Source organism: Roseateles aquatilis (assembly GCF_002205645.1).
In the GTDB taxonomy this organism is placed as follows: domain Bacteria; phylum Pseudomonadota; class Gammaproteobacteria; order Burkholderiales; family Burkholderiaceae_C; genus Roseateles; species Roseateles aquatilis.
In genome coordinates this window covers 173,014-285,670 of the sequence record NZ_NIOF01000004.1, presented here as the reverse complement: position 1 = coordinate 285,670, position 112,657 = coordinate 173,014, and the positions used below count along the sequence as shown (strand labels likewise).

Genomic DNA, 112,657 nt, shown 5'->3' with positions numbered 1-112,657 from the left:
GTCCACGGCCAGCACGATGGCGTCGACTTCCTGGCCCTTCTTGTAGTTGCGGACGGCGGTTTCACCCGGCTCGTTCCACGACAGGTCGGACAGGTGCACCAGGCCGTCGATGCCCTGGGCCAGGCCCACGAACACGCCGAAGTCGGTGATCGACTTGATCGGGCCCTTGACGCGGTCGCCGCGCTTGACGTTCTCGGCGAACTCTTCCCACGGGTTGGCGCGGCACTGCTTCATGCCCAGCGAGATGCGACGCTTGTCTTCGTCGATCTCCAGGACCATGACTTCCACTTCGTCGCCCAGCGAGACAACCTTGGAAGGCGCGACGTTCTTGTTGGTCCAGTCCATTTCGGAGACGTGCACCAGGCCTTCGATGCCGGGTTCGATCTCGACGAACGCGCCGTAGTCGGCGATGTTCGTGACCTTGCCGAACAGGCGGGTGTTGGCCGGGTAGCGGCGCGACACGCCGAACCACGGATCGTCGCCCAGCTGCTTCAGGCCCAGCGAGACACGGTTCTTCTCGGCGTCGAACTTCAGGACCTTGGCGGTCAGTTCCTGGCCGACCGTCACCACTTCGCTCGGGTGACGGACACGGCGCCAGGCCATGTCGGTGATGTGCAGCAGGCCGTCGATGCCGCCCAGGTCCACGAATGCACCGTATTCGGTGATGTTCTTGACCACGCCGTTGACGATGGCGCCTTCGGTCAGCGTTTCCAGCAGCTTGGCGCGCTCTTCACCCATCGAGGCCTCGACCACCGCGCGACGCGACAGCACAACGTTGTTGCGCTTGCGGTCCAGCTTGATGACCTTGAACTCCATGGTCTTGCCCTCGAACGGGCTCATGTCCTTCACCGGGCGGGTGTCCAGCAGCGATCCGGGCAGGAAGGCGCGGATGCCGTTGACCAGGACGGTCAGGCCGCCCTTGACCTTGCCGGAGACGGTGCCGGTCACGAACTCGCCGGATTCCAGCGCGTTTTCCAGCGACAGCCACGAGGCCAGACGCTTGGCCTTGTCACGCGACAGGATGGTGTCGCCGTAGCCGTTCTCGATGGCGTCGATGGCCACCGAGATGAAGTCGCCCACCTGGACTTCGACTTCGCCTTGGTCGTTCTTGAACTCTTCGACGGGCACGTAGGCTTCAGACTTGAGGCCAGCGTTCACCACCACGAAGTTGTGCTCGATGCGCACCACTTCGGCCGAGATGACTTCGCCGGTGCGCATGTTGGCGCGCTGCAGCGACTCCTCGAACATGGCGGCAAAGGATTCGCCACCGAAGGAGGTTTGGGTTTGGGACATGAAAATTTCCTTGCCGAGGCGAAGACGGTCCAGCTGCTTCAAATGAAGCGGCGAGCGGCTGTCAATGCGTTGGCGGTGTTGTGCAAGCGGACTTGCGGGTTAGGTTGTCGAACACATCGCCCCCAGTGGACTGACGTCCGGAGGGAGGGGCGATGCTCTTGATTCGCGTGCCGACCGTGGGTCAGAACGGGCGCCGATCCCGCCACCAGCTCAGCACCAGATCCCTCGATTGCTCGATGGTCTGCGCCGAGTTGTCCAGCTCGATCGCGTCCGCGGCGGCCTGAAGCGGCGACGCGCTGCGACCTTTATCGCGTGCGTCCCGCGCTTCAAGATCAGCGCGCAAGCCCTCGATATTAGCCGAAAGGCCCTTGGAAATCAATTGCTTATGCCGCCGCTCGGCCCGCGTGGCGGCGCTGGCGGTGAGGAAGACCTTCAGCGGAGCCGCCGGAAAGATGGCGGTGCCCATGTCCCGGCCGTCGGCCACCAGCCCCGGCAGTTGCCGGAAGTCCAGCTGCAGTTGATGCAGCGCGCGGCGCACCGCCGGGTGGGCGCCGACCTGCGAGGCCATCAGCCCCGTCGCCTCCAGCCGCAGGTCCGCGGAGACGTCCTCGCCGTCGAGCAGCGCCTGGCCGTCCTGGAAGCGCAGTTCCAGCGTCGGCACCAGCGCGGCGACCGCCTCGCCGTCGTCCAGGTCGATGCCGGCGCGGGACGCCGCCAGCCCCGTCACCCGGTACAGCGCGCCCGAGTCCAGCACGTGATACCCCAGCGCCTTGGCCACCTCGTCGGTCAGCGTGCCCTTGCCGGAGGCGGTGGGGCCGTCGATGGTGATGACCGGGATGTCCTCGATCTCGGCGCGCACAACGCCGAACAGCGTCTCGAAGTAGTCCGGGAAGGTCTTGGCCACGCATTGCGGATCGAGGATGCGCACCGGCACCGCCGCGCCCCGGCGGTCGTCCTGCAGGCCGTTGAACGCGGCCAGCGAGAAGCACATCGCCACGCGGTGGTCGTCGTAGGTGTGGATGGACGCGGGCCGCCAGGCCTTGAGCGGATGGACGCGCAGCCAGTCGGGGCCTTCCTCGACCTCGGCGTCGAGCTTGCGCAGCTCGGCGGCCATGGCGGCGATGCGGTCGGTCTCCTTGACGCGCCAGGAGGCGATGTTGCGCAGCGTCGTCGGGCCGTCGGCGTAGAGCGCCATCACCGCCAGCGTCATCGCCGCGTCCGGGATGTGGTTGCAGTCCAGGTCGAGCGCGCGCAGCGGCCAGGCGCCGCGGCGGACCTCCAGCCAGTTCGCCCCGATCTCGACCCGCGCGCCCATCGCCTGCGCCGCCTCGAGGAAACGGACGTCGCCCTGCACGGAGGCCGAGCCGACGCCCTCGATGCGCACCGGCGCGTCCGCCGCCGCGATCGCGCCGAGCGCGACGAAGTAGGACGCCGACGAGGCGTCGCCCTCGATGTGGACCTCGCCCGGCGAGCGATAGCGGCTGCCGGCGGGAATCACGAAGCGCTGCCAGTCGTCGTCGCGACGGACCTGCACGCCGAAGTGCGCCAGCAACTCCAGCGTGATGTGGACGTAGGGCTTGGAGATCAGCTCGCCGGTGACCTCGATGACGACGTCGTTCGTCGCGACCAGCGGCAGCGCCAGCAGCAGCGCGGTGAGGAACTGGCTGGACACGTCGCCGCGCACGCGCACCGGCGCGTCGAGCGTCAACCGGGCCGGGCCGCTCAGGCGCAGCGGCGGGTATCCCTCCTGGCCGAGGCAGGCGATGTCGCAGCCCAGCCCGCGCAGCGCGTCGACCAGGTCGCCGATCGGGCGCTCATGCATGCGCGGCACGCCGGAGAGCTCGAAGCTGCCGCCCTGCGTCGCCGCCAGCAGCGCCAGCGCGGCGGTCAGCGGGCGCATCGCCGTGCCGGCGTTGCCCAGGAACAGCTTCGCCGCCTCGGTGCGCGGGCGGCCGCCGATGCCGGTGACGGCAAGCACGCCGTCTGCTTGCCGGTCGAGCTTGCAGCCCAGTTCCTGCAGCGCGGCCAGCATGACCCGGGTGTCGTCCGAGGCCAGCAGGTCGTGGACCCGCGTGACCCCGTCCGACAGGCCGGCCAGCAGCAGCACGCGGTTGGAGATGCTCTTGGAGCCGGGCAGGACGACGGTACCTGCGGCGCCGCGGAGCGGGGGCAGGTCCAGGAAGGGGATCTTGTACATGGCGCGGACCGGCGGCCAGGGGCACGCCGGCACAAAGTTATTTGGACTTGGTCGGCGGCGTCGCGGCCGGCGACCCGAGCTGCCACTGGGCGCGGCCCTCGGAGGCCTGCCGGATCATCGCTTCGAGGGCGGAGCCGTCGCCGTCGCGGATCGCCTGCTCCATGCGGTCGAGGACCTCTCGGAAGCGCTGCGACTGCGTCAGCAGGTCCTGCCGGTTGGCCAGCAGCACGTCCCGCCACACGGCCGGATCGCTGGCGGCGATGCGGGTGAAGTCGCGGAAGCCCGGGCCGGCCAGGCTCAGGAAATCGCGGCCCGACGGCTGCCGGGCCACCGCGCTGAAGTAGGCGTAGGCCAGCAGGTGCGGCAGATGGCTGACGGCGGCGAAGGCCTCGTCATGGTGATGCGGCGCCATCTTGAGCACCTGGCAGCCGAGCGCCGACCAGACGTCGGTGGCCTTCTGCACCAGCTCGGGACGGGTCTGCTCCAGCGGGGTCAGGATGACCTGCCGGCCCTGGTAGAGCGCGGCGTCGGCGTGCTGCACGCCGGCGCTTTCCTTGCCGGCGATCGGATGGGCCGGCACGAAGCTGGGCAGTTGCTTGCCGAGCGCGCGGCGGGCCGCGTCGACGACGTCGCTCTTGGTCGAGCCCACGTCCATCAGCAGCACGTCGCTGCGCACCAGGTGGCGGATCGCCTTGAGCGTCGATTCGGTCGCGGCCACCGGCACGGCGATCAGCACGATGTCCGAGCCGGACACGGCCAGCAGCGCCGATTCCGCGGCAAGGTCGATCACGCCCATGCGGCGGGCGGTCTCGGTCGTGGACGGCGACTTGCTGTAGCCGACCACCCGGCGCACGAGGCCGGCTTTTTTCATGGCCAGCGCGAACGAACCGCCCATCAGGCCGCATCCGATCACGCCGAGTTGGTTGAACATCGTGGGAAACCTCTCAAGCCTTCAACGGGTAGGCGCCGATGACCTTGTAGAACGCGCACAGCTGACGCAGCTCGGCCAGCGCGGCCGCCACGTGCGGCTGCGACGGGTGGCCGTCGAGGTCCATGTAGAAGTAGTACTCCCACTGGCCGGTGCGCGCCGGGCGGGACTCCAGCCGGGTCATCGACACGCCGTGCGTCTTCAGCGGCACCAGCAGATCATGCATCGCGCCGGGGCGATTGGCCACGGAGACGATCAGGCTGGTGCAGTCGCGTCCGGTCGCCGGCGGCGTGGCCATCGTCTGCGGCAGGCAGATGACGGCGAATCGGGTGCGGTTGTAGGCCTCGTCCTGCACCGCGTGCGCGGTGATGTGCAGGCCGAACAGCGTCGCCGCGCGCTCGCTGGCGATAGCGGCCCAGGCCGGGTTCGTCGCGGCCAGCCGGGCGCCTTCGGCGTTGCTGGAGACGGCGCGGCGCTCGGCGTTGGGCAGGTGCTTGGAGAGCCAGTTCTGGCACTGCGCCAACGCCTGCGGATGGGCCAGCACGGCCTCCACGCCCTCCAGCGAGTTCTCCTTGCGCAGCAGGTTGTGGCGAATCAGCAGGCTGACCTCGCCGACGACGTGCGTGGGCGTGTGCAGGAACAGGTCGAGCGAGCGCGTCACCACGCCCTCGGTCATGTTCTCGACGCCGACGACGCCGTACTGCGCGCTGCCCGAGGCGGTGGCGTGGAAGACCTCGTCGAAGCTGTTGCAGTAGATCAGGTCGGCGGCGCCGCCGAAGTACTCGATCGCGGCCTGCTCGCAGAAGGTGCCGAACGGGCCCAGCACGGCGACGCGCTGCGGCGATTCGAGCGCCAGGCAGGCGGACATGATCTCGCGCCAGATCGCGGCGACATGCTCGCCCTTCAGCGGTCCGGGGTTCGCGCTCTTGATCTTGGCGATGACCTGCGCGACGCGGTCGGGGCGGAAGAACGGCGTACCGTCGCGGCGCTTGATTTCGCCGACCTGCTCGGCCACGTGGGCACGCTGGTTCAGCAGCGACAGCAGTTGCGCGTCGAGCGTGTCGATCTGGTCGCGCAGCGCGAGCAGTTCAGGGTCGGCCACCGGCGCGGGCGGCATGGCCGGATCGGGAGGGAGGGGCGGTTGGGCTGCGTCAGCCATGTTGGGTCTCGAAGTCCTTCAGGTAGCTCACCAGGGCTTGAACGCCCTCCAGCGGCATCGCGTTGTAGATCGATGCCCGCATGCCGCCCACCGACTTGTGGCCTTTGAGTTGCAGCAGCCCCCGCTCCCTGGCGCCGGCCAGGAAGGCGTCGTTCAGACGCTCGTCGCGGAGGAAGAATGGAACGTTCATCCGCGAGCGGCAGGGTGTCGCCACGCGGTTCTCGTACAGGGAAGAGCCGTCCAGCGTCGCGTAGAGCAGGGCGGCCTTGTCGATGTTGCGTTGCTCGATCGCCGCGAGGCCGGTCCTGCCGGCGTACGCGAAGCGCTTGAGCCATTGGAAGACCAGTCCGGCGACGTAGATGCCGAAGGTCGGCGGCGTGTTGTACATCGATTCCGCCTCGGCCACAATCTTGTAGTCGAAGGCGCTGGGGCAGATCGGCAGCGCGCGGCCGAGCAGGTCCTCGCGCACGATGACCAGCGTCAGGCCAGCCGGGCCGATGTTCTTCTGCGCGCCCGCGAAGGCCGCGCCGACCTTGCGCCAATCGACCGGACGCGAGACGACGTGCGAGGAGAAATCGATCACCAGCGGCGCGTCGCAGCCCAGCGCCCGCAGGTCCGGCAACGACTGGAACTCCACGCCGTCGATCGTCTCGTTGGTGCAGACGTGGACATAGGCGGCGTCCGGACGCAGTCGCCAGGACGAGGGCGCCGGGATGTCGAGGTAGCGCCTCTCGGGCGAGGACGAGGCGGCGTCGGCGGCGATGCGGACGTCCGCGTAGCGCTTCGCCTCGCCGGCGCTTTTCTTCGACCAGGATCCGGTCACCACCACGTCGACCGCGCCGCCGCGCGACAGGTTCAGCGGCACGATCGCGTTCTCGCCGAGCCCGCCGCCCTGCATGAACAGGATGCGGAAGTTGGACGGCACCTGCAGCAGGTCGCGCAGGTCCGCCTCGGCGGCTTCGTAGATCGAGATGAACTCGCGGCCGCGGTGGCTCATCTCCATCACGCTCATGCCCGAGCCCTGCCAGTCGAGCATCTCCTCGGCCACCTGGCTCAGAACCTCGTCGGGGAGGGCGGCGGGGCCGGCGGAGAAGTTGAACGGACGGACGACGAGCATCGCGGAATCTCGACTGCAAAAGACGGATGGGGCGCGGCTGTCGCGACAGTCGTCGCGCGGCGCGCGCCCCTCGGAGCGGGCGGCGGCCGAGGCCGCCGCGGCGCGGCTTACTTCTTCGGCGTCGGCGCGGCCTTCGGGGCCGGCTTGGCGCCGGAGGCGGCCGGAGCCGGGCCGGCATCCACGCCCAGTTGCTTGGCGACGCTCTGCTGCAGCGCAGTGAACTTCTCGTCCAGCTGCTTGCCGTTGTCGTCGATCAGCTTCTTGGTATAGGTGGTCTGCAGATCCTGGGCGGCCTCGGCGAACTTCTTGCTCACCGGGGATTCCAGCCAGGCGACCAGCTGACGCAGCTCGTCCTCGGTGAACTTCTCGTCCAGCGCGACGCCCATCGTCGACGGGGCCAGCTTGACGCCCTTCTCGACCAGCGGCTGGGCGTTGTCTTCCATGAACTTGCGCAGGTCGGCGTCGATCTGCTTGGCGGTGGCCTCGCGCTTGGATTCCGGCACGTTGCGCAGGGCGGGCGCGGCCTTGGCGGCCAGCTCGTTGACCGGGCGGCTCAGCACGCCGACCGTCAGGGCCTCGATGGCGGGCTGCTGCAGCTTGAGGATGCGGGCGATGAGATCCTTCTTGGCGGGCGTGGAGTCGGCCTTCTGCGCCCACGCCAACGGGCTCACCAGCAGGGCGGCGGCGATGGCGCCGGCTTGTACGGACTTCAGCAACAAGGTCATTCCTTCACGTCAGGAGTGGAGTCGCCCGCGTCGCCCGTGGCGTCGCCGGCATCGGGACCGGCGGCATCGATGCCGTCGGTCGATTCGTTGGCATCGTTCTCGACGATGCGTTGCAGGCCGGAGAGCTTCGCTCCCTCGTCCAGCGCGATCAGCGTCACGCCTTGCGTGGCGCGACCCAGTTCACGGATCTCGGCAACCCGCGTGCGCACCAGCACGCCAGTGTCGGTGATCAGCATGATCTCGTCCTCCGGACGCACCAGCGTGGCGGCGACGACCTTGCCGTTGCGCTCGCTCTGCTGGATCGCGATCATGCCCTTCGTGCCGCGCCCGTGACGGGTGTATTCGGCGATGTTGGTGCGCTTGCCGTAGCCGTTCTCGGTCGCGGTCAGCACGCTCTGCGTCTCGTCCTCGGCCACCAGCATGGCGATCAGGCGCTGGTCGGGCTCGAGCATCATGCCGCGCACGCCGCGGGCCTGGCGGCCCATCGGGCGGACGTCGTCCTCGTCGAAGCGCACCGCCTTGCCGCCGTCGGAGAACAGCATCACGTCATGCTGGCCGTCGGTCAGCGCGGCGCCGATCAGGTAGTCGCCGTCGTCCAGGTCGACGGAGATGATGCCGGCCTTGCGCGGGTTGCTGAAGTCCTTCAGCGAGGTCTTCTTGACCGTGCCGAGCGCGGTGGCAAAGAAGATGAAGTGGTCTTCCGGGAAGGTGCGGAACTCGCCGGTCAGCGGCAGGACGACGTTGATCTTCTCTTCCGGCTGCAGCGGGAACATGTTGACGATCGGCTTGCCGCGCGCGTTGCGCGAGCCTTGCGGCACTTCCCAGACCTTGAGCCAGTACACGCGGCCGCGGTTGCTGAAGCACAGCATCCAGTCATGCGTGTTGGCGATGAAGAGCTGGTCGATCCAGTCGTCGTCCTTGGTCGCGGTGGCCTGCTTGCCACGGCCGCCGCGGCGCTGCGCGCGGTACTCGCTCAGCGCCTGGCTCTTGATGTAGCCGGTGTGGGACAGCGTCACCACCATGTCGGTCGGGGTGATCAGGTCCTCGGTGCCGAGCTCCTGGGCGTTGTGCTCGATCACGCTGCGGCGCGCGCCCAGCTTGGTCTGGCCGAACTCGACGCGGACCGCGGAGAGCTCGTCGCCGATGATGGTGGTCACGCGGGCCGGGGTGGCCAGGATGTCCAGCAGGTCGGCGATCTGCGCCATCACGTCGCGGTACTCGCCGACGATCTTGTCCTGCTCCAGGCCAGTCAGGCGCTGCAGGCGCATCTGGAGGATCTCGCCGGCCTGGTCGTCGGACAGCTTGTAGAGGCCGTCCTCCTGCATGCCGTACTGCGCGGGCAGGCCTTCCGGACGGTAGGCGTTGCGGCCGCCGACGGCCTCGGTCTCGGCGCGGGACAGCATCTCGCGCACCAGCGAGGAGTCCCAGGCGCGCGCCATCAGCTCGGCCTTGGCGACCGGCGGCGTGGGGCTGCGCTTGATGATCTCGATGAAGTCGTCGATGTTGGCCAGCGCGACGGCCAGGCCTTCCAGCACGTGGCCGCGCTCGCGGGCCTTGCGCAATTCGTAGACGGTGCGGCGGGTGACGACCTCGCGGCGGTGCTCCAGGAAGACCGTGATCAGGTCCTTCAGGTTGCACAGCTTGGGCTGACCGTCGATCAGCGCCACCATGTTCATGCCGAAGCTGTCCTGCAACTGCGTCTGCTTGTACAGGTTGTTCAGCACCACTTCCGGGACTTCGCCGCGCTTGAGCTCGATCACCACGCGCATCCCGTCCTTGTCGGACTCGTCCTGGATGTGGCTGATGCCCTCGATCTTCTTCTCGTGAACCAGCTCGGCGATGCGCTCGAGCAGGGTCTTCTTGTTCACCTGGTAGGGGATCTCGTCGACGATGATCGCCTGACGCTGGCCGCGGTCGATGTCCTCGAAATGGACCTTCGCGCGCATCACGACCTTGCCGCGGCCGGTGCGATAGCCCTCGCGCACGCCGCTCAGGCCGTAGATGATCCCGGCGGTGGGGAAGTCCGGCGCCGGGATGATCTCCATCAACTCGTCGATCGGGCACTCCGGATTCTTCAGCGCGTGCAGGCAGGCGTCGACGACTTCGTTGAGGTTGTGCGGCGGGATATTCGTCGCCATGCCCACCGCGATACCGGACGAGCCGTTGATCAGCAGATTCGGCAGCCGGGCCGGCAATACCAGCGGTTCTTTCTCGCTGCCATCGTAGTTGGGGCCGTAGTCGACGGTTTCCTTGTCGATATCGGCCAGCATTTCGTTGGCGATTTTCGACAGACGGATTTCGGTGTATCGCATCGCCGCGGCGTTGTCGCCGTCGACCGAGCCGAAATTGCCCTGGCCGTCCACCAGCATGTGGCGCAGCGAGAAGTCCTGCGCCATCCGGACGATGGTGTCGTACACGGCGCTGTCGCCGTGCGGGTGGTATTTACCGATGACGTCGCCGACGATACGGGCCGACTTCTTGTAGGGTCGGTTCCAGTCGTTGTTCAACTCGTGCATCGCGAACAGCACGCGACGATGCACCGGCTTGAGGCCGTCGCGCGCGTCGGGCAGGGCCCGGCCCACGATCACGCTCATCGCGTAATCGAGGTAGGAGCGGCGCATTTCCTCCTCGAGGCTGATCGGGAGGGTTTCCTTGGCGAACTGGGTCATGCGCGTGATGGCCGCGCGCACGGGAGCGCCGACCACTGAAGAGAGCAGAAGCCGATGATTCTAATTGCGCCCGCTTGTAGTGCCAATGCAACAGGTTCATGAACAGTCACGGTGCGTGCCGCGAGAATGAAGTCGTCCTGTTGCCCTATGGCACAATCGGTTCGTCCCTGGGAGAAACCCTTGGTCTGGGTGCTTCTAAGGTTTTAGTTCCGACATTGGACGTTTCGCAGGGCAACTGCGGCTTTCCTTGAGAGGAGAATCATGAAGAAATTGAACCGCGTGGCGTCGCTCTTCGCTGTCGCCGCTATGGCCACCTCGGGCGCTATGGCCCAAACCGTGGACAACTGGCGTGCTACCGATGGCACCGTTTGGAAGAACGGCACCAACGAGCTGTGCTGGCGCGATGCCTTTTGGACCCCGGCTACCGCTGCCAAGGATTGCGATGGCGCGCTGAAGCCCGTGGTCGCTCCGGTGGTGCCTGTCGCCGAGCCCAAGGTCGAGCCGCCGAAGGTCGCGCCGACCCCGGTGCCCGTGCCGGTGAAGCCCACCAGCGAAAAGGTCACCTACGCTGCTGACGCCTTCTTCGACTTCGACAAGTCGACCCTGAAGCCGGAAGCCAAGGCCAAGCTGGATGACCTGGTCTCCAAGACTGGCGGCATCAATCTGGAAGTGATCATTGCCGTCGGCCACACCGACAGCATCGGCACTGACGCCTACAACCAGAAGCTGTCGGTCCGCCGCGCTGAAGCCGTGAAGGACTATCTGGTCTCGAAGGGCCTGGAAAAGAACCGCGTCTACACCGAAGGCAAGGGCAAGAAGCAGCCGATCGCCGACAACAAGACCGCGGAAGGCCGCGCCAAGAACCGCCGCGTCGAAATCGAAGTGGTTGGTACTCGCGCCGTCAAGTAAGCGACTTGAACGTGGCGGCCTTGGCCGCCGCGACGAACCCCGCCAGCCGCAAGGCTCGCGGGGTTTTTTCATGCGCGTGTCACGCGTCGTCGGGACGTGGCGCGTGCGCTTCGGGCTTGTTTCCCGGCCCTTTGCTGATGGATTCGGCGCCTGCTTCCCTGCGATGCCATCGAGGATGAACGGCATCCGGCCATGCATGCTCGGCTACCATTGCGCCCCATGGCGAATGTCGATGCAAAAGAGCTCGAGAAGTTCAGCGAGCTAGCCCACCGCTGGTGGGATACCGAAAGTGAATTCAAACCCTTGCACCAGATCAATCCGCTGCGATTGAACTGGGTCGATGGGTACTGCCCGCTGCAGGGCAAGACGGCGCTGGACGTCGGTTGTGGCGGCGGCATCCTGGCTGATGCGATGGCACGCAAGGGTGCGTCGGTGCTGGGCATCGACCTGGCCACCAAGTCGCTGCGCGTGGCCGAGCTCCATGCGATGGAGGCCGGCACCGAGAACATCGCGTACCAGGAAATCGCGGTCGAGGATCTCGCCGCGCAGCGCCCGGCGTCATTCGATGTGGTGACCTGCATGGAAATGCTGGAGCACGTCCCCGATCCCGCCTCGGTCGTGACTGCGCTGGGCCAATTGGTGAAGCCGGGCGGCTGGGTGTTTCTGTCGACGTTGAACCGCAACGCCAAGTCCTTCCTGCTCGCGATCGTCGGCGCGGAATACGTCTTGCGCATGCTGCCCGCCGGGACGCATGAATACGCGCGCTTCATCCGCCCGTCGGAGCTCGCGCAGATGTGCCGCGATGCCGGTCTGGAAGTGCAGGGCGCCAAGGGGCTCACGTTCAACCCGCTCACGCAGCGTTACGCGCTGGGCTCGGACACCGACGTGAATTACCTGCTGGCCTGCCGGCGTCCCGCATGAGCACGGTGCTGACGCGTTCGCCGGCTGCCGTGCCGGTGCGGGCTGCCATTCGCGCGGTGCTGTTTGATCTGGACGGCACCTTGATCGACAGCGCGCCCGATCTGGCCGGCGCGACGAACGAGATGTTGACCGCGCGAGGCCTGCCTCAAGTGCCGTTTGAGCGTCTACGGCCGATGGTCGGCTCCGGCGCGCGTGGAATGATGGGCATCGCCTTCGGCGTGACGCCCACGGAGCCCGCATTCCCCGCCTTGCGCGATGAGTTCTTCGATCGCTACGAGCAACGGCTGCTGCAGGACACCCATCCTTTCGACGGCATCGCGGCCATGCTGCAGGCGCTGCGCGAGGACGGCCTGAGCTGGGGCATCGTCACCAACAAGTCGGAGCGCTTCGCGTTGCCGCTCGCGCGCGGCCTGGGTTGGTCGACGCAGGCGGCGGCCGTCGTGGGTGGCGACACCACACCGCATGCCAAGCCCCATCCGGAGCCGCTGCTCGAGGCGGCACGCCGCGCCGGCGTCGCGCCGCACGAATGCGTCTACGTCGGCGACGACGCCCGGGACATCCTCGCCGGCCGCGCCGCCGGCATGCCGACGGTGGCCGTGCGCTGGGGCTATCTGGGGCAGGGCGAATCGATCGATGCGTGGGGCGCGGACGTGATCATCGACACGCCGTCCCAATTGATCGACTGGCTACGGGAAGACGCCTGAAATCCCGCCATTTCAGACGCATGTCGAACTTCAGAAATAAGTCTGACGCCCCGGGCTTGAAGTCCCGGTCGCAGGCATAATCTGAGACTTCTCTCTCTGGGGCCGACCTGGTTTCGACGTGGGTACGGATTCGGAGTAGGGCATGCCGAGCACCAGTCAGCTCGTAAATCCATCTGGAACAAACCAACTGCGAACGATCAAACGTACGCTCTCGCGGCTTAAACCCCGCGGACCTCTCACCGGTAGGCCAATGGGCCGGGTGACGGGACGCAAGTCCTGACACAGAGAGGTTATTCACATTGGCTGGCTGTCATTCGTGCACCTTGGATGATGGCGAGATTTAGGGTGCTGGCCCGTCCGGTAGCGTGCTCCTGCGCGACCGGCCAGGCGAGATCCAAACCAGAGAGCTAAGCATGTAGAACTGCCCGATGAAGGCTTGCGGACGCGGGTTCAATTCCCGCCGGCTCCACCATTTTCAGGTCCTGCTAGGACCGCCAAGGCGTAAAAGGCCCAAGCAAATCAACGGCTTGGGCCTTTTTTCATGTTTGCAAGGGCCGCATTTGAACGCTTGCACACACTGATCCACCGCACAACAATCCGCACAACCGCCCAGTCCGGGCGTCGCGACGTGAGGAGTTGTGCGGTATGCCGGGCGTGAATCTGTTGAGCGTGAAGGGTATCGAGGCTGCGCTGAAGCGCGCGGCGGCGGCCGGGAAGGCCGTGACCGTCAACGATGGCGCCGGCCTGACGCTGGAGGCACAACCCTCTGGGGCAGGATGGTGGCGCCTGAGGTACTGGGTGGGCGCCAGGGCCAACCGTCTCAGCCTCGGCACCTATCCGGACACCACGCTCGCGTTGGCTCGACAGAAGCGCGACGAGGCCCGCCAAGGGCTTGCCGCTGGGCGAGATCCCGTCGAGGCTAAACGCGCCGACAAGGACGCGGCAACGGCCGTGCGGCAGCGTGCCAAGCTTGCCGCTGAAGGGAAACCTCTGCCCGGGTCGTTCGAGTTCGTTGCGCGTGAGTGGCTGGCGAACGTGCACCAGGTCAAGGTCAGCGCCAACCACGCCGATCGCACGCTCACGCGGCTTGCGAACGATGCGTTCCCGACGCTCGGCCGACGCCCGATCGCCGACATCGATCCGCCCGAACTGCTGCAGGCGCTCCGCAGGGTCGAGGCTCGCGGGGCGATCGAGACGGCACACCGCCTCAAGGACGCCTGCAGCCAGGTGTTTCGCTACGGCGTCGCCACGGGCGTCTGTGGTCGGAACCCCGCTCAGGATCTGCGCGATGCGCTGCAGCCGGTCCAAACGAGGCATCACGCCGCACTGATCGCGCCGGCAGAGGTGGCGGCGCTGCTGCGGGACATGGCCGCCTACAGCGGGCACCCGGTCACCAAGGCGGCGCTCGCGTTGACGCCGCTGCTGTTGCTTCGGCCCGGCGAGCTACGGCAGATGGAATGGGCCTGGGTGGACCTCGACAAGGCGCTGCTGACTGTGCCCGGCACGGTGATGAAGCGCCTCAAGGTAGACAAGGCGTCGGGCCCCCCGCATCTGGTGCCGCTGGCGCCCCGGGCCGTCGACGTGCTGCGCGAGCTGCAGCTACTCACAGGCGGCGGGAAGTTCGTCTTTCCGGCCCTGACGACGCGGCAACGCTGCATGTCCGAGAACACCGTGCGCAGTGCGCTGCGGCGCATGGGCTACAGCAACGACGACATGACCGCTCACGGTTTCCGCGCCACGGCGCGCACGTTGATCGCAGAGCGTCTCGGTGTCGAGGACAAGATCATCGAGGCCCAGCTCGCACATGCCGTTGGCGACGCGCTCGGGCGGGCCTACAACCGGACGCAGTACCTGGAACAGCGCCGCGACATGCTGCAGCGCTGGGCTGAATACCTCGAGCGCCTGCGCGAGGGCGGCGATGTGATCGACATGCAGAGTCGGCGGGCCTGACCCGCGAACCCGCGCCGGCCGGCAGCCGGCATAGGCGGAGGCCAGTTGGTGTTGCAGCACCTCTGGCCTCCTGACCACGGCCACCTGATGGAGAGGTGAATCATGGCTGACGGAACTTTACCCGCTGCTGCGGTGGAACCTGATCGCACGAGCTCGTTTCAGCACGCCCACCTGGCGTTCGAGGCTTCATACGAGGTCAGTGCCCTCGCCGCGGTACTTCTGCGAGAGGTAGATGCTGCGAAGCTCGACGAGGCCGGCAAGGCTTGGTGCGGGATGCTGATCCGCATTCAGCAGCTGGGATATGCGATCTCGGCGTGCGTCGACGAGGCCCCAGAGGCGAACCACGGTCGCGAGCTTGACGACCTCAAGCGGCTCGTCTTCGGGGATCTCAGTCTGGCCGAGCAGCGGCTGCGCGAGGCGCAGCGATCCGCGACGAAGCCTGAGGTGCACCATGGATAAGCCCCGGACAAAGCGAATTCAGGACCTGGACCTCTCGCACGTGTGGGACGGTTGGGAGCGAGCCCAAGAAGAGCGCGCTCAACAATTCAGCGGGCCGATGTGGTCCACGGTGCGTGCCTACCTGCAAGCCCGAGAACTCGGATGGATTGCACGTGCCGGGGTCAGCAACTGGGACGACCTGCCTGGCGGAAACTTCAGATCGAAGCTCGCGGAATGGCGCCATAGAAACGCGGGGACGCCATGACGGCAAGTCACATCCTTCGCAAGCCCTTGTTCGGCGGCCCGTTCGGAAGCGGGCGCTTCGAACTTGCCACGCAGGCGATTGTGTCCGGGGGGCTCCATGCCGTTAGGTTCATGGTGATCGAGCCTTCGGCCGGTCGCGTGGTCAGCATCGCTGAGTCCAAGAGCGATGTGCTGGCGACCGCGCGGCGCGTGCTGCGGACCAGGGACGATGCAGGAGAGTTGCCGTTGTGGTACCAGCCGCGGCTGTGGTCCGATGCTGAGCTGGCCGCGGTGCCGCCGCCGGCTACGCCAGCAGGTCCAAGAGTCTCTCGCCGGCGTCGCCATGTGCATGAGCGGTCCGGCGGCCGTTGCCACTACTGCGGCAGCGACCTGAAACTCGAGTCTTCGTCATGGCACGTGGAGCATCAGATGCCGCGGGCACTAGGTGGTAGTGATGGCATGCCGAACTTGGTCGCCGCGTGCGCTACCTGCAATCTCCGCAAGGGAGATCGGACGGCGATCGAGTTCGTCTGGGCGGTCGGTCAATCACGGCGTCGCTGGGGACACAGACGATGACCAAGTCGAAGAGCGACGCCCTGGGACCTTCGGGGCCCCTGGTATGGACCGATGGTGAGCTGGTGCAGCAGCTCCCCGATCTATCGGTGGTGCTGCGCGACTCGTGCATTGACGCGCAGGCCTTTGGTGCTTGGCTTCGGGCGCCGCTTGCCCAGTTCCGAGCTCACGCGATGGCTCGCGCCAGCATGGCGGAACGGGCCGCGATCATCCGCTGGTTGGAGGCGGCAGCGGCCGCCCCGGGGGCAGCCCGTGCCGATGGGCGCCTGGCCCGTCTGCCTGCCTGGTATGCCGAGCCCGCTGTCTCGCACGCCGCGCTCAAGATCGGGCGGACGTGGCGAGAGGCCCTTGCGGCCGGGTCGGACTCGGAGATTGGCGATCTCCTGAAGAGCGCATGCGAATCGCTGCGGCGGCAGAAGGCCAACCGCGGCAGGCCGTCAATGCGCGCGCGGGACGAGCTGCTTCGCGCCGTCGTCACGGAGCTGAAGAAGAGCCTGTCGTCGGTCGAGGACGCGGAGCATCTGGCTGACGAGGTCCTTGTCGCATGTGGCGTGCCTTCGCCGGAGGCGTCGATCGGCAGAGCCGCTCGACGGGCGAAGCGCGGGGGAATTTCTGTCTAGGGTCGACTGACGCACTGGCGCAACCATGCGGTCCTCACTCTTGAGGGCCAGAAATGACCGACCAGACAAAAAACCCGGAGATTCACCCAGCCCTGGCGGATGTCGCCATGATCGACGGGCCATCCGCTGCAGCTGCATGCGGCATTTCGATCACCAGTTGGCAGACGCTCGTGAGCAGAGGTGAAGCGCCGCAGCCTGTTTTCCGCGCCCATCGCTGCACTCGCTGGCTGCTTTCGGACGTTCGTCAGTTCCTCATCCAGCGCGCTCAGCAGACGGCACGCGAGCCGGCCCAGGGTGATGCGCTCCTCCGGCGCGCCAAGATGGCTTCGCTCGCGGCCGCGGCGAAGCGGGCCGAAGGCGGTACGCAATGAGCGCCCCCGATCTGCCTCGACCCGGCAGCCTCTCGCACGGGGCACTGTCCGTCGTTGAGGGACAGGAGGAGGCTGCTCAACTGTTACTCCTGCTGCGCGAAGGCATGGCGCCAGCGGACCTGCTCCATGAAGCACTCGAGCGGGTTTTCCGCGCCGGTGACGCGCCGCGCCTCAGGGGGTGGTGTCGTGCGTTGCAGAAGGCCCTTGAGCGCGCCGCATGAGCATTCGCGCGGTCACTGCCGTCATCGCTTCTTCATTGAAGCCACCAACAGTGAAGCTGACGGCCGTGGTCCTTGCCGATGCGCTCAACGAACGGACGGGCCAGTTGAACCTCTCGCTGGCATCGATCGCCGAGCGTGTCGGTATCAGCAGAGACCAAGCGCGGCGATGTGTCCGGACGCTGTTGGAGTGCCAGGTCTTGAGCATCGTGGCGAATGCTGCTGGAGGGGCCCCCGGCCTCGCGCCGCATTACCGGCTGCACTTCGATCGACTCACCACATTGCGGGAGACGGATGGCACCGGCGCAACCCCTACGGGTGGCACCGGTGCTACCCCTCCGAGCGAAGCGAATGCGCCCGACGGGTTGCACCCATGCAACGAAGGGGTGGCACCCATGCAGCCGACGGGTGGCACCGGTGCTACCCGAACCAGAAGGAACCGTAAGGAACCAGAGGAGAGGGGGGTTTCTCGTCGTGATGAACACGCCCCGCGTCGACGCATCGAGGAGACGACTCTCGCCGAGTGGCTGACCGGCGAAGCGGCGGCAGGAAGAAAGGCCGTTCCCGGTGATGACGCGATTTTCAACTGGTCGGAGCGCGTAGGCCTGCCACCTGAGTTCCTCGCGCTCGCGTGGGACGTGTTCAAGGATCGCTACACGCCGGACCCTGCATCGCCGGAGAAGCCGAAGACCTATGTCGACTGGCGCGCGGTGTTCCGTCGCGCTGTCAAGGAAGACTGGCTGAAGCTCTGGATGTTTCAGGGCAACGAGTACCTGCTCACGACCAGAGGGCTGCAAGCACGCCGCGCGCAGTTGTCGAACGTCATTGCCGAGTCCAGAGGGCCGGACGATCAACCGGTGGTGCTTGAACGCACCGCCACGTGAATCGAGGGAATCGAATGGAACATGAAGATCAAACCGGGATTGAGTTGGAGCCCAACCTGCTGCACGCAGTTGCGACTTGGCTGGCCCGGATGGGCGCTGGAGAAGACGCAATCGCGGTGATCACCGTCTCGCCAGTCACAGCCATCGGGCTCTGGGAACCTGGCGACCAGCATGTCCGAGCCTTGCCGAAGATCGACGATGCGGCTGCAGAGGTGTGCGAGGCTGTCGCCCCAATCGCACAGAAGGCCCTTGAGACCCTTGGGGACGATGTGCTCGAAGCGATCTCGATGGCGGCCATGCGCGGAGCGCGTCTGCAGGTGTTGGTCGATCCGAGGCTGAGGTCGATCGTCCTCAGAATGGCAGACGACACGACCTCCGTGCAGCTGTGCAGCTGCGAGATCGGTGTGCCGGTTTGACGTCGCAATCAAAGATCGCCAGAATGAAATTTGTCCGGCACTCGCTTCCGCCCCGTTCGACGCTCCGTCATGCCCGCCCCACGTCGGCGGCCCCGTGACCGATCTCCGCCAAACGCCTCGCGCAAGCACCCACATCGCCGGCCCGTTGCCGCACGACACCGTCGCGGCCCCAACGTTTCGCGGGTGCTGCGCGCTCCTTTGCCGCACCTGCGCTCGCCAAAGGATCATCATGACCCCCATGAACCATCACCGCGTCGAATGGAATCGACGCGTTTTCCGCGTCCAATCCCTGGTAGCGCGCGTCGGCATCCGAGCGGATGGTCGCTCCCCCGAAGAGCTTCAGGAGGAACTCGATTCGATCCGCATTCGACAGGAACGCTTGAACGCGCGGTCTCAGAGCGTTTTGGACCAAGCGGATGCAGCTCAACGTGAGCTGACCGCGGACGAGCGTCGAGCCATCCAGCGGCGCACCGATGAGGTCGAGCAACTGGATGAGCAGGCCGGTACCATCCAAGCACTGCTCACCCGTCCGACGCCTCGGCGGACCGCAGCGAACGCTTCGGATTCGCCGAATGAAGGCTCTGGCCGGCGACCGGGTCAACGCACGATGTTGACGTCTCGCGGCGTCGAGCCGCCTCGCCGTTTCGCCGAAATGTTCGCTGCCGCGCGAGATCCCTACGGCGGTCGCTTCCAGACGCTGGGAGAGTTCGCGCTTGCCGTGGCGTCGGGCAACGATCAACGCCTGATGGTGCGCAACTCCTACGCCGGGTCGACGACGGGCGAAGGGGCCTCGGCCGGCTTCCTCGTCCCGTCCGCCTTCGTCCAGCAGATGATGGACGCCGCGCTGCAGATCGAGGTCTTCCGGCCGCTCGCGAACGTCGTCCCGATCACCAGCGGCGACGCGATCATCGCAGGCTTCGAGAGCACCGACCGCACCGGCGGCAAGCGCGCTGGGCTGAAGCTGGAGTGGGGCGCAGAGGCCGAAGAACTCGTGCAGCAAAAGCCGCGGGCCCGCCGCGTCCAGGCCTCGGCGAAGAAGGCGAACGTCTTCTGCGTGGTATCGAGCGAGTTGGCGGAAGACGCTCCCAATTTCGACCAGGCGCTGACCCAGGCCATGACAGCGGCGGTCGCTTCCGGGCTGGACTACGCGTTCCTCGCGGGCAACGGCAGCGGCACCGCATTGGGCGTGATCAACTCGGGCGCGGCGATCGAGGTCGCCAAGGAAAGTGGGCAGACCTCCAACACGCTGCTGCTGCAGAACTTGGCCAAGATGGTGGGACGCCTGGATCCGGTGAGCTTCAAGCGCAGTGTCTGGTACGTGCACCCGACGCTGATCCCCGCGCTGTATGGCTTGAGCTTCACCGTGAAGAACGTGGCCGGCACGGAGAACGTCGGCGGTAGCTACATCCCCGCCGTGACAACGGATGCCGAAGGCAACCTGCGGATCTTCGGTCGGCCGGCGCTGGTGACGGATGCATGCAGTTCGCTCTCGGCCAAGGGCGACATCGTGTTGGCGGACCCGATGCGCTACCTGATCACCATGCGATCCGATGTGCGACTGATCCGTGACAGCTCGCGCTTCTTCGACACCGATGAGATCGCCTTCAAGCTGACACTCCGGCTCGACGGCATGCCGGAGGACGCAGCGCCGACCACGCTGCGCGACGGCACGAGCACCGTCTCGCCATTCGTGGTGCTGGGCGCGCGCTGAACAACAGCCGACAGAATCGGGGCGCCCTGAGGGGCGTTGCGGTCATCCCGACGTTCCCTTTCCGCGCCACATGACCGCACCTCACCTGGACGGCCGCCATGCTCGTCAAGGACCTGCCTCCGCCGACGCCACAACCCTGATGCGATCGGCCAACCTGGGGTCGCTGGGCGCCCCGCAGACCCATCGTCGAACCCTCGAACGGTCGGCCGATCGGGGGTAGGGGGGCTCAATCCCTGGGGCGGCTGAGCCCTGGACCGCCTAGTCCCGCACGCACGGGTTTTTTTACGGCCGCCGAGATTTTCGGCGCGCACCGGATTCTGTAAAAGAATGGCCTCCCGAAGACGTTGTGAGGTCGCATGGAAATGAGCGCAGATCGTGAACAAGAGGGCTGGCGCCCACAGGCGCACTACGAGGCCCGGATGGGGTATCGCCTCGAGATGCTGAAGGCTACGTTCGAGACGGGGAAGGATGCACTCAATACCCTCATCCTGATCAGCGGTGGCGCAGTTATCGTGCTGCTCGGTTTCATCGGCACGTTGGTCAAGGATGGCAAGCTTCCCTCGGCCGCGTCGGGACTCGCGATGGCACTGATCGCCTTCGGTGTGGCGGCGCTTCTTGGCGGCCTCGCACATGCGGCGCGGTACCTCGCCCAGTCGCTGCACTTTCAATCGATCGAGCCAGAGAATCGGCGCAAGGCAGCGCAAGGCGACCTGCTGGGGAGGTTGGCGGTGGTGCTGTCGCTGCTGGGCTTCATCACCTTCGGGGGTGGCGTGGTCCTGGCAGCGTTCGCCGTCTTTCGACTGATCGGCTAGAGATGGTTGCCGTCTCGTGGCGGCACCGCGCCCCTGGGCGCGGTCACCATCGCGCTGGCGTTGGGCGCCGGCGGCGGCTGGATCGCCTGCGGCGTCCTCGAGGAGTGCGACCAGCTGTAGGACCGCCTTCAGACCGAGCAGGATGCGCGCAAAGCTGGCCGCCGATGTCCGCACCGGCAACGACGCTTGGGCGGGCTACCAGATGCAGCTCGCGCAGATCCGCGCCGCGCGCAGCACCATCTCCAAGGAGGCCGACCATGCGCTCCAGACCCCTGTCGCCTGCGCCGACGGCGCGTCGGCTGTCCCGCTGGGCAGCGTTGCTGTGCCCGCCGTGCTGGTTGATCGGCTGCGCGACGCCGGGGCCGGTCGCGCGCCAGATCCCGCCGCGGCCCGCTGACCTGGCCGCGCCGTGCGGCGCCGGGCCCGACTACCCGCCGGGCGAGGCGCTGCTGGCCGAGCTGCTGGAGATCGTCCGGCAGCGCGAGGGCGCTGCCGCGGTCTGCCGCGCGCGCCACGCGGCGCTGGTCAAGGCCTGGCCCGCCGCCGGCGCGCCGCAACCCTGAGGAGGTGGGCCATGTCCATCTGGCACGCCGAACCCACCGAGCTGACGCTGCGCCGCCTGGTGCAGGTCGGCGACTACGAGCGCCGCGCGCCCTACAGCGCCGTCGCGACGGTGAACCTGCTGGGTGACCGGCCGGGCCTTCGTGCACGCGTTCCTCAGCCGCGACAGCCTGCCGCTGACGATCAACAACCTGCGCGAGCTGGCGCGCAAGCTCCTTGAGGAGTACGGGGTGACGGAGATCCTGGCCGATCGCCGAGGCGGCCAGCGCGGCTGGCGCACCGAGCGCGCCGGCATGGCCGTCAGCCCCTACCCAGCCCCTTCAGCACCTCGTCGGTCTTCAGGGCCACAGGGTCGATCCCGGCTCCGAGAACGGTGCTGCAGCTAGGGCAGCAGTAGGTCACGGCATTCCAGGTCTTCTTCGGAAACATGCCGACCCCGGCCTGCAGCGTGTCCATGCGCAGGTTCGTGATCAACGTCTCGCACTTCGGGCACTTTCCGTGCATCTCGCTCTCCCTCTGGTTGATGGGCTCGCAGCCTATCGCCCGCGGCTGCCGAGCGGCAGAGGGTTGGCCCGGAGCCGCGCTTCAGAGATTTCCCGCGCGGATCGCGCGTTGACGCCCAGGCGCTCGATCTCAGCCTCCGATGCAGCGCGGCCGAGCGGGCGGTGTCGGGCCGACGTCGAAACGACGGAGCGCCCCATTGGCCGTGGCAGGGCACTCGCGCTTCAGTCGATCGACCAACTCCCCATGAACGCGCGCCGGTCGACGCGCGTGCGTTCCATGTGTCGCGTTCGGCGGCTACAGTGTTTGACGAAGAGTCCCCACCAACGGCTAGACCGGAGAGCGGTTTGAGCAAAGAGCGTCTGCAGATCTACGCGGAAATCCCCTCGGACCTTCAACAGGCCGACCAGCTCCTTCACCGCTATGGTCGGTGGGCAATGGATCGCTGGCGCGCTGCGCGCTGTGGCAGCGCCGAGGGGCGATACCGCGCTCCGGGAGGTGAGGCACTTGAGGCTCGTCGACTCCCCCTTGAGTCGCTGACCGGCGACGACGCCATGCAAGTTCAAGAGGCCATGAAGGCTGTTGGCGAGCTGGAGCGGCAAGTCCTGACCATTCTGTACGTTCCGCAGCGGCTACCTTCCCAAGCGCAACTCCGCATGCAGCGGATCCCCCCGCAACTGAGTCAGGTGAGGCATCTCGCAGGGTTGAGGGCGTTCTGGAGCCATCACAGCGCGCTGACGCGGCGCGGGCGCGGCGGCGTCGACGTCTGTGTTGCCTGCCGGCGAGGTCTGGGCTGAGATCGAGGCGGCCGTCGCACTTGGCAGGTCCGCGTGCAGCCCCGTGCGGCCAGATGGACGAACCAGCTGGCGCGAATCGCAATGGCGCGAAGGGACTGATTCGACCGCACAGGTGACTGCACAACTTGCCCAATGGACAACTGTGATCGCTAGGATTCATGCGGCTTTCCGCGTTGTTTTTAGGTGACGCCGGCTCCACCAATGCCAGGCAACGCCAACCCACCCGTGGTTGGCGCTGTCATCAATGACTGCCACCGACGACATCGCGTTGCCGGTGGCAGTTTTCATTTCGCGCCAAGCGAGTGATCGTGAGGGCCTATCGTCAAGCCCCGAGCCCCGAGCCCCGAGCCCCGAGCCCCGAGCCCCGAGCCGGCGGGGATCGCGCGGCGCCAGGACTGCGATCGAGGCCCTGGCACGGGCCAGGCCACGGTTCAAGGCGCCCACAAACATCAAGCGGGTTGCTGCTGCGTCGTGCAATGAATACCGCCGCCGCCCGCGGCGATGGCGTCGATGTCGAGCTGCACGATCTCCCGGCCGGGGAACTGCTCGCGCAGGATCGAACGCGCATTCGCGTCGGCCCGGTCATCGCCGAACTGCGGCGCGACGACCGCGCCGTTGCAGACATAGAAGTTGATGTAGCCGGCTGCGAACTCGGGTGTTTCGAGCGTCGGCCGGATGCGGCCTGGGCCGGGCAGCACCACCAGCTTCAGACGCCGTCCGCGGGCATCGGTCGCGCGGCGCAGGATCTCCAGATGGCGGCGCGTCACCGCATGGTCGTAGGACTGGGGATCGTCGTCCAGTCCGGCGACCACCACGCCCGGCTGCGTGAAGCGCGCATAGAAGTCGGTATGGCCGTCGGTGATGTCCTTGCCCGCGATGCCGGGCAGCCAGATCACCTTTTCAATGCCCAGCAGCCGGCGCAGTTCGGCCTCGCAAGCGGCCTTGCCGAGACCGGGGTTGCGATTCGCGTTGAGCACGCAGCTCTCGGTGATGATCGCGGTGCCCTGTCCGTCGACCTCGATGCCGCCGCCTTCCAGAACGAGCGACGTCTCGATCCGGGGCAAGTCGACGGCCTCCATGACGTGAGCCGCCACCTCGGCATCGTGCTCGTGGGCCTGCTTGCCGCCCCAGCCGTTGAAGTTGAAATCGACCCCCGCCATGCGACCACGGCGATCACGCACGAACACCGGGCCGGTGTCGCGCATCCAGAGGTCGTCGACGGGCTGTACCAGCACCTCGACCCGCGGCCCGCACAGGCGCCGCGCCAGCGCCGCATCCTGGTCACGCGCGAGCAAACGCACGGGCTCGAAGGCCGCGATCGCCCGCGCGATGCCGGCCAGATGCTCGCGGGCGGGCCGCAGCAGCTCGCGGCCCCAGACGTCCGCCGACGGGCCGAAGGACATCCAGGTGGCCGCGTGCCGGTCGGCCTCGTCAGGCATGCGCCAGCCGGTGGGGCCGCCCTCGGTGGGCGCGGCGAGCGCCGACGACGCGGCGGCGGCCAGTCCGCCGAGAAGGCCGAGGCGCCGCAACGCGTCGCGGCGAGAAAGAGCTTGATCCATGGCGATCCGGGTTGCCGCGCGATTAAGCCGTTTCCCATGGGATCGTGCAATGGGTGCGGCGCTTCCCGCGCCCAAACCCCTCAGCGCACCGCGCCGCTCTCCACCAGCCGCCGCGTTTCCTCTTCCTCGTAGCCCAGGTCCGCCAGCAGTTCGGCCGAATGCTGTCCGGGCGTGGGCGCGGCGAAGGGCTCGGGGCCCGGCGTGCGGCCGAACTTGATCGAGCGCGTCAGCCCGCGATAGTGGCCCAGCACCGGATGCTCGACCCGGCTGACCATCTCTTCCGCCACCACTTGCGGGTGGTCGAACATCTCTTCGATGCGGCGCGCGGCCGCGCAGGGCACGTCGTCGCCGAACAGCGCTTCCCACTCCAGCGCGCCGCGCTGGCGCAGCGCCGCGTGCAGCTGCGGGATCAACTCCGCCGCGGCCTGGGCTCGCTTGCGCACGCTGTCGTAGCGCGTGTCCTCGGCCAGCTCGGGCCGGCCGATCTTCTCGCACAGCGCCTTCCAGAAGCGCGCGGTGTTGGCGGAGATGTAGAGGTGGCCGTCCCGCGTCGGATGGATGCCCGTCACACCGCCCGAACGCATGTCGCGGCCGACGTCCAGCGGCTCGCCCTCGGCCCAGACCAGCCGCGCCGACTGCATGGTCAGCGCGCTGCGCAGCAGCGACACGCCGACGTACTGGCCCAGGCCGCTGCGCTCGCGCTCGAACAGCGCGGAGGACACGCCGCCCGCCAGCAACGCGGCCGCGTAGTAGTCGACCACCGAGCCGTAGAGGATCTCCGGCGGACCGCCCGGCTTGCCCTGCATGGCGCACATGCCGGTCATCGTCTGCAGCACCTGGTCGTAGCCGGCCTTGTCCTTCATCGGCCCGGTCTCGCCGTAGCCGGTCACCGCGCAGTAGATCAGCCGCGGGTTGATCACATTGAGCTGTTCATGGGCGATGCCCAGCCGCTTGGGCACGCTGGGGCGAAAGTTATGCACCAGCACGTCGGCCTCGCGCACCAGGCGCATCAGCAGCGCCAGGCCCTCGGGCTTCTTCAGGTCGAGCACCAGCCCGCGCTTGCTGCGGTTGACGCCGAGGAAGGCCCGGCTCTCGCGCTCCAGCGTGGAGGGATAGCTGCGCAGGTTGTCGCCGTCGGGCGGCTCGATCTTGATGACCTCGGCGCCCTGGTCGGCCAGGATCGCGCAGCCGTAGGGGCCGGCGATGTAGGCGCTCAGGTCGAGCACCCGGATGCCGCTCAGGGGCCCGGGCTGGGATGTCGCTTTGCTCGTCATGTCTCGTGATCAGGAGGGGTGTCGGGGGCCAGGGACAACCAGGTCAATCGCCAACTGCCGTCGACACGGCCACCGGCGCGGTAGTACGGGGCGAAGTCCAGCGGCGCGCGATAGCCCAGATGCAGGCGGATCGCCGCGCCTTCGCCTTCGCCTTCGCCATCGTCCGTGTCGCTGCCGCCGCCGCTGGTGGTGGGCAGCAACTCCAGCCATTCGCTCTCGTCGCCGGGGGGGAGCTTGATCGTTTCCTCGGTCTTGAACCCGTCGATCAGCGGCGTGGCGTAGACCAGCGGGCCGCGGCTCAGCGCGACGTAGTCGTGGCGCAGCACTTGCTGCTCCACCGGCGAGCCGTCGGGCGCGCGCGATTCCTGCACGTTGCGGTGGGTGCGGCGATGCGTGCGGATCGCCATCGGCAAGGTCAGCAGCAACTCGTCGCCGCCGCGCCAGACGCGGTCGAGGACGGCATACCCGCCTGGCTCGACGGGAACGGCTTCACCATTCACGCTCAGCGTCGCGCCGCCGGCCCAGCCGGGGATGCGCAGCTGCAGCGCGAAGGGCGCGGCGCCATGGTCGACCTGCGTCAGGCGCAGGCGCACGTGGCCGTCGAAGGGGTACTCGGTCTGCTGCTCGACGCGCACGGTGCCCGCGCGGGGCAGTTGCAGGCTGGCGGTCGACGGGCCGTAGAGGTTGACGGCCAGGCCGCCGTCGGCGGTGACGCCGTAGGCCAGCGGCGGCAGTTCCTCGACGGCCATCGCGCCGCTGGACTTGCAGCAGCGCCAGTAGGTCGTGTGCACCCGCCGCCCGTTCGGGAACGAGTAGTAGCACCAGTCCTCGCCATTCGGCGCCATCGCGCCGAGCAGGTCGTTGTAGGCGCTGCGCTCGATCTCCTCGGCGTGGCGGGCTTCGCCGGTGATCAGTAGCAGCTCGCGATTCAGTTGCAGCCAGGCCAGCGTGGAGCAGGTCTCGACATAGGCCTGCGGCTCGAACACGCCGCGCGGATTGAAGACCTCCCGCGAGCGATGCGCCACGCCGCCCCAGGGGCCGCCGCCCAGGCTCAGGTGGTGGTCGCGGATGTTGGTCCACAGCGTCTCGACCGCGCGCCGGCAGTCCTCGCGGCCGGTGGCCTTGTGCAGCTTGGCCAGGCCGACGAGATTCCACGCCAGCTGGTAGGCCTTGCCGGTGGCGATCTCCGAGGCGTCGACGCCCGCCAGCGCGCGGCTCAGCAGCGCCAGCTGGGGATGCGCCTCGGCCTGGTCGAGGATGCATTCGGCGAGCGCCAGGTAACGCGGCTCCCGCGTCGTCAGGTACAGGTCGACGGCGGGATCCAGCAGCACCGTGGCCGACATGCCGTGGTGGTTGCCCAGCGTCGTGATGTCGATGCCGTCCTGCACGAGGCTGAGCCAGCAGAGATCGCCGATGCGCCGCGCGGCGCCGAGGTAGCGCAGGTCGCCCAGCGCCTTGTGCGCTTCGAGCAGGCCCAGCAGCAGGTAGCTGTGGGTCCAGATGTCCCAGGTGCGCAGGGCCGGCGCGCCGTCCCAGCTGAGCGGCTTGGGCGGCTGCCTGACCATGAAGCGGCGCTCGGCCGCGTAGGTGCCGAGGTAGCCGTCGGGCTGCTGCACGTCGAGCAGGTAGTCCGCGACCTGGCGCAGATGTGCCGCCAGCGTCGGGTCCTGCGACCGCGCGAAGGCCTTGGACGCGGCGACCAGCCACTTGCCGGCGTGCTCGCCGTACCAGTCGCCCTCGAAGTTCCTGGCGATCCGCGCCGGGTCGAAGATGGCGATCGCGGGGCTGTCCGGGCCGGTGATGAAGTGGCTCAGCCGGCCGCGGCGGTTGGCGTCGAGCGCGCGGCCGAGCAGACCGCCCAGGCGCGTCGCGCCGCCGAGTTGCTGAGCGGGACGCACGGCCGTCATGCGGCGTCCACGACGCAGCGGAAGCCGATGCCGGCCGAGCGGTCCTTGCTGGGCGCCATCAGCAGGTACTTGCCGTGCTGGTCCAGCCGATACGCCTGCGGGAAGTACCAGTGGGAGGTCTGCGGCTGGTAGCTGCTGCCGCCGCGCAGGATCGCCGCGCGCGTGTGCTCGTCCTCGAATTCGTCGGTCCACTGCCAGACATTGCCGACGAGATCCTCGACGCCGAAGGGGCTGGCGCCTTGCGGATGCGCGTCGACATCGGCCGGCGCGCGCATCGTCCGGTTCAGATCGGGGGCCGGCACGGCGGCGGCCTCCCAGCGGTCGCCCCAGGGATAGAGCCGGCCGTCACCGCCTTGCGCGGCGTATTGCCATTCCCACTCGCGAGGCAGGCGCTTGCCGGCCCAGGCGGCATAGGCGCGGGCGTCCTCGATGCCGACCCACGTCACCGGCTTCTTCTCCCAGCCCACGCGCGGCGCGCCGTCCACCCAGTCGCGCAGGAAGTTGTGGGCATCGCGCGGCGCGTAGCCGCTGATGTCGAGGAAGCGCTTGAACTCCAGGTTGGTGACCGGGTGGCGGTCGATGTGGAAGGTCTGCAATTGCAGGCGCCGACGGTGGCCGCGGCGCGCGCTGTCTTCCCATGGGTACTGCACGTCCACGCCGGCCCAGGTCTGGCCTTCGATCTCGATGCCGCCGACGACGAACTCGAACTCCGCGGCGGGGATGGTGACCATGCCCGCGGGCGCCTCGGCCCGGCGCGTGGTCGTCGGGATCTCGACCTGCCGCTGCGGTATCGCGCGCCATTCGGCCGACAGGCTCTGCAGCGGCGTGCGCGCGAAGTCCGCCGCGAGGGCCAGGTAGGCATCGAGCCCGTCGACCGATCGGCCGGCCTCGAGCGCCAGCACGGCGCCGTAGCCGCGGGGCTCCAGGCTCAGCTCGATCAGCGCCTGGCCGTCGACGACGCGCGGGTGCAGCTCGCGGCCGTTCCAGAGGTCGAGGTAGCGCCGGCCCTGGGCATGCGGCAGCGCCATCTGCTCGCCGGCGACCGTGTATTCATGGCGGTTGACCAGGGTCCACAGGACCTGCCCGTCGCCCGGGAAGCGGCTGGCGAAGATGCCGGCCTGCAAGGTCGGCGCATAGGGCCGCCAGTCCATGCTCACCATCAGCGGCGCGAACTGGCGCTGCAGGGTGGCGATGCGGCGCAGGGTCTCGGCATCGCGCGGGGTCAGCTGGTTCCAGATGCCCCAGATGTTTTCCCAGGCGTTGTAGCCGACGCCGTTGAAGAAGATGTACTGCAGGTCGTTCGTGCGGTCGCGGCCCCAGCGGTTTTCCAGGTTGATCATGTGGCGCGGTTCCAGCCACTTGAACTTGGCCACCGACGGGATCACGTCGGCCGGCACCTTCTTGCCCCAGCTCTGCACGTTCCAGATCAGTTGCTCCTCCGAGGAGATCGTCGACTCGGGCTGCAGCACGATCGGGCAGCCGACCGCCTCGCAGGCGTCGAAGAACGCGCGCGGCACGCCGTTGTAGGTGTCGCCGTTGATGCCGTCGGCGCGCACCTCCCGGATGATGTCGGCGATCGCGTGCCAGTCGCGCTGGCCTTGCTCGCGCGTGCCGTTGTCCCAGGGCTTGGTCGGCAGGAAGACGCGCACGCCGCGGCGGTGGAAGTCGGCGATCGCGCCCCTCAGGCCGGCCAGTCCGCCCGGCAGATCGTGGGCCAGGTCGCTCTGGTTGCGGTCGTCCACGCCGATGTTGGGGTAGATGTACCAGATCAGCACGCTGTCGATGCCGCCGAAGCGCGCCTCCAGGTCGTCCAGGTAGCGGTCGACCGTGTACTCGCCCTTCACCGGGTCGTAGAAGTAGCGGTCCTCCACCATCATCTGCGCGTGCACGAAATTGCGCTGCGCCCATTGCAGCTCGGGGCGGCGGTAGTTGGCGTCGTCGTAGCCGATGCGGATCAGGTGCTCGCGGCGCCAGTCGATCAGTTCGCGCAGCCAGTCCTCGGCCGTGCCCTTGGCGTCCATCTTCCAGTGACCGATCTCGGCGAAGGGCCAGCCGGGCGCCTTGCCCGGCGTCGGCAGGTAGCGGCCGGTGGTGACATGCGAGAAGCGGAATTCGGTCTTGACGGGACGACGGTCATCGTCACCGGACGGCGTCAGGTGGTCGGTATCGGTCATGCGGCTATCGTAGGGAATCAGGCGGGGCTCAGGGCCAGGCCGCAGTAGGCGGCCAATGCGTCGTCGTGTCGCGCGATGTCGGCGCGGGCCTGCAGGAAGGCATCGACCTCGGCGCGCGTGGGCACGCTGGTCTGCGCGCCCAGCCGGGTGCAGGCGAGGGCGGCGGCGGCGCTGGCGCGGCGCAGCGCCGCGGGCAGGTCGTCGCCGCCGCTGAGCGCGGCGACCAGGGCGCCGCAGAAGGTGTCGCCGGCGGCGGTGCTGTCGACGGCGTCGATCGGGAAGGCCGGCTGCAGGTGGAACGCGCCGCCGCTGCGCGCGCAGCAGCCGCGCGCGCCCAGCGTGACCACGACGACGGGCACGGCCAGGCGGGCCAGCGCCTCGGTCAGCGAGGCCGCCGGGCCGGCGACCACGTCGAGCTCGCCCTCGTTGACGATCAGCACGTCCACCGCGTCCAGCAGCGCGGCCGGCAGGGCCTGCGCGGGCGCGGCGTTCAGCACCACGGTCACGCCCGCGGCGCGGGCGCTCTGCGCGTAGGCGGTGACGGAGGGCACCGGGGTCTCCAGCTGCAGCAGCAGATGGCTGATGCCCGCCAGCGGCGGCAGGTGGTCGGGCAGCAGCTCGGCGTTGGCGCCGGGGGCGACGGTGATGGCGTTCTCCGCGGCGTCGGACAGGCAGACGAAGGCGCTGCCGGTGGCCTGGTCGGTCACGCGCACGATGTGCTGCAGCACGCCGGCACCGCTCAGCGAGGCCTCGATCGGCGCGGCGGCGGCGTCGCTGCCCAGCGCCAGCAGCATCTGCGTCGGCACGCCGCCGGCGCGCGCGGCGGCCACCGCTTGGTTCGCGCCCTTGCCGCCGGGGAAGGTGGCGAAGTCACGGCCCAGCACGGTCTCGCCGGCCGCGGGCACATGGTTGGCTCGGACGACGAAATCGAGGTTGGCAGAGCCTGCCACGAGGAGGGTGTTGCCGCTGGGCGCGTTCATGGTGGGGAGCATCGGGTTGGATGGCGGGGCCCGGCGCGACGGCCGGACCCCGACCGGTTGCGGGACTTAGAAGGTCAGCGTGTGGGTGATCGAATAGACCCGGCCGCGGCCCGACCAGTAGTTCCGGTAGCCCGCCAGCTGCGACCAGCTGAGGATGTAGAACTTGTTGGTCAGGTTCTCGATGCCGCCGGTCAGCTTGCCGTAGCGACCGAGGTCGTAGTTGGCGCTGAGGTCGAACAGCGTGTAGCCCTTGGTGTGCTCCTCGCCGCTCTTGCCGACGTTGAGGTCGCGCGACAGCAGCCGGGTGGCGCCCAGCGTGGCGTCGCCGCCCGGCGCGAACTTCCAGGTCACCGAGGCGCCGATCTTGTCGGGGTTGATGTCGTTCACGCCCATGCGCTTGTCCAGCGGGCCGCCCGACACGAAGGTGGTCTTGCCCAGGATGCGCGAGTACAGCGCGGACACCTTCCAGTCGCGGGTCAGCTTCGTGTCGCCGGAGACTTCCAGGCCGCGGATCTGCACCGGCGCGCGGTTCATGATGAAGTCGTTGGTGATGGGGTCGATGGCCAGCGACACGCCCAGGTCGGACTTGGAGTCGTAGACCGAGGCGCCGAAGCTGGCGTCGCGGCCGCGCCAGTTCACGCCGACTTCCTTGTTCTTGACGATGATGGCCTGCAGGTCGAGGATGCCCGCCACCGATTGGCCGGGGTAGTTGATGTTGCGCAGCGGGATGCCGACGTTGGGCAGGCTGAAGCCCTTGCCCATCGAGACGAACACCGACCAGTCGCTGGGCAGGCGCAGCACGGCGCCGACGTTGGGCAGGCTGGCGGAGTAGCTCAAGGTGCCGCCCTGCACGTCGACGCGCTTGCGGTAGTAGGTGGTGGTGTAGCTGTCGACGCTGAGGTCGCCGCTCTCGTGGCGCAGGCCGCCGCTGAGCGTCACCGGGCCCAGGTCGTAGGACAGCTGGGCGTAGGGCGCGGTGCTCTTGTAGAGCATCGGCGGCACCCACAGGCGGTTGGTCAGCGCCAGGCGCTGCTGCGCCTCGTCCCGCACCAGGTCGACGCCGCCGCGGAACTCCAGGCCGTTGATCGCGAAGATGTCGGGGCGCGTCCAGGAGGTGCGCAGGCCCTTTTTCTTCGTGTAGATCTCGGACTGGTCCCACAACGTGCCCAGCGGCGCGATCAGCGGATCCTGGCGGTCGTCGCCGTTTTCGGCCGGATACCGCATCGCCTGCTTGGCCATGTAGGCGTCGGCGGTGAAGGTGCCGCCGAACAGGTCGTTGTGGCGGTAGGACGCGGTGAACTGCTCGAAGTCGTTGAACTCGGCGCGCGAGCCGGGGACCGCGCCGCGCTCGGAGGTGTTGGTCGAGCCGGTCTCGCGGTCGCCGTCGACCAGGCGATAGCCGTTGTTGCCTTCGATCTTGAACTTGCTGGCCGAGACCTGGATGCGCTGGTTCTTGTCGGTGCCGAAATCGAAGCCGGCCTTCATGAACAGGTTGTTGGCCTTCGAGTCGGCGACCGAGCCGCTGGTGTTCAGGCCGATGCGACGCGGCTGCGCGTCGTAGGTCATGCCGCGGTCGATGTGCGAGGCGGACACGAGCAGGTCGTAGTTCTCGTCCTTGCGCATGAAGTTGACGCCGACCTTGAAGCCGCTGCTGTCGTCGTGGCCTTGCGTCGTGAAGCGGGTGATCAGCTCGAACTCGTTGCCCTGCTTGGTCGGCACCTTGGAGATGTAGTTGATGATGCCGCCGGCCGCGCCGACGCCCTCGGACGCCGACGGGCCGTTGATGACCTCGATGCGGCCGACCACGCCCATGTCGGTGAAGGTCGCGTTGCGGCCGCCCTCGCGCAGCGGCGAGCCCTGCGGCACGCCGTCGAACAGGCGCAGCGCGATGCGGCCGCGCAGCGTCTCGCCGGTGTTGCTCATCGCCTGCGAGGACTCGGAGTACCCCGGCACGCTGCGCGCCAACACGGCGCTGGCGTCTTCGGTCAGCGCCAGCGTGTGGGCCACTTCGGCCTTGCCCACGACGGTGATCGCGCCGGGGATCTTGTCGATCGCCTTGGCGGTCCGCGAGCCGGTGACGATGGTGCGTTCCAGCTGCGCGGGCTCGTTGGCCTCGGGGGCGCTGGCGGCGGCGGCGGGGGGAACGGGCTGTGCGTAGGCGGCCGAGACGGCGCTGACCAGCAGCAACAGGGACAGGGAGGGAGGGGCTTGTCTCATATATTTTTTAGCTCTGTTTTGGTGGCGGGGAATCGGCAGGCACCGCGCATGGTCCCGTGGCCCGGCCGGCCGGTCAGGGCGGCCGCAACGCAGTCCCGGACCCTCAACGACGGGCTCAGTCTCAGCGATCGCGGAGCCAAGAAAAACTATCCCGAGCTATGTTCAGGCGATAGCGTTTCTTGCGTGCCGAGGGGGCGTCGCGCGGCTCCGCGTGGACCGGCCTGGATCAGGCCGGCTTGGCCATGTTGCGGAAGATGTCGGCGAGCCCCTCGCGCATGGCGGGCTGCCAGACCCCCCAGTCGTGGTCGCCGTTGAGGATGCGCAGCTCGGCGGTGATCTGCTTGACGCGCGAGACGCGGTTGAACAGCTGGTGCGCCTCGACGTCGATGTCGTTGAGCGCCTCGGCCGGGTCCTCGTTCTTGTACTCGTCGTCGCCGGCGGCGATGAACATGCGCAGCGGCAGGCCCTTGGCCGCGAAGCCGTCCAGCAGCGCCGGATAGTTCTTGGCGCGGTAGATCTCGTCGACGAACAGGGTGTTGCCGGTGCCGAAGGCGCCGAACTCGCGCGTGCTCGATCCGGCCGGCGGCAGCGGCGTGTAGACGGCCGGGCTCATCACGATGGTGGCGCAGAACAGCTCGGGATAGACGAGCGCATAACGCAGCGCGCCATAGCCTCCCATCGAGTAACCCATCAACGCGCGCGCCGTGCGCTGGGGCAGGGTGCGGTAGGTGGCGTCGACATGCGGCAGCAGCTCGCCGACGATGCCGGTCTCGACCTTGGCACCGGGCAGCTTGGGGTTGGTGTAGGCCGAGTCGACGTAGTAGCCGCCGCGGTCGCTGGACGGCGCGTCCGGCATGATGCCGATGAAGGCCGGCACCGTGCCGGCCGCGATCAGCTCGTCCCACATCGCCTTGTTGCGGCCCCAGGCCGACAGGTTGTCGCCGCGGCCGTGCAGCATGTAGACGACCGGGTAACGCAGGCCCGAGGTCTCGTAGCCGGCCGGCAGGTAGACCTTGTAGTAGCGCGTGCCGCCGAGCACCGCCGAGGCGAAGCTGATCTCGGTGATCGAGCTGGCGCTCGGGGTCGCGGGCGGCGGCGGCGCGACCACCACCGGCGGCACGACGACGGGCAGGCCGTCGCTGCCGCCACAGGCCGCCAAGCTCAGGCTGCCCAGGCCACCCAGCACCAGCCCTCGACGGCTCAGTTCACCGGGCCCGCGCGGGCGCGGCGGCGGCGTCATCAGGGGTGGGGGCGATTGTTTTTCTGTCATGTTGTCTCCTCGTTGGGAGACCCAGTCTCAGCGTGCGCCGCCCGATCTCAAAGTAGCGGCGGCTACGTTCACACGACAGCTTTCGTGTCGTCCGCGACGGCCGGGCACGGGTCGCCATCATGGGCCGCCATCGCCGCGCGGCTCTCCTGCAGGAAGGCCGTTACCAGCCGCACCCGTATCGTCGAGCGCGACCAGACGATGCCGATGCGGCGCGGCTCGAACTCACGCGGTAGCGGGATGCGCACCAGCTGCAGGCCCTCGGGCCAGGGCCGCGCCCAGTCGGGCACCAGCGACACGCCCAGGCCGCGGTCCACCATCACCGCGATCGCGTTCAAGGCGTTCAGCTCGAAGCGCTCGCGCGGCGTGATGCCCACCAGGCGCAGGTACTGATCGGCCTGCCGGCCGCCCCACTGGCTGCGGTCGTAGCGGATCAGCGGCTCGGTGGCCAGCAGCTCGTGCGGGTCGCGGCCGGCCATGCGCGCGGGCGCCAGCACCACCAGCGGCTCCTCGCGCAGCAGCTCCCAGTCGCAGGTCTTGGGCAGCGCGAAGGGCGCTTGCAGCACGATGGCGGCATCGAGCTCGCCGTTCTCGACGCTGCGGTGCAGGTCGGGGGAATAACCGGGCTTGATGAAGACCTTGATGCGGGGGAAGCGCTCGACCATGCGCGCCAGGATGTCCGGCAGCATGCCGGTCAGCGCGTTGGTGCCGGCGCCCAGGCGCAACTCGCCGGCGGTCGCGTCGTCGTTGGCCACGGCGCTGAGGTCGGCCACGTCGCGCAGCAGGTCGCGCGCGCGCTGCAGGATGCGCGAGCCCGACTCGGTCACGTTGACGGTGCGGCCCACGCGCGCGATCAGCGGCGCGCCGATCTCGCGCTCCAGCGTGCGGATCTGCTGCGCCACCGCGGCTGGCGTGATGTTGAGCAGGCGCGCGGCCGCCGCCATCGAGCCATGGTCGACGACTGCCACGAAGGTGTTCAGGAACTGGGTGTCCACGCGGGCAGGCTACACGATTGGGCGGACGCTGCCGTGTGCGGCTCGCACAGACTCAGACGTCCTTGTAGATCGTCAGGCCCTTCAGCGAGCGCGTCGGCGCCGGGAACAGCAGGCTGGCGAGGTAGCCGATGACGATGCACAACATGATGGAGATGGCCAGATAGAAGTAGGGGTGCACCAGCTTCATCGACCAGGCGATCGAGGTCAGCACGATGCTGGACGCGACCCCGATCGCCACGCCGCCCGAGTTGGCGCGGCGGGTGAACATGCCCAGCGTGTACGCGCCCGCGAAGCCGCCGCCGAGCAGGCCGGCCAGCTCGATCGACACGTCGAACAGCGAGTGGATGTCGAAGCGCGACAGCAGCAGCGCGGTGGCGATGCCCAGCAGCCCGGCCACCACCGTCATCACCTCGGCGAAGCGCACGCTGTTCTTCGGCGTCGGGTTCCTGGCGAGCTTCTCGTAGAAGTCGACCGAGGCCAGCGTGGCCACGCTGTTCATGATGCTGGACAGGGTGGCCATCGCCGCCGCGAAGATGCCGGCGATGATCAGGCCGGTGATGCCCATGGGCAGCTCCGCGGCGATGAACAGCGGGAAGGTCGCGTCGATGGGCAGCAGCGGGTTCATGCGCTCCGGGTTGGCCTTGTAGTAGACGAACAGCGCGGTGCCGATGCCGTAGAACACGAAGCCGCCCGGGATCATGATCGCCGCGAAGGCCCAGATCGAGCGGCCCGCCTCCTTGTCGGACTTGGTCGACAGCACGCGCTGCATCAGCACCTGGTCCTTGGGGAAGGTCAGCACCACGTCGAACAGCACCAGGAAGATGAAGCCCCAGACGGTCGCCTTGGTCAGGTCGAAGCTGAAGTCGAACAGCTTGGTCTTGCTCTCGGCGGCGGCGACCTGCATGAACTCGCCGAAACCACCGTTCAGCTGATAGACGATGAAGCCGATCGCGAAGATCGCGCCGCCCATCTTGACGAACAGCTGCACGAAGTCGGTCCAGACCACCGCCTTCATGCCGCCCATCGCCGTGTAGACGATGGTGAAGCCGCCCATGATCAGGATGCTCCAGACCACGTCCAGCCCGGTGATCGTGGCGATGGCCAGCGCCGGCAGGAACAGCACGACGCTCATGCGGCTGCCGATCTGCACCGCGATGCACAGCGCGCTGGCCAGCATGCGGATGACGGGGTGGAAGCGGATCTCCAGGTAGTGGAAGACCGACATCAGGTCGAGCCGGCGCAGCAGCGGCACGATCCACACGGCCACGAACATCAGGCCGACGACGGCGACCAGGTTGTTGGTCATGTACTGCCAGTTGCTCTCGAAGGCTTTGGCGGGGATCGCGATGTAGCTGATCGAGCTGGTGTTGGCCGCGTACAGGCTGATGCCGGCCGCCCAGAACGGGATGCTGCGGCCGCCGACGAAGAAGTCCGAGGTCGAGTTGCGCTTCTCGCGCAGGTAGAAGTAGGCGCCCATGCCCAGCATCGCCACCAGGTAGACGACGATGACGACCCAGTCCAGCCACTTGAGCAGTTGCTTGCCGGCCTCGACCTCGGCGCCGACGAAGGCCTGGCCCTGGCCGGGCGGCAGCCACAGCAGGCCGTCTCCCCAACTGGTGCCCAGGCGCGCGCCGGCGATGGTCGGCGCCGGCAGCGTGGCCCAGGAGCCGGTGATGGTGTGGAAGGTCATCAGCTGCGTCGCCGCGCCGGGGGCGGTCGACAGCATCAGCAGGTGGGCCTGGCCGATCGCGCGCAGCGCGCCGGGGGTGAGCGCGCCAGGCAGCGTGCCGCGCTCCGCCCAGCCCTTGTCGGCGGACCAGCGCAGCCAGTGGCCGTTGTCCAGCGCGAGGAACAGCGCGCCGGTCTGACCGACCAGCGCGCTCGGCTCGCCCACGCCGGTCCAGGCCGGGCGCTCCTGCCACGGCATCGTGGCATCGGGGGCCTTCATCTCGTACAGCCGCGCCTGGCCCTGGGCATCGCGGCCCGCGACGAAGACGCTGGCGCCCAGCGTCGCGACCCGCGCGTTCCTGAGCGCGAGCGGCAGCGGCGCCAGCGACGTGGCGACGAGACCGCCTTGCCGCAGGCGCAACTGGTCGACGCGGGCGCCGCCGCGCAGCGCGAAGGCCGCGTCGCCGCCGCCGGCCGTGGCCAGCAGCGGCGCGTCGGCCGTCCACGGCGAGGCGCTCCAGGTCTTGCCGTCCACCAGCGTCCAGGCCTGGTCCCCGGCGATCGCCACCGGCTGGCCGGCGATCGTGAGCAGGGCGTCGATCGGGGCGGCGCCGGGCAGCGGCGGCGCGCCGCCGCCGCGCACGCTGGCCAGGCTGTCGGCTCGCGCCAGCCCCGCCAGGCAGCACGTCAGGATCAGGAGATGTCGGAGAGCGGCAAGAAGGAGAGTCATGCGGGGACCGGGAAGGCGAAAGGATCAGGCGACGCGCGCCGCGGCGGCGAGCAGCGATTGCGCACGGCGCAGGAAGGGCGGGTCGATCATGTGGCCGTCGACGACGAAGGCGCCGCGGCCCGACGCGTCGGCCGCGCGCGCGGCCTCGACGATGCGCGCGGCCTGCGCCAGCGCCTCGGCGTCGATCGCGAAGACCTCGTTGGCCGCCGCGATCTGGCTCGGGTGGATGCAGCTCTTGCCGATGAAGCCCAGCGCGTGGGCCATCTGCGCCTCGGCGCGGAAGCCTTCCGCATCGGCGATGTGGGCGAAGGCGCCGTCGCAGGCGAAGACGCCGGCCTCGGCCGCCGCCAGGCTGACCGCGAACATCGCGGCGTGCACATTGGCCACGCGGTCGCGTGCGATGCCGAAGGGCTCGAACAGATCGCCCAGGCCCAGTTGCAGGCCGGCGACGCGGGGGTGCGCGCCGGCGATCTCGGCCGCGCGGCGCAGCGCCTGCGGCGTCTCGATGTTGGCCAGCAGCGGCACGGCGGCCTCGGGTCCCAGGACCCGGTCCATCGCGGTGACCGCGGCGATCACGTCGTCGGCCGATTCCGGCTTGGGCAGGTTGATCATGCCCAGCGCCGCGCCGCGCAGCGCTTGCAGGTCGGCTTCGAAATGCGGCGTGTCGAGCGCGTTGACGCGCACGATCAGCAGCTTGCGCGTGGCCTGGGCGGCGTGGCCGCGCAGGAACTCGCCGACCCGTTGGCGCGCCTGCGCCTTGCGGTCCGGCGGCACCGAATCTTCGAGGTCGATCGAGATCGCATCCGCCTCGCTGGCCAGGGCCTTGGCAAACAACTCGGGGCGGATGCCGGGGACGAACAGTTTGCTGCGCATGGTCGCTCGGGCATCAGGATGGCCCGGAGTATCAGCGCGTTGCGGTTAACGAAAAATTGCCTGTGGAACTTTCAGACGAAGCAATTTCTATCGTCCGCGCCGCCGACCCGGGTCGAGTCAGGCCGCCGCCGATCGCCCGCGCGGCCAGAGCACCCTCAGCCACGCGGGGCGCGTCGACAGTGCCATGCCGACGGCCACCGCCGATGCCGCCAGCAGCATCAGCCACACCAGCGCCGCCATCGACGGATGGTCCGCCATCAGGCACAGCGCCAGCGAGGCGGCCAGGCCGAGGCAGCCCGCCACGCGAAGCGCGCGCACGGCGCCCGCGGACCGCGGCGCGGCGCCGTGCACCTGTTCCCAATGGGTGTCCATCGCCAGCGCCAGCCATCCGAAGCCGGCCAGCGCCGCCAGCGCCGCGCCGCAGAAGAACAGCGTCGGATCAGACATGGCGGGGCTCCGTCAACGTGGGCTTCGCGGGCGAGGCGACCTGGGAGCGCTTCTCCCGCCGGCCGACACGCACGGCCGCGTGCAAGGTGACGGCCGCGAGGGCGAGCAGGCCGAGGTCCACGCCGGCCACCGGCCAGTAGCCGTCAGGCAGCGTCCGGCCGAGGTGATCGCCGGTGGAGACCGCATTGGCCACGACCGCCGTCACCGCGCCGATGGCCACGGCCACGCATTGCTCGCGCCAGGCCGGGTTGATGAGCGCGCGCGCCACGCCGCCGCCGCGCGCGAAGGCATGCGCCAGCGCCAGGCCCCAGGCGCTCCAGAACACCGTCTGCTCCCAGCCGCCCTTGTCCGCGAGCCCCGCCGGCAGCACGCGGTTGGCGATCAGCAGGGCCGTGGTCGCGATCAGCATGCCGGTCACGGTCGTCACCGCCAGCGCGTCGACGATGCGGCTGCCTTGGCCGCCGGTCTTGGCGTGCTGCTTCTTGCGTTTCTCGACGAAGAAGATGAAGCCGGTGGCGATGCACACGCAGCCCAGCAACCCGCCCAGCACGTAAAGCCAGCGCAGCAGCCAGTGGCGGAAGTGCTGCAGGTGCAGGCCGGTCAGGAACTCGTTGACGCTGTCGACGGCGGTGCGCGGCGGGTCCTCGCGCAGCAGCTCGCCGGTGCTGGCCTTGAAGTGGATGCCTTCGCCGGTCAGCGCGACGCGGTCGGTGCCGGCGCGGTAGACGCTGACGTAGCCGTTGGCGTCGCCCACGTGCTGGACACCGACGAAACCGACGTCGCCGGCCATGCCCCTGGCGGCCCAGCGCCGCCGGGCCTCGGCCACCATCGGGTCCACCGGGGCCAGCGGCGCGGCCACGCCGGCGCGGTCGTGCGGCAGGCCGGTTTCGTGCGCCTCGATCTTCTCGCTGAGCTCGTGCAGGTCGTGCAGCTGCGTATGCCCGATCGGGAAGTAGATGCCGGCGAAGATCACCAGCCCCGTGAACGCGAAGAAGAAGTGGAACGGCAGGGCCACCACGCCGGTCAGGTTATGCAGGTCCAGCGCGCTGCGCTGCGTGCTCTTGTCGCGGCGGAAGGTGAAGAACTCCCGGAAGATCTTGCGGTGCATGACGACGCCGCTGACCAGCGCCGCCAGCATCATCAGCGCCGCGAAGCCGACGATCCAGTAGCCCAGGTCCTTCCAGTGCAGGTTGAGGCTGTAGTGCAGCGGATAGAAGAACTGGCTGCCGATGGCCAGTTGCCCCTCCGGCAGGACCGAGCCGTCGCGCGGGTCGAGCGCGTGGCTGGCCCAGGCGCCGTCGTCCGGGTCCTTGGCGCCGGGCACCTCGTAGCTGGCGAAGACGGCCACCACCGGATCGCGGTGCGTCGTGTACGCGCCCCAGCTGCGCACCGTGTCGTAGCGCTCGGGCAGCGGGCCGTTCACCCGGTCCTTGAGCAGCGCGACGCTGGCCTTGGTCGGCTGCATGCGCTCGAACGCCGGGCGCAGGACCTGGTCGAACGACGGCATCGGCCGCGGCTCGAAACGCGATTCGGGCAGGGCCCAGCGGTCGATCTCGCGGTCGAAGACCGACAGCGAGCCGAAGAAGAACACCACCATCAGCACGAAGCCGAGCACCAGGCCGAACCAGGTGTGCAGCCAGGCCATGGACAGACGAAAGTTCTGGAACATCAGTCGCTCCGTTGCGGGTCAGACGAGCGCGTGCTGCGTCAGCGCGGCCAGGCCGCTCATGAAGCCGCCGCCGAGCAGCAGCACCAGCCACACCCGCGCAATGCTGCGCGCCCCGAAGGCCCAGCAGAACACCACCAGGAAGAGCAGCACGCCCACGATGGCGCTGAGGTGCTCGGCGTCGTGGAAGGACATGCCGGCGGCGTACAGGCCGCTCAGGCCCAGGGCGATGAAGCCCCAGCAGAAGACGTAGCCGCCGCCGATCGCCGCGGCGATGCGCGAGATGACCGGCAAGGCGTGCCGGGCGCGCTGGGACAGGAGGGGTGCGTTCATGGCGAAGGTGTGGTCATGCCCGACGGATCAGAACTTGTAGTTCGCGTTGACCGTCACGGCGCGGGGCGCGCCCCAGGTGTACGTCGAGTACCAGCTGAAGATCGTGTAGTACTTCTTGTCCAGCAGGTTGGAGACGTTGACGGACGCCGACAGCTGCTTGCTGAACTCGTAGCGCGCCATCGCGTCCAGGACCCAGTAGTCCTTGGCCTCGTGCACCACCGTGCCGCCGGCGGGCGTGGCGATGTTGCCCCAGGTCTTGTCCAGCCAGCGCGCGCCGCCGCCCAGCGTCAGGCCGGCCAGGGCGCCGGTGAACTGACGGCTGGCGTAGAGGGTGAACTGGTTGGCCGGCGACAGCGTCGAGACGCGGGTGTCGTTCTGGCGCGAGACGCTGTGCGTGAAGCCCGCCTGCAGTTGCCAGCCCGGCGCCACCTGGCCGGAGACCTCCAGCTCATAGCCGCGGGTCTTCACGCCCTGCGCGGCGCGGTAGGCCGGATCGCCGGTGGGCGTCTTGCCGCCGGTCTCGATGCCGAAGTTGTCCTGCACCAGCTGGAAGGCGGCGACCGAGGCGTTGAGTCGCCCGTTCAGCAGCGCGCCCTTGGCGCCGATCTCGTAGTTCTTGCCTTGCAGCGGGTCGAGCGCGCGGCCTTGCTCGTCCTGCAGCGACTGCGGCGTGAAGATGCCGGAATAGCTGGCGTAGAGCGAGTAGTCCTTGGACAGGTCGACCACCGTGCCGACATACGGCACGACCACGCCGGGCTCGTCCAGGCCCGCGACCTTGTTGCGGTAGCTGGACCAGCGTCCGCCGGTGATCAGCTTCAGGTTATCGGCCAGGTTCCAGCGCGCGGTGGCGTAGAGGCCGCGCTCGCGGGTGGTCTGGTCGTCGGTGTAGTCGGGTGTCGGGCCCCACGGCGGCGCGGGCACGCGGCCCTGCCAGTGGTAGTAGTCGCGGACATGGGTGTCGTAGGCCGGCAGGTTCCACCAGCCGCTGTTCTTCCAGTGGCGGGTCGCCACGCTGCCGCCCAGCACCAGGTCGTGCTTGCGCCCGGCCAACGTGAAGGGGCCGGTCGCGTAGACGTCGGCCGCGTCGCTGACGGTGCGGCCGATGTATTGGCCGACCCACATCGACACGCCATCGCCGGTGGCCGGATCGGGATAGCCGCCGGCCGCCGCGCCCAGGTTGGCGTCGTAGCCGTTGATCTGGTGGTTGAACTGCGCCTTGGCGACCCAGCCGTTGTCGAACTCATGCTCCAGCGTCGCGAAGCCGGTGCGGGTGTACTGGTCCCAGTGGCTCCACGTGGCGCCGTTGTTGAACGAGCGCGGCATCGCGTTGAACTGGCCGTTGGTGTTCAGCAGCGGGATGCCGCCCCAGGTGGATCCCTTGGGCGTGTTGTCCTGGTAGTCGAAGCCGACAGTGAGCAGCGTGGCGGGCGTGAGGTCCGCCTCGACGATGCCGTAGAGCACGGTGCTGCGGCGCGAGTAATGGTCGAGTTGCGTCTTGCTGTCGCCGTAGGCCGCGACGCCGCGGGCGCGGATGCTGCCGCTCTCGTTGAGCGCGCTGGAGACGTCGACCTCGGCGCGATGGCTGCCCCAACTGCCGATGCTCGCGTTGACGTGGCCGCGGAAGTCCTGCGTGGGCTTCTTGCGGATCAGGTTGATGGTGGCGCCCGGCGTGCCCGAGCCCGTCAGCAGCCCGGTGGCGCCCTTGAGCACCTCGACGCGGTCGTACATCACCATGTCGCTGAGCGTGTTGCCCGCCGAGTAGGCCGAGTCCCGCATCATCGGAATGCCGTCGTACTGGAAGTTCTGCACCGCGAAGCCGCGCGCGTAGTACTCGGTGCGCTCGCTGTCGTAGGTGACGATGCTGATGCCCGGCGTGTGCGCCATCACCTGATCGATGGAGGTCAGGTTGAAGTCGTCCATCTTCTGGCGCGTGATCACGCTGATGGACTGCGGCGTCTCGCGCGGCGACAGCACCAGCCGCGTGGCCGTGGCGATCGTGCCCGGGGTGTAGGAGCCGGAGGCCTCGGTGATGTCGCCCAGGCGGTTGGAGGCGACCGTGACCACCGGCAGCACGCCGTCGGCCTGCGGCGAGGCGTCGGGCCGCGGCTTCGCGGCGGGGGGCGGCGCGATGGGGGCGGCGGGAGCCTGGGCGGCGGCGGGCGCGGCCACCAGCACGTAACCCGCGGACGTGCGCGTCGCCTGATAGCCGCTGCCGGCCAGCAGGCGCCGGAAGCCGTCGTCGACGGTGACCGCGCCGGACAGGCCGGCGGTGGTCCTGCCCTTGAGCTGCGACGCGTTGACCGACAGCGGTACACCGGCCTGCAGCGCGAAGCGGCTCAGCGCCTGGTCCAGCGGACCGGCGGCGACATCGGCCAGGACGTTGGCTTGCGTGCCGGCGGCTGGTGCATGGGCGGACCGTGGACCGGTCGCCTGGTCGATGGTCGACGGGGTCTGGCTCGACTGGGCGTGGCCCGAGGTCGCGATGACGGCTCCGGCCAGGACGACGAGGTGAGGCGCGCAGAAGAGGCGCGCGGCGAGCGCGATCGCGCGGGGCGCGCCCGGGCGTGTGAGCGCGGCGTCGACGGGACGGGCGACGGGGGAGGACGAAAGAGCGGTCATGACGGAGGAGGAAGTGGCCGGGGAGGGGCGCCGTCTTGCCGTGTGCGCCCCGCATACCTCCATGACGGTCGTCGGCCGAAAAGCGGAACCGCCGCCGTCGATCACGGCGAAGGCACGGGCGCTATGCGCGCGCATCGACAAAGACCAGCCAGTCGCCGACGCGGCGGATGCGCAGTCGAGGGAAGCTGGCGGCCACCAGCGCCAGCGCGCGATCGGTGTCGTCCAGCGGGAGCACCGCCGTGACGCGCAGCCCGGCGACGGCCTTCGCGTCGTAGCGCAACAGGCCGGGGCGGTGCTGGGCGAGCTCGTCCAGCACCTCGGCCAGCGGGCGGTCCTGGGCGATCAGGCGCTGGCGGCGGAAGGCCTCCTCGGCCAGCCCGGGGTCGATGGCGGGCAGCGTCTCGATGCCACGCGCGGTGATGCGCGCGCGCTCGCCGGCGGCGATCACCTGCCGCGGCACGGTCGGGTCGCTCGTCGTCACGGCGGCGCGGGATTCGAGCATCGTCAGCCAGGTGGTCGCGCCATCGCGTCGCACCAGGAATCGCGTGCCCAGCGCGCGGATGTTTCCTTGAGGCGTCTCGACGATCAGCGGGTGCAGCGGATCCTTGGCGACCTGGAGCAGGATCTCGCCGCCGCGCAGCACGATGTGGCGCTCGGGGCCGTCCAGGCGCACGTCGACCGCGGCGCCGCCGGCGAGCGTCAGCGTCGAGCCGTCCGCCAGCGTCGTGCTGCGCGGGGCGCCGAGGGGCTGACGAAGATCCGCCAGCAGGCGACCCGGATCGCTGCCGGCGAGCAGCGCGGCGCCGCCGAGCACCGCCGCCGCCGCCAGCCCGATGCCGCGTCGGACCCGGCGGCGACGCGCGACGCGGGCGGGGCTCACCTCGTCCAGCGCCGCATGCGCGGCTTGCGTGCTGGCCTGGCCGTTGCCGTCATTGGCCAGCTTGCGGGTCTGGTCGATGAAGCGCTCCATGTTCGCGGCCATCGCGAGGTGGCGTGGATCCGCGCGCTTCCACGCCTCGAAGCCCTCGATGGCCGCCTGCCGCTCGTCGGCGTCGTCGGCGCTCAGCCGCACGATCCAGTCCGCGGCCGTGGCGGCGATGGCGTCGGTGTCGGTGTCCGTTGCCGTTGCCGTTGCCGTTGCCGTTGCCGTGTGCGCGCCCATGCGCGTCTGCGTCTTCACGCGCTCAGCCGCATGCTGGCCATGCCGCATTCGAGCAGCACTTGCGCCAGGTACTTGCGCACCATCCGGACCGACACGCCCAGTTCCTCCGCGACCACCGCCTGCGGCTCGTCGTCCAGGTAATGGCGCAGGAACGCGGTGCGGGCCTTGGGGGCGACGGTGTCGAGGATCGCGCTCAACTGCATCAGCGCCTGCACGGCGTCCAGGATCTGCTCGGGGGAGGGCGCGCCGGCGCCGTCGGCGGTCAGCGCGGTGAGCTCGTCCAGATAGGCCTGCTCGATGCGCTGGTGGCGGACCTCGTCGACGATCAACCGGCGCGCGGTGGTGGTCAGCCAGGCGCGCGGCTGCTGCACGCCCAGCAGGGCGTCGCGGGCCGACAGCAGGCGCAGGAAGGTGTTGTGCGCCACGTCGGCCGCGCGGTGCGGACAGCCCAGCCGCCGGCTCAGCCAGGCATGGAGCCAGCGATGGTGGCCGCTGTACCAGTCATGGAACTGATCGTGCAACAAGGGGTGGGGACTCAACAACGGACGCTCCTGCGGCTGCCACGGCATGCCGGCGCGACGCGGATGCTGGGCTCGTCATTTTGCAAATGAGAAACATTATCATCTACGAAGTGGCGTGTGTCCAACAGCCCGGTTGGGGGAGACAGGGGCGGAAGGTGGGGACGCGCGGGTAATCTCGGCGGCCTTTCGACACCCCAGGGAGGGGATTCCATGCGCAAGACATCGTTCGCGGCCGCGTCCTTGTGGGTCGCGATTCCCGCGCTCTTCGCCGCGCAGACCGCGTCCGCCGAGGACCTCGGTTGGCGCCGCGTGCTCACCGTCGGGTGTCACAACACCGACAACACCTGCTTCGTGCAGGTCGATGGCCCGCCCTTCGGTCAATCGCTGGGCTGCTCGCGGACGCCCGACACGGAGTTCCGCTTCGACAACGGCGACACGCCGCAGGGGCGCCGCGCCTATGCGTCCTTCCTGCTGGCGCTGAACAGCGGCGCACCGATCCTGGTGACGGTCGACGGCTGCACGCAGCAGGGCACCGCCAAGCTGCTCCACTACCGCGTCGGCAAGGGCTGAAGGCGACAAGCAACGGGCCGCGCCCGCCGGGGAGGCGCAGCGCGGCCCTCACGGTGCTCGATCAACGGCGGCCCTCCCGGGCCGCCGCCGCGATCACTGCAGGTTCAGCGCGTTGGTCAGGTCGCCCATGGCGGAGCCACCGGCGGCCTTGAGCGCGTCGTCGCGCTTTTGCAGGCCGGGCAGGACGTTCAGGCCGAAGCGGCGCGTGATCAGGCGCAGCACCGACGCGGTGTCGTACTGCGTGTGGTCCACCGTGCCCATCTTCGAGAACGGCGAGATCACCAGCGCCGGGATGCGCGTGCCGGGGCCGACCTTGTCGCCCTTGGGCGGCGCCACGTGGTCCCACTGGCCGCCGTTTTCGTCATAGGTCACGACGATGACCATGTTCTTCCATTGCGGGCTGGCCTGCAGCTTGGCCACCAGGTCGGCGATCTTCTGATCCGCGTTGGCGATGTTGGCGTAGCCCGGGTGCTGGTTGTACAGGCCTTCCGGCTTGTAGAAGGTCACCGCCGGCAGCGTGCCCGCGGCCGCGTCCTTGACCAGGTCGTCGTAGTCCTTCAGGTGGGTCGCGCGGTCGGTCGCGTGCGTGACCGGGTCCATGTTGGCGTAGAAGTTGAACGGGTGATGGTGGGTCTGGAAGTCGACCGCGTCGGTGGCCGCCACGCCGTTGGCGTTGCCCGCGTAGATCACCGTGCGCTTGGCCGTCGGCGCCTGCATGCCGTCCTTGGTCGCCGAGTTCCACGAGCCGCCGTACCAGGCCCAGCTGACGCTCTTGGCGCTCAGCAGGTCGCCGATGTTCTGCTGCGTTTGCGGCGGCAGCGTGGTGCTCTTGGACGTGTCGGCATACAGCCCGTCGTTGCCGTTCAGGTCGGCCGGCGCGTTGCCGCTGGGCTGGTAGGCCGGCTGCATCGTGTTGACCGCGTAGAACTTGTTGTCGCCGAAGTAGTTGGCCGGCGTGATGTTGCCGGTGGCCAGGAAGGCGGGCGCGCCGTCCAGCGCCGACGCCTTGTTCGTCGCCGCCAGCGTCAGGTTGGACGTGTAGCTGCCGTCCGCGTTCTTGTCGACGGCCTGGATGGTCGGCTTGGCCGCGGCGGTGTCGGCGTTCGGGTACTCCGGCGCGCAGGCGCAGATCAGGTACTGGTGGTTCAGGAACGACCCGCCGAACGCGCCCTGGAAGAAGTTGTCGGCCAGCGTGTACTGCTGCGCCAGCTTGTACAGCGGCGAGCTGCTGTAGTCGAAGTAGCCCATCACCAGGCCGCCCGAATCGGCCCACGCGGCGAACATGTCGTTCTTGCCGCCGTTGATCTGCATCTGGTTCTCGAAGAAGCGGTGATACAGGTCGCGCGTCACCACGGTGCCGTCGATGGTGGCGTTGGCGCTGGCCTTGAAGGCGGTGCCGATGTTGAACGGCGCGTTGGCCAGGCCGGCGCTCTGCGCCTGCGTCACGGTCACCGCGCTGCCGGCCGCCGTCACGCCGCCCCAGACGGGGGGCAACGTTGCCAGCGTGGTGCTGCCGTTGCGGTCCTTCTGCGCGACGTACGCCGATGTCGGCTTGCCGGTGCCGTCCACCACGGCGCTCAGGCCGTTGGCGCCCGGGAAGTTGCCGTACAGGTTGTCGAAGGCGCGGTTCTCGGCGTAGATGACGACGATGTTCTGGACCTTGTTCTGCAACGCCGTGGTCGGATCGACGGGCGTGTCCGACGAGTTGCTGCTGCCCAGGCAGCCGCCCAGCGTCAGCAGCGCGCCGAGCGCCAGCGGCGTCAAGGCCAGGGGGAGGCGGGGTGCGCGAAAGGGGATCTTCATCGGGAGACTCCAACGTAAGGAATAACGATCGCTTCTGCGAACGGCGCGCAGCTTCCTTTCGCCACATGACACGCCCGTGTCATTCGGTGCCGCTACACCTGGGTTTGCGCACATTTCCTTCACGACGCGTGATGAGTCCGTTAAGAAGATTGCGTGATCCTGTTAATAGTTGCTGTTTCATTGCTGAATCGACTGTGACCGACCTGCACGACCCTCTCGCTCGCACACCTTCCGGCGCTGGCCGCGCCAACCGCCTGTGGGGGCTGCCCATCCCCTGGTCCATCGCGTCGCTGGGGGCGCTTTGCGTCGCGGCCGGCGCGTTGCTGGGTCACGCGATGGGCGGGTCGGCCGCTCGTGCCGCGCCGGCCGCCACGAGCGCCACGAGCGCACCGCCCGGCGCCCCGGTCGCACGCCCGTTCTACGCGACCCCGTTCGAGCGCAAGCCCGATGCGCAGGTGCTGACGGCGCTGGGCCGCAAGCTGTTCTTCGATCGCGCGTTGTCGGCCTCGGGGGCCATGTCTTGCGCGTCGTGCCACGACCCGGCCCATGCCTACGGCCCGCCGAACGCGCTGCCGGTGCAGGCGGGCGGATCGAGCGGCGCGGTGCCGGGCCTGCGGGCTGTGCCGTCGCTGATGTACCGGCAGACGACGCCGCAGTTCTCCGAGCACTTCTTCGACAACGACGGCGACGACAGCCTCGACCAGGGCCCCACCGGCGGCTTCGCCTGGGACGGCCGCGCGGCGTCCGCGCACGAGCAGGCGGAGGCGCCGCTGCTGTCCCCGTTCGAGATGGGCAACAGCGACCGCGCCGTGGTGGTTCAGCGCCTGAAGACGTCGCCGAACGCCGCCGCGATGCGGGAGGCCTTCGGCCCGCATCTGTTCGACGATGCCGGCGTGGCCTGGAACGGGCTGGTGCTCGCGCTGGAGGTCTTCCAGCAGAGCCCGAAGGACTTCTACCCGTTCACCAGCCGCTACGACGCGGTGCTGCGCGGCAAGGCCGTGCTGACGCCGGCCGAGGCGCGCGGGCTGGCGCTCTTCGAGGACAAGGCCAAGGGCAACTGCGCGTCGTGCCACCCCAGCGCGATCAAGCGCGGCGCGTTCCCGGTCTTCACGGACATGGGCCACATCGCCATCGGCGTGCCCCGCAACCCCGCCATTCCGGCCAACCGCGATCCGGCGTATCACGACCTCGGCACCTGCGGCCCGTTGCGCACCGACCTGAAGGACCACCCCGAGAATTGCGGCCTGTTCAAGACGCCGTCGCTGCGCAATGTCGCGACGCGCCAGGTGTTCTTCCACAACGGCGGCATGACCTCGCTGGAGCAGGTCGTGCGCTTCTACGCGCAGCGGGACTCGAATCCGGAGCGCTTCTATCCGCGCGACGCCAAGGGCCACGTGCGCAAGTACGACGACCTGCCGGCGAAGTACCAGGCCAACATCAACGACGAGCCGCCGTTCGGCGCCCGGCGCGGCGGCAAGCCGTCGCTGACGGAGGCGGAGATCAAGGACATCGTCGCGTTCCTGAAGACGTTGGACGACGCGCCCGCGGCCGCCGCCCGGCCACGGTGAAGGCAATGGCGCCGACCCGTGCGTCCACGGTCCCGAAGAAGCGCTGAGGCGATCGACGCCCCGGGCCGGCGTCGCTCCATCGGCCGGGTCGTCACCCTTGAGCCGCGCGCGGGCGGCGTGGCAGGATGCGCGCCGTGTCCGTCAATTCACCCGATACCCAGCTCCGCGATCTCGCGCGCCTGCGCCGCGTGCGTGATCGCATCGACCGCGACTACGCCCAGCCGCTGGACGTGGAGGCGCTCGCGCAGGGGGTGCACATGTCGGCGGGGCACTTGAGCCGCCAGTTCCGGCTCGCCTACGGGGAGTCCGTCTACTCGTACCTCATGACGCGCCGCATCGAGCGCGCGATGGCGCTGCTGCGCCGCGGCGACCTCAGTGTCACGGAGGTCTGTTTCGAGGTGGGGTGCTCGTCGCTGGGCACCTTCAGCACGCGGTTCACCGAGCTGGTCGGCGTGCCGCCGAGCGTGTACCGGCGCGATGCGGCGGGGGAGGCGGAAGGCATGCCGTCCTGCGTCGCCAAACAGGTGACGCGACCGATCAGGAATCGAGAAGCGTAGCCGGCAGGCCCACCCTAGACTGATCCCCATGGACTTCAACCCATCCGGAGACTGACCATGGACATCACCATCCACTCGACCTTCCTGCCGCACACCGACCCCGAGGCGTCGGTGGCCTTCTACCGCGACGTGCTCGATTTCGAGATCCGCAAGGACGTCGCCTACGGCGGCATGCGCTGGGTCACGATCGGCCCCAAGGGCCAGCCCGGCACGTCGATCGTGCTGTACCCGCCCAACGCCACCCCCGGCGTCACCGACGAGGAGAAACGCACCATCGCCGAGATGATGGCCAAGGGCACCTTCGCGATGCTGCTGCTGGGCGCCAAGGACCTCGATGCGACCTTCCAGCGCCTGCAGGACGGCGACGCGGAGATCGTCCAGGAGCCGACCGATCAGCCGTATGGCGTGAGGGACCTCGGCGTGCGAGACCCGGCGGGGAACATGATTCGGATTCAGCAGTTGGGGTGAGGCTACTTCCCGTCCGCCTCGGCCACCTCGCGAGGCAACACCTGCCCCTGCGGGGTCGCATACATCACCAGCGGTGACTGCGCCAACTCGCGCGACTGCTTGATCTGGCGCGCGAGGCCCTCGCGCTCCGCCGTCAGCGTCTGGTACTGCCGGAATGCCGCGGCCCGAATCTCGGGCGCGGCGTCCTCGGCGCGCAGTCGTTGATTCAGGACTTCGATGTCCTTGTCGATGGCCGCGACACGGGCCTTCAGCGGTTGCAGGCCGGCCTCCACCGGTTGGAAAGCGAAGGCGCCCACGGAGGAGGTCACCAGGACGACGAGAGCGGCGAAACGTTGATGCATGAAGGGGCTCGGAGAAGGGGGTTGATTCGGTCGGACGGCGATTACTTGGCGGCCTTGGCGTGGCGCTTGGGCACGTTCAACGCGGCGGCGGCGCGGAAGAGCGCCTTCAGCGCCTGCTCGTCGATCTGCTCGCCCTCGCGCACATCGATGGCGCGGCGCACGTTGCCCTCGAGGCTGGCGTTGAAGAGCCTGGCCGGGTCGTCGACCTTGGCGCCTTTCGCGAAGGTCATCTTGACGGCTTGCTTGTAGACCTCGCCGGTGCAGATCTGTCCGTCGCGGGACCAGACGGGCACGCCCCATTTCCACTCCTCGACGACGTCGGGCACCGCGTCCTTCATCAGCGCGCGGATGTGGGCCAGCGTCTGGCCGCGCCAGTCGCCGAGCTCGGCGATCCGGGCGTCGATGAGGTCGGAGGCGGCCTCGGCGGAGGTCGCGGCCGTGGCCTTGCTGGAGGACTTGCTCGCCGCCTTGGCGGCGGGAGCGGGACTGGCCTTGGTCGTCGGCATGCTGGGCTCGATGAGCAATCGAAGGGCGCATGTTGCCATCGCCGCCGACGCCAATCCAGTGTCGGTTTCCCGTCGGCGAAATACCAGGCGCCGAGCCGCATCGCGGCCCGGCGCCAATCAACGTTTCAGTGATGCTCTATCGGCGCCTCATGCGCTCCGGTCGCTCAGGTGCGCTGGCTCGCGAACGTCGCGCGGAACCGGGGTTCCGCGTCCGCGCGCGTGTTGACTTCGAGCATCACGCCGCCGGGTACCCAGCAGAAGAAGCGCGAGCCGCGTGCGTGCAGGAAGACGTCCGTCTCCATCGGCACGGCGTGGCTCACCAGCTCGGCGTGCAGCCGCTCGACGTCGTCGCGCGAGGCCAGCTCCACGCCGATGTGGAAGTTCGTCGGCCACGACACGTCGCGGTCGGTGACGTGCTCGATGACGATGTCGAGGCCATCCTTCTTAAGGATGCGGCTGGTGCCGAACGACGACGTCTCGAAGCCGAGGTGGCGCTCGAAGAACGCCGCCGTCGCGCTTGCATCGCGGGAGGGCAGGCTGAGGTGATTGAGGGTCGATGGAATCGTGGTCATGGTGTTTCCAGATGGAATGAGGGTGCGTAGGAAATGACGAGGACGAGCACGGCGACCGACCGCGCGCCGCGGGCATGCGGCGGCGCGACCGGGCGACACGAGGGGGTGTCGCGCGTGGGGTCGTCGGGGGTCGGAGGTCTCCGGCGCGGAGGCCGGAAGAGGCGTCGGCCGCTGGGGCCGAATCGGGCTGGAGAAGCCCGGGGGAGGGAAAGCATCGTGTCGAACCTCGCGCAGGACCGACGGCGATGCCATGAAGCATCGTGCCGGTGGTGTTGCGCGTTGGTTGACGTTGAACGCTTACGGCTCGTGGCAGCGGAACTGCCGGAGCGGGCGCGATATTAGGGGTGAGCGAGGAGGCGGGTCAAGCGCGTCGTTGCCATGGGCCGATGAAAAAGGGCGCTCTTCCGAGCGCCCCTTGACCAACTACAACTGACACCCGGTCAGTTGTGTTGTTTGCAGATCAGAACTCGTACGACGCGTTCACCGACAGGTAGCGGCCATACGCGTTGGCGACGCTGCCGGTCACGCCGACGGTGGTCTCGTTCGGGTCGAACGGGGGGCGGGAGTCCGCCAGGTTGCGGATCGTCGCGCCCAGGCGCATGCCCTTGAAGCCGCGGTAGCTGACCGACAGGTCGGCCGTGCGCCAGGCCTTCATGCGGCACAGGCTGGCGTAGCCGTTGTCGCCCAGCGTGGCGTCGCAGGCGCTGCCCGCGTCGAAGCTCTGGAAGCCGCTCTGGTAGTTGCCGGTCACCGACGCCGACCAGTCGCCCATCGTCCAGCCCGCGCTGATCGCGGCCTTGCTGCGCGGCACCTTGTAGAAGCCCAGCGTCTCGGTCACCTTGCTGCCGGCTTCCATCTGCTCCTTGCGCATGAACATGCGGGTGCCGCGCAGGCTCAGCTTGAGCCTGCCGTACTCGCCCAGCGAGAAACGCTGCGACAGGTCGTAGTCCACGCCCGACGTGCGCGTCTTGGCCAGGTTCAGGTAGGGGCGGCGCACCTGGAAGACCTGACCGCGCGTGCCGTCCGTCGTCGGCAGGCGTAGCACCATGCCGGGGAACTCGCCTTCGCGGTTCAGGATCTCCTGCGCGCTCAGGCGGTCCACCTCGCCGCGGCGCTCGATGTACCAGCCGTCGACGATCACGTCCGTGGTCGAGGTCGGCGCGTACAGCACGCCCAGCGTGTAGGAGTCGGACTTCTCCGGCTTCAGGTCCGGGTTGGCCAGCGAGACCGTCGACAGGCTCAGCGAGCAGTTGTTGTTGGTCGAGACCACCGTCGGGCACAGGACCGGATCGCGATACCCCGAGCTGAACGAGAACACCGACGACTTGCTGATCTGCGACAGCGACGGCGCGCGGAAGCCGTTGGCCCAGCTGCCGCGCAGCGACACCTGCTCGGCCAGCTTGTACTTGGCGCCGATCTTGGCGGTCACGGCGCTGCCGAAGTCGGTGTAGTGCTCGGCGCGCAAGGCGGTCTGCGTCTCCAGGCCCTTCAGGAAGGGCATCTGCAGTTCCGCGTAGGCCGCGGCCACGTTGCGCGAGCCGCTGGCCTCGCCGATGCCGCGACCGATGATGTCGCCGGCCGCGGTGCGCGGATCGGCGCCGACCTCGAAGCTCTCATGGCGGAACTCCCCGCCCACGCCCAGCATCGCGCTGCCGCCGGCCATCTGGCCGACCTCGCGCGAGCCGCGCAGGTCCGCCGACGACGTCGCCGCCTTGCCCCAGTCGTGCAGGTCGGGCGACAGGATGGCCAGCACTTCCGCGCTGTTGCTGCCGCCGAAGACATAACTGCCGTCGTTCACGACCTTGTTCAGGCCCGACAGGCTGAGACGGCCGTGCAGGTCCTTGGTGTTGCGCTGGAAGTGGTGCAGCAGGCCGCCGTCCAGGTCCCAACCCTTCCACGTCGTGCTGCCGCTGACGACCATGCGGACGTTGTCCGCGGTCGTGCTGTAGCCGTAGGGCACGTCGGCGAAGCGGTAACGCAGGCCCAGCACCGTCGGCTTGGTGTACGTCGTCGTGGTGCCGCTGCTGTTGGGCAGCTTCACCGGGTTGGCGGTGCTGGCCAGCCGCGTCGGGTTCTGCGGATGGTTGGCCGGCAGCGCCAGGCCCATGTATTGCACCGTGTTGCCCTGCGAGTCGCCCCAGGTGGTCAGCGATTCGCTGCGGCTGGTGGGCGAGTCCAGGTACTCGTTCTTCACGCGCGAGGCCATCACCTCGGCCGTCAGCGTGGTGTCGTTGTTGACGCGCAGGCTGCCGCGCAGGAAGGCGGAGCCGCGCTCCTGATCGCCGGTGTACTGGGCGTACTGGTTGGAGTCCCACAGGCAGCGCGGCGTGGACACCGTCGACGAGTAGGGCGCCGGCGTCGCGCAGTCCGACGACAGCATGCCGCGGAAGCTGCCGGCCAGACCGTTGTTGTAGGTGTAGAGGTTGCCCGGGTAGGACGAGGTGGAGCTGGGCACCAGGCGGCTGTAGAGCTTGGTCAGCAGCTCGGAGCGGACCCGGTCCGGCGCTTCCTTGATGCCGACGCCGTCGCGAAGATAGACCTCCGCGCCGATCATGACGTTGTAGCCGTCCTGGGCGATGTCGCCGAAGCCGACCATGCCGTTGACGGTCTGGCTCTTGAAGAGGCCGTCGAAGCGCTGTTTGGCGTTCACCTCGATCAGGCGGCCGGTGTAGTCGTTGCGCAGGATGATGTTGACCACGCCCGCCAGCGCGTCGGAGCCGTACAGCGACGAGGCGCCCGACTTCAGGATTTCGATGCGCTCGATGGCCGACATCGGGATCGAGTTGACGTTGAACACTGTCGACTGGCCGCTGTTGGGATCGACCACGCCGGCCGGCGCCATGCGGCGGCCGTTGATCAGCACCAGCGTCGCCGCCGAGCCCATGCCGCGCATCGAGATCGACGCCGTGCCGGCCGCGAAGCCGTTGCCCGAACCCATGTCGTCCAGGCCGCCGGCGCCCGTGGACGGGTCCATGCGCAGCAGCTCGTCGATCGAGGTCGCGCCGCTGCGCAGGATGTCCTCGTGCTTGATGATCGTCACCGGAGCCGGCGTCTCGGTGTCGATGCGCTTGATCATCGAGCCGGTCACTTCGACCTTCTCCAGCTTGCCCTTGTCCGGGCCGGCGGCCTGCGGCGCGGCCGGTGTCGGGGTCTGGGGCGCGGTCTGCGCGGCGGCCGGCAACGCGGCGGCCAGGCAGGCGAGGGTGATGAGGGAAAGACGGGTCTTCATGGTGGGAGGAGGCCTGTGAAGTCGGGAAATCGGAATCGCGGGACGAGCGTTCCCCCGGCGCCGGCCTGGTGGGTCGGGCGCCGTCGACGGGTGGTCAACGGATGGGGAACGCGGCGGATGCCGCGGGCAAAACGACGTCGGGGGTCGACGCGATACGACGAGGTACGGCGGGGTACGACGGGTGCGAGGGATCGTCCGGCGCGGCCCGCGGGTGCGGGGCCGTGTCGGCGGGGAACTCAGCCGGCGCCGCGGTGGCGGCGGGCTGGTCGGCTCAGCGCGCCGCGGCCAGTTCGGCCCGGGCGCGCTGGAGGTCCTGCTGGAACTCGGGGTTCAAGTCCAGCTGGGACACCACGGCGGTCGCGAGCGCGCGGCCCGCTTCCACATCGCTGGGGAAATGCATCGAGCAGATGAGGCGGCTCTCGGCGTACTCGCGGGCACGGGCCAGCAGCGCCGGCGCCTTGTCCGGCGCCACGCGCGCCAGCACCAGCGCGGTGGTCCAGCCGTAGGTCGAGTGCCCCGACGGATACGAGGTGCGCTGCTGCGCGTCCGGATCCGGCGTGGAGCCGCCGCTGCGGCCGCAGACATGCGTCAGCGTCAGGCGCTGATAGGGGCGCAGCCGGCGATAGAGGTTCTTGGCCGCGAAGGCCGGCTGGCCGGCCTGCCGCACCGAGCGGTTGAGCAGGTTCACCAGCGCGGGGAAGCGGTCGCGGCGGATCTCCACGCCCAGCAGCGGCGCGAAGCGGTCATAGAGCAGGTTGCCGTCGGCCTCGGCCATCTCGCGCCGCTTGGCGTCGACCTGCTGGCGCGCCAGCACGCCCGCGATGTCGTCCCGATCGATCTGCGAGCCTTCCTCGGGCGGCGGCGGCAGCACCAGCGCATGCAGCGCGGTGACGTCCACATACGGCTTCACGTCCTTGTGGCTGACCGGGGGCGTTTCCCATTCAGGGGACGCGGCGCGCGCCACGTCCAGACCCAGCCAGAGCAGGGCGGTCAGGCAAAGCAGCGCCGAGGCGCCGCGCGACGAACGGAGGAGGGGAGCGTCTTGCATGTTGGGCATTGTCGATTTGTGTAAAAAAATCGCAAATCGAGACTAACCCTCACCCGGGCGGGCCTGCGGATGAGGGACAGTTCGGACTGCGCGGTGAGCGCCCGGAATGCTTCGTCTGATGCATCATCCGCACCGCCGCGCACCCGCATGAGACATCCATGAACGCCAATACACAAGAGCAATCCCTGCATATCGCCACGTTGCTGCTGCGTCCGCTGATCCGCCTGCTCGTCCGCGAGGGCGTCGGCATCGCCGAGCTGGTCGAGCTGTCCAAGCGCGTCTACATCGAGCAGGCCTCCAGGCAACTGGAAGAGGAAGGGCGGCGCGTCACCGACGCCGCGCTCAGCACGCTGACCGGCGTGCACCGCAAGGACGTGAAGCGCATCGGCACCGAGGCGCCGCTGGCGCTGACGGAGCGCCGCCGCAAGAGCTTGCTGGACGCGGTCATGTCGCTGTGGAGCGGCGATGCGCGCTTCATCGACGAGCGCGGCGCGCCGCGTCCGCTGGCGCGTCGCAGCACCGCGCGCGAGTCCGAGCACGCGACCTTCGAGGACCTGATCGAGGAAGTCTCCAAGGGCGTGCCGCCCAAGGCGCTGCTGGACGCCTGGCTGCAGCAGGGCGCGGTGCGGGTCGACGACGACGGCCTGGTGCGTTGGGCCGCGCCCGAGCGCGCGGCCGGCGAGGAGCTGCAAAGCCTGACCCGCAGCGCGCGCATCGCCGCCGACCGGATGCTGGCCGCCTGGGACAAGCTGCATCGGCCGGACGCCGGGCACTTCCTGTTCTCGGTGCGCGGCGAGGGCCTGCAGGACGAGGACATCGAGCGCATGCACGGCCTGGTGCGCCGCTGGGGCCGCCGCTTCAGCGACCGGCTCAATCGCGAGGTCACGCTGGCGCAGGCGCGCGGTCGCAAGATCGGCGGCGGCCAGCGCTACAGCTTCGGCCTGCAGAGCTACGCCGAGGCCAGCCAGCCCGGCGAGCCGCTGCTGGAGGACAGGACCGCCAAACGCGTCGCCATCGCGGCGCCCACCTGACGCACGCCTCGATAGTCGCGACGCCCCGGCGCCCATGCCCATGCCCGTCCACGCCTTCATCGGCAGGACTCTCTCCGACGACTGCCCGTCGACCCCATCGCGAGCGCCCGGCCGGCGCCGCACAAGGATCTCCCATGACTTCTGAATCCGGTATCAACCGCCGCGACTGGCTGCGCCTGACGGGCGGAGCGCTTCTCGCCCTGGACCCGCTGCTGGCGCTGGCGGCCCCGGCGCGGCCTGGCGAGCACATGACGCTGGAGGGCATCCCGCGCTTCGAGCGCCATGTCTTCGGCAACGACGGCGATGCGCCGGTGCTGCATTTCGCGGGCTGGCATCCGGTGAAGCCGGAGATGCTGGTGCTGATGCGGCGCGGCGCCAGCCAGCAACTGCATCGCCTGGACGGCCCCGGCCGCAGGCCCGAGCCGATGACCAGCGGGCGGGACGCCGTCAACAGCGCGGCCTGGGAGCCGACGCAAGGGGCCTACCTGGTCTTCAGCCGCGACCAGGGCGGCAACGAGGCTTACCGCCTCTATCGGCTCGGCGCCGACGGCGGCGATCCGGTGACGCTCACACCGGCCGGCGAGCGCGTCAGCGACTACGGCTTCCTTCCCGACGGACGCGGGCTGGTCTATCTGCAGGAGCGTCTGGACCATCGCGCGCCGTCCGAATCGCCGATCGAGGACGACGATGAACGCGAAGAGCGCGAGCCACGCGAGCCGAGGCTCGGCGCGGAGGAGCAACCCGCCAGCGCCGCCGGCCCCACGGCCAAGGGCAGTCCGTTGTGCCGCATCTGGTGGACCGATCCGCTGCGGCCCGGCGAGCGCCGCCTGCTGGCCGAAACCAGCGGTCGCTTCACCGGCCTGCGCATCAGCGCGACCGGCCGCATCCTGGCGACCTCGACGCGCGACGGTCGCAGCCAGTTCCTGGAGTTCTCGCTGAACGGCGACGGCGCGCGACCGGTAGGCAGCGGCGCGAAGTCGACCCTGGCCACCTCCGCCCCGCGCGAGGACGTGATCTGGCGACGCCAGGCCGTCGAGGGCGAGTTCCGCCACCTCGTGCGCACCGACGTGTCCAGCGGGCGCAGCCGCAACGAGCTGGTCCGTGTCGAGTCCGACCTGGAGGCCGTCGCCGAGCCGCCGGCGGGCGTCGACCGGCCGCTGGCGCTGGTCTACAACGCGTCGGGCGTCTCGGTGCTGCGGCTCTACCGACCGGGCGGCACGCCGAGCCCGATCGCGCAAGACCTGGCCCCCGGCGTCATCCGCGCGGCGACCTGGCATCCGACCTTGCCGCTGCTCGGCTTCGAGCAGGTCTCGGCGGACAGCCCGGGGCGGCTCTTCGCCTACTCGCTGGAGAGCGGACAGGTCGAGCCGTGGAGCGCCGCCGCGTCCGACGCGCCGCGCCTGCAGTCCGACGTGATGCGCTGGACCAGCTTCGACGGCCTGGAGATCACCGGCCTGCACATCGCGCCGCCGGCGCGCTTCACCGGGCCGCGCCCCGTGTACATCAGCCTGCACGGCGGACCGTCGTCGCAGGCGCGGCCGGGTTATCTGGCCGGCGTGATGCTGGCGCTGGTCGAGCAGCTCGGCATGCACGTGATCATGCCCAACGTGCGCGGCTCCGACGGCTTCGGCAAGACCTTCCTGAAGCTGGACAACGGCCGGCTGCGCGAGAACGCGGTGCGCGACGTCGGCGCATTGCTGGACCTGATCGCGAAGCGGCCGGACATGGACGCCACGCGCGTGGTCGTCGCGGGCGGCAGCTACGGCGGCTACCTGTCGCTGGCCGTCGCGACGCACGAGTCGGCGCGCCTGGCGGGCAGCATCTGCCGGGTCGGCATCGCCAACTTCGTCAGCTTCCTGGAGAACACCGAAAGCTACCGCCGTGATAACCGCCGCGCCGAGTACGGCGACGAGCGCGATCCCGAGATGCGCGCCTTCCTGACGTCGATCTCCCCGCTGACGCACGCGGACGCGGTGAAGAAGCCGCTGATGGTCGTGCACGGCCGCAACGACCCGCGCGTGCCCTTCGGCGAGGCGCAAGCCATGGTCGCGGCGGTGCGCGCGCAGGGCACGCCGGTGTGGTTCCTGAGCGCGTCGGACGAAGGCCACAGCTTCACCAAGGCGGACAACCGGGCGTATCTGAACCAGGCCACCTATGAATTCGTGAAGCGGGTGGTGACGGGGGTGACTCTGCAGCGCTGAGAGGGCGCGTCCTGTCCCCACCCTGAGACCTGCGCGACCAGGTCATCGAGCGGTTGAGCGATGACGAGCGGGCACAACTGCCTGCCGTGGTGGTGTGGATGCGGCGGGCGCTGCGATAGCGATTCACTCGTCATCCCGCGGATGACGGGATGCGTCGATTCAGCCCTGGCGCGGGCTCGTCGACCGCGTCGAGTCCTTCGATTCCATCGAGCCCGCCATGCCGGACTGGCCCGCCAGATAGTTGTCCTTCACCCTCACGTAATGCTCCGCGGAGTACTTCAGGTAGGCCAGTTCGTCGGCATTGAGTTCACGCGCCCCCACGGCCGGGCGGCCCACGTAGAGGTGGCCGCTCTTGAGCACCTTGCCCGGAGGCACCAGGCTGCCGGCACCGACCATCACGCGGTCCTCGATCACGACGTCGTCCATGACGATGGCGCCCATGCCGATCAGGCATTCGTCGCCGATGCGGCAGCCGTGCAGGATGGCGGAATGGCCGATGGTGACGTGGCTGCCGATGATCAGCGGGGATCCTTCGGGCTTGCGCGGATGCTTGTGGGACACGTGGCCCATCGCGAAGTCCTGGATGTTGGTGCAGTCGCCGATCACAATCCGGTTCACGTCGCCGCGCAGCACGGTATTGCACCAGATGGAGCAGTCGCGGCCGATGGTGACGTCGCCGATCACCTGCGCGGAATCGTGGACGAAGACGCGCTCGGCGAGCACGGGATGCGTGGAGAGGTAAGAGGTCAACGGCATGGTCGGCGAGGTGAAGAAGCGGAAGTCGAGGGCGGCGTCGCCGACGGTGGCAACGGCGGCCACCGCGACGGCGAAAGCGAAGGTGCCCGCGAAGCAGGCATCGCGGGCGAAGACCGGCACGTCGGCGATTGTCGCGGCTGAGCCTGGCGCCTCCACGAAGACCGCGACCGCGACCGCGGTCAACGCCAAGGCCAAGGCCAAGACACCGCGCGCGCCGCGCGCCAGGCACCACCACCACGTGTACGTCGTCGAGCTCTCGGACCGCGTCTGGAACGAGCCCCGCTTCCGCAAGGCCAATCCGGACTACCGGCTCGGCATGCCCTTCGTGTACGTGGGCATGACGGGGCTCGATCCGGACCTGCGCTTCGACAAGCACAAGGCGGGCATCCAGTCCAATCGCTTCGTCTTCGACTACGGCCTGCGCCTGGTCCCGGCGCTATACGAGGTCTACAACCCGATGCCCTACGAGGCCGCGCGAGAAATGGAAGTGGAGCTGGCCATTGGCCTGCGCGAGGCGGGCTATGGCGTCTGGCAAGCCTGAGCTTCGGCAGGCGCGATCCGTTCGGCAGGCCCGAGCCGCTCGGTAGGGTCGAGCCGGTCGACACGCCCGACTCTTTCGGCGGGCCTGAGCCGGCCGGCACGTCCCGGCCATCCGTCGGGCTGACCGGCCGAGGTGACCTTGGTCAATGTCCTCGCCGACCGTGGCGCCGCAGAATTTCCTTCGCCATCCGCTCTATCGAGGATCTTCGCGTGCAAGCCCATCTCACAGCCTCCGTCGGCGCCGCCGGCGCGAACCGCAAGCCCGACGTCGAATCCGTGCAACGGCTGCTCGTCGCCCAGCACCTGTACCGCGGCCGTGTCGACGGCCTGTGCGGCCCGCTGACCGTCGACGGCATCCTGCGTTTCCAGCACGGCTTCATGGGCAAGCCCGATGGCCGCGTGGACCCCAACGGCCGCACGCTGCGCCGCCTGGCGACCGCTGGCGCCGGCGCCGACGCGTCCACGAGCCCCGCCGCGGCGCGCCCCGCCGCCACGTCCAGCCCGGCGCGGCCGCAGCTGTCCGCCGCCTCGGCCGCGAGCAGCGCCGCGCCGCGGCCGGCCTCGACGCCCGCGGCCACACCCGCGTCGGTGCCGGCCGCGGCCGCTTCGGCCAACACGCTGCTGACCCGCACCGTGCCGCGTCCGGAAGCGCACGCGCTCAATCCGGGCCTCGTGGCGGTGTCGTCGTCCTTCATGGTCCAGACGCTGGGCCAGCCGCGCCATTCGTACTCGCAGGACTGCCAGCCGCTGACGAACGAGAAGCTCAAGAAGCACATCGTCAGCCGCTCGCTGGGCCGCTTCAAGGTCACCGGCCTGGATCTGGCCGTCGAGAGCCTGCAGGCCGCGATGGAAGACATTCGCAAGGAGCAACCAGCCGTCTACGACGCGCTGGGCACCGCCGGCATGCTGTGCTGCCGCAACATCCGCGGCTCGACGACGGGCATCTCGAATCACTCGTGGGGCACGGCCATCGACTTCACGCTCAACGGCATCCTCGATCGCCGCGGCGACGGCAAGGTGCAGGTCGGCCTGACGCTGATCGCGCCGATCATGAATCGCCATGGCTGGTACTGGGGCGCGGCCTTCCGCACCGAGGACGCGATGCACTTCGAGGCCAGCCGCTCGCTCATCACGCAGTGGGCGCCGCGCCTGATCTGATCGACCGGCCCGAACGGCCGGCGCCGGCTCCCGCCGGACGCGCGCCGGGCCGGCCCCGCATCGCCGCTGGCGGTTCATGGAGAGCGGCCCGCGCGCCCGCCGCGCCGCGCGGGATCTCCGTTCACCCGCTGTTGCAACCCGGGTCTCGCGCGGTGACGCGCGCGGCCGTCAACGTGGATACTCCGCCGTCATGAATCTCCGCTCGCTCCCGATCTTCCGCGTCCTGGCGCTCGCCGGGATGGTCATGACCGCCGCCTGCCAGCCGTCCGTCGCGGCCTGCAACGTGACGACGCCGCCGGAAGGCTGGGCGGCCGGCAGCGCCCGCTGGGACGGCGCTTGCGCCGGCGCGCAGGCCGACGGCCTGGGCGTGCTCAAGGAGCAGCAGGGCGCCGCCGTCAAGCGCATGTTCCTGGGCCGCGTGCACAAGGGCGAGTTGAGCCTGGGCGTCGTGGACATCCCCGACCAGGGCTTCGCCGCCGGCCGATTCGAGCAAGGCAAGCTCGTGCCGACCGACGACCGCCAGCAGATCATCAAGGCCTTCGACGAAGCCGCGCGCGCGGCCACCGCCGCCGCCGACCGCTTCGAGAAGGCCGGCAACGCCGCCTCCGCGAAGTTCTATCGCGCCAAGGCCAAGGAACTGCGCGAGCAGATGGATTGAGCGGGGCGGCGAGCCGTCGCCGCAACGCCACGGTTTTCCCGTCGTGCAGGCCAGCGTCGCGATGGCACCCCGTGACGCCTCGCTGAATGTCGCGGCAGGTCGCCTGGCCTACCTCGCCGCGTACGGCTCCGCCGACCGCTCGTTCTCATCGATCCTCAACCGCTTGCCCAGCGCCGGGAACGCGCGTTGCGCGCAGCCTTCGCGCTCGCACAGCTTGCAGCCGGGGCCGATGGGCGTGGCGCTGTCCGGGTCGCCCAGATCCAGCCCTTTTGCGTAGACCAATTGGCCCGCGTGCCGCAGGTCGCAGCCAACGCCGACCGCGAACTCCCGCGCCGGTGAGCCATAGCCGCCGGTGGCGCGCACCTCGCAATGGGCGATCCACAGGTAGCTGCGCCCGTCGGGCATGCGCGCGACCTGCGTCAGCACGCGTCCCGGTTGCGCGAACGCCTCGTACACGTTCCACAGCGGGCAGGTGCCGCCGCTGCGCGAGAAGTGGAAGTCCGTCGCCGACTGCCGCTTGGAGATGTTGCCCGCCCGGTCCACGCGCACGAAGAAGAAGGGCACGCCGCGCGCCTCGCGCCGCTGCAACGTGGAGAGCCGATGGCACACCGTCTCGAAGCTCACGCCGAAGCGCTTGGCCAGCAGCCCGATGTCGTGCCGCAGCTCCTGCGCCGCCGCGAGGAAGGGGCGGTACGGCAGCACCAGCGCGCCCGCGAAGTAGCTCGCCAGCCCGATGCGCGCCAGCGCGGCGGCCTCGGGGCTGAAGCTCGCGGATTCGATCAGCCGGTCGATCTCGCCGCCGCATTCGAGGTAGGCGAGCTGCGTCGCCAACTGGAACGCGCGTTGTCCCGGCGTCAGCGCGTCCGACAGCAGCAACAGCCGCTGCGCCGGCTCGAAACGCCGCAGGCGCTCATCCGGCAGCACCTGCACCTGGATACGGTGCGCGGCCATCAGGTGGGACTCCAGCCGCTGTGCCAGGTCTTGCTGCGGCAGGCCCGAGGCCGCGCCCGTGGCGCCGATCGGACCCGCCGCGCCGGCCGTTCCCGCGATGCCCGATGCGCGCGATGAGCCCGGGCCGTCGCCCGCCAGGCTCGCCGCCAACGCTTCCGCCGCGCGGTCCAGCGCGTCCATGTGGTTGTGATGCGCGTAGAAGAAGTCCCGCACCTCCTCGTGCGGGCCGAGGCCGGCGGCCGGGCCGGTGTCCCGCTCGCCGCCGCCCAGGTTGCTCACGCGCTGCTCCGCGCCGCGCGCGCGGCCGTGCAGCCGCAGCATCAGCTGCGCCATGCCCGGCATCTGCTGCGCCAGCGTGCGCAGTTCCGCGTCGGGCACGCCGCCCGGCACCGGCGTCTCCGCGACGATCTCGTGCAGTTGCGCGAAGAGCCGCGCCTCGTCGTCCTCCGAGAAGAACTGCAGGTCCACGCCCAGTGCCGACTGCAGCCGCAGCAGCACCGCGACGCTCAACGGGCGCTCGTTGTTCTCGATCTGGTTGACGTAGCTGGGGGACAGCTTCAGCACCTGCGCGAGCGCGGCCTGGGTCAGGCCGCGTTGCTCCCGCAGGGTCTTGAGCTTCACGCCGAGAAAGGTCTTGCGCATGGTGGTTGGAACTTCGCAAAGTTTGCAATTTCTGGAAATCGCCTTCGCAACTCATTGCCAATTCAGCCATTGAGGGAAGGGCGAGTGGCTGCAAAGATTGCGAATGACGCGACTATCCCACGCCCCCATGGACTGGATCAAGGCCCTGGCCGCCACGCCGGCCAACGAGCTGACCCGCAGCGAGCTCGTGCTGCCGCATCAATCGAATCACTACGGCACGCTGTTCGGGCCGGAGGCGCTGTCGCTGCTCGGCCGCACGGCCTACCTCGCGGGGGCGCGCTTCAGCCGTCAGCCGGTGGTGATGGCCGCCGTGCGCGGCGTCGAGTTCCTGGCGCCGGTGGGCATCGGCGCGCTGCTGCATCTGCATGCGCGGGTGGTGCGGCTGGGGCGCAGCTCGATGACGGTGGACGTGCGCGCGGCGCTGGACGCCGCGCCCGGCCTCAAGCCGCAAGAGGTGCTGCGCGCCAGCTTCGAGATGGTGGCCGTCGACGCCGACGGCCGGCCCGTGCCCATCGAGCCGCGCGAGCCCTTGCCCGAGCCGCTGCCCGCGGTGCTCGACGACGCGCGCTGACCGGCGCCCCGGCGATCGGCGCGCCGACGCAGGCGCCCCTGAGCGCCACGCGTCGCCCACCGATCGCGCATCCCCGATTCACAGCTTCCCGGCCTTCCTGGAGACGCCCCATGACCGACATCCTCGCCACCGCCCCCGGCTTCAAGCCGAAGAAATCCGTCGCGCTGTCCGGCGTCACCGCCGGCACCACCGCGCTGTGCACCGTCGGCCGCAGCGGCAACGACCTGCACTACCGCGGCTACGACATCCTCGACCTGGCCGAGGCCTGCGAGTTCGAGGAGGTCGCGCATCTGCTGGTCCACGGCAAGCTGCCCAACGCGGCCGAGCTGCGCGGCTACAAGACGCGATTGAAGGCGCTGCGCGGTCTGCCGGCGAGCGTCAAGGAGGCGCTGGAGCACCTGCCCGCCGGTGCCCATCCGATGGATGTGATGCGCACCGGCGTGTCCGCGCTGGGCTGCGTGCTGCCGGAGAAGGACGACCACAACCTGGCCGGCGCGCGCGAGATCGCCGATCGGCTGATGGCCTCGCTGGGCTCGATGCTGCTGTACTGGTACCACTGGGCCACGCAGGGCCGGCGCATCGAGGTCGAGACCGACGCCGACTCCATCGGCGGCCACTTCCTGCAGCTGCTGCACGGCCGCAAGCCGTCGGCGAGCTGGGAACGGGCGATGCACACCTCGCTGATCCTCTACGCGGAGCACGAGTTCAACGCTTCCACCTTCACGGCCCGCGTCATCGCGGGCACGGGCAGCGACATGTACTCGTCGGTGGCGGGCGCGATCGGCGCGCTGCGCGGACCGAAACACGGCGGCGCCAACGAGGTGGCCTTTGAGGTGCAGCAGCGCTACGACTCGCCCGACGAGGCCGAGGCGGACATCCGCCGCCGCGTCGAGGCCAGGGAGGTCGTGATCGGTTTCGGCCACCCGGTCTACACCGTCAGCGATCCCCGCAACGAGGTCATCAAGAAGGTGGCCGGGCAACTGTCGCGCGAGGCCGGCACGACCAAGATGTACGACATCGCCGAGCGCCTGGAGCGCGTGATGTGGGACGCCAAGCGCATGTTCCCCAACCTCGACTGGTTCAGCGCCGTCAGCTATCACCAGATGGGCGTGCCCACGGCGATGTTCACGCCGCTGTTCGTCATCGCCCGCACCAGCGGCTGGGCGGCCCACGTCGTCGAGCAGCGCCAGGACAACAAGATCATCCGCCCGAGCGCCGTCTACACCGGCCCCGAGGACCGCGCCTTCGTGCCGCTGTCCGATCGCCAGTGAGGAACTCCGTCATGCCGCAAGCCATGCCGCCAGCTCCAGCGACCGCCACGCCGACCGTGGCGTCGACCTCGACCCCGACCACCCCCGCGGCTCCAATCTCGACACCGACACCGACACCGACACCGACTTCGACTTCAGCCGCGACCCCGCGCGACACGATCGTGTCCACCGCTGCGCTCAACACCGCGCATCGCAAGCCGCTGCCCGGCACCGGCCTGGACTGGTTCGACGCCCGCGCCGCGGTCGAGGCGCTGCGTCCCGGCGCCTGGCCGCGCCTGCCGTACACGGCGCGCGTGCACGCCGAGAACCTCGTGCGGCGCTGCGATCCGGCGATCCTCGACCTGTGCCTGGCCCAGATCGCCGATGGACACGTGGATCGCGACTTTCCGTGGTATCCGGCGCGTGTCGTGTGCCACGACATCCTGGGCCAGACCGCGCTGGTGGACCTGGCCGGCCTGCGCGACGCGATCGCCGACCAGGGCGGCGATCCGGCGCAGGTCAACCCGGTGGTGCCGGTGCAGTTGATCGTCGATCACTCGCTGGCCGTCGAGTGCGGCGGCGACGACCCGCAAGCCTTCGAGAAGAACCGCGCCATCGAGGATCGCCGCAACGAGGACCGCTTCCACTTCATCGAGTGGTGCCGCACCGCGTTCCGCAATGTCGACGTGATCCCGCCGGGGAACGGGATCATGCATCAGATCAACCTGGAGCGGATGTCGCCGGTCGTGCATGTGGACCGCGGCGTCGCCTATCCCGACACCTGCGTCGGCACCGACAGCCACACGCCGCATGTCGACGCGCTGGGCGTGATCGCCGTCGGCGTCGGCGGGCTGGAGGCGGAGAACGTGATGCTGGGCCGCGCTTCGTGGATGCGGCTGCCCGACATCGTCGGCGTCGAGCTGACCGGCCGGCGCCGGCCCGGCATCACCGCGACGGACCTGGTGCTGGCGCTGACGGAGTTCCTGCGCCAGGAGCGCGTCGTCGGCGCCTACCTGGAGTTCTTTGGCGACGGCGTCGCCGGCCTGACGCTGGGCGACCGCGCCACCATCGCCAACATGGCGCCCGAGTACGGCGCCACCGCCGCGCTCTTCGCGATCGACGAGCAGACGCTGGCCTACCTGCGCCTGACGGGGCGCGAGGAGGCGCAGGTGCGGCTGGTCGAGACCTATGCGAAGGCGGCGGGCCTGTGGTCCGGCCAGGGCCAGGACGCGGGTGAACGCGGCAACACGCTGGCCGACGTCGCGTATCCGCGTACGCTGCGCTTCGACCTCGCGAGCGTCGAGCGCAACATGGCCGGCCCGTCGAATCCGCATCGCCGCCTGCCGACCTCGGCGCTGGCCGAGCGCGGCATCGCCGCGCCCTGGACCGAGGCGCCGGGCCGCATGCCTGACGGCGCCGTGATCATCGCGGCCATCACCAGCTGCACCAACACCAGCAACCCGCGCAACGTGATCGCCGCGGGGCTGCTGGCGCGCAACGCGCGCCGTCTGGGGCTGGCGCGCAAGCCGTGGGTGAAGTCGTCGCTCGCGCCGGGATCGCGCACGGTGACGCTGTACCTGGAGGAGGCCGGATTGCTGGCGGACCTGGAAGCGCTGGGCTTCGGCGTGGTCGCTTATGCCTGCACCTCGTGCAACGGCATGTCGGGCGCGCTGGATCCGGCCGTCGAGCGCGAGATCGTCGAGCGCGATCTGTACGCGACGGCCGTGCTCTCCGGCAACCGCAACTTCGACGGCCGCATCCATCCGCGCGCCAGGCAGGCCTTCCTGGCGTCGCCGCCGCTGGTCGTGGCCTATGCGTTGGCGGGCACGATCCGATTCGACATCGAGCGCGACGTGCTGGCCGTCGTCGACGGCCGCGAGATCCGCCTGCGGGATCTCTGGCCCGACGACGAGGAGATCGACGCGCTGGTGCGCCGCTGCGTCAAGCCGGAGCAGTTCCGGCGCGTCTACGAGCCCATGTTCACCATCGCCCCGGCGGCGACGGGCGTGGTGACGCCGCCGCTCTACGACTGGCGGCCACGCTCGACCTACATTCGCCGCCCGCCCTACTGGGAAGGCGCGCTGGCGGGCGAGCGGACCTTGCGCGGGCTGCGTCCGCTGGCGGTCCTGCCGGACAACATCACGACCGACCACCTGTCGCCGTCGAACGCGATCCTGGCGGACTCGGCGGCCGGCGAGTACCTCGCGCGCATGGGCTTGCCGGAAGAGGACTTCAATTCCTACGCGACGCATCGTGGCGATCACCTGACCGCACAGCGCGCGACCTTCGCCAACCCGACGCTGCGCAACGAGATGGTCCGCGACGCGGCCGGCGAGGTCGTCGCCGGCTCGCTGGCGCGGCTGGAGCCGGAGGGCCGCGTGGTGCGCATGTGGGAGGCCATCGAGACCTACATGCAGCGCCGCCAGCCGCTGATCGTCATCGCCGGCGCGGACTACGGGCAGGGCTCGTCGCGCGACTGGGCCGCCAAGGGCGTGCGGCTGGCCGGCGTCGAGGCCATCGTGGCAGAGGGCTTCGAGCGCATCCACCGCACCAACCTGATCGGCATGGGCGTGCTGCCGCTGGAGTTCCCGCCGGGCACGACGCGGCTGACGCTGAGGCTGGACGGGTCGGAGACCTACGACGTGTCGTGGGCCGACGGCGCCGATCCGGCGCCGCGTGCGACGATGACGCTGATCGTCCATCGCCGCGACGGGGGGCGGGTCGAGGTACCGGTGCGGTGCCGGCTCGACACGGCCGAGGAGGTCGCGATCTACCAGGCCGGCGGCGTGCTGCAGCGCTTCGCCCAGGACTTCCTGGCGGCGCGTGAGACCGCGCGGGAGTCGACATGAGGCCCCGTGGCGCCATGCCCGTGGCGCCCCGTGCGCGGGCGGGTGGCGTGGCGCCTGAAGTGGCGCAGGACGATGCATGAGGACGTATGAGGACGCATGAAGACGCAGAGGCAAGGCATGACGACGAATGAAGCACGGCCGTTCCGGCCACAGCTGAGAATCCCCGCGGTCTACATGCGCGGCGGCACCAGCAAGGGCGTGTTCTTCCGCCTGGACGACCTGCCGGCGGGCTGTCGCGAGCCGGGTCCCGCGCGGGACTTGCTGCTGCTGCGCGTGATCGGCAGCCCCGATCCCTACGGCAAGCAGATCGACGGCATGGGCGGCGCGACGTCGAGCACCAGCAAGGCGGTCCTCGTGTCGCGCAGCGCGCGGCCGGACCATGATGTCGATTACCTTTTCGGCCAGGTCGCGATCGACGCGCCGCTGGTGGACTGGTCGGGTAACTGCGGCAACCTGTCGGCGGCGGTGGGGCCTTTCGCGATCCAGGCCGGCCTGATCGACGCCGCGCGCCTGCCGGCCGACGGCATCGCTACGGTCCGCATCTGGCAGGCCAACATCGGCAAGACCATCCTGGCGAAGGTGCCGATGCGCGGCGGCGCGGTGCAGGAAAGCGGCGACTTCGACCTCGACGGCGTGACCTTCCCGGCGGCGGAGATCGAGCTGACCTTCCTCGACCCGGGCGAGGACGACGGCGACGCGGCCGGCGAGGGCGGCGGCGCGTTGTTCCCCACCGGCCGGGTCGTCGACGACCTGCCGCTGCCCGAGGATCTGGTCGCGGGCGGGCGCCTGCGCGCGACGCTGATCAACGCGGGCATCCCGACGGTCTTCGTCGACGCGGCGGACCTCGGCTACACCGGCGCCGAGCTGCAGGACGCCATCAATGGCGACCCGGCGGCATTGCGCCGCCTGGAGGCGATCCGCGCGCACGCGGCGTTGCGCATGGGTTTGATCGGCACGCTGGAGGAAGCCCGCGCGCGGCAGCACACGCCGAAACTGGCATTCGTCGCGCCGCCCGCGTCCTATCGCGCGTCCAGCGGCAAGACCGTCGAGGCCGGCGATATCGACGTGCTGGTGCGAGCGCTGTCCATGGGCAAGTTGCACCACGCAATGATGGGCACGGCCGCCGTCGCCATCGCCACCGCGGCGGCGATCCCCGGCACGCTGGTGTGCGAGGCCGCCGGCGGCGCGGCGCGGGCGGCGGTGCGTTTCGGTCATCCGTCGGGCACGCTGCGCGTCGGCGCGCAGGCGGTGCAGGACGGCGGTCCCGACGGCCCCTGGCGCGTCACGCGCGCCGTGATGAGCCGCAGCGCGCGCATCCTGATGGAGGGCGCCGTGCGCGTGCCCGCCGAGGCGTGCTGACGGCACGGCGGGCACGGCCTTGACCGGGGCGCCCGATCGCGCCCCGGCTCGTCGCCGATCCCGTTCGCGGCCCTGATTCACCGATCACGTTCATCGATCCCGTTTCAACTTCTCGGAGAGACCCCCCATGTCATCGACCCGCAAGACGCTTCGCGCGCTGGTGGAAGCCCGTCGCGGCCTGCTCGTTCCCGGCGCCTTCAACGCGCTGTCCGCCCAGGTGATCGAGGACCTCGGCTTCGAGGCGATCTACGTCACCGGCGCCGGCGTGACCAACATGTGGTTCGGCCTGCCGGACCAGGGCTTCATGGGGCTGGCCGACATCGCCGACCACACCGCGCGCATCCGCGACGCGGTCGAGCTGCCGCTGATCGTCGATGCCGACACCGGCTTCGGCAACGCGCTCAACGTGTATCACGCCGTGCGCACGCTGGAGCGTGCCGGCGCCGACTGCATCCAGCTGGAGGACCAGGTCGCGCCCAAGCGCTGCGGCCACTTCAGCGGCAAGGAAGTGATCTCCACCGAGGAGGCGGTCAGCAAGATCAAGGCCGCCGTCGACGCGCGGCGCGACCCCGACCTGCTGATCATGGCCCGCACCGACGCCTGCGCGACGCAGGGCTTCGAGGCGGCGATCGAGCGCGCGCAGCGCTTCGCCGAGGCCGGCGCGGACCTGCTCTTCGTCGAGGCCGTCACGCAGCCCGAGCAGATCCGCGCGCTGCCGAAGCGGCTGTCCACGCCGCAGCTGATGAACATGGTCATCGGCGGCAAGACCCCGATCACCGATGCCGAGGAGCTGCAACAGCTGGGCTACGGCATCGTGCTGTATGCCAACGCCGCCCTGCAGGGCGCGGTGGCCGGCATGCAGAAGGCACTGGGCGTGTTGAAGACCCAGCGACGCATCGACGAGGACCCCGCGCTGGTGGTGCCCTTCGCCGAGCGTCAGCGGCTGGTGGGCAAGCCGACGTGGGATGAGCTCGAGCGCCGCTACACCTGATCGCGGCCGAAGCCCCTTCGGCCCGCCGCCGTGCCGCCCCTTCGCCCTGCCGTCCCAATCGCCCCAGCGCGTTACCGCGCGCCCCGCGGACGGCAGCGCCGCCGCGAAGACGTCGGGCTGCCGCCGTCGGGGGCGCCACGGCTGTCCATGACCGGATGGCGGGACCGCCGCGGGTGGCGGCCGCCGCCCACGGCCAGAGCCGTCGCGGCCTAGGCGCCCAGGCGTGGCTCGTCCGTTCGGGAGAACGGATTGCGCCGGGGCAGGTTGGCGATCTCTTGCAGTTCCCAGAGCCGGGCCGGGTCCTCGTCGATCAGCGTGGCCATTTCCGGCAGCCGGTCCTTCGGAATCGGCCGCTGGCCGACGCGCGCGCTGCTGACGTGTTGCCGCGGCATGCCCAGGTGTCGCGCCAGCGCGGCCTGACCGCCGCAGGCGGCCACCGCCTTGTCGATGGCTTCTTGCCATGAATGCATAAGCTTTTCCCCACTTCGCGTTGAAGAGGACGCGCCGCACGCGGCCGGCCCGCGGGTCGAGCACCCGCGGAGCCGCGCGTCAGCGCGCCTGTCGTCGGAGCGAGGTCAGGCGCGGGGAGGTCGCTTCAGGGACTTGAGATCGGCGCTGCGCCAGGTCGACGCATCCGGCCGGGGCCAGGGCATGCGGCGCGGATCGGCGTTGCCGTCGGGCAGGGCGACGGCAGCCGGCAGATGCATGGGCAGGTGAAGCCCGGCGAGCGACGCGGACAAGCCGTCGCCCTTGTCGCCGCCGTGGCCGTCGACCGCCACGACGCTGGCATCGGCGGCGGCGTGGACGTGGCGCTCGAACAGGCCGTGGCTGTGCGCGTGCGGTGGCGTGTCGCCATGGGCGGTGGCCATCGCGCGCTGGGCGTCGGCGCCCGCCGCGATCAGGGCGGGTGCCCGGAGCGCGCGTGCCCGGTGGCTCCGTTCATCCGCGAAGTGGGCCTGCGCATGCACGCGCTCGCGCCATTGATGGACGGCGTCGGCCATCCCGGCGAGCTGCTGGACGAGGCCGCTGCGCTGGATCGCCGCGTCGAGCGCCTCGGCGATCCGGGGTGTCTCCGCATGGCGATGCAGCGGCCCCAGGATCTGTAGCACCGCGCCTGAGGCGCCGTGGATCACGAGCGCCACCATCACCAGCCAGACGAGCAACGCGCCCGCGCGGGAGCCCCCGCGTCCGGCGATGCGCCAGCCGGGCGGGCACGCGACGCGCGGGCGAGCCGACTCGGGCGTGCTGGTCATGGGCTGTCGCGAAGATCGAAGAAGAGGGGCACGGGGCGGGGCGGGGTCGTGGCGACCGGCATCCGGTCACCGCGAAGTCAGCGTAGGCGGACGAGATAGCAGGGATGTGACAGATCCGTGGCCCACGTCCCAGGATCCTGGGGCGCGCCAGTCGCTACAGTCGGCCGCATGACCGACAGCCCGCGTGCCTGGATCCGCCTGCCCTCCGGGGCGGCGCTCGACCTGATCAATCCGTCCCCCGGCGCCTGGACCGACGAGGACCTCGCGTTGCGTCTGGCGCGCACCTACCGCTGGGGCGGGGAATCCGTCTGGCCGTGGCCGCTGTCGGTGGCGCAGCACTCGCTGCTGGTGCTGGCGCTGCGGCACCAATGGGCCGAGGACGCCGGCCAGCCGCTGACGACCGCGGCATCGCTCGCGGAGCTGTTGCATGACGCGGAGGAGGGCTTCCTCGGCTTCGACTGCATCTCGCCGCTCAAGCGCGTGCTGGGCGAGCCGTTCCGCATCGTCGGGGATCGGTTGATGCAGGCCATCGCGGCGCGGTATCGCCTGCCCGACTGGGACGCGGACACCTACGCGCTGCACAAGCGCGCCGACAGCATTGCCGCGGCGTCCGAGGCGGTGTTCTGCACCGGCTGGTCGGCGCGGGAGGTGCGCGAGGTGCTGGGCATCACGCACCCGGTGCTGGCCTCGGACCCGCTGCAGGCCCGCTACGGCGGCACGGCGTGGGAGCCGTGGCCGTCGGATGTGGCGGCGCGGCGGTTCCTGGATGAACTACGGCGCCTCACGGCGCCGTCGGACGGGATGGCAGGCGGCTGAAGCGGCGTCGGGGACGCCGCTTCGCGCCCTTCGATCAGAACCCCTTCATGTCATACCGCACGCCCACCCACGCCTGACGTCCCAGGCCCTGGTAGGTGTAGACCGGCTGCACGTCGCGATCGGCGGCGTTGAGCACCTTGGCTTCCAGGCGCCATTGCGGCAGGAAGCGCCAGGTCGCGCGCAGGTCCAGCAGCGCATAGGCGCCCAGGTTGCCCGCGGAGTCGGGCCGCTTGCCCACGTCGGTCAGCGACGCGCCGACACTCCACACGCCGGTGTCGTAATCGGCCGAGACGCTTTCCTGATGCGCGGCGCGGCGGATCAGGCGGGTACCCGTCTTCTCGTCCTTCGCGTCCAGGAAGTCGACCGTCGCGCTCACGCTCAAGTTGCCGATGCGATGCGCGCCCGTCAGCGTCGCGCCTTGCAGCTTGGCCTTGGAGATGTTGTACGCGCAACCGAAGTAGCCGCTCGGGCATTCCTTGCCGGTGGGGTCGGGGTTGTAGCCGATCAGGTTGTCCAGCTTGTTGCGATAGACCGTGGCCGACGCGCTGGTCGCGCCCGATTGCCAGTTCACGCCCAGCTCGATGCTGCGGCCGGTCTCCGGCTTGATGGTCGGGACGCCGTAGAACGGGTAGCTGGTGTCGTTGAAGGTCGGGGCGCGGAAGCTCTTGCCCGCCAGCGCGCGCAGCTTGAGCGTGGAGCTCAGCGCGTAGCTGCCGCCGATCGTGCCCGAGGTGTTCTTGCCATACGCGCTGTTGTCGTCATGGCGCACGCTGGCCTCGACCGCCGCGGGGCCGAACTGGCCCGAGTAGCCGGCGATGTAGCTGTTGGTGTTGCGGTCGAGCGCGCCGACGGTGACGCCTTCGGCCTTTTCCTTCAGGTGCTCGTAGGCCAGCACCACTTGCTGGTCCGGCGCGATGCGCAGCGCGTTCTGCCAGGTGATCTGGTCGCGCGTGGTCTTGAAGCGCGGCGCGTCGGCCAGGCCGCTGACCGAGTCGTCGGTGCCGCGGCCCAGCTGGACCGTCGTCGTCCAGATCGGCGACAGCGTGCCGCGATAGTCGGCGGTGAGCTCGCGCGTCTTGAGCCGGTTGCGGAAGTCGCCGGACGGATCGGCGATGTAGTTGGGCGGACCGCCGAAGACGGCGCTGTCGTACTGCGCGTTCAGGCGCCCTTGCGTCGCGCTGACGCCGACGCGGTGGCCCTCGGCCGGCGTGAAGCCCAGGCGGACGGTGCCCACGGTGCGGGCGAAGCCGTCGCGGTCGGGGTTGAAGGACGAGCTGCCGCTGTCGGCCCGGATCGCGGTCATGCCGTCGCTGGTCTCGCGGCTCAGGCTGGCCGCGTAGTCGAAGCCCGCCTGCGCGCCGCTGATGCCGATGTCGCCCAGGCGCGAGTTGTACTCGCCCACGGCCACGCCGGCGGTGACGTTCAGCGGGCCCTGGCCCTTCTTGGTGAAGATCTGGATCACGCCGCCGACGGCATCGGCGCCGTACAGGCCGGAGGCCGGGCCGCGCAGGACCTCGATGTGATCGATGGTGGACAGGCTCATCGATTCGAAGGCCGCCTGGCCCAGCGAGGCCGAGCCGACGCGCACGCCGTCGACCATCACGATGGTGCCGCTGGTGCTGGTGCCGCGCAGGAGGTAGCCGGCGGTCTGGCCCGGGCCGCCGTTCTGGGTGAACTGCACGCCGGCGTAGCGGCGCAGCACGTCCTGGACGCTGCCGGCGCCGCTGTCGCGCAGCGTGTCGCTGTCGATCAGGACGATGTCGGCGACGCTCTTGCTCAGCGCTTGCGCCTCGCGGGTGCCGATGACGACGACGGGATCGAGCCGGGATTGGGCGAAGGAGACGGCCGGCAGCAGGGGCGCGGCGATCAGCGCGAGCAGCGCGGCACGGGACGTGGCGCGCAGCGTGGCGCGGGGAGCGGAGAGGGACATGGCGGGATCGGAATTCGAGCGGCAGACGTCCGCTTCCCCGCGGGCGCCTGCGACATGGACCCTCGCGCCTGGACGCGGGGAATCCTCCTGTTGGCCGGTATCCGGGCTGTCGGAAGATGAACCCGTGTCGCCTTCCCGGGCGATGACGCCCAGTGGTCTCGGACACGTGCCGCGCGCCGTGCGGACCGGATCGATCCGCGCGCGCCTTCCGCTTACCGTTGCGGGGGCAGCTCAGGTTGGGGCCGCGGCCGTGCGTGGCGCGGCCCTTCCTGATTCCCGTTGAACTGCGCCGGCGGAAAGCCGGGCGCGAGCACCAACGGGCCGGATCATATCGGCGCGTGCGCGTCGGCCTGTGGCATTGGCGCCACCGGCCCCGTGTCCGCGCGTGCTAGCGCCACGCGCGGGCGACGCGCTCGACGCGTCGGACCCCGATGTCGACGGCAGGGCGCGCGCCGCCGCGGCGTCGCGTCCACCGCCGCGCGCGGGGCGTGTCCGAGGCCTTCGCAAACTTCGCGGACGCGGTGCTCCGCGTGCGAAGCCATTCGCCACTTTCCCTTTTCACATCAGCCACTTGCGGCATCGCGGCGGGGGATTGCCGATAGATTCGTCGGGCGCCTGCACGGCATGCCTTACCGCATCCGGCATCGCCCCCATAACGACATCCGGAGACCCGACATGACCCGCGACGACCTGCCTCGCATCCCCTTGCTGATCAACGGCGAATTCGTCCAGTCGCGCACGACCGAATGGCGCGACGTGATCAACCCCGCGACGCAGCAGCGCCTGGCGCGCGTGCCGATGGCGACGCCGGAGGAGGTCGAGGCCGCCATCGCCGCCGCGCGCGAGGCCTTCAAGACCTGGCGCAAGACGCCGATCGGGCAACGCGCGCGGATCTTCCTGAAGTACCAGCAGCTGATCCGCGACAACATCAAGTCGCTGGCCGCCACGCTGACCGCCGAGCAGGGCAAGACCCTGGCCGATGCCGAGGGCGACGTGTTCCGCGGGCTGGAGGTCGTCGAGCACGCGGCCGGCATCGGCTTGCTGCAGATGGGCGAGCGCGCCCACAACGTCGCCGGTGGCGTCGACACCTACACGCTGCTGCAGCCGCTGGGCGTGTGCGCCGGCATCACGCCGTTCAACTTCCCCGCGATGATCCCGCTGTGGATGTTCCCGATGGCGATCGCCTGCGGCAACACCTTCGTGCTGAAGCCGTCGGAGCAGGACCCGATGGTGACGATGCGCCTGGTGGAGCTGGCGCTGGAGGCGGGCATCCCCAAGGGCGTGCTCAACGTCGTGCACGGCGGCGAGCCGGTGGTGAACGCGCTGTGCGACCACGCGGACATCAAGGCCGTGTCCTTCGTCGGATCGACACGCGTCGGCACGCTGGTGCACGACCGCGCCACCCGCGCCGGCAAGCGCGTGCAATGCATGATGGGCGCGAAGAACCACGCCATCGTGCTGCCCGACGCGCACAAGGACCAGACGCTCAACGCGCTGGCCGGCGCCGCCTTCGGCGCGGCGGGGCAACGCTGCATGGCGGTGTCGGTGGCGGTGCTGGTGGGCGCGGCGCGCGACTGGCTGCCGGACCTGGTCGAGAAGGCGCGGGGCCTGAGCGTCGGCGCCGGCGATTCGGCGACGACGGACGTCGGCCCGCTGATCTCCTGCGCGGCGCGCGACCGCGTCGAGGCCCTGATCGCCCGCGGCGTCGAGGAGGGCGCGACGCTGGCGCTCGACGGCCGGCTGCCGCCGCTGAGCGGGCAACTGAAGGAAGGCAATTTCGTCGGCCCGACGATCTTCAGCGGCGTGAAGCCCGGCATGACGATCTACGACCAGGAGATCTTCGGCCCGGTGCTGTGCGTGGCCGAGGCCGCGACGCTGGACGAGGCGATCGCGCTGATCAACGCCAACCCCAACGGCAACGGCACCGCGCTGTTCACCCAGTCCGGCGCGGCCGCGCGGCGCTTCGAGGACGAGATCGACGTCGGCCAGGTCGGCATCAACGTGCCGATCCCGGTGCCGGTGCCGATGTTCTCGTTCACCGGCTCGCGCGCGTCCAAGCTCGGCGACCTGGGGCCCTATGGCCGGCAGGTGGTGCTTTTCTACACGCAGACCAAGACGGTCACCGCGCGCTGGTTCGACGATGCCAGCACCGGCGGCGTCAACACGACGATCAGCCTGAAGTGAGGGGCCGGTGGACTTCGAGCTGAACGAGCAGCAACGCGCCTTCCAGCAGGCCGCGCGCGACTTCGCCCGCGACGAGATGGCGCCGCGCGCCGCCGAGTGGGACGCGCAGGCCTTCTTCCCGCGTGACACGTTGCGGCATGCCGGCGAGCTCGGCTTCTGCGGGCTCTACGCGCCCGAGGCGGCCGGCGGGCTGGGCCTGCCGCGGCTGGACGCGACGCTGGTCTTCGAGGAACTGGCCGCGGCGTGCCCGTCGACGACGGCCTTCCTCAGCATCCACAACATGGCGACCTGGATGGTCACGAGCTTCGCGCGCCCCGAGGTGGCCGCGATGTGGGGCCCGTCGCTGTGCGGCGGGCAGCGGCTGGCGTCGTACTGCCTGACCGAACCCGGCGCCGGATCGGATGCCGCGTCGCTGCGCACGACGGCGCGCCGCGACGGCGACGACTACGTCATCGACGGCGGCAAGGCCTTCATCTCCGGCGCCGGCGCGACCGACGTGCTGGTGGTGATGGCGCGCACCGGCGGGCCGGGCGCGGACGGGATCTCCGCCTTCCTGGTCGAGGCCGACCGGCCCGGCATCGCCTACGGCCGCAAGGAAGACAAGATGGGCTGGAACAGCCAGCCCACCCGCGCCATCGCGTTCGATGGCGTGCGCGTGCCCGCGTCGCAGTTGCTGGGCGAGGAGGGGCAGGGCTTCCGCATCGCGATGAAGGGGCTGGACGGCGGGCGCATCAACATCGCCTGCTGCTCGGTGGGCGCGGCGCAGGCCGCGTTGACCGCGGCGCAGCGCCACCTGCACGAGCGTCGCCAGTTCGGCCGCCCGCTGGCGGACTTCCAGGCGCTGCAGTTCAAGCTGGCCGACATGGCCACCGAGCTGGTCGCCGCGCGGCAGATGGTGCGGCTGGCCGCGGCCCGGCTCGACGGCGGATCGCCGGACGCGCAGGTCTATTGCGCGATGGCCAAGCGGCTGGCGACGGACATCGGCTTCACCGTCTGCAACGAGGCGCTGCAGATCCACGGCGGCTACGGCTACATCCGCGAGTACCCGCTGGAACGCTATCTGCGCGACACGCGCGTGCATCAGATCCTCGAAGGCACCAACGAAATCATGCGCGTCATCGTCGCGCGCCGGATGCTGCAGGACCACGCGCCCGAGACGATCCGCTGAGCGGCGTCCGGCGACCCGCCTGCGTTGGCGTCGATCCGGCCTGTCTTGCCCAGCGCCTGCCGTGAGCCTCGCGGACCTCGTCGACCGTCGCGTGCCCTTTCCCCCGCATCTCCTGCTTCACCCTCTGCCCAAGGCGAACCTCATGACCGCTCCCATGACCGATCCCCAAGACACGACAAGCGCAGGCCACGCCGGACTGCGCCTGGCGCGGCGCGGCGCGACCGCGGTCGTCACGCTGACCAACCCGCCCGCGCACACCTGGACGGCCGAGAGCCTGGCGGCCCTGACGCGCCTGATCGGCGACCTGAACCGCGACGATGCCATCCGCGCGCTGGTCATCACCGGCGAGGGCGAGAAGTTCTTCAGCGCCGGGGCCGACCTCAAGCTGTTCGCCGATGGCGACAAGGGCCGCGCCGCGACGATGGCCAGGCGCTTCGGCGATGCCTTCGAGGCGCTGGCCGGTTTTCGGGGCGTGAGCATCGCCGCCATCAACGGCTACGCGATGGGCGGCGGGCTGGAATGCGCGCTGGCCTGCGACCTGCGCATCGTCGAGCCGCACGCGGTGCTCGCGTTGCCGGAAGCCAGCGTCGGTCTGCTGCCCTGCGCGGGCGGCACGCAGTGGCTGAGCTGGACCGTCGGCGAGAGCTGGGCCAAGCGCATGGTGTTGCTGGGCGAGCGCGTCGATGCCGAGACCGCGCTGCGCATCGGCCTGGCCGATGACCGCGCGCCCAAGGGCGAATCGCTGGCGGCGGCGCTGCGGTGGGCCGAGCGGGCGCAGGGGCAGAGCCCCGGCAGCGTGGCGGCCTGCAAACGCCTGATCCAGGGCGCGCGCTCGGCGCCGGCGGCATCGCAGCTCGTGGCCGAGCGCGAGGCGTTCGTGGCGCTCTTCGATACCGAGGATCAGCGTGAGGGCGTGCAGGCGTTCCTCGGCAAGCGCAGCCCGCGATGGCGCAACGGCTGATCCGCCGGCCCGCTGACTGGCCCCCTGACCGCCGAGCGGCGGCACCGCCAGTCGGTCCGAGAAACGACATTCCCCTCACGATGGAGATGCGGACGATGAGTCCCACGAACGAGCCCCAACCTGTCGAGCACGCGTCCGCCGCAGACGCGCCGGTGCTGTTTCGGACGCTGCTGACGGCGTCCGGCCACCGCTTCGGCCATGCGACGCTGAACGCGCCCGCCAGCCTGAATGCGCTGACGCTGCCGATGGTCGACGCGCTGCAGGCGCGACTGAGCGCCTGGGCCGACGATCCCGGCATCGCCGGCGTGGTGCTCGACGGCGGCGGCGAAAAGGCCTTCTGCGCGGGAGGCGACGTCGTCGGCCTGCACCGCGCGATGCGGGCCGCCGGTGCCGGCAACGTGCCCCGCGATGCCGCTGATTTCTTCGAGCGCGAATACCGCCTCGACCATGCGATCCATCGTTATCCGAAGCCGCTGCTGGCATGGGGCCACGGCATCGTGATGGGCGGCGGCATCGGGCTGATGGCGGGTGCTTCGCACCGGGTGGTGACGCCGCGCAGCCGGCTTGCGATGCCGGAGATCACGTTGGGGTTGTATCCCGATGTCGGCGGGAGCTGGTTCCTGTCGCGGCTGCCGGGACGCACGGGGCTGTTCCTCGCGCTGACCGGCGCGCCGCTGAACGCGGCGGATGCGCTGTGGTCGGGCCTGGCCGACCACGCCGCGCGGGCGGAGGATCACGGCGCCTTGCTGGAGGCGATCGCCGCCGCGCGCTGGACCGGCGAGCACGCCGCCGACGCCGAGCGGCTCGACGACGTGCTGCGCGCGCTGCCGGCGCCGGAGCTGGCGCCTTCCGCGCTGCGGCGACACCGTGACCGCATCGATGCGTTGATCGGCCCGCACGATGGGCTGGCGACGATCGCCCCGCGCTTGCGCTCGCTCGCCGGCGAGGACGATCCGTGGCTGGCTCAGGCCGGCGGCGCGTTCCAGAAGGGATCCCCCACGTCGGCGGCGCTGGCCATCGCGTTGCAGCGCCGGCTGCGGCATGCCTCGCTCGCCGAGGTGTTCCGGGTGGAGTACCAGGCTTCGGTAGGCTGCTGCGTCTTCCCCGACTTCGCCGAGGGCGTGCGCGCGCTGCTGATCGACAAGGACAAGTCGCCGCGCTGGCAGCCCGCGTCCGTCGAGGACGGCGGCGAGGCGCTCGTCGACGCGGTGCTGGCGCCTCGCTTCGACGGGCCGCATCCACTGGCCGATCTGAGCTGATCACTCGTCAAGGCATCGAAGCATCAGAGCGACAAGGCCGCAGGGCAGCAGGGCAGCAGGGCAGCAGGGCAACTGGGCAGCAGGGCAGCCCAGCGGCAGGGCGGCAAGACACCGACACCGAAACATCCAGGAGACAAACGACATGAGCGACGCATCCACGAGTAACGCTGGCGAGCGCATCGCCTTCATCGGCCTGGGGCACATGGGCGGGCCGATGGCGGCCAACCTGGCCAAGGCCGGCCACGCCGTCGCCGCCTTCGACCTGAGCGAGGCCGCGCTGCAGCGGGCCCGCGAGGCCGGTGTGACGATCGCCCCCTCGGCCGCGGCGGCGGTGGAGGGCGCGTCGGTGGTGATCTCGATGTTGCCGGCGAGTCGGCACGTCGAGGCGCTTTACCTGGGCGACGGCGATCTGCTCGCACGGCTGCCCGCCGGCACGCTGGTCATCGACTGCAGCACGATCGCGCCCGCCTCCGCGCAGCGCGTGGCGCAGGCGGCGAAGGCACGCGGCGTGGCGATGCTCGACGCGCCGGTCTCCGGCGGCACGGCCGGCGCCGCGGCGGGCACCCTGACCTTCATCGTCGGTGGCGAGCCCGCGGTGCTGGAGCGCGCCCGGCCGGTGCTGTCGGCGATGGGCCGGAACATCTTCCACATGGGCGATGCCGGCGCGGGACAGGTGGCCAAGCTGTGCAACAACATGGCGCTGGGCGTGATCATGGCCGTCACCGGCGAGGCCCTGGCGCTGGGCGTCGCGCACGGCCTCGATCCGGCGGCGCTGTCCGGGATGATGGCCGTCAGCACCGGCCGCAGCTGGGCGACGGAGGTCTGCAATCCCTGGCCCGGCGTGCTGCCCAACGCGCCCGCGTCGCGCGGCTACAGCGGCGGTTTCGGCAACGACCTGATGCTCAAGGACCTGGGGCTGGCGGTGGAAGCGGCACTCGGCGTCGGCGCGGCGGTGCCGCTGGGCGAGCTGGCGCGCAACCTCTATGCGCTGAACCAGCGCGCGGGACGCGGCGGGCTGGATTTCTCCAGCGTGCAGCAGTTGCTGGTGAAGGGCGAGTGATCGGGGTTGACGACATTCCGATGCCTCCACGGGCCGGGCCGCGTCGGTCTGACGACAGCCCCGGCAGCCGACGCCCGCGCCGGCGGGACGCTCACAGCAGGCTCACCCCGCCCAGGTTCAGCAGCGACGTCTCCCGCATGATCCGCACGAAGTCGGTCATGAACGGCTTGGCCGCCAGACGCTCGGTGCTGACGGCGTAGAGGCGCCCGGTCAGGCCGCCTTCGCCGATGCGTTGCCGGGCGACGTAGCCCCGCGCCAGGTAGTGCTCCACCGCCCAGATCGGCAGCGCCGCGAAACCCCGGCCGCTGGCCACCAGTTGCAGCATCGCCACCGTCAGCTCGCTGGTGCGCCGCGGCGGCGTGATGCCGGCCGGTTGCAGGACGCGGCGGACGAGGTCCAGCATTTCGTCGGGCACCGGGTAGGTGATCAGCGTCTGGTCGGCGAAGTCCGCCGCTTCCATCCACGGCTTGGCCAGCAGCGCATGCCCCTTGGGCAGCAGCGCGACGATCTCGAAGCTGAACAGCGGGTGCACCGCCACGCCAGTCTCGTCCGGGTCGACGTCCGACACGATGGCCAGCTCCGCGCGGTCCTGATGCAGCAGCCCGACCGGATCGGCCTGGAAGCCGGACACGATGTCCAGCTCCACCTCCGGCCACCGCTCGCGGAAGGCATCCATCGCCGGCATCAGCCAGTCGAAGCAGGTGTGGCACTCGACGGCGATCCGCAGTTGGCCGGCCGACCCTTCCACCAGCCGCCGCACGTCCCGGTCCGCCTCGTCGATCTGCGGCAGCACCAGCGCCGCGAGCTTCAGCAGCCGCTGCCCGACCACGCCGAACATCAGCGGGCTGGACTTGCGCTCGAAGAGCTCGGCGCCGTAATGCTCCTCCAGGCCCTTGAGCTGGTGCGAGAGCGCCGACTGGGTCAGGTTCAGCAACTGGGCGGCGCGGGACAGGTTGCCGGCCTCGCGCAGCGCGAGCAGCGTGCGCAGGTGGCGCAACTCCAACGGGGTTTGCATGAGCGATCCTAATGATCAATCCGAAAAACTTTCGTTTGAATCATAGTCGTCAACACCGGATCATTCATCATTCTGTTCAACATCAACGAGAACAACATGATTCGGACTCATGTGCTGGGTTTCCCCCGCATCGGCGCGCAGCGCGAATTGAAGGTGGCGCTGGAGCGCCATTGGCGCGGCGAGATCGACGCCGCGTCGCTGGAGGCCACCGGCGCGGAGCTGCGCGCGCGGCACTGGCGGCTGCAGCTGGAGGCGGGCCTGGACCGTGTCGCGGTCGGAGACTTCGCCTTCTATGACCAGGTCGCCAACCTGATCCAGTTGTTCGGCTGCGAGCCGCGCCGCTTCGGTTTCACCGGCCAGGAGGCGCCGTTGCAGCGCTACTTCGCGATGGCGCGCGGCACGACCGCCCATGCCCACGGCGAGGGCTGCGGCTGCGGCGCGACCTCCGGCGAGGGGGCGGCGGCGCTGGAGATGACCAAGTGGTTCGACACGAACTACCACTACCTGGTCCCCGAGTTCGACGGCGCCACCACCTTCAGCCTGAACGCCGAGCGCCTGCTGGCCGAGGTCGACCAGGCGATCGCGTTGCCGGCCAGCCCCAAGGTGGCGCTGCTCGGTCCGGTGAGCTTCCTGTACCTGGGCAAGAGCAAGGAAGAGGGCTTCGATCGCCTGTCGCTGCTGGACAAGCTGCTGCCGGCCTACGAGCAGCTGTTGACCAAGCTCGCCGCGCGCGGCGTGACCTGGGTCCAGCTGGACGAGCCCATCCTGGGACTCGACCTGGAGCCCGCCTGGCAGGAGGCGCTGCGCCGCGCTTACGCCGGGCTGAGGAAAGTCGATCAGCACCTGCTGCTGGCGACGTATTTCTCCCCGCTGGCGGAGAACCTGGCGCTGGCCTGCGAGCTGCCGGTGGCCGGCCTGCATGTGGACGCGGTACGTGCGCCGGAGGAGTTGCTGGAGGTCGCGATGCGCCTGCCGCTCGACCGGGAACTGTCCGTCGGCATCGTCGACGGCCGCAACATCTGGCGTGCCGACCTGGATGCCACGCTGGCCAGGCTGCGCGAGGTGCGTGAGCTGCGCGGCGGGCGGATCTGGGTGGCGGCGTCTTGCTCGCTGCTGCATGTGCCGATGAGCCTGCGCGAGGATGCTTCGCTGGACAACGAGGTGCGCGGCTGGCTGGCCGGGGCCGTCGAGAAGCTCGATGAGCTGCGCATCCTCAAGCGTGCGCTGTGGGGCGACGAGGCGTCGGTGGTCCAGGCGCTGCTGGATGCTCGCGCCGCGCGGCGGTCGCGTGAGAAGAGCCCGCGCGTGCGCCAGCTTGCCGTCGCGCAGCGCCTGGCGGCGCTGCCGCCGGACGCGGACCGGCGAGTCTCCGCCTTCCCGGCGCGCCGGGTCGCGCAGCGTGAACGGCTGCGGCTGCCGGCGTTCCCGACGACGACGATCGGATCGTTCCCTCAGACGCCGGAGATCCGTGCCGCCCGCGCCGCGTTCAAGCGCGGCACGCTCGCCGGCGATGCCTACCGCGACGCGATGCGCGCCGAGATCGAGCACGCGGTGCGGCGTCAGGAGGCATTGGGCCTGGACGTGCTGGTGCACGGCGAGGCCGAGCGCAACGACATGGTCGAGTACTTCGGCGAGCAGCTCGACGGCTTCGCGTTCACCGCGAACGGCTGGGTGCAGTCCTACGGCTCGCGCTGCGTGAAGCCGCCGGTGCTGTTCGGCGACGTGTCGCGGCCGACGCCGATGACCGTCGACTGGACCACCTACGCGCAAAGCCTCACCGGCCGGCCGATGAAGGGCATGCTGACCGGGCCGATCACGATCCTGCAGTGGTCCTTCGTGCGCGACGACCAGCCGCGCGCCGACACCGCGCTGCAGATCGCGCTGGCGATCCGCGACGAGGTCGCCGACCTGGAAGGCGCCGGCATCGCCGTCATCCAGATCGACGAGCCCGCCATCCGCGAAGGCCTGCCGCTGCGGCGCTCGGCGCGCGCGGCCTACCTGGACTGGGCGACGCGCGCGTTCCGCGTGGCGGCATCGCCGGTGCGGGACGAGACGCAGATCCACACGCACATGTGCTATTCGGAGTTCAACGACATCCTTCCCGAGATCGCCGCGATGGACGCCGACGTCATCACCATCGAGACCAGCCGCTCGGACATGGAGCTGCTGCGCGGCTTCGGCGGGGAGGGCGGAGGCTTCCGCTATCCGAATGAGATCGGGCCGGGGGTGTACGACATCCACTCACCGCGCGTGCCGGCCAGGGAAGAGATGCTGCGGTTGCTGCGCAAGGCCGCCGAGGTGATCCCGGCGGAGCAGCTGTGGGTCAATCCGGACTGCGGGTTGAAGACGCGCGGGTGGCCGGAGACGGAGGCGGCATTGCGCCACATGGTGGAGGCGGCGCAGGTGTTGAGGGCGGAGGTCGCGGGTTGAGGCGGAGTGCCTGAGCCTGTTCGACTGCGGTCGGCCTGGCGCGGGCACTCCACGGGGTGAGGGGGCTCCCTCCTGGACCCCCTCACCCCATTCCGGCCCCAACCAGGTGATGGGACTTCCCGGATGAAATCCGGGTGGGGCTGAAGGGGTTTTGGCTCACATGAACAGGTGTTCGCCCGCGTTCTCGCCGCCGAGGACGACGTAGTTCACCTTGCGCAGGTCGGTCAGGGTACGGCCGCCGGCGTAGGAGATGGAGCTTTGCAGGTCCTCTTCCATCTCGCGCAGCGTGTCGGGCAGGTGGCCCTTGACGGGCTCCAGGATGCGCTTGCCTTCGACGTGCTTGTACTCGCCCTTGTTGAAGTCGGACGCGGAGCCGTAGTACTCCTTGTAGCGCTTGCCGTCGACCTCGACGGTCTGGCCCGGGGACTCCTCGTGGCCGGCGAAGAGCGAGCCGATCATGACCATCGACGCGCCGAAGCGGATGCTCTTGGCGATGTCGCCGTGATGGCGGATGCCGCCGTCGGCCACGATGGGCTTGGTCGCGACGCGGGCGCACCACTTCAAGGCCGAGAGCTGCCAGCCGCCGGTGCCGAAGCCGGTCTTGAGCCGCGTGATGCAGACCTTGCCCGGCCCGATGCCCACCTTGGTCGCGTCGGCGCCCCAGTTCTCCAGGTCGATGACGCCTTCCGGCGTGCCGACGTTGCCGGCGATCACGAAGGTGTCGGGCAGCTTTTGCTTGATGTGGCCGATCATCCGCTGCACCGAGTCGGCATGGCCGTGGGCGATGTCGATGGTGATGTAGTCGGCGCCGACGCCGTCGGCCGCGAGGCGGTCGATCAGGTCGTAGTCGGCCGGCTTGACGCCCGCGCTCAGGGACACCACCAGCCCCTTGTCCCGCATCCCGCGGGCGAAGGCCAGGGCGTCCAGGTCGAAGCGGTGCATCACGTAGAAGTAGCCGTTGGCGGCCAGCCATTCGGTGATGGACTCGTCGACGACGGTCTTCATGTTGGCCGGCACCACCGGCAGCTTGAAGCGCCGGGGGCCGAAGTCCACGGCCGTGTCGCATTCGCCGCGGCTGTCCACGCGGCACTTGCGCGGAAGCAGCAGGATGTTGTCGTAGTCAAAGATTTCCATGGTCCAAAGTCGCAATGTCGGGCTGCGTTGATGCAGTGCATGCCCTGGGCTGCGAGCGCTTGACTTCGGACCCGGCGGTTCCGCCCGGCCATGCGCGCGCGAGGATCGCGCGGCACGACGGGCAAAAAAAACCGGGTCCAAAAATTTGGGCCCGGTGGCTCATTCTACGCATGCGGCGCGGGCGCGCCCGCCACACGGCGGTGCGGCACGCCCCGTTCAGGGGCTTTTGGCGGCGGTTCGCTAAACTTGCGCCCCTTGTCCCGGCTCGCGGGGCGCCACAACAAGTCGCACACCATGCACTCCGTCGTCATCAGCGGTACCGGTCTCTATCAACCGCCCCACGTCATCACCAACGCCGAGTTGGTGCAAGCCTTCAACCGCTACGTGGACCTGCAGAACGCGGAGCACGCCCCGGCCATCGCCGCCGGCACGCGCGAGCCGCTGGTGCACTCCAGCGTCGAGTTCATCGAGAAGGCCTCCGGCATCAAGCAGCGCTACGTGATCGAGAAGGACGGCGTGCTCGATCCGACGCGCATGTATCCGCGCTTCGAGGAACGTCCGGACGACCAGCTGTCGCTGATGGCCGAGATCGCCGTCGACGCGTCGCGCAAGGCGCTGGCCGCGGCCAACAAGAAGCCCGAGGACGTCGACGCGGTGTTCTGCTCGGCCGCCAACATGCAGCGCGCCTACCCGGCCATGGCGGTGGAGATCCAGCAGGCGCTGGGCGCGGGCGGCTATGGCTTCGACATGAACGTGGCGTGCTCGTCGGCGACCTTCGCGCTGGAGCAGGCCTTCAACGCGGTGCGCTCGGGCGCGTCCAGGTGCGTGTTGATCGTGAATCCGGAGATCACCTCGGCCCACCTGGAGTGGAAGGACCGCGACTGCCACTTCATCTTCGGCGATGTGTGCACGGCCATCGTCGTCGAGCGCGCCGAGACGGCCACCGCCGACGAGCAGTGGGAGATCCTGGGCACCAAGCTGGCGACGCAGTTCTCCAACCACATCCGCAACAACTTCGGCTTCATGAACAAGGCCGAGGACAGCGATCCCGACGCGCGCGACAAGACCTTCCGCCAGGAGGGCCGCAAGGTCTTCAAGGAAGTCGTGCCCATCGCCGCGGCCCACATCGAGCAGCACCTGGCCACGCTGCACATCCAGCCCGGCGACGTCGGCCGCTACTGGCTGCACCAGGCCAACCTGGGCATGAACCAACTGGTCATCAAGAAGCTGGTCGGCGGCGAGGCCGGCGCGGAGATCGCGCCGTTGATCCTGGACACCTACGCCAACACGGCGTCGGCCGGCTCGATCATCGCCTTCCACGAGCACCGCGCCAATCTCAAGGCCGGCGACCTGGGCGTGATCTGCTCGTTCGGGGCGGGGTACTCGGTGGGGAGCGTGATCGTCAAGAAGCGCTGACGAGGTCGGAGGCCCGCGACACCCGAGTGCGCGGGCCGTGGCCCTTCATCGATTGGGACCGCTCGCCTCGATCCGGATCTCATCCCCGCCGCAGGTCCCGCCGCCGCTGCCGCCGGGCTGGTCGCCGAGCAGTTGCTTCAAGCTGCCGCCGGCCTGGTAATCACGTGGCAGGCGCACCTGGATCTCCGTGAGGTACTTGCCCGAGCACATCAGCTTGACGCTGTCCCGGTAGGCGTCGCTGCCGGTGGCCGTCTTGAGGCGGTCGTAGAACTCGCGCTTGGAGATCGCGCCGCCGATGTTGGCGCGGATGTATTTGCCGACCTCGGAGTCGTTCACCTGCTTCACCAGGTCGACCGCGCGGCGGAAGTAGGCATCCTGGTCCAGCGTGGTCTGGCAGGTGCCGTGCTTGCGCCATTCGTGCTCGCCGAAGTTCTTCTCGTAGAGGAAGTTGGGCATCCAGGGGCCGATGTAGGCGATGGTCTCCTTGGACAGCCGCAGCGGCGCGTTGCCGCAGTTGCCGTAGCTGATGCCGCATTGCTGCCTGTTGGGCCACAGGCCGTGCAGCGTGAGGTTGGACACCTTCAACTGGCCGCGTTCCATCGCTTCGCATTCGGGCTTGCCGCGCTTGCCGCCGGCCGTCCATTCGCAGAAGCCGGGCTGCCAGGACATCGCCAGCACGAAGCTGTCGTACAGGTCCGGCGTCTTGCAGGCGCCGGCGCCCGACATCGCGGGGGCGGCATCGGCCGCTTGCGGGCGCGCGGTGGGCGCCGCCGACGTGGTGCCGCCTGCGGCGCTGCCGCAGTCGTTCTGGACCCAGCGCTCCGGAGGCCGCGCGCCCGGCACCTGCACGCGAGTCCAGCCCGGCGAGGCGCCGTGGGTCTCGATGATCGAATAACCGGTGCCCGGCGCGAGCTTCACGTCACCGGGATTGGTGCCCTTGCGGAAGGACTGCAGCGCTTCGCAGGCACGCGAGGCGGTGAACGTGCCGGAGGCGGGATCGCTCGCCCAGGCGGATGGCAGGACGGCGCAGGAGGCCGCGAGCAGGACGAGACGTAGGACGTGGCGCATGAGGCGATGACCGGCTGAATGAGACAGCCGGCTTTGTACGCGATCTTGGGACGCGGTGGAACGCTCGGGATCGCTTGGCCGCTCGGTGCGAGGGCCGACCGGCTCGACGCGCGGCCCGGCGCGTCACGGGCCCGACATCCGGGACGGTGGCTCAGAAGCCGATCGAGACGCCCAGGCCCAGCACCCAGTCCGCCGTCTGCCGGGTCAGCCCGCGATTGATGGACGCGTCCAGTTGCAGCCGGCGGTCCAGCAGCCAGGTCACGCCGGTGCCGGCGGAGATGCTGCGGCCGCCGTTGCGGTTCGAGGCCAGTTGATCGCCGGCCAGCTCGACGTAGCCCTTCCAGCGATCGTTGATCGGCCAGCCGAGCGATGCGCCCAGGATGCCGCCGATGTAATGACCGCCACCATCGCCGGCCTCGCGCCGGTCGCGGTAGAGGCCGCCGATCAGGCCGGCGGACCAGTCGCGCGGCAAGTCCCACTCGGCCGTCAGGCGCAGCGACGGGCGCACGCCCTGGCCGCGAAAGGCCGCGGAGCCGCTGTCCATGTCGAAGTGCAGCAGCCAGGCCAGGCCCGGCTTGTTGGTGTCGCCGTCGCTCTCCTGCACGTGCCACTTCACGCCGAGTGCCGTGTCCGCCCAGCCGCTGGCGCGCGCGGTGGCGCCGGTGGCCGTGTCGGTGGCGCGCAGGCGCTGGTAGCCGTCGGTCTCGACGCGGAACTCCCAGTCCTCGGCGAAACCGAAGCGCAGCAGCGTGGGCGTCGACCAGGACCGGCTGCGCACGCCGTCGCTCTTGTCGCGGCTGTAGCCCAGGCCGGTCTCCAGCAACACGCGGCCCTTGCCGACGGTGCTGCTCGATTCGACGATGCCGGGCTGGTCCGGCTCGATGGTGTCCTTGGCGTCTTCCGCGGCGAAGGCCGGCGCGGCGGCCAGCGTGGTGCCGAGCACCAGGGCCGGCATCGCGGACCTCGAGCTGATGCGTGTCATGTCAGCCTCCTCCCTTTTCGCCCATCCACCAGGACGGCGGCACGCCCGACGCCGCGCCGGATGCCGCCCCCGAGGCCGCATCGGGCGGCGGCAGCGGCGGCGGCATCGGCCCGACCGTCTTCAGGCCGGCGTCGCCAGCGTACTCGGTGAAGACCCAATCGGGGCCGAACGGACCTTCCTGCTGGATCACGCCGTCCTTGGGCGGCTCGATCTCCGATGGCGCGATGCCCTTCAGCGCCACCTGCATGTAGTCGATCCACGCCGGCAGCGCGATGCCGCCGCCGGTTTCGCGGTCGCCCAGGCTGCGCGGCTGGTCGTAGCCGATCCAGACCACCGTCGCCACGCGGCGCTGGAAGCCCGCGAACCAGGCGTCCACCGCATCGTTGGTGGTGCCGGTCTTGCCGTACAGGTCGTAGCGCTTGAGCGCCTGGCTGGCGCGGTAGGCGGTGCCGCGGATCGCGACCTCGCGCAGCAGCGTGCCGGTGACGAAGGCGTTGCGTTCGCTGATGGCGCGGCGGTCGTCGGTCAGCGTCTCGGGCTCGGCCTGGAACAGCACCTGGTTCTGCGCGTCGACGATCTTCGTGATCAGCAGCGGCTTGAGCAGGTAGCCGCCGTTGGCGAAGACCGAATACGCGCTCGCCATTTGCAGCGGCGTCACCGAGCCCGAGCCCAGCGCCAGCGTCAGGTTGTTGGGCTGCTTGTCGATGTCGACGCCGAACTTGCTCGCCCACGACCGGCCGCGGTCCGGGGTCAGCTGCTCCAACAGGCGGATGGTGACCATGTTCTTGGACTTGGCCAGCGCCTGGCGCAGCGTCATGGGGCCGTCGAACTGGCCGTCGGAGTTGCGCGGGTTCCAGTCGCCGATGGAGATGGGGGCGTCGTCCACCAGCGTGGCGGGGCTGGCGCCCAGCTCCATCGCGGCGGAGTAGATGAAGGGCTTGAAGCTGGAGCCCGGCTGGCGCCAGGCCTGCGTCGCGTGGTTGAACTGGTTGCGGTTGAAGTCGAAGCCGCCGACCAGCGCCAGGATCTTGCCGCTGTCGGGCTCGACGGAGACCAGCGCGCCCTCGGCCTCGGGCGACTGCGTCACGGCCCAGGCGCCCTTGGGGAAGTCCTTGGTCGGGGCGCCGCGCAGCACGCGGATGATGGAGCCGCGCTGGATGCGCAGGTCCGGCTTGGCCTTTTCCGACAGCGCCGATTGCACCGAGCGCAGGCCCTCGCCGCGGATCTCGATGTCGTCGCCGTCCTGCAGGCTGGCATAGAGGCGGTTGTTGGCCACCTGCGTGACCACGGCGGCGCGCAGGTCGTCGTTGTCCGGATGGTCGCTGAGCGCCTGCGCGATGGTGGCGTCCTGCTCGGCGGCGTCCATGTCGGCGGGCAGCTCGACGTCGCCCTCGGGGCCGCGCCAGGCCTTGCGGCGCTCGTAGTCCATCAGCGTGCGGCGCAGCGCCTTGTACGCGGCGATCTGGCCGTCCATGCGCAGCGTCGTGGTGACGCGCAGGCCGCGGCTGTAAGCCTCCTCGCCGTACTGCGCGTGGACCACCTGCCGGACCATCTCGGCGGCGTACTGGCCGTAGGGCAGGCGCTGGTCCTGCGCGGTGCGCAGCTTGAGCGGCTCCTCGCGGGCGTGCTCGGCCTGCTCCGGCGTGATCATGCCCACGTCCGCCATGCGCTGCAGCACCACGGCCTGGCGGCGCTTGGCGGCCTTCAGGTTGCTGATCGGATTGGCGCGGTAGGGGTTCTGCGGCAGCCCGGCGAGCATCGCCGTCTCCGCCGTCGACAGGTCCTTGAGCGACTTGCCGAAGTAGGCCTGCGCGGCGGCCTCGAAGCCGTAGGCCCGCTGACCCAGGTAGATCTGGTTCATGTAGACCTCCAGGATCTTGTCCTTGGAGAGCTGGCTCTCGATCTTCAACGCCAGCAGGATCTCGACGAACTTGCGGGTGTAGAGCTTCTTCTTGGTCAGGTACAGGTCGCGGGCGAGCTGCTGCGTGATCGTCGACGCGCCCTGGCTGCGCGAGGACGAGAAGGTGTTGGCGATCGCCGCGCGCAGCATGCCGGGCAGGTAGATGCCCTGGTGCTCGTAGAACTTGGTGTCCTCCACGGCCAGCAGCGCCTCGCGCATCGGCTTGGGGATCTGCTCGAGCGGCAGGTAGCTGCGGCGCTCGGCGCCGAACTCGGCCAGCAGCTCGCCGTCGGCGGTGTAGACGCGCAGCGGCTGCTTGGGCTGGTAGTCGGTCAGCCGGTCCAGGTCGGGCAGGCCGGGCCAGATCACCGCGGCAGCGCCGGCCACCAGCAGCATCAGGGTCAGCAGGCCGGCGCCGGACCAGATCGCGATGCGCTTCCAGGTCGGCAGCGTCCGCAGGGACGCGCGCATCGGCGCGGTGCGGCGCCACAGCGCCAGGAAGAAGTCGGCGATGGCGCGGGCGATTTGGGAGAGCAGCTGCATGCGGGGGGCACGAGTCCAGGTCGGCGGATTATCGTCAGTCGCCGTGCGCGGTTCGCTCGGGCTGCCGCCTGGCAACAATCCCTACACGCAAGACACACGGAACCGCTACGCCGCCGGCACGCGCCGTGCCCGGTGCCAGGCCGCCAGTGCCCGTGGTGGCCAGGCCGTGCTCGCCTGTGCCTGTACCTGTGCTTGCGGCTACGGCTGCGGCTGCGGCTGCGGCTGCGGTTGCGGCTGCGGCTGCGCCTGCGCCGCCTCGGCGGGACTTGCGGCATCGGGCGGCCTGCGCCCGTGCGCCCGCGTTCAGCCCACGCGGATGTTCAGCGTCAGGAACACCAGCGCGTTCAGGGCGAGGTGCAGCAGGATGGCGGCCTCGATGCGGCGGGTCAGCGTGTAGATCAGCCCGTAGCCGATGCCCGCCAGCGTCGCCAGCGCCACGTAGGACAGGCCGCCTGGCGCATGCGCCAGGCCGAACAGCACGGCGGCCAGCAGCACCGGCAGCCAGCCGTTCCAGGTCCGCAGGTCGGTGCCCAGGCGGCGTGCCAGCAGGCCCTGGATGACGCCGCGGAAGGCGGCCTCCTCGGCCACGCAGGTCAGGAACAGCCCGGTGTTCGGCGGCCAGCGCAGCGTGGGCGTGCCCAGGCTGCTCATCACCGCCAGCAGCCAGGGCACGATCAGCGTCGCGCCGATCGTGACCGGCAGCGTCCAGCTCGGCGGGGCAGCGGTCGGCGCCGCGCCGGCCGGCCCCTCCGAGCCCGACGGGGCGGCGGCGAGCCGGCGCTGTCGCTGCTGGGCGACCAGCACCGCCAGCATCAGCATGCCGGCGACGCCCTTGTCGAAGTTGAGGTAGCGGGCCGCGGGTGCCTGCAGGTCGGAGGGGGAGATCAGATAGGTCGGATTGAGGAACCCGGGCAGCTTGTGCATCGCCAGGGCCAGGCCGACGACCAGCATCAGCAGCATCAGCATTTCCTGGCGACGGGGGCGGCGGTGGGCCTCGATCGTCATCCAGGCGAGGGCGGCCATGGCCATCACCGGCACCAGCGCGGCGATGCCGAGCTGACCGTTCACCAGGCCGGCGGCGACGGCCATGATCAGCACGGACAGCCAGGGCCATGGCGCCTGGGTCGGCACCAGGGTCATCGCGATCGACAGGCACAGGAGCAGGTGGCTGAGCGGCATCTCGGAACGGATCGGTGGCGGGGAAGGGTGGGGCGGCGGGCGCGGCGAAGTATCCACGACAGGCGCGATCCGCGGGATCCGGGCGATTTCGGGGGGATGGCTGAGGTATCGTGCCGCCCCATGCACGACATGACTTTCTACTGGCACGACTACGAGACCTTCGGACGCGTGCCGCGCCGGGACCGGCCGGCGCAGTTCGCCGGCATCCGCACCGATGCCGACCTGAACGAAATCGGCGAGCCGCTGATGGTGTATTGCCAGCCGCCGACCGACGCGCTGCCCGATCCCGAATCCTGCCTGCTGACCGGCATCCTGCCGCAGACCTGCGCCGAGCAGGGCCTGGCCGAACACCGCTTCGCCGCCGCCATCCATGGCGAGCTGTCGCGTCCGGGCACGGTCGGGCTGGGCTACAACACGATCCGCTTCGACGACGAGGTCACCCGTTTCCTCTTCTGGCGCAACCTGATCGATCCGTACGCGCGCGAGTGGCAGAACGACTGCGGCCGCTGGGACCTGCTGGACGTGGTGCGCTGCGCCTACGCGTTGCGGCCCGAGGGCATCGAATGGCCCAGGCACGAGGACGGACGGCCGTCCTTCAAGCTGGAGCACCTGACCGCCGCCAACGGTCTGGCGCACGAGGCGGCGCATGACGCGTTGTCCGATGTCCGCGCCACGATCGCGCTGGCGCGCCTGATCAAGCAGCGGCAACCGCGGCTGTGGGACTTCTGCCTGAAGCTGCGCCGCAAGGACGCGGTCTGGGCCGAGATCGGCACCAGCCGTCCCTTCCTGCATGTCTCCGGCATGTACGGCACGGAACGCGGCTGCATCGCGCTGGTGTGGCCGCTGGCGGCGCATCCGACCAACAAGAACGAGCTGATCGTCTGGGACCTTGGCAGCGACCCGGCGGAACTGCTGGGCCTGGACGCCGAGACGATCCGGATGCGCATGTACACGAAGCAGGACGAGTTGCCGGAGGGCGTCACCCGCCTGCCGATCAAGACGATCCACGTGAACAAGTCGCCGATCGTCATCGCCTCCCTGAAGATCCTGACTCCCGAGATGGCGGCGCGCTGGGGCCTGGACATCGCCCAGGGCCTGGCGCGCGCGGAAACCCTGCTGGCGCGTGGCGGCGAGCTGACGCGGCTCTGGCCGCAGGTGTTCCAGCGTCCGGGCGGCGAGGGGGGGCGCGTCGACGTGGACGAGGACCTCTACGGCGGCTTTGTCTCGAACGAGGATCGGCGCTCGCTGGAGCGGCTGCGCGGCCTGGCGGCGCAGGCCCTGGCGGACCGCGTGGCGCAGGGCAAGGTGGCGTTCGAGGACGGTCGGTTGGAAGAGATCCTGTTCCGTTATCGCGCGCGCAACTTCCCCGAGACCTTGAGCGCCGACGAGGGCGAGCGCTGGGAGCGGCATCGCGCGGCGCGCCTGCACCTGGGCGAGGGTGGGGCGCAGACGCTGGAGGCCTTCTTCGAGCGCATCGACGCCCTGGGCCAGGCGGCGGAGGAGTCCGACGACGAGCGGGGCCAGGAGATCCTGTCGGCGCTGTACGACTGGGCCGAGCAGATCGCGCCGCCGCCCTGAGCTGGTCGACTGGTTGGCTGACCGGTCGCCGCTTCGGCATCGAGGGGGGGGATCCGGTGTCTGGTCGCCGGTCAAACATGCCTCGATCCGGCCCCGGAACGAGGTCCTCCCCGGGGTTCCCACCGCCGGGCAAAACGGGTACACATGCTGCATTGAGCGAGGCGGCGCCGTGGGCGCTGCCCGCAATGGCGAGCCTGGGAGCGCGCGATGCGCCGACGGCCTTCAGGAGAAGACATGCAAAACCATCAAGACGCCGCCGACCCGACTGCTGCCCGCATGCGGGCGTTGCTGGTGCGGGCTCCGCTGGCGGTGGCCTTCGTGGGGGCGGGGCGGTTCGAGGTGGTCAGCGAGCACTTCAACCATCTCTTCGGCCATGGTGACGACACGGACCTGAGCGGCACGGACCAGCGCGGGGCGCTGGTGTCGGACTCCTCGCACCAGGCCTTGCAGGCGCGGATGGGCGCCGCCTTCGGTGGCGGGCGGCCCCTGGACGAGGAAGTCGAATTCGTGCGCCGGGACGGCTCGCGCTTCTGGGGGCGCCTGCAGGCGACGCCGGTGCACTGGGAGCAGCCCGCGGGCGAGGCCATGTGGGTCGTCGAGGACGTCACCGCGGCGCGGACACAGCGCATGCAGCCGACCTGGTCGGCCAAGCATGACGAGGTGACCGAGCTCTCCAACCGCCGCGAAATCGAGCGCCGCCTGGCGGATCACGTTGGCAGCCGCCGGCACGAGCCCGTATCGGTGCTTTTCATCGACATCGACAAATTCAGCGACGTGGTCCAGGGCATGGGGGCCGAGGTGGCCGATCATTTCCTGTACGGCCTGGGGCAGATGCTGGTGACGAAGGTCCGCGCGTCGGACGTTGTTGCCCGCCTGGAAAACGACCATTTCGTCGTTCTGCTGCCTGACTGCGACCAGCACTACGCCCAGATCGTGGCTGAGAAGCTGCGCAGCGCCATTGCCGGCTACCGCCTGCGGTGGGGCCTGCATCGCACGCGCGTGAAGGCCAGCCTGGGCGTTGTCCAGCTGCAGCCGACGCTGGACACTGTCGACGCCGTGCTCGGCGCGGGCCAACTGGCCTGCACCGAAGCGAAGGCGGCCGGTGGCGACAGCGTGCGCGTCTTCGTCTCAAGCGGCAGCTACGAGGAACTGGCCGGCGCCTGACCGAAGCGAGGCACCGCCTCCGGGCCGGTGGCTGTGACCACGACACCCAGCCCCATCCGCGCCCCCAGCCAGCAACAGCTCCATCTGTTCGCATGTGTCTTGGGTATTTGTCTCGATGGGCGCGTCCCGCGAAAGCGGGCAAGCCTTCGCAGCGAGGAGGCGGGACGTCAGCGAGTGGTGGGGGTTCCAGTAGCAGTGCTGGACGAGTCTCGGAGCGCAGTGACGAGCGACGGACCGCGTGTCAGCGAGCAAGCTCGCCGGGAGTCAGCGCTTCTTTTGCTTCCTTTTCTGGGCGCGACCAGAAAAGGGAGTCGCCTGCCGGGGCGAAATCCCGGCGGGCTGGGGGAAGTAGACGGGGGGCAGTCAGACCGCCCCAACTGAGGCCCAAGGGAAAACCCCAACAAATTTAACGTGAAGAACTAACCCCGAATCCCCATTCTTTTCTAAAGATCCCCTCGAACTTGCCGAAGACGGCGAATAGAGTGCTTGCTTAAGGCCATCCGAACTTGACGGAAGGCTGAGCGACCTGAACGGGGATCTGCCATGTCCAGCATCAGTTTATCGACCGCCCTCTCGGGCATGTCCGCCGCCAACGAGCGCCTGCGCGCGTCGGCGAACAACGTTGCGAACGTGAACACGCCGGGGTATCGGCGGGAGCGCATTGAGGCGCAGACGGCTGAGGACGGGGACGGTGTGACGACGCAGGTGGTGAAGGTGCCTGAGCCTGGTGCGAAGTTGGAGACGGACGTGGTGGAGCAGCAGTCGGCGACGTACGCCTTCGTTGGCAACCTGAGAGTGCTGCAGACGCAAATCCGTGCGGAGGGGGCGTTGCTGGACATTCACGTGTGAGGGGCGAGTAGCCGGGGCGAACCTGGACGTTGAACGAGAAAACGGCCGCATCGAGCGGCCGTTTGCGTTATCGGAACGGGTTGAGGCGTGCCTCAACGCGGCGCCTCAAGGAATCCGGCGGCGCCGGAGCTGAGGCGCAGGCGTTCAGGGCGCCAACTCGAACAAGGCTGACCCGTCCCCGTTGTCCTTGACCAGCTTCACCTGCGGCGTGTCCTTGAGATGGGCGATCGCCCCGCTACCGGACAGGAACTGCAGAGACACGTCCTTCACCGGCCGAATGGCCCAGGACGACTGCGCGACCGCCGCGCTGAGCGAGGGTTGGGCGGCGAGGAAGTGGGCCAGGGCCTCGCGGGTTTCGTCTGGCGCGTCGACGGCGATCTTGTCGGCGCCGAGGGCGGGGAAGTGCCCGCCGCCGAAGGCGCGATAGTTGTTGGTGACGACGAGGAAGTCGGTCTTGTCGTCGAGCGGGCGGCCTTGCCAGGAGAGGTCGACGACGCGATGGCTGTCGGAGACCTGCTTGCCGTCGATGTTGAAGCGTGCGGGTTGGGTGAGGTCGAGCTGATAGCGCAGGCCGTTCCCCTGTCCGAGCATCATGTCGAAGTTGAAGCTGGGATAGCTGGTGTCGACGACCATTTGCTGGGCGGGTCCGTTGGGGTCGATGCGCCGGAACTGTCCGGCGGACATTTCGAGCCAATCGCGGACCTGGGCGCCGGAGAGCTTGAGCACCTTGATGGTGTTCGGGTACACGTACAGATCGGCGACATGCTTGATCGCGACGGGTCCGGCGGGGATATCGGTGTATTGGGTCCAACCTTGCCGCCCGCCCGATTTGAACGGCGCCGCGGCCGACAACATCGGCAGCTTCTCAAGCGCCGTGCCCTGGACGGCCTTGAGCGCGTAGGCGAGCTGGGCCTGCGCCACCAAACGAACGGCCGCGCCGTCCAGCACCTGGGCGAAGTAGCTCTGGATCGGCGCGTCGGCGATGGCGACCTGGCTGCGGACGTAGTTCAGCGTGGCCTGGTGTTCCGTCGCGATGACGGCGGCCGGCATCGGATCCGCGTCGACGAGCGGCTTGCGCGCCGCCCGGTCGAAGATGGGCCGGAGGCTGGCCTGGCTGTCCGCGACCTTCCACTTGCCGCCCGACTGGGCGAGCGTGAGGTCGACGATGCCGAGGTGGTCCCCCCACCGGCCCGGCATCACCGCCGGCGTGCCGAACAGTTGACCCTTCTTGAGATCGACGCCGGGATAACCGGCGAAGGTCGGTCCGGGGAACTCGGTGTGCGCGTGCCCGAGCAGCAGCACGTCCACGCCCTTCACGCGGGCGAGCTGGGCCGCCATGTTCTCGGAGAGCTTGGGCAACTCGGTCTTGTCGATGCCGGTGTGGGCGATGACGACCACCAGGTCGGCGCCATGTCGGCGCAGGGACGTGACCTGCTCGGTGGCGGCGTCGACCATGTCCCGGACCTGGACGCGTCCGGCGAGGTTCTGCCGGTCCCATTCCAGGATCTGCGGCGGCGTCACCCCGACGACGCCGATCTTGAGCGTGTGGACCTTGCCGGCCTCGTCGCGCATCTCGCGCTCCAGCATCGTGCTGGGCGTGAAGGCGTGGCGGCGGCCGTCGGCCTCCATCACGTTGGCGTTGAGGTACGGGAAATTGGCGCCGGCGATGGCCTGACGCAGGAAAGGCAGGCCGTAGTTGAACTCGTGATTGCCGAGGTTGGCGGCATCCACGTTCAGCAGGTTGAGGATCTTGTAGGCCGGGTGGACGTCGCCGGCCTTGAGCGGTTTCACGCGGGCGACCACATCGCCGAGCGGGTTCCCCTGCAGCAGGTCGCCGTTGTCGAACAGCAGGCTGTTGGTCGCTTCCGCGCGGGCGCGGTGGATCAGCGTGACTGTCTTGGCGAGGCCGAACTCTTGCGACTCCTTGTCCTGGTAGTAGTCGTAGTTCAGCAGGTTCATGTGGATGTCGCTGGTCTCCAGCACGCGCAGCCGCAGCTCCGCGGCGTGCAGCGACATCGACGCGGCCAGCAGGCCCAGGGTCGCCAGGGCGCCGGCGACGGGGCGGAGCAGGGCGCGGCTCATGCCCAGTCGGTCCCGGCGACGAGGGCGGCGACGGCGCGCTGGAAGCCGTCGGCGTCGATGGCGTCGAAGCGCGAGGGCTCGGGGCTGTCGAGATCGAAGACCGCGCGCAGACGGCCGTCGACGACGACGGGCAGGACGAGTTCCGAGCGCGACGCCGCATCGCAGGCGATGTGGCCGGGGAAGGCGTGCACGTCCTCGACGAGCTGGATCTCGCGGGTGCGGGCGCAGGCGCCGCAGACGCCGCGGCTGAAGGCGATCCGCACGCAGGCGACCTTGCCCTGGAACGGTCCGAGCACGAGCTCCTGATCGTTCCTCGGATTGACCCTGTAGAACCCGGCCCAGTTCAACTGCGGCACCGAGTTGTAGACCAGCGCCGCGAACTGGGCGAGGTTGGCGAGCCAGTCGCGTTCGCCGTGCAGCACGGCTTCGGTCTGGGCGACCAGGGTGTCATACGAGGCGCGCTTGGCCTCGGGGCTGGACATGTCCAGCAGGGGCGTGGGGTCGAAGCTCATGGGGCGGCATTGTGGCGGGAGATCGTGACGCCCGACGCCGGTGAGGGCGATCGGCGGTCGGGCGGCGAGGGTTTCAGCCCCAGAGCACCGGCTTGTTCACCATCAGGTAGAACACCACCAGCACCGCGACGAAGGCGGGGTAACCGAGCCCTTCCCACCAGCGCGCGTAGCGCCAGTACAGCGGCGGCAGCGGGCGGCCGGAGGCGAGCGCCTCGTCGGCCATGGCGGACAGGCGGATCTGCAACCAGACCACGGGCAGCCAGCACGCGCCGGCCAGCAGGTACAGCGCGATCGAGGCGGCGAGCCACGGCGTGTCCAGCGACCAGCCGGCCTGCATCGCGAGCCACACTCCGGTGACGGGCTGGACGATGACGGCCGGCGTGGTGAACCACAGGTCCGCGCGCTTGACCAGGCGGGCCACGACGGCCTGCGCGGCCAGCGAGCCGCTGCGGTTGGCGAAGAACAGGTAGAAGGCCGAGCCGAAGCCGGTGCCGGCCAGCAGCACGCTGGAGACGATGTGCAGCCACTTGATGACGAGATAGGTGTTCATGAGGTACTCCCTGGGGTCGGGTCTTGCCGATGTCGGCCATCGGCGTCGTTGTTGTCTTCGTGGCGTCGTTGTTGAAGCTGCCGTTGCCGTTGCCGTTGCCGTTGTCGTTGCGGGCGGCATGGAGGTCGCGGCCGGGCTGCTCCGCGCCGGGCGCGGCGCGGTCCCGGCACGCGGGCTCAGGCCGGTGCATCCTCGTCGAGGATCAGCAGCAGCACCGCGATCGGCAGATTCTTCGTGAGGCAGCCGAGCGGGTCCAGCCACAGCGACGGCAGGATCAGCGTCGCGACGGCCGTCATGCCCAGCATCAGCGCGCCGGCCAGGCGGTAGACCCAGCGGCGATGCCAGCGCCACATCGCCAGGCCGACCAGCAGGTCCGCGAGCGCGCCGCCGAGGATCAACGGCGCGATCCAGGCCTCGGGCGTGCGCGCCGCGAGGAGCAGGTCGCGGCTCCGGCCATCGAGCTCGACGACGCTGGCGACGGCGGTGGCGAGCCACAGCGCGATCAGCACGCCGCGCGCGGCGAGGCGCGTGCGACGGTGCCGGAAGTTGATCAGGCCGATGCCCATGCGGCCTCCACGAACTGCTCGACGGGCACCGCGGGACGTCCCAGCAGACACTCGAAGGCGTCGGCGTCGCCGACGTTGTCCTGCTGCAGCAGGGACAGGCTCTCACTGCTCCACGGCTGGAAGCTGAAGCGGTCACCGATCAGCGCGCTCCAGCGGCTGGGCGCGTCCGGCAACGGGATCACGCGGGCGGGCGCATGGCCGCGTTGCCGACGCAGCTCGCCGATGAAGTCGGCCAGGCTCAGATCGCGCGGTCCGACGGCGGTCACCACCTCCGGGCCGCCGTCCTGCAGCAACCGCAGGCAGGCGAGGGCGACGTCCGGCACGGCCACCGGCTGGACGCGAGCCCTCACCGCGGCGGCCGGCAGCATCAGCACCGGCAGCCGGGCGAGGTTCATGAACAGCTCGGAGCTCGCGCCGCCGCGACCGAAGACGATGCTGGGGCGCAGCACGGTGGCGTCGAGGCGGCCCTCGGCGCGCAGGCGCAGGAGGGCGTCGTCGGCCGCGCGTTTGGTGGTGGCATACCGGGTGTCGCTGCGGTCGACGCCGTTGGCGGAAATCTGGATCACCCGCGAGACGCCGGCTCGGGCGCAGGCTTCGAACAGCGCGGCCGGTGCCTGGTGGTGCAGCGGTTCCAGCTTGCGGCGCGGCGTGTCACGCAGGATGCCGACGGCGTTGACGACGGCATCGAAGCCGGAGACACGGGGCAGCCAGGTGGCGGGGTCGAGGTCGCGGCCGAAGTCCTGCGTCTTCGAGCTGCCCTCCGTCACCGCCAGGCCGGCTTCTCGCAGCGCCCGCACGAGGCGCCGTCCGACGAAGCCGCTGGCGCCGCAGACGAGGACGGCGCGGATGTTGGTGCTCATCGTGCTTCTCCGGAGTGATCGCGCCGCGATGGCGGCGTGGGGAGGTCGCAGACGCCGTCCCGGCAGGCCGATGTTCCCGCGCGACGTTCCGCGGCACGCCGCAGCGTCGTCTCGAACATGACCCGGACCAGTGGGCGGGGGATCCGATAGCGGTTGCGGGCGACGATGGGATAGGCCCAGTCGCAGAACTGGCGCAGACCGGGGGCACCCATCACGCGGGCCAGGCCGCGCAGCCGCGCGCCGTCGTAGATGAGGCGCAGCGCGGCTGCGCCGCGCACGATGGCGCCGTCGGCGCATCGCACGTGCATCAGATCCATCAGCTCCCTCATGGAGACACCGGCCGGGAGGTCGGTGACGCCCGGGGCCGAGATGTCCGTGAACCGCAGCAGCCCGTCGACGTTGCGAAGCTGCAGGTTGTGCATCTCCGCGGCGCAGATCGGGCAGCCGCCGTCGAAGTAGATCGTCAGGGGATAGATCGCGTGGTTCATGATTTGTCCGATATTTCAGTAGACACAGAAATAGACAGCCAAAAAAAGGGGCGGGTCAGGACCCGTCCCCGCGCACGAAGCGCTGGACGCTGGCGCCCAGCTTCAGCACCTTCTCCAGGGTGCTGGGGGAGAGCCGCATCATTTCCTCCGACCATGACCCCAGCGTCTGCATCAGGCGCAGGCATTCGCGGACGCGGTCCTGCGCATCGGGGGTCTCGTTCTGGAAGCCTTCGTCTTCGACCAGCTCGGCGAGCATGCGGACGGTGGGGTCGAACTCGCGCTGCTTGCGCTCGCGCACCACGGTGCGGAGCAACTCCCACACGTCGACGGAGGTCTCGAAGTAATCGCGGCGATCGCCCAGCACGTGCGTGACGCGGACCAGGTTCCAGCTGGTCAGTTCCTTCAGGCTGGTGCTGACATTGGAGCGGGCGACGGAGAGCGTCTCGGCGATTTCCTCGGCATGAAGCGGCCGGCCATGGAAGTAGAGCAACGCGTGGATCTGCGCGACGGTGCGGTTGACGCCCCACGCGCTGCCCATCTCGCCCCAATGGAGGACGAATCGGCGGGCGGTGTTGCTGAGTTCCATGGCGCGAAGTGTAGGGCGACAGAAATTTCTGTCAATACAGAAATAACTCGATGAATCAGGCGGCGTGCTTCCGCGCGTTGGCATGCCTCCGCCTAGCTCTTCGCTTCGGTCGGCGCGACATGAAAAATGCCCGGAGGCGTGAGCCGTCCGGGCCTTCGAGTCTTTCGGGATCGGGTTGAACGATCCCTCGGTCCTCAGACCGCCACCGACTTCGCCGTGTCGGCGTATTCCTCGATCTGGTCGAAGTTCATGTAACGGTAGACGCTGGCCTTGTCGGCGTCGATGACGCCCATTTCCTTGAGGTACTCCTCCTTGGTCGGCAGGCGGCCCAGGCGGGACGCGATGGCGGCCAGCTCGGCCGAGCCCAGGAACACGTTGGTGTTCTTGCCCAGACGGTTGGGGAAGTTGCGCGTGGAGGTGGAGATCACCGTCGCGCCCTCGCGGACCTGTGCCTGGTTGCCCATGCACAGCGAGCAGCCCGGCATCTCGGTGCGCGCGCCGGCCGTGCCGAAGGCGGCGTAGTGGCCTTCCTTGATCAGCTCGCTCTGGTCCATCTTGGTCGGCGGCGCGACCCACAGCTTGACCGGAATGTCGCGTTGGCCGCCCAGCAGCTTGGCCGCCGCGCGGAAGTGACCGATGTTGGTCATGCACGAGCCGATGAAGGCTTCGTCGATCTTCGTGCCGGCCACTTCCGACAGCATCTTCGCGTCGTCCGGATCGTTCGGGCAGCAGACGATGGGCTCGGTGATGTCGGCCAGGTCGATCTCGATCACGCAGGCGTATTCAGCGTCCTTGTCCGCTTCCAGCAGGTCCGGCTTGGCCAGCCACGCCTCGACCTTCTCGATGCGGCGCTGCAGCGTCTTCGCGTCCGCGTAGCCGTCGGCGATCATGTTCTTCATCAGCACGATGTTGGAGGTCAGGTACTCCTTGATCGGCTCCGGATTGAGCTTGATCGTGCAACCGGCGGCCGAACGCTCGGCCGAGGCGTCGGACAGCTCGAACGCTTGTTCGACCTTCAGGTCGGGCAGGCCTTCGATCTCCAGGATGCGGCCCGAGAAGATGTTCTTCTTGCCGGCCTTGGCCACGGTCAGCAGACCGGCCTTGATCGCATACAGCGGGATCGCGTGCACCAGGTCGCGCAGCGTCACGCCCGGCTGCATCTCGCCCTTGAAGCGCACCAGCACCGATTCCGGCATGTCCAGCGGCATCACGCCGGTCGCGGCGCCGAAAGCCACCAGGCCCGAACCCGCCGGGAAGGAGATGCCGATCGGGAAGCGGGTGTGCGAGTCACCGCCGGTGCCGACGGTGTCAGGCAGCAGCAGGCGGTTCAGCCAGCTGTGGATCACGCCGTCGCCCGGACGCAGGGCCACGCCGCCGCGGTTGGAGATGAAGGCGGGCAGCTCGCGGTGCGTCTTCACGTCCACCGGCTTCGGATACGCCGCGGTGTGGCAGAAGGACTGCATCACCAGGTCGGCCGAGAAGCCCAGGCAGGCCAGGTCCTTCAGCTCGTCGCGGGTCATCGGGCCGGTCGTGTCCTGCGAGCCGACGGTCGTCATCTTGGGCTCGCAGTAGGTGCCCGGGCGCACGCCCTGGCCTTCCGGCAGGCCGACGGCGCGGCCGACCATCTTCTGCGCCAGCGTGAAGCCAGCGGTCGAGGCGGCGGGCGCCTGCGGCAGGCGGAACTGCGTCGAGGCCGGCAGGCCCAGGAACTCGCGCGCCTTGGCGGTCAGCGAGCGGCCGATGATCAGGTTGATCCGGCCGCCGGCGCGGACTTCGTCGAACAGCACGTCGCTCTTGAGCTGGAACTCGGCGACGGTCTCGCCGTTCTTCACCAGCTTGCCTTCATAGGGCAGCACGTCGATGACGTCGCCCATCTCCAGCTTGCCGACGTCGACCTCGATCGGCAGCGAGCCCGAGTCTTCCTGCGTGTTGAAGAAGATCGGCGCGATCTTGCCGCCCAGCGTCACGCCGCCGAAACGCTTGTTCGGGACGAACGGGATGTCCTGGCCGGTGGCCCAGATCACCGAGTTGGTGGCCGACTTGCGCGACGAGCCCGTGCCGACGACGTCGCCGACGTAGGCCACGACGTGGCCCTTCTTCTTCAGATCGTCGATGAACTGCATCGGCCCGCGCTTGCCGTCTTCCTCCGGCTTGAAGGCGGCGTCGGGACGCGTGTTCTTCAACATCGCCAGGTAATGCAGCGGGATGTCCGGACGGCTCCAGGCGTCGGGCGCCGGGGACAGGTCGTCGGTGTTGGTCTCGCCGGGCACCTTGAAGACGGTGACGGTGATCTTCTTCTCGACTTCCGGACGCGACGTGAACCACTCGGCGTCGGCCCAGCTCTGCATCACTTCCTTGGCCTTGGCGTTGCCCGCCTTGGCCTTGGCGGCGACGTCGTTGAAGTAGTCGAACATCAGCAGGGTCTTCTTCAGGCCCTCGGCGGCGACGCCGGCCACGTCGGCGTCGTCCAGCAGCTCGATCAGCGGATGCACGTTGTAGCCGCCGACCATGGTGCCCAGCAGCTCGGTGGCCTTGGCCTTGGAGATCAGGCCCACGGCCAGGTCACCGTGCGCGACCGCGGCCAGGAAGCTGGCCTTGACCTTGGCGGCGTCGTCCACGCCCGGGGGCACGCGATGGGTCAGCAGGTCGACCAGGAACTCGCCCTCGCCGGCGGGCGGGGCCTTGATCAGCTCGATCAGCGCGGCGACTTGCTTCGCGTCGAGGGGCAGCGGCGGGATGCCCAGCGCGGCGCGCTCGGCTTCGTGTTGGCGGTAGGCTTGCAGCATGCGAACTCCAGTTTCTGTGGTCTCTGCTCGGGTCAGAACAAGGTCGGAAAGCGGGGCCTGAGGGTCACGGTGCGCTGGGCACGATGACCTTGAGCCCCTTGAAATAGTCTCGGAAGAATCCCTGGTCGCGCGTGATCAGCCCGTCGCACTGCAACATGGCGTGGGCGCCGACCAGGAAATCGGGCATCGCGCGCGGACCGGCGGCATCGGCCGCGCGGGCGGCCGCCGCGCCGCCCCGGTCCTGCAGGCGTTGCTTGAACTTGCGTTGCATCTCGCCGGCGCGGATCGCGGCGCGCTGATCGATAGGGGAGAAGCGCAGGCCCATCTCCTCCAGCGCGTCCATCACCTCGGAGCCGTGGCCCAGCCCGGCGGTGACCTCGGACAGCACCACGTCGCACAGCACCACCGGTCCGCTGGACAGCGCCAGGCGCAGCGCGGCTTCCGCGGCGTCGGCGCCGGCGGCGTCGCCCAGGAGGTCGATGAGGACGGAGCTGTCGACGGCGATCATGCGGTCACGCCTCCGTGGCGTCGTCCGGCGCGCGGCCGCGCAACTCGCGCATCACGTCGTCGGTGGCGGTGCCGTCGGGCAGCTTGAAGCGGCCGCGGGCGCGGGAGATGGCGTCGTCCACGTTCTTGCGCAGGATGATGCGCGCCCCGTCCAGCTCGACCTTGAGCGTGGTGCCCTTGGTCAGCCCCAGCGCGTCGCGGACGGCCTTGGGCAGCGTGATCTGACCTCGTTCGGCGACGGTGGCTTCCATGGGGGCTCCTGGCGATGCTGGAGGATAGGCGACGGGACGGGTATGAACCGGAAAGTATGCATGAATTGTACGTACTTTCGCTTCATGAAAGCCAGCAGAGCCCGACGGCCCCACTGGGAGAAGCCATTGACGCAGTCTGGTCGTGGTGCATTTCCCGCCCGTGACGCCCGTCCTGCGCCCCTCGTGACGCCGGCCCGCGAAGCCCCGTGCCGCCGGCCTTCTCGCCCATGAAAAAGCCGCCTCGCGGGCGGCTTCGGAGGGCGGCGAGGGGGCTGCTTACTGGCCGGTCGGGGCGATGCCCAGGCCGCTGCCGGCAGGGGCCGACGCGGCGCGGGCGGCCTCGATGGCGGCGCGCTGCTCGGGGTGGATGCAGTCGTCCACCATGCGCTGGCCGACCTTCACGTCCAGCAGCATCGACTTGTTGGCGATCTGGACCATCAGCGTGCGGCCGGTGACGTCTTCCAGGCGCAGCGCGCCCGTCGACGACAGCACCGGCTTCATCGTGAAGATGTCCTTCTTGTAGGCCACGTCGATGTAGCCGGCGTGCTTGACGTTGGGCTCGATGTTGATGGTCTGCTTGAACTCGCACTCGTACATGCCCAGGTAGGCCTGCTTGGCGGCGGACAGCTGTTCCTCGCTGGCTTCCGGCAGCGGGGGCGGGGGCGGCGGGGTCTTGGCGGCCGGCTTGCGGGCCTTGGCCGCGGGGGTGGCGGGCTTGGTCTTCGCGGGCGCGGGCTTGGCCGCGGGTGCGTTCGTTGCGGGCTGCGCGGCGGCGATGCCGGCGGACAGGGTCAGGGCGGCGGCGACGCTGCCGGACAGGAGGAGGGCGGTCAGTCTCATGCGGAACGAAGGATGTGGACCTGAAAAGGAAATCGCCGGGGTTCCGGCGGTGCGGAATTGTCGCCGCGCGGGCTTGGCGCGCGGCCCCGATTTAATGTGTCAAACGGTTGGCGCGCGCCAGGGTCTTCCCGGGTTGCGGGCGGTGGAGTTCAGAGCGGCGACGGCTCCCGTGCGAACCACGCCTGATCCACCTCCGACGGCAGGTTCTGGCCGGTGCGATGGGCGCGTTGCAGCAGATGCCAGAACAGCCGGTAGCTGGCGCGGTCGTGCAGCATGTCGCGGTGCTGGATGGGCGCCCACTGCGCGGCCTGCGCGGCGAGCAGGATGTCGATGGCCTCGTCGATCTCGGCCACGCTGGGGGCGAAGGCGTCGATGATGGGCTGGATCTGGTTGGGGTGGATGCTCCACATCCGGGTGTAGCCGAACTCGCGCGCGGCGCGTTCGGCGGCGGACTGGATGGCGCGCTGGCTCTTGAACTCGGTCACCACGCAGTGGGAGGGCGTCTTGGCGTGGCCATGCGCCGCGGCGGCGATGTCCAGCTTGGCGCGTTGCACCAGCGGGTGCGTGAACTGGCCCTCGACCGTCAGCGCCGAGCGCGGGATCGCGCCGCGATGCGCCGACACGAAGTCCATCAGCCCGAACGACAACGACTCGATGCGCGGATGCGCCGCGATCGCCATCACATCGCGCAGCGCGCCGTGGGTCTCGATCAGCGTGTGCAGCGGCAGCGGCTTGCGGATGTGGTGGCGCCGCAGGCTGTCGTCGATGAACGCGATGGCGCGTCGCAGGTCGTCCAGTCCCTCGGGCTTGGGGATCATGAGGTAGGCGAGCTTTTCGCCGCCGCCGGCGATCACCGCCTCCACATCGGCCTCGAACGACGGGTGGTTGAACGGGTGCACCCGCACGCCGACGCGGCCGTGGGCATTGAGCGCGCCGTTCAGCAGATGCAGCACCAGCAGCATGTGCTCGGCCTCGCCGCCCACGGGCGCGCCGTCCTCGCAGTCCAGCGTGATGTCGAACACCGGGCCCATCTGTGCCTGCAGCTCCAGGCTCTTGAGCATGCGCGCCTCGACGCCGCAGTAATGGTCGACGACCGGCAGCACGACGGGAGCCTGGCCTTCCTCGAACAGGGCGTCGGCGGGATGGATGGAGGTGCTCATGGACGGGGCGTGAGGACGCGCGGCGAGCCGCGGTGGAAAGAAGAAGGGCCGGCCCTCGTGAGAGAGCCGGCCCGTCGAGTGTCGCTCAGGTCGGATGCCCGCGAGCGCGTCGCGGCGGCACCCGGACCAGGCGGCTTACAGCAGATGCTTGACGCCGTTCTGCTCTTCCAGCAGCTCGTCCAGCGTCTTCTTGATGCAGGCTTGCGAGAACTCGTCGATCTCCAGGCCCTCGACGATCTTGTACTCGCCGTTCTCGACGGTCACCGGGAAGCCGAACATGACGTCCTTGGGGATGCCGTATTCGCCGCCCGACGGGATGCCCATCGTGACCCACTTGCCGTTGGTGCCCAGGGCCCAGTCGCGCATGTGGTCGATCGCGGCGTTGGCGGCCGAGGCGGCCGACGACAGGCCGCGCGCGGCGATGATCGCGGCGCCGCGCTTGCCGACGGTCGGCAGGAAGGTGGTGCGGTTCCACTCTTCGTCGTTGATCAGGGCCTTGACCGACTGGCCGTCGATGGTGGCGAAGCGGTAGTCGGCATACATCGTCGGCGAGTGGTTGCCCCACACGGCCAGCTTCTCGATGCCGGCGACCGGCTTGCCGGTCTTGGCGGCGATCTGCGAGGCAGCGCGGTTGTGGTCCAGGCGCAGCATGGCGGTGAAGTTCTTGGCCGGCAGGTCCGGGGCCGACTTCATCGCGATGTAGGCGTTGGTGTTGGCCGGGTTGCCGACCACCAGCACCTTGACGTTGCGCGAGGCCACGGCGTTCAGGGCCTTGCCCTGCGCGGTGAAGATGGCGCCGTTGATGGACAGCAGTTCCGAACGCTCCATGCCCGGGCCGCGCGGACGCGAGCCGACCAGCAGCGCGTAGTCCGTATCCTTGAAGGCGCTCATCGGGTCGCTGTGCGCCTCGATGCCGGCCAGCAGCGGGAAGGCGCAGTCTTCCAGCTCCATGATCACGCCCTTGAGCGCGTTCTGGGCCTTCTCGTCGGGGATCTCCAGCAACTGCAGGATGACGGGCTGGTCCTTGCCCAGCATTTCGCCGGAAGCGATGCGGAACAGCAGGGCATAGCCGATCTGGCCAGCGGCGCCGGTGACGGCGACGCGAACGGGTTTCTTGCTCATCAGAGTCTCCGAAATGTGCGAGTGAAAACTGAAAACGACAGAAATACGGAAAGCGCGGAGGCGAGGGCCGTGAATGCCGCGTCGTGTCGACGCGGCGGCTGCTCGAGTCCGGGAGGCGCGGTCCGAGCCCGGCGCCAGCGTCCGCGAGTGTAGGTCAGCCGAACCGTCCGGGTGAGCCTGGAAGGGTCTTCTTCGCCCACCGGTGCGTGCCGCCTCCCTGGATCGCGCGGGGTGGCGAGGCGTGCGGGCCGCCCGGGTGCGGCACTCGCGCGACACTCTTGTGTCTTATATAAGACTAATCCGGTCGGACTCCCGCGGGGACGATGGACGGTGCCGCCGCGTTTGTGCTCGAATGCCGCCCCATGTCGCCCCCCGCCGTCCCGGTCCATCCCGTCACGCCGCTCAATGAGCTGGCGCGCGCGGAGGCCGCGCCGGCGTTCAGTCCGCTGTACCGCCAGATCAAGGGGCTGATCCTGAAGGGGCTGCAGGCGGGCGAATGGAAGGCCGGCGAGACCATCCCCAGCGAGATGGACCTGGCCGCCCGCTTCGGCGTCAGCCAGGGCACGGTGCGCAAGGCCGTTGATGAGCTGGCCGCCGACAATCTGCTGGTCCGCCGCCAGGGCAAGGGCACCTTCGTCGCCACCCATGCGGAGCAACAGCAGCAGTACCGCTTCCTGCGGCTGACGCCCGACGGCGATGCGTCGGCGACGCTGGGCCGGCAGTTGCTCGACTGCCGCCGCCAGCGCGCGCCGGCCTGGATCGCCAGGCTGATGCACTTGCGCGCCGGCGATCCGGTGATCGAGATCCGCCGCCTGCTGCACAGCGCCGGCCATCCGGTCGTGCTGGACGACATCTGGCTGCCCGGCGCGATGTTCAAGGGCCTGACGACGGAGCGGCTGCTGGAGCATCGCGGCCCGTTCTACGGTCTGCTCGAAACCGAATTCGGCGTGCACATGATCCGCGCGCAGGAAAAGATCCGGGCGGTCGCGGCGGAGGAAGACTCCGCCGCGCTGCTGCAGGTGACGCCCGGCAGTCCGCTGCTGAGCGTGGAGCGGCTCGCCTTCACCTACGGCGACAAGCCGGTGGAGTTGCGCCGCGGTCTCTACAACACTTCCCACCACTTTTATCGCAACGACCTGAATTGATTCTTTCGCGTTGCGGCGCTGACGTTTTCAAGGCACGGCCAAACGACGACATGCGCCCAGCACACCCTTCAGAGGTGTTGCGTTGCAATAAAATCTTCGGGTTTCACACTGATTACAAGGTCGGACATGACGGACGCCACCCAAGCCACCACGAAGAAACGACCGGTCTACACCAACATCCATGTGACGCAGATCGTGTCGTACCGCCTGCCTCCGGCCGGCATCGTCTCGATCCTGCATCGCATCAGCGGCCTGCTGATGTTCCTGCTGCTGCCGTTCGTGATCTGGATGTTCGACACCAGCCTCACGTCGGAAATCTCCTACGAGACCTTCACCTCGGCCTTTGTGTCCGGCATCGGCTTCCTGCCGGGCTGGTTCATCAAGCTGGTCGCGCTGGCCCTGATCTGGGGCTACCTCCACCACTTCATCGCCGGTGTCCGCCACCTGTGGATGGACGCGACGCACAGCGTCAGCAAGGCGCAAGGCCACAGCAGCGCGATCGTGACGCTGGTGCTGGGCGTGGTGCTGACCGTCGCGCTCGGCGCCAAGCTGTTCGGCCTGTATTGATCGGCGTTGCCCGATTCAACGATTGACCGAGATTGACCGAAGAGGCAAATCAAAAATGACAACCTACGGAAGCAAGCGCATTGTCAGCGGTGCGCATTACGGCTTGCGCGACTGGATGGCCCAGCGCGCCACCGCGCTGCTGATGGCGCTGTTCACCCTCGTGCTGCTCGCGCAAGTGCTGTTCACCAGCCAGCCGATCGGCTACGACCTGTGGGCAGGCATCTTCAGCAAGCAATGGATGAAGTTCCTGACCTTCGCGCTGATCCTGTCCCTGGCGTATCACGCCTGGGTCGGCGTGCGGGACATCTGGATGGATTACGTCAAGCCGGTGGGCGTGCGGCTGGCGCTGCACGTGTTCACGCTGGTGTGGTTGGTGGGTTGCGCGGGTTGGGCGATCCAAGTGCTCTGGAGGCTGTAAGAAATGCAAATCGGAACCTCGCTGCCCAAGCGCAAATTCGATGTCGTGATCGTCGGAGCCGGTGGCTCGGGCATGCGCGCATCGCTGCAACTGTCGCTCGCCGGGCTGAACGTCGCCGTCCTGTCCAAGGTTTTTCCCACCCGCTCGCACACCGTGGCCGCCCAGGGCGGCATCGGCGCCAGCCTGGGCAACATGTCGGAAGACAACTGGCATTACCACTTCTACGACACCGTGAAGGGCTCGGACTGGCTGGGTGACCAGGACGCCATCGAGTTCATGTGTCGTGAAGCGCCCAAGGCCGTCTACGAGCTCGAACACTTCGGCATGCCGTTCGACCGCAACGCCGATGGCACGATCTATCAGCGCCCCTTCGGCGGCCACACCGCCAACTACGGCGAGAAGCCCGTCCAGCGCGCCTGCGCCGCCGCCGACCGCACCGGTCACGCGCTGCTGCACACGCTGTACCAGCAGAACGTCAAGGCCCGCACCAACTTCTTCGTCGAGTGGATGGCGCTGGACCTGATCCGCGACGCCGACGGCGACGTGGTCGGCGTGACCGCGCTGGAAATGGAGACGGGCGAGGTCCACATCCTCGAAGCCAAGACCGTGCTGCTGGCCACCGGCGGCGCCGGCCGCATCTTCGCGGCGTCGACCAACGCCTTCATCAACACCGGCGACGGCCTGGGCATGGCGGCGCGCGCCGACATCCCGCTGCAGGACATGGAGTTCTGGCAGTTCCACCCGACCGGCGTGGCCGGCGCGGGCGTGCTGCTGACCGAAGGCTGCCGCGGCGAGGGCGCGATCCTGCGCAACGCCAACGGCGAGCGCTTCATGGAGCGCTACGCCCCGACGCTGAAGGACCTGGCGCCGCGCGACTTCGTCTCGCGCTGCATGGACCAGGAGATCAAGGAAGGTCGCGGCTGCGGTCCCAACAAGGACTACGTCGTGCTGGACATGACCCACCTGGGCGGCGACGCGATCCTGAAGCGCCTGCCGTCGGTGTTCGAGATCGGCCACAACTTCGCCAACGTCGACATCACGAAGGAACCGATCCCGGTCGTGCCGACCATCCATTACCAGATGGGCGGCATCCCGACCAACATCCACGGTCAGGTCGTCGTGCCCAAGGGCGACGATCACAAGAGCATCGTCAACGGCCTGTACGCGGTGGGCGAATGCTCCTGCGTGTCGGTCCACGGCGCCAACCGCCTGGGCACCAACTCGCTGCTGGACCTGGTGGTCTTCGGCCGCGCGGCCGGCAACCACATCGTCGACGCGCACAAGGCTGGCATGTCGCACAAGCCGCTGCCCAAGGACGCCGCCGACCAGACGCTGGCGCGCCTGAACCGCCTGGAGTCGTCGAACTCCGGCGAGTACGCCCAGGACGTCGCCAACGACCTGCGCAGCGCCATGCAGGAGCACGCCGGCGTGTTCCGCACCCAGGCGATGCTGGACGAAGGCGTGGTCAAGATCGCCGAGCTGCGCGAGCGCGTCAAGAACATCACCCTGAAAGACAAGTCCAAGGTCTTCAACACCGCGCGTGTCGAGGCCCTGGAAGTGGACAACCTGATCGAGGCCGCGCAGGCCACGATCGTGTCCG

The 112,657-nt window shown here is 69.4% G+C and carries 98 protein-coding genes, 1 other RNA gene and 1 riboswitch (2 of these 100 running past the window's edge); of the genes, 45 read left to right on the top strand and 54 right to left on the bottom strand.

Annotated elements, in window-relative coordinates; all coding sequences use genetic code 11:
• From rpsA to gyrA, 7 genes are all read right to left on the bottom strand, one after another.
• A protein-coding gene (gene rpsA, locus CDN99_RS11795) for a 30S ribosomal protein S1 (protein WP_088385230.1) crosses the window boundary here: on the bottom strand, positions 1–1,293 show its 5' portion. It extends 420 nt beyond the left edge of the window; 1,293 of the gene's 1,713 nt are visible here — the first part of the coding sequence; it begins with the start codon at positions 1,291–1,293; the stop codon falls past the left edge of the window.
• A 181-nt stretch (positions 1,294–1,474) separates the two neighbouring features.
• Positions 1,475–3,490: a bifunctional 3-phosphoshikimate 1-carboxyvinyltransferase/cytidylate kinase gene (locus CDN99_RS11790; protein WP_088385043.1), complete on the bottom strand. Its 2,016-nt coding sequence runs from the start codon at positions 3,488–3,490 to the stop codon at positions 1,475–1,477.
• Positions 3,491–3,527: 37 nt separating this feature from the next.
• A complete protein-coding gene (locus tag CDN99_RS11785; protein WP_088385042.1) occupies positions 3,528–4,421 on the bottom strand; it encodes a prephenate dehydrogenase in 894 nt (297 codons plus the stop codon).
• Between the two features lie 13 nt (positions 4,422–4,434).
• Positions 4,435–5,535: a prephenate dehydratase gene (gene pheA / locus CDN99_RS11780; RefSeq protein WP_088385041.1), complete on the bottom strand. Its 1,101-nt coding sequence runs from the start codon at positions 5,533–5,535 to the stop codon at positions 4,435–4,437.
• Positions 5,536–5,569: 34 nt separating this feature from the next.
• A complete protein-coding gene (gene serC / locus CDN99_RS11775; protein WP_088385040.1) occupies positions 5,570–6,694 on the bottom strand; it encodes a 3-phosphoserine/phosphohydroxythreonine transaminase in 1,125 nt (374 codons plus the stop codon).
• A gap of 107 nt (positions 6,695–6,801) precedes the next feature.
• On the bottom strand, positions 6,802–7,410 hold the full coding sequence (locus CDN99_RS11770; RefSeq protein ID WP_158218826.1) for a DUF2059 domain-containing protein: 609 nt from the start codon (positions 7,408–7,410) through the stop codon (positions 6,802–6,804).
• 5 nt (positions 7,411–7,415) lie between these two features.
• Positions 7,416–10,088 carry a DNA gyrase subunit A gene (gyrA, locus tag CDN99_RS11765; protein WP_088385229.1) on the bottom strand — a complete coding sequence of 891 codons (2,673 nt, stop codon included), beginning with the start codon at positions 10,086–10,088 and terminating at the stop codon, positions 7,416–7,418.
• Between the two features lie 261 nt (positions 10,089–10,349).
• On the opposite strand from gyrA, the gene ompA reads away from it, so the two are divergent.
• From ompA to CDN99_RS11685, 15 genes are all read left to right on the top strand, one after another.
• Positions 10,350–10,997, top strand: a complete 648-nt coding sequence (gene ompA, locus CDN99_RS11760) for an outer membrane protein OmpA (RefSeq protein WP_088385038.1) — start codon at positions 10,350–10,352, stop codon at positions 10,995–10,997.
• Between the two features lie 219 nt (positions 10,998–11,216).
• Positions 11,217–11,918, top strand: coding sequence for a bifunctional 2-polyprenyl-6-hydroxyphenol methylase/3-demethylubiquinol 3-O-methyltransferase UbiG (ubiG, locus tag CDN99_RS11755; protein WP_088385228.1), 702 nt, complete (start codon positions 11,217–11,219; stop codon positions 11,916–11,918).
• Positions 11,915–12,622: a phosphoglycolate phosphatase gene (gene gph, locus CDN99_RS11750; RefSeq protein WP_088385037.1), complete on the top strand. Its 708-nt coding sequence runs from the start codon at positions 11,915–11,917 to the stop codon at positions 12,620–12,622. The genes ubiG and gph overlap by 4 nt, the downstream gene beginning before the upstream one ends.
• A 98-nt stretch (positions 12,623–12,720) precedes the next feature.
• Positions 12,721–13,094, top strand: a transfer-messenger RNA (tmRNA) gene (ssrA, locus tag CDN99_RS11745).
• 173 nt (positions 13,095–13,267) lie between these two features.
• The gene (locus CDN99_RS11740) at positions 13,268–14,572 is read left to right on the top strand and encodes a tyrosine-type recombinase/integrase (RefSeq protein ID WP_088385036.1); all 1,305 of its coding nucleotides are present in this window, start codon (positions 13,268–13,270) and stop codon (positions 14,570–14,572) included.
• Positions 14,573–14,674: 102 nt separating this feature from the next.
• A complete protein-coding gene (locus CDN99_RS11735) occupies positions 14,675–15,031 on the top strand; it encodes a hypothetical protein (protein ID WP_088385035.1) in 357 nt (118 codons plus the stop codon).
• Positions 15,032–15,271: 240 nt separating this feature from the next.
• On the top strand, positions 15,272–15,829 hold the full coding sequence (locus CDN99_RS29735) for an HNH endonuclease (RefSeq protein ID WP_088385034.1): 558 nt from the start codon (positions 15,272–15,274) through the stop codon (positions 15,827–15,829).
• Positions 15,826–16,446, top strand: a complete 621-nt coding sequence (locus tag CDN99_RS11725; RefSeq protein WP_088385033.1) for a hypothetical protein — start codon at positions 15,826–15,828, stop codon at positions 16,444–16,446. Before CDN99_RS29735 ends, CDN99_RS11725 begins: the two co-directional genes overlap by 4 nt.
• Before the next feature lie 53 nt (positions 16,447–16,499).
• On the top strand, positions 16,500–16,817 hold the full coding sequence (locus CDN99_RS11720; protein WP_088385032.1) for a helix-turn-helix transcriptional regulator: 318 nt from the start codon (positions 16,500–16,502) through the stop codon (positions 16,815–16,817).
• 217 nt (positions 16,818–17,034) lie between these two features.
• Positions 17,035–17,919: a helix-turn-helix domain-containing protein gene (locus CDN99_RS28225; protein WP_141100743.1), complete on the top strand. Its 885-nt coding sequence runs from the start codon at positions 17,035–17,037 to the stop codon at positions 17,917–17,919.
• 14 nt (positions 17,920–17,933) lie between these two features.
• Positions 17,934–18,335, top strand: coding sequence for a hypothetical protein (locus CDN99_RS11710; RefSeq protein WP_088385030.1), 402 nt, complete (start codon positions 17,934–17,936; stop codon positions 18,333–18,335).
• A gap of 229 nt (positions 18,336–18,564) precedes the next feature.
• Positions 18,565–20,046 carry a phage major capsid protein gene (locus CDN99_RS11705; protein ID WP_088385029.1) on the top strand — a complete coding sequence of 494 codons (1,482 nt, stop codon included), beginning with the start codon at positions 18,565–18,567 and terminating at the stop codon, positions 20,044–20,046.
• 356 nt (positions 20,047–20,402) lie between these two features.
• A complete protein-coding gene (locus CDN99_RS11700) occupies positions 20,403–20,858 on the top strand; it encodes a hypothetical protein (RefSeq protein ID WP_088385028.1) in 456 nt (151 codons plus the stop codon).
• Positions 20,859–21,115: 257 nt separating this feature from the next.
• Positions 21,116–21,421: a hypothetical protein gene (locus CDN99_RS11690; protein WP_141100742.1), complete on the top strand. Its 306-nt coding sequence runs from the start codon at positions 21,116–21,118 to the stop codon at positions 21,419–21,421.
• Positions 21,422–21,432: 11 nt separating this feature from the next.
• Positions 21,433–21,639, top strand: coding sequence for a hypothetical protein (locus tag CDN99_RS11685; protein WP_088385025.1), 207 nt, complete (start codon positions 21,433–21,435; stop codon positions 21,637–21,639).
• A gap of 80 nt (positions 21,640–21,719) precedes the next feature.
• Here CDN99_RS11685 and CDN99_RS28655 read toward each other — a convergent pair whose 3' ends face one another.
• A complete protein-coding gene (locus tag CDN99_RS28655) occupies positions 21,720–21,875 on the bottom strand; it encodes a hypothetical protein (protein ID WP_158218825.1) in 156 nt (51 codons plus the stop codon).
• A gap of 392 nt (positions 21,876–22,267) precedes the next feature.
• Here CDN99_RS28655 and CDN99_RS11675 point away from each other — a divergent pair, with 392 nt between their 5' ends.
• Entirely contained in the window at positions 22,268–22,717 is a 450-nt protein-coding gene (locus CDN99_RS11675) for a hypothetical protein (RefSeq protein ID WP_088385023.1), read from the top strand.
• Positions 22,718–23,166: 449 nt separating this feature from the next.
• Here the strand turns inward: CDN99_RS11675 and CDN99_RS11670 are convergent, their stop codons facing one another.
• The 16 genes from CDN99_RS11670 to CDN99_RS11595 all read right to left on the bottom strand — a co-directional run bounded on the left by CDN99_RS11670 (position 23,167) and on the right by CDN99_RS11595 (position 45,130).
• Positions 23,167–24,276, bottom strand: coding sequence for an agmatine deiminase family protein (locus CDN99_RS11670; protein WP_088385022.1), 1,110 nt, complete (start codon positions 24,274–24,276; stop codon positions 23,167–23,169).
• An 80-nt stretch (positions 24,277–24,356) separates the two neighbouring features.
• Positions 24,357–25,550 carry a CaiB/BaiF CoA transferase family protein gene (locus CDN99_RS11665; RefSeq protein ID WP_088385021.1) on the bottom strand — a complete coding sequence of 398 codons (1,194 nt, stop codon included), beginning with the start codon at positions 25,548–25,550 and terminating at the stop codon, positions 24,357–24,359.
• Positions 25,547–27,457 carry a glycoside hydrolase family 127 protein gene (locus tag CDN99_RS11660; protein ID WP_088385020.1) on the bottom strand — a complete coding sequence of 637 codons (1,911 nt, stop codon included), beginning with the start codon at positions 27,455–27,457 and terminating at the stop codon, positions 25,547–25,549. The genes CDN99_RS11665 and CDN99_RS11660 overlap by 4 nt, the downstream gene beginning before the upstream one ends.
• The gene (locus CDN99_RS11655; RefSeq protein ID WP_088385019.1) at positions 27,454–29,631 is read right to left on the bottom strand and encodes an SUMF1/EgtB/PvdO family nonheme iron enzyme; all 2,178 of its coding nucleotides are present in this window, start codon (positions 29,629–29,631) and stop codon (positions 27,454–27,456) included. Before CDN99_RS11655 ends, CDN99_RS11660 begins: the two co-directional genes overlap by 4 nt.
• 17 nt (positions 29,632–29,648) lie before the next feature.
• Positions 29,649–30,611, bottom strand: a complete 963-nt coding sequence (locus CDN99_RS11650; RefSeq protein WP_202820255.1) for a ribokinase — start codon at positions 30,609–30,611, stop codon at positions 29,649–29,651.
• A gap of 66 nt (positions 30,612–30,677) precedes the next feature.
• A complete protein-coding gene (locus tag CDN99_RS11645) occupies positions 30,678–32,828 on the bottom strand; it encodes a TonB-dependent receptor (protein ID WP_088385017.1) in 2,151 nt (716 codons plus the stop codon).
• A gap of 226 nt (positions 32,829–33,054) precedes the next feature.
• Positions 33,055–34,098 (bottom strand): alpha/beta hydrolase, encoded by a 1,044-nt coding sequence (locus CDN99_RS11640; RefSeq protein WP_088385016.1) that lies wholly within the window; start codon positions 34,096–34,098, stop codon positions 33,055–33,057.
• Between the two features lie 68 nt (positions 34,099–34,166).
• On the bottom strand, positions 34,167–35,090 hold the full coding sequence (locus tag CDN99_RS11635) for a LysR family transcriptional regulator (RefSeq protein ID WP_088385015.1): 924 nt from the start codon (positions 35,088–35,090) through the stop codon (positions 34,167–34,169).
• 52 nt (positions 35,091–35,142) lie between these two features.
• The gene (locus CDN99_RS11630) at positions 35,143–37,488 is read right to left on the bottom strand and encodes a sodium:solute symporter family transporter (protein ID WP_088385014.1); all 2,346 of its coding nucleotides are present in this window, start codon (positions 37,486–37,488) and stop codon (positions 35,143–35,145) included.
• Positions 37,489–37,512: 24 nt separating this feature from the next.
• Positions 37,513–38,361, bottom strand: a complete 849-nt coding sequence (locus CDN99_RS11625; protein ID WP_088385013.1) for an HpcH/HpaI aldolase/citrate lyase family protein — start codon at positions 38,359–38,361, stop codon at positions 37,513–37,515.
• Positions 38,362–38,478: 117 nt separating this feature from the next.
• A complete protein-coding gene (locus CDN99_RS11620; protein ID WP_088385012.1) occupies positions 38,479–38,808 on the bottom strand; it encodes a DUF3325 domain-containing protein in 330 nt (109 codons plus the stop codon).
• The gene (locus CDN99_RS11615; protein WP_088385011.1) at positions 38,801–40,477 is read right to left on the bottom strand and encodes a PepSY-associated TM helix domain-containing protein; all 1,677 of its coding nucleotides are present in this window, start codon (positions 40,475–40,477) and stop codon (positions 38,801–38,803) included. Before CDN99_RS11615 ends, CDN99_RS11620 begins: the two co-directional genes overlap by 8 nt.
• Before the next feature lie 18 nt (positions 40,478–40,495).
• Positions 40,496–40,807 (bottom strand): iron uptake protein, encoded by a 312-nt coding sequence (locus CDN99_RS11610; RefSeq protein WP_088385010.1) that lies wholly within the window; start codon positions 40,805–40,807, stop codon positions 40,496–40,498.
• A gap of 27 nt (positions 40,808–40,834) precedes the next feature.
• Positions 40,835–43,426 (bottom strand): TonB-dependent siderophore receptor, encoded by a 2,592-nt coding sequence (locus tag CDN99_RS11605; RefSeq protein WP_088385009.1) that lies wholly within the window; start codon positions 43,424–43,426, stop codon positions 40,835–40,837.
• A gap of 121 nt (positions 43,427–43,547) precedes the next feature.
• A complete protein-coding gene (locus CDN99_RS11600) occupies positions 43,548–44,606 on the bottom strand; it encodes a FecR family protein (RefSeq protein ID WP_238139488.1) in 1,059 nt (352 codons plus the stop codon).
• Positions 44,603–45,130, bottom strand: a complete 528-nt coding sequence (locus CDN99_RS11595; protein ID WP_238139487.1) for a sigma-70 family RNA polymerase sigma factor — start codon at positions 45,128–45,130, stop codon at positions 44,603–44,605. Before CDN99_RS11595 ends, CDN99_RS11600 begins: the two co-directional genes overlap by 4 nt.
• A gap of 189 nt (positions 45,131–45,319) precedes the next feature.
• Between CDN99_RS11595 and CDN99_RS11590 the strand changes: the two genes are divergently transcribed.
• Positions 45,320–45,679 (top strand): hypothetical protein, encoded by a 360-nt coding sequence (locus tag CDN99_RS11590; RefSeq protein WP_088385007.1) that lies wholly within the window; start codon positions 45,320–45,322, stop codon positions 45,677–45,679.
• A 93-nt stretch (positions 45,680–45,772) separates the two neighbouring features.
• Here the strand turns inward: CDN99_RS11590 and acpA are convergent, their stop codons facing one another.
• On the bottom strand, positions 45,773–47,482 hold the full coding sequence (gene acpA / locus CDN99_RS11585; protein ID WP_088385006.1) for an acid phosphatase: 1,710 nt from the start codon (positions 47,480–47,482) through the stop codon (positions 45,773–45,775).
• Positions 47,483–47,817: 335 nt separating this feature from the next.
• Between acpA and CDN99_RS11580 the strand changes: the two genes are divergently transcribed.
• From CDN99_RS11580 to CDN99_RS11570, 3 genes are all read left to right on the top strand, one after another.
• Positions 47,818–49,050 (top strand): cytochrome-c peroxidase, encoded by a 1,233-nt coding sequence (locus CDN99_RS11580; protein WP_088385226.1) that lies wholly within the window; start codon positions 47,818–47,820, stop codon positions 49,048–49,050.
• A 134-nt stretch (positions 49,051–49,184) separates the two neighbouring features.
• The gene (locus tag CDN99_RS11575) at positions 49,185–49,607 is read left to right on the top strand and encodes a helix-turn-helix transcriptional regulator (protein ID WP_238139485.1); all 423 of its coding nucleotides are present in this window, start codon (positions 49,185–49,187) and stop codon (positions 49,605–49,607) included.
• A 57-nt stretch (positions 49,608–49,664) separates the two neighbouring features.
• Complete coding sequence (locus tag CDN99_RS11570; RefSeq protein ID WP_088385004.1) at positions 49,665–50,075, top strand: VOC family protein; 411 nt, start codon at positions 49,665–49,667, stop codon at positions 50,073–50,075.
• Positions 50,076–50,077: 2 nt separating this feature from the next.
• Here the strand turns inward: CDN99_RS11570 and CDN99_RS11565 are convergent, their stop codons facing one another.
• The 5 genes from CDN99_RS11565 to CDN99_RS11545 all read right to left on the bottom strand — a co-directional run bounded on the left by CDN99_RS11565 (position 50,078) and on the right by CDN99_RS11545 (position 55,771).
• Positions 50,078–50,416 carry a hypothetical protein gene (locus tag CDN99_RS11565; RefSeq protein WP_088385003.1) on the bottom strand — a complete coding sequence of 113 codons (339 nt, stop codon included), beginning with the start codon at positions 50,414–50,416 and terminating at the stop codon, positions 50,078–50,080.
• Positions 50,417–50,457: 41 nt separating this feature from the next.
• A complete protein-coding gene (locus CDN99_RS11560; RefSeq protein WP_088385002.1) occupies positions 50,458–50,922 on the bottom strand; it encodes a DUF1801 domain-containing protein in 465 nt (154 codons plus the stop codon).
• A 164-nt stretch (positions 50,923–51,086) separates the two neighbouring features.
• Positions 51,087–51,494: a VOC family protein gene (locus CDN99_RS11555; RefSeq protein ID WP_088385001.1), complete on the bottom strand. Its 408-nt coding sequence runs from the start codon at positions 51,492–51,494 to the stop codon at positions 51,087–51,089.
• Positions 51,495–51,954: 460 nt separating this feature from the next.
• A complete protein-coding gene (locus tag CDN99_RS11550) occupies positions 51,955–54,723 on the bottom strand; it encodes a TonB-dependent receptor (RefSeq protein WP_088385000.1) in 2,769 nt (922 codons plus the stop codon).
• A 271-nt stretch (positions 54,724–54,994) separates the two neighbouring features.
• The gene (locus CDN99_RS11545; protein WP_158218824.1) at positions 54,995–55,771 is read right to left on the bottom strand and encodes an acid phosphatase; all 777 of its coding nucleotides are present in this window, start codon (positions 55,769–55,771) and stop codon (positions 54,995–54,997) included.
• Positions 55,772–55,929: 158 nt separating this feature from the next.
• On the opposite strand from CDN99_RS11545, the gene CDN99_RS11540 reads away from it, so the two are divergent.
• Positions 55,930–56,802 (top strand): DUF6502 family protein, encoded by an 873-nt coding sequence (locus CDN99_RS11540; protein ID WP_088384998.1) that lies wholly within the window; start codon positions 55,930–55,932, stop codon positions 56,800–56,802.
• Positions 56,803–56,936: 134 nt separating this feature from the next.
• Positions 56,937–59,003, top strand: a complete 2,067-nt coding sequence (locus tag CDN99_RS11535; protein WP_088384997.1) for a S9 family peptidase — start codon at positions 56,937–56,939, stop codon at positions 59,001–59,003.
• Positions 59,004–59,162: 159 nt separating this feature from the next.
• On the opposite strand, the gene CDN99_RS11530 is transcribed toward CDN99_RS11535, so the two are convergent.
• On the bottom strand, positions 59,163–59,759 hold the full coding sequence (locus CDN99_RS11530; RefSeq protein WP_088385225.1) for a gamma carbonic anhydrase family protein: 597 nt from the start codon (positions 59,757–59,759) through the stop codon (positions 59,163–59,165).
• Between the two features lie 238 nt (positions 59,760–59,997).
• Between CDN99_RS11530 and CDN99_RS11525 the strand changes: the two genes are divergently transcribed.
• From CDN99_RS11525 to CDN99_RS11515, 3 genes are all read left to right on the top strand, one after another.
• Positions 59,998–60,300, top strand: a complete 303-nt coding sequence (locus CDN99_RS11525) for a hypothetical protein (protein ID WP_088385224.1) — start codon at positions 59,998–60,000, stop codon at positions 60,298–60,300.
• Between the two features lie 209 nt (positions 60,301–60,509).
• Positions 60,510–61,457, top strand: a complete 948-nt coding sequence (locus CDN99_RS11520; RefSeq protein WP_202820254.1) for a M15 family metallopeptidase — start codon at positions 60,510–60,512, stop codon at positions 61,455–61,457.
• A gap of 190 nt (positions 61,458–61,647) precedes the next feature.
• Positions 61,648–62,115, top strand: coding sequence for a hypothetical protein (locus CDN99_RS11515; RefSeq protein ID WP_088384996.1), 468 nt, complete (start codon positions 61,648–61,650; stop codon positions 62,113–62,115).
• A gap of 108 nt (positions 62,116–62,223) precedes the next feature.
• On the opposite strand, the gene CDN99_RS11510 is transcribed toward CDN99_RS11515, so the two are convergent.
• On the bottom strand, positions 62,224–63,708 hold the full coding sequence (locus CDN99_RS11510) for a short-chain fatty acyl-CoA regulator family protein (protein WP_088384995.1): 1,485 nt from the start codon (positions 63,706–63,708) through the stop codon (positions 62,224–62,226).
• Between the two features lie 103 nt (positions 63,709–63,811).
• Between CDN99_RS11510 and CDN99_RS11505 the strand changes: the two genes are divergently transcribed.
• The 5 genes from CDN99_RS11505 (at position 63,812) to CDN99_RS11485 (ending at position 70,728) form a co-directional block, all read left to right on the top strand.
• Positions 63,812–64,279 (top strand): acyl-CoA thioesterase, encoded by a 468-nt coding sequence (locus CDN99_RS11505; protein ID WP_238139484.1) that lies wholly within the window; start codon positions 63,812–63,814, stop codon positions 64,277–64,279.
• Between the two features lie 110 nt (positions 64,280–64,389).
• Complete coding sequence (gene prpC / locus CDN99_RS11500) at positions 64,390–65,550, top strand: bifunctional 2-methylcitrate synthase/citrate synthase (RefSeq protein ID WP_088384993.1); 1,161 nt, start codon at positions 64,390–64,392, stop codon at positions 65,548–65,550.
• 23 nt (positions 65,551–65,573) lie between these two features.
• Positions 65,574–68,378 (top strand): Fe/S-dependent 2-methylisocitrate dehydratase AcnD, encoded by a 2,805-nt coding sequence (gene acnD, locus CDN99_RS11495; RefSeq protein WP_088385222.1) that lies wholly within the window; start codon positions 65,574–65,576, stop codon positions 68,376–68,378.
• A 96-nt stretch (positions 68,379–68,474) separates the two neighbouring features.
• Positions 68,475–69,737 carry a 2-methylaconitate cis-trans isomerase PrpF gene (gene prpF, locus CDN99_RS11490; protein ID WP_238139482.1) on the top strand — a complete coding sequence of 421 codons (1,263 nt, stop codon included), beginning with the start codon at positions 68,475–68,477 and terminating at the stop codon, positions 69,735–69,737.
• Between the two features lie 127 nt (positions 69,738–69,864).
• Positions 69,865–70,728 carry an isocitrate lyase/PEP mutase family protein gene (locus CDN99_RS11485; protein ID WP_088384992.1) on the top strand — a complete coding sequence of 288 codons (864 nt, stop codon included), beginning with the start codon at positions 69,865–69,867 and terminating at the stop codon, positions 70,726–70,728.
• Positions 70,729–70,937: 209 nt separating this feature from the next.
• On the opposite strand, the gene CDN99_RS11480 is transcribed toward CDN99_RS11485, so the two are convergent.
• Together CDN99_RS11480 and CDN99_RS11475 are read right to left on the bottom strand one after the other, a co-directional pair.
• On the bottom strand, positions 70,938–71,198 hold the full coding sequence (locus CDN99_RS11480) for a YdaS family helix-turn-helix protein (RefSeq protein WP_088384991.1): 261 nt from the start codon (positions 71,196–71,198) through the stop codon (positions 70,938–70,940).
• A 105-nt stretch (positions 71,199–71,303) separates the two neighbouring features.
• Positions 71,304–71,981 carry a hypothetical protein gene (locus CDN99_RS11475; RefSeq protein ID WP_088384990.1) on the bottom strand — a complete coding sequence of 226 codons (678 nt, stop codon included), beginning with the start codon at positions 71,979–71,981 and terminating at the stop codon, positions 71,304–71,306.
• 168 nt (positions 71,982–72,149) lie between these two features.
• On the opposite strand from CDN99_RS11475, the gene CDN99_RS11470 reads away from it, so the two are divergent.
• On the top strand, positions 72,150–72,797 hold the full coding sequence (locus tag CDN99_RS11470) for a phosphohydrolase (protein WP_088384989.1): 648 nt from the start codon (positions 72,150–72,152) through the stop codon (positions 72,795–72,797).
• Between the two features lie 34 nt (positions 72,798–72,831).
• On the opposite strand, the gene CDN99_RS11465 is transcribed toward CDN99_RS11470, so the two are convergent.
• A complete protein-coding gene (locus CDN99_RS11465; protein WP_088384988.1) occupies positions 72,832–74,727 on the bottom strand; it encodes a TonB-dependent receptor domain-containing protein in 1,896 nt (631 codons plus the stop codon).
• Between the two features lie 75 nt (positions 74,728–74,802).
• Positions 74,803–75,060: riboswitch (cobalamin riboswitch) on the bottom strand.
• A 342-nt stretch (positions 75,061–75,402) separates the two neighbouring features.
• Between CDN99_RS11465 and CDN99_RS11460 the strand changes: the two genes are divergently transcribed.
• The 5 genes from CDN99_RS11460 to mmsB all read left to right on the top strand — a co-directional run bounded on the left by CDN99_RS11460 (position 75,403) and on the right by mmsB (position 81,359).
• Positions 75,403–76,911 (top strand): CoA-acylating methylmalonate-semialdehyde dehydrogenase, encoded by a 1,509-nt coding sequence (locus tag CDN99_RS11460; RefSeq protein WP_088384987.1) that lies wholly within the window; start codon positions 75,403–75,405, stop codon positions 76,909–76,911.
• A gap of 7 nt (positions 76,912–76,918) precedes the next feature.
• On the top strand, positions 76,919–78,079 hold the full coding sequence (locus CDN99_RS11455) for an acyl-CoA dehydrogenase family protein (RefSeq protein WP_088384986.1): 1,161 nt from the start codon (positions 76,919–76,921) through the stop codon (positions 78,077–78,079).
• A 154-nt stretch (positions 78,080–78,233) separates the two neighbouring features.
• Positions 78,234–79,040 carry an enoyl-CoA hydratase gene (locus CDN99_RS11450; RefSeq protein WP_088385220.1) on the top strand — a complete coding sequence of 269 codons (807 nt, stop codon included), beginning with the start codon at positions 78,234–78,236 and terminating at the stop codon, positions 79,038–79,040.
• Between the two features lie 95 nt (positions 79,041–79,135).
• Positions 79,136–80,299 carry an enoyl-CoA hydratase/isomerase family protein gene (locus tag CDN99_RS11445; protein ID WP_088385219.1) on the top strand — a complete coding sequence of 388 codons (1,164 nt, stop codon included), beginning with the start codon at positions 79,136–79,138 and terminating at the stop codon, positions 80,297–80,299.
• A gap of 124 nt (positions 80,300–80,423) precedes the next feature.
• Positions 80,424–81,359: a 3-hydroxyisobutyrate dehydrogenase gene (gene mmsB, locus CDN99_RS11440; RefSeq protein WP_259374717.1), complete on the top strand. Its 936-nt coding sequence runs from the start codon at positions 80,424–80,426 to the stop codon at positions 81,357–81,359.
• Between the two features lie 91 nt (positions 81,360–81,450).
• Here the strand turns inward: mmsB and CDN99_RS11435 are convergent, their stop codons facing one another.
• Positions 81,451–82,374: a LysR family transcriptional regulator gene (locus CDN99_RS11435; protein ID WP_088384984.1), complete on the bottom strand. Its 924-nt coding sequence runs from the start codon at positions 82,372–82,374 to the stop codon at positions 81,451–81,453.
• A 96-nt stretch (positions 82,375–82,470) separates the two neighbouring features.
• Between CDN99_RS11435 and metE the strand changes: the two genes are divergently transcribed.
• Positions 82,471–84,804, top strand: coding sequence for a 5-methyltetrahydropteroyltriglutamate--homocysteine S-methyltransferase (gene metE, locus CDN99_RS11430; protein ID WP_088384983.1), 2,334 nt, complete (start codon positions 82,471–82,473; stop codon positions 84,802–84,804).
• 156 nt (positions 84,805–84,960) lie between these two features.
• Here the strand turns inward: metE and CDN99_RS11425 are convergent, their stop codons facing one another.
• Complete coding sequence (locus CDN99_RS11425) at positions 84,961–85,938, bottom strand: GMP reductase (protein ID WP_088384982.1); 978 nt, start codon at positions 85,936–85,938, stop codon at positions 84,961–84,963.
• A 294-nt stretch (positions 85,939–86,232) separates the two neighbouring features.
• Here CDN99_RS11425 and CDN99_RS11420 point away from each other — a divergent pair, with 294 nt between their 5' ends.
• A complete protein-coding gene (locus CDN99_RS11420) occupies positions 86,233–87,354 on the top strand; it encodes a beta-ketoacyl-ACP synthase III (protein ID WP_088384981.1) in 1,122 nt (373 codons plus the stop codon).
• Between the two features lie 45 nt (positions 87,355–87,399).
• Here CDN99_RS11420 and CDN99_RS11415 read toward each other — a convergent pair whose 3' ends face one another.
• The 4 genes from CDN99_RS11415 to CDN99_RS11400 all read right to left on the bottom strand — a co-directional run bounded on the left by CDN99_RS11415 (position 87,400) and on the right by CDN99_RS11400 (position 93,026).
• Positions 87,400–88,422, bottom strand: a complete 1,023-nt coding sequence (locus CDN99_RS11415; protein ID WP_088384980.1) for a ribonuclease T2 family protein — start codon at positions 88,420–88,422, stop codon at positions 87,400–87,402.
• A 151-nt stretch (positions 88,423–88,573) separates the two neighbouring features.
• On the bottom strand, positions 88,574–89,404 hold the full coding sequence (locus CDN99_RS11410; protein WP_158218823.1) for a transporter: 831 nt from the start codon (positions 89,402–89,404) through the stop codon (positions 88,574–88,576).
• Position 89,405: 1 nt separating this feature from the next.
• Positions 89,406–91,847: a penicillin-binding protein 1A gene (locus CDN99_RS11405; protein ID WP_238139481.1), complete on the bottom strand. Its 2,442-nt coding sequence runs from the start codon at positions 91,845–91,847 to the stop codon at positions 89,406–89,408.
• 303 nt (positions 91,848–92,150) lie between these two features.
• Positions 92,151–93,026 carry a CPBP family intramembrane glutamic endopeptidase gene (locus tag CDN99_RS11400; RefSeq protein ID WP_088384978.1) on the bottom strand — a complete coding sequence of 292 codons (876 nt, stop codon included), beginning with the start codon at positions 93,024–93,026 and terminating at the stop codon, positions 92,151–92,153.
• 120 nt (positions 93,027–93,146) lie between these two features.
• On the opposite strand from CDN99_RS11400, the gene sbcB reads away from it, so the two are divergent.
• The 3 genes from sbcB to CDN99_RS11385 all read left to right on the top strand — a co-directional run bounded on the left by sbcB (position 93,147) and on the right by CDN99_RS11385 (position 96,617).
• Positions 93,147–94,604 (top strand): exodeoxyribonuclease I, encoded by a 1,458-nt coding sequence (sbcB, locus tag CDN99_RS11395; RefSeq protein ID WP_088384977.1) that lies wholly within the window; start codon positions 93,147–93,149, stop codon positions 94,602–94,604.
• Between the two features lie 234 nt (positions 94,605–94,838).
• Positions 94,839–95,768 (top strand): GGDEF domain-containing protein, encoded by a 930-nt coding sequence (locus CDN99_RS11390; protein ID WP_158218822.1) that lies wholly within the window; start codon positions 94,839–94,841, stop codon positions 95,766–95,768.
• A 543-nt stretch (positions 95,769–96,311) separates the two neighbouring features.
• Positions 96,312–96,617 carry a flagellar basal body protein gene (locus tag CDN99_RS11385; protein ID WP_088384975.1) on the top strand — a complete coding sequence of 102 codons (306 nt, stop codon included), beginning with the start codon at positions 96,312–96,314 and terminating at the stop codon, positions 96,615–96,617.
• Positions 96,618–96,761: 144 nt separating this feature from the next.
• Here the strand turns inward: CDN99_RS11385 and CDN99_RS11380 are convergent, their stop codons facing one another.
• The 13 genes from CDN99_RS11380 to CDN99_RS11320 form a co-directional block, all read right to left on the bottom strand.
• Positions 96,762–98,699 (bottom strand): bifunctional 2',3'-cyclic-nucleotide 2'-phosphodiesterase/3'-nucleotidase, encoded by a 1,938-nt coding sequence (locus CDN99_RS11380; RefSeq protein WP_088384974.1) that lies wholly within the window; start codon positions 98,697–98,699, stop codon positions 96,762–96,764.
• The gene (msrC, locus tag CDN99_RS11375; protein WP_375134436.1) at positions 98,696–99,211 is read right to left on the bottom strand and encodes a free L-methionine (R)-S-oxide reductase MsrC; all 516 of its coding nucleotides are present in this window, start codon (positions 99,209–99,211) and stop codon (positions 98,696–98,698) included. Before msrC ends, CDN99_RS11380 begins: the two co-directional genes overlap by 4 nt.
• Before the next feature lie 73 nt (positions 99,212–99,284).
• On the bottom strand, positions 99,285–99,761 hold the full coding sequence (locus CDN99_RS11370) for a DUF2269 family protein (protein ID WP_088384973.1): 477 nt from the start codon (positions 99,759–99,761) through the stop codon (positions 99,285–99,287).
• Positions 99,762–99,937: 176 nt separating this feature from the next.
• Positions 99,938–100,327, bottom strand: a complete 390-nt coding sequence (locus CDN99_RS11365) for a DoxX-like family protein (RefSeq protein WP_088384972.1) — start codon at positions 100,325–100,327, stop codon at positions 99,938–99,940.
• Positions 100,312–101,187: an NAD-dependent epimerase/dehydratase family protein gene (locus CDN99_RS11360; protein WP_088384971.1), complete on the bottom strand. Its 876-nt coding sequence runs from the start codon at positions 101,185–101,187 to the stop codon at positions 100,312–100,314. The genes CDN99_RS11365 and CDN99_RS11360 overlap by 16 nt, the downstream gene beginning before the upstream one ends.
• Positions 101,184–101,675, bottom strand: coding sequence for a thiol-disulfide oxidoreductase DCC family protein (locus CDN99_RS11355; protein ID WP_088384970.1), 492 nt, complete (start codon positions 101,673–101,675; stop codon positions 101,184–101,186). Before CDN99_RS11355 ends, CDN99_RS11360 begins: the two co-directional genes overlap by 4 nt.
• Positions 101,676–101,730: 55 nt before the next feature.
• Positions 101,731–102,261: a GbsR/MarR family transcriptional regulator gene (locus tag CDN99_RS11350; RefSeq protein WP_088384969.1), complete on the bottom strand. Its 531-nt coding sequence runs from the start codon at positions 102,259–102,261 to the stop codon at positions 101,731–101,733.
• A 194-nt stretch (positions 102,262–102,455) separates the two neighbouring features.
• A complete protein-coding gene (gene acnB, locus CDN99_RS11345; RefSeq protein WP_088384968.1) occupies positions 102,456–105,047 on the bottom strand; it encodes a bifunctional aconitate hydratase 2/2-methylisocitrate dehydratase in 2,592 nt (863 codons plus the stop codon).
• A gap of 64 nt (positions 105,048–105,111) precedes the next feature.
• On the bottom strand, positions 105,112–105,555 hold the full coding sequence (locus tag CDN99_RS11340; RefSeq protein ID WP_088384967.1) for a type II toxin-antitoxin system VapC family toxin: 444 nt from the start codon (positions 105,553–105,555) through the stop codon (positions 105,112–105,114).
• A gap of 4 nt (positions 105,556–105,559) precedes the next feature.
• Positions 105,560–105,805, bottom strand: a complete 246-nt coding sequence (locus CDN99_RS11335) for an AbrB/MazE/SpoVT family DNA-binding domain-containing protein (protein WP_088384966.1) — start codon at positions 105,803–105,805, stop codon at positions 105,560–105,562.
• 276 nt (positions 105,806–106,081) lie between these two features.
• Entirely contained in the window at positions 106,082–106,645 is a 564-nt protein-coding gene (locus tag CDN99_RS28980) for a hypothetical protein (RefSeq protein ID WP_088384965.1), read from the bottom strand.
• 149 nt (positions 106,646–106,794) lie between these two features.
• Entirely contained in the window at positions 106,795–107,805 is a 1,011-nt protein-coding gene (locus CDN99_RS11325; RefSeq protein ID WP_088384964.1) for an HpcH/HpaI aldolase/citrate lyase family protein, read from the bottom strand.
• A gap of 135 nt (positions 107,806–107,940) precedes the next feature.
• Positions 107,941–108,927, bottom strand: a complete 987-nt coding sequence (locus tag CDN99_RS11320) for a malate dehydrogenase (RefSeq protein WP_088384963.1) — start codon at positions 108,925–108,927, stop codon at positions 107,941–107,943.
• Between the two features lie 362 nt (positions 108,928–109,289).
• Between CDN99_RS11320 and CDN99_RS11315 the strand changes: the two genes are divergently transcribed.
• The 4 genes from CDN99_RS11315 to sdhA form a co-directional block, all read left to right on the top strand.
• Entirely contained in the window at positions 109,290–110,072 is a 783-nt protein-coding gene (locus CDN99_RS11315; protein ID WP_088384962.1) for a GntR family transcriptional regulator, read from the top strand.
• A 126-nt stretch (positions 110,073–110,198) separates the two neighbouring features.
• The gene (sdhC, locus tag CDN99_RS11310) at positions 110,199–110,639 is read left to right on the top strand and encodes a succinate dehydrogenase, cytochrome b556 subunit (RefSeq protein ID WP_088384961.1); all 441 of its coding nucleotides are present in this window, start codon (positions 110,199–110,201) and stop codon (positions 110,637–110,639) included.
• Between the two features lie 55 nt (positions 110,640–110,694).
• Positions 110,695–111,057, top strand: a complete 363-nt coding sequence (gene sdhD / locus CDN99_RS11305; RefSeq protein ID WP_088384960.1) for a succinate dehydrogenase, hydrophobic membrane anchor protein — start codon at positions 110,695–110,697, stop codon at positions 111,055–111,057.
• Positions 111,058–111,060: 3 nt separating this feature from the next.
• A protein-coding gene (gene sdhA / locus CDN99_RS11300) for a succinate dehydrogenase flavoprotein subunit (RefSeq protein WP_088384959.1) crosses the window boundary here: on the top strand, positions 111,061–112,657 show its 5' portion. It continues 209 nt past the right edge of the window; only the first 1,597 of its 1,806 coding nucleotides appear in the window; the start codon lies at positions 111,061–111,063; the stop codon falls past the right edge of the window.

What these genes read in the sequence shown, in the direction of transcription:
- CDN99_RS11790 (WP_088385043.1), bottom strand. Translation starts at nt 3,490, where the DNA reads ATGTACAAGATCCCCTTCCTGGACCTGCCCCCGCTCCGCGGCGCCGCA.
- CDN99_RS11785 (WP_088385042.1), bottom strand. Translation starts at nt 4,421, where the DNA reads ATGTTCAACCAACTCGGCGTGATCGGATGCGGCCTGATGGGCGGTTCG.
- pheA (WP_088385041.1), bottom strand. Translation starts at nt 5,535, where the DNA reads ATGCCGCCCGCGCCGGTGGCCGACCCTGAACTGCTCGCGCTGCGCGAC.
- serC (WP_088385040.1), bottom strand. Translation starts at nt 6,694, where the DNA reads ATGCTCGTCGTCCGTCCGTTCAACTTCTCCGCCGGCCCCGCCGCCCTC.
- gyrA (WP_088385229.1), bottom strand. Translation starts at nt 10,088, where the DNA reads ATGACCCAGTTCGCCAAGGAAACCCTCCCGATCAGCCTCGAGGAGGAA.
- ompA (WP_088385038.1), top strand. Translation starts at nt 10,350, where the DNA reads ATGAAGAAATTGAACCGCGTGGCGTCGCTCTTCGCTGTCGCCGCTATG.
- ubiG (WP_088385228.1), top strand. Translation starts at nt 11,217, where the DNA reads ATGGCGAATGTCGATGCAAAAGAGCTCGAGAAGTTCAGCGAGCTAGCC.
- gph (WP_088385037.1), top strand. Translation starts at nt 11,915, where the DNA reads ATGAGCACGGTGCTGACGCGTTCGCCGGCTGCCGTGCCGGTGCGGGCT.
- CDN99_RS11740 (WP_088385036.1), top strand. Translation starts at nt 13,268, where the DNA reads ATGCCGGGCGTGAATCTGTTGAGCGTGAAGGGTATCGAGGCTGCGCTG.
- CDN99_RS11735 (WP_088385035.1), top strand. Translation starts at nt 14,675, where the DNA reads ATGGCTGACGGAACTTTACCCGCTGCTGCGGTGGAACCTGATCGCACG.
- CDN99_RS29735 (WP_088385034.1), top strand. Translation starts at nt 15,272, where the DNA reads ATGACGGCAAGTCACATCCTTCGCAAGCCCTTGTTCGGCGGCCCGTTC.
- CDN99_RS11725 (WP_088385033.1), top strand. Translation starts at nt 15,826, where the DNA reads ATGACCAAGTCGAAGAGCGACGCCCTGGGACCTTCGGGGCCCCTGGTA.
- CDN99_RS11720 (WP_088385032.1), top strand. Translation starts at nt 16,500, where the DNA reads ATGACCGACCAGACAAAAAACCCGGAGATTCACCCAGCCCTGGCGGAT.
- CDN99_RS28225 (WP_141100743.1), top strand. Translation starts at nt 17,035, where the DNA reads ATGAGCATTCGCGCGGTCACTGCCGTCATCGCTTCTTCATTGAAGCCA.
- CDN99_RS11710 (WP_088385030.1), top strand. Translation starts at nt 17,934, where the DNA reads ATGGAACATGAAGATCAAACCGGGATTGAGTTGGAGCCCAACCTGCTG.
- CDN99_RS11705 (WP_088385029.1), top strand. Translation starts at nt 18,565, where the DNA reads ATGACCCCCATGAACCATCACCGCGTCGAATGGAATCGACGCGTTTTC.
- CDN99_RS11700 (WP_088385028.1), top strand. Translation starts at nt 20,403, where the DNA reads ATGGAAATGAGCGCAGATCGTGAACAAGAGGGCTGGCGCCCACAGGCG.
- CDN99_RS11690 (WP_141100742.1), top strand. Translation starts at nt 21,116, where the DNA reads ATGCGCTCCAGACCCCTGTCGCCTGCGCCGACGGCGCGTCGGCTGTCC.
- CDN99_RS11685 (WP_088385025.1), top strand. Translation starts at nt 21,433, where the DNA reads ATGTCCATCTGGCACGCCGAACCCACCGAGCTGACGCTGCGCCGCCTG.
- CDN99_RS28655 (WP_158218825.1), bottom strand. Translation starts at nt 21,875, where the DNA reads ATGGACACGCTGCAGGCCGGGGTCGGCATGTTTCCGAAGAAGACCTGG.
- CDN99_RS11670 (WP_088385022.1), bottom strand. Translation starts at nt 24,276, where the DNA reads ATGGATCAAGCTCTTTCTCGCCGCGACGCGTTGCGGCGCCTCGGCCTT.
- CDN99_RS11665 (WP_088385021.1), bottom strand. Translation starts at nt 25,550, where the DNA reads ATGACGAGCAAAGCGACATCCCAGCCCGGGCCCCTGAGCGGCATCCGG.
- CDN99_RS11660 (WP_088385020.1), bottom strand. Translation starts at nt 27,457, where the DNA reads ATGACGGCCGTGCGTCCCGCTCAGCAACTCGGCGGCGCGACGCGCCTG.
- CDN99_RS11655 (WP_088385019.1), bottom strand. Translation starts at nt 29,631, where the DNA reads ATGACCGATACCGACCACCTGACGCCGTCCGGTGACGATGACCGTCGT.
- CDN99_RS11650 (WP_202820255.1), bottom strand. Translation starts at nt 30,611, where the DNA reads ATGAACGCGCCCAGCGGCAACACCCTCCTCGTGGCAGGCTCTGCCAAC.
- CDN99_RS11645 (WP_088385017.1), bottom strand. Translation starts at nt 32,828, where the DNA reads ATGAGACAAGCCCCTCCCTCCCTGTCCCTGTTGCTGCTGGTCAGCGCC.
- CDN99_RS11640 (WP_088385016.1), bottom strand. Translation starts at nt 34,098, where the DNA reads ATGACAGAAAAACAATCGCCCCCACCCCTGATGACGCCGCCGCCGCGC.
- CDN99_RS11630 (WP_088385014.1), bottom strand. Translation starts at nt 37,488, where the DNA reads ATGACTCTCCTTCTTGCCGCTCTCCGACATCTCCTGATCCTGACGTGC.
- CDN99_RS11625 (WP_088385013.1), bottom strand. Translation starts at nt 38,361, where the DNA reads ATGCGCAGCAAACTGTTCGTCCCCGGCATCCGCCCCGAGTTGTTTGCC.
- CDN99_RS11620 (WP_088385012.1), bottom strand. Translation starts at nt 38,808, where the DNA reads ATGTCTGATCCGACGCTGTTCTTCTGCGGCGCGGCGCTGGCGGCGCTG.
- CDN99_RS11615 (WP_088385011.1), bottom strand. Translation starts at nt 40,477, where the DNA reads ATGTTCCAGAACTTTCGTCTGTCCATGGCCTGGCTGCACACCTGGTTC.
- CDN99_RS11610 (WP_088385010.1), bottom strand. Translation starts at nt 40,807, where the DNA reads ATGAACGCACCCCTCCTGTCCCAGCGCGCCCGGCACGCCTTGCCGGTC.
- CDN99_RS11605 (WP_088385009.1), bottom strand. Translation starts at nt 43,426, where the DNA reads ATGACCGCTCTTTCGTCCTCCCCCGTCGCCCGTCCCGTCGACGCCGCG.
- CDN99_RS11590 (WP_088385007.1), top strand. Translation starts at nt 45,320, where the DNA reads ATGCGCAAGACATCGTTCGCGGCCGCGTCCTTGTGGGTCGCGATTCCC.
- acpA (WP_088385006.1), bottom strand. Translation starts at nt 47,482, where the DNA reads ATGAAGATCCCCTTTCGCGCACCCCGCCTCCCCCTGGCCTTGACGCCG.
- CDN99_RS11580 (WP_088385226.1), top strand. Translation starts at nt 47,818, where the DNA reads ATGGGCGGGTCGGCCGCTCGTGCCGCGCCGGCCGCCACGAGCGCCACG.
- CDN99_RS11570 (WP_088385004.1), top strand. Translation starts at nt 49,665, where the DNA reads ATGGACATCACCATCCACTCGACCTTCCTGCCGCACACCGACCCCGAG.
- CDN99_RS11565 (WP_088385003.1), bottom strand. Translation starts at nt 50,416, where the DNA reads ATGCATCAACGTTTCGCCGCTCTCGTCGTCCTGGTGACCTCCTCCGTG.
- CDN99_RS11560 (WP_088385002.1), bottom strand. Translation starts at nt 50,922, where the DNA reads ATGCCGACGACCAAGGCCAGTCCCGCTCCCGCCGCCAAGGCGGCGAGC.
- CDN99_RS11555 (WP_088385001.1), bottom strand. Translation starts at nt 51,494, where the DNA reads ATGACCACGATTCCATCGACCCTCAATCACCTCAGCCTGCCCTCCCGC.
- CDN99_RS11550 (WP_088385000.1), bottom strand. Translation starts at nt 54,723, where the DNA reads ATGAAGACCCGTCTTTCCCTCATCACCCTCGCCTGCCTGGCCGCCGCG.
- CDN99_RS11545 (WP_158218824.1), bottom strand. Translation starts at nt 55,771, where the DNA reads ATGCAAGACGCTCCCCTCCTCCGTTCGTCGCGCGGCGCCTCGGCGCTG.
- CDN99_RS11540 (WP_088384998.1), top strand. Translation starts at nt 55,930, where the DNA reads ATGAACGCCAATACACAAGAGCAATCCCTGCATATCGCCACGTTGCTG.
- CDN99_RS11535 (WP_088384997.1), top strand. Translation starts at nt 56,937, where the DNA reads ATGACTTCTGAATCCGGTATCAACCGCCGCGACTGGCTGCGCCTGACG.
- CDN99_RS11530 (WP_088385225.1), bottom strand. Translation starts at nt 59,759, where the DNA reads ATGCCGTTGACCTCTTACCTCTCCACGCATCCCGTGCTCGCCGAGCGC.
- CDN99_RS11515 (WP_088384996.1), top strand. Translation starts at nt 61,648, where the DNA reads ATGAATCTCCGCTCGCTCCCGATCTTCCGCGTCCTGGCGCTCGCCGGG.
- CDN99_RS11510 (WP_088384995.1), bottom strand. Translation starts at nt 63,708, where the DNA reads ATGCGCAAGACCTTTCTCGGCGTGAAGCTCAAGACCCTGCGGGAGCAA.
- CDN99_RS11505 (WP_238139484.1), top strand. Translation starts at nt 63,812, where the DNA reads ATGACGCGACTATCCCACGCCCCCATGGACTGGATCAAGGCCCTGGCC.
- prpC (WP_088384993.1), top strand. Translation starts at nt 64,390, where the DNA reads ATGACCGACATCCTCGCCACCGCCCCCGGCTTCAAGCCGAAGAAATCC.
- acnD (WP_088385222.1), top strand. Translation starts at nt 65,574, where the DNA reads ATGCCGCCAGCTCCAGCGACCGCCACGCCGACCGTGGCGTCGACCTCG.
- prpF (WP_238139482.1), top strand. Translation starts at nt 68,475, where the DNA reads ATGAAGACGCAGAGGCAAGGCATGACGACGAATGAAGCACGGCCGTTC.
- CDN99_RS11485 (WP_088384992.1), top strand. Translation starts at nt 69,865, where the DNA reads ATGTCATCGACCCGCAAGACGCTTCGCGCGCTGGTGGAAGCCCGTCGC.
- CDN99_RS11480 (WP_088384991.1), bottom strand. Translation starts at nt 71,198, where the DNA reads ATGCATTCATGGCAAGAAGCCATCGACAAGGCGGTGGCCGCCTGCGGC.
- CDN99_RS11475 (WP_088384990.1), bottom strand. Translation starts at nt 71,981, where the DNA reads ATGACCAGCACGCCCGAGTCGGCTCGCCCGCGCGTCGCGTGCCCGCCC.
- CDN99_RS11470 (WP_088384989.1), top strand. Translation starts at nt 72,150, where the DNA reads ATGACCGACAGCCCGCGTGCCTGGATCCGCCTGCCCTCCGGGGCGGCG.
- CDN99_RS11465 (WP_088384988.1), bottom strand. Translation starts at nt 74,727, where the DNA reads ATGTCCCTCTCCGCTCCCCGCGCCACGCTGCGCGCCACGTCCCGTGCC.
- CDN99_RS11460 (WP_088384987.1), top strand. Translation starts at nt 75,403, where the DNA reads ATGACCCGCGACGACCTGCCTCGCATCCCCTTGCTGATCAACGGCGAA.
- CDN99_RS11450 (WP_088385220.1), top strand. Translation starts at nt 78,234, where the DNA reads ATGACCGATCCCCAAGACACGACAAGCGCAGGCCACGCCGGACTGCGC.
- CDN99_RS11445 (WP_088385219.1), top strand. Translation starts at nt 79,136, where the DNA reads ATGAGTCCCACGAACGAGCCCCAACCTGTCGAGCACGCGTCCGCCGCA.
- CDN99_RS11435 (WP_088384984.1), bottom strand. Translation starts at nt 82,374, where the DNA reads ATGCAAACCCCGTTGGAGTTGCGCCACCTGCGCACGCTGCTCGCGCTG.
- metE (WP_088384983.1), top strand. Translation starts at nt 82,471, where the DNA reads ATGATTCGGACTCATGTGCTGGGTTTCCCCCGCATCGGCGCGCAGCGC.
- CDN99_RS11425 (WP_088384982.1), bottom strand. Translation starts at nt 85,938, where the DNA reads ATGGAAATCTTTGACTACGACAACATCCTGCTGCTTCCGCGCAAGTGC.
- CDN99_RS11420 (WP_088384981.1), top strand. Translation starts at nt 86,233, where the DNA reads ATGCACTCCGTCGTCATCAGCGGTACCGGTCTCTATCAACCGCCCCAC.
- CDN99_RS11415 (WP_088384980.1), bottom strand. Translation starts at nt 88,422, where the DNA reads ATGCGCCACGTCCTACGTCTCGTCCTGCTCGCGGCCTCCTGCGCCGTC.
- CDN99_RS11410 (WP_158218823.1), bottom strand. Translation starts at nt 89,404, where the DNA reads ATGACACGCATCAGCTCGAGGTCCGCGATGCCGGCCCTGGTGCTCGGC.
- CDN99_RS11405 (WP_238139481.1), bottom strand. Translation starts at nt 91,847, where the DNA reads ATGCAGCTGCTCTCCCAAATCGCCCGCGCCATCGCCGACTTCTTCCTG.
- CDN99_RS11400 (WP_088384978.1), bottom strand. Translation starts at nt 93,026, where the DNA reads ATGCCGCTCAGCCACCTGCTCCTGTGCCTGTCGATCGCGATGACCCTG.
- sbcB (WP_088384977.1), top strand. Translation starts at nt 93,147, where the DNA reads ATGCACGACATGACTTTCTACTGGCACGACTACGAGACCTTCGGACGC.
- CDN99_RS11390 (WP_158218822.1), top strand. Translation starts at nt 94,839, where the DNA reads ATGCAAAACCATCAAGACGCCGCCGACCCGACTGCTGCCCGCATGCGG.
- CDN99_RS11385 (WP_088384975.1), top strand. Translation starts at nt 96,312, where the DNA reads ATGTCCAGCATCAGTTTATCGACCGCCCTCTCGGGCATGTCCGCCGCC.
- CDN99_RS11380 (WP_088384974.1), bottom strand. Translation starts at nt 98,699, where the DNA reads ATGAGCCGCGCCCTGCTCCGCCCCGTCGCCGGCGCCCTGGCGACCCTG.
- msrC (WP_375134436.1), bottom strand. Translation starts at nt 99,211, where the DNA reads ATGAGCTTCGACCCCACGCCCCTGCTGGACATGTCCAGCCCCGAGGCC.
- CDN99_RS11370 (WP_088384973.1), bottom strand. Translation starts at nt 99,761, where the DNA reads ATGAACACCTATCTCGTCATCAAGTGGCTGCACATCGTCTCCAGCGTG.
- CDN99_RS11365 (WP_088384972.1), bottom strand. Translation starts at nt 100,327, where the DNA reads ATGGGCATCGGCCTGATCAACTTCCGGCACCGTCGCACGCGCCTCGCC.
- CDN99_RS11360 (WP_088384971.1), bottom strand. Translation starts at nt 101,187, where the DNA reads ATGAGCACCAACATCCGCGCCGTCCTCGTCTGCGGCGCCAGCGGCTTC.
- CDN99_RS11355 (WP_088384970.1), bottom strand. Translation starts at nt 101,675, where the DNA reads ATGAACCACGCGATCTATCCCCTGACGATCTACTTCGACGGCGGCTGC.
- CDN99_RS11350 (WP_088384969.1), bottom strand. Translation starts at nt 102,261, where the DNA reads ATGGAACTCAGCAACACCGCCCGCCGATTCGTCCTCCATTGGGGCGAG.
- acnB (WP_088384968.1), bottom strand. Translation starts at nt 105,047, where the DNA reads ATGCTGCAAGCCTACCGCCAACACGAAGCCGAGCGCGCCGCGCTGGGC.
- CDN99_RS11340 (WP_088384967.1), bottom strand. Translation starts at nt 105,555, where the DNA reads ATGATCGCCGTCGACAGCTCCGTCCTCATCGACCTCCTGGGCGACGCC.
- CDN99_RS11335 (WP_088384966.1), bottom strand. Translation starts at nt 105,805, where the DNA reads ATGGAAGCCACCGTCGCCGAACGAGGTCAGATCACGCTGCCCAAGGCC.
- CDN99_RS28980 (WP_088384965.1), bottom strand. Translation starts at nt 106,645, where the DNA reads ATGAGACTGACCGCCCTCCTCCTGTCCGGCAGCGTCGCCGCCGCCCTG.
- CDN99_RS11325 (WP_088384964.1), bottom strand. Translation starts at nt 107,805, where the DNA reads ATGAGCACCTCCATCCATCCCGCCGACGCCCTGTTCGAGGAAGGCCAG.
- CDN99_RS11320 (WP_088384963.1), bottom strand. Translation starts at nt 108,927, where the DNA reads ATGAGCAAGAAACCCGTTCGCGTCGCCGTCACCGGCGCCGCTGGCCAG.
- CDN99_RS11315 (WP_088384962.1), top strand. Translation starts at nt 109,290, where the DNA reads ATGTCGCCCCCCGCCGTCCCGGTCCATCCCGTCACGCCGCTCAATGAG.
- sdhC (WP_088384961.1), top strand. Translation starts at nt 110,199, where the DNA reads ATGACGGACGCCACCCAAGCCACCACGAAGAAACGACCGGTCTACACC.
- sdhD (WP_088384960.1), top strand. Translation starts at nt 110,695, where the DNA reads ATGACAACCTACGGAAGCAAGCGCATTGTCAGCGGTGCGCATTACGGC.